We start from the raw sequence: 113,537 nt of genomic DNA, 5'->3' as shown, positions 1-113,537 counted from the left end.
CGAAGGTGTGAGAGCGAGGGGTCAGGTCTTCGTACCCCGGTGGGAATTTCCGATTCCGGGCACGCTGCGGCCGGTTCGGCGCGGGAATCGACCCTAAGCTGCCGCCCATGTGTGGAATCGTGGGATACGTGGGGCCGCAGTCGGCGCTCGAGGTCGTGATGGCCGGGCTGAAGCGGCTGGAGTACCGGGGGTACGACTCGGCGGGCGTCGCCGTGCTGGCCGACGGCGGGCTGGCGACGGGGAAGAAGGCCGGGAAGCTCCTCAACCTGGAGAAGGAACTGGACGGCCGACCGCTGCCGGCCGGCACGACGGGCATCGGACACACCCGGTGGGCCACGCACGGCGGACCGACGGACTCCAACGCCCACCCGCACCTCGACAACGCGGGACGTGTCGCCGTCGTGCACAACGGCATCATCGAGAACTTCGCCGAGCTGCGGGCCGAGCTGGAGGAGCGGGGTCACCGGCTGGCCTCCGAGACCGACACCGAAGTCGTCGCGCATCTGCTCGCCGAGGAGTTCTCGTCGTGCGCGGACCTCGCCGAGGCGATGCGGCTGGTGTGCCGACGGCTGGAAGGCGCGTTCACGCTGGTCGCGGTGCACGCCGACGAGCCGGACGTGGTGGTGGGCGCGCGGCGGAACTCGCCGCTGGTGGTGGGCGTCGGAGAGGGCGAGGCCTTTCTCGCCTCGGACGTCGCCGCGTTCATCGCCCACACGCGGTCGGCGATCGAGCTGGGGCAGGACCAGGTGGTGGAGCTGCGCCGGGACGGCGTGACGGTGACGGGATTCGACGGCCACCCGGCCGACGTCCGCTCGTACCACGTCGACTGGGACGCGTCGGCCGCGGAAAAGGGCGGCTTCGACTACTTCATGCTCAAGGAGATCGCCGAGCAGCCCAAGGCGGTCGCGGACACGCTGCTGGGCCGTATCGACGGCTCCGGCTCACTGACCCTGGACGAGGTGCGGATCCCGCCGCGGGTGCTGCGCGAGATCGACAAGGTCGTCATCGTCGCGTGCGGTACGGCCTTCCACGCCGGGATGATCGCCAAGTACGCCATCGAGCACTGGACGCGCATCCCGTGCGAGGTGGAACTGGCCAGCGAGTTCCGCTACCGGGATCCGATCCTGGACGCGCAGACCCTCGTCATCGCCATCTCCCAGTCCGGCGAGACCATGGACACGCTCATGGCGCTGCGGCACGCCCGGGAGCAGGGCTCCAAGGTGCTGGCGATCTGCAACACCAACGGCTCGACGATCCCGCGCGAGTCGGACGCGGTGCTGTACACGCACGCCGGGCCGGAGGTGGCCGTCGCCTCCACCAAGGCGTTCCTGACGCAGCTCGTCGCGTGCTACCTGGTCGCGCTGTACCTGGGCCAGGTGCGGGGCACCAAGTGGGGCGACGAGATCCGGGCGGTGATTCGCGACCTGTCCTCGATCGCCGGTGCGGTGGATCAGGTCCTCGGCACGATGGAGCCGGTACGGGAGCTGGCGCGCACGCTCGCGTCGAAGAAGACGGTGTTGTTCCTGGGGCGGCATGTCGGCTACCCCGTGGCCCTCGAAGGCGCGCTCAAGCTGAAGGAGCTCGCCTACATGCACGCCGAGGGGTTCGCGGCGGGGGAGTTGAAGCACGGGCCGATCGCCTTGATCGAGGAGGACCTGCCCGTGGTCGTCGTGGTGCCGTCGCCGCGAGGGCGGTCCGTGCTGCACGACAAGATCGTGTCCAACATCCAGGAGATCCGGGCGCGGGGTGCGCGGACGATCGTGATCGCTGAGGAGGGTGACGAGGCGGTCGTTCCGTACGCCGACCATCTGATCCGGATCCCGGTGACCCCGACGCTGCTGCAGCCGATGGTGGCGACGGTGCCGTTGCAGGTCTTCGCGTGCGAGTTGGCGACGGCTCGCGGCAACGAGGTGGATCAGCCTCGGAACCTGGCGAAGTCGGTGACGGTGGAGTGAGGAAGGGGGCGAACGGCCAGGTGCCGTTCGCCCCCCGGCGGCTGGTCGACTACCAGTTGATGCAGGTCTTCGGGACCCAGCCGTTCACCTTGTCGCCGCCGTAGTACCACATGTTGCTCTTCTTGCCGCAGGCCGTGTAGGAGCCGCCCTTGTAGGCCTTGCCGTCGTTGCAGATCCCGCCGCGCTTGCCCTTGCCCCAGATGCCGAGGGCGGTGGCGCTCGTCTTCGGCGAGGTCCGGACCTTGACGGTCTCCTTGGCCTTGACGTTGACGATCGCCTTGCTGCAGTCCTTCGGCGGGGCCGCGGCGGCGGTGCCGGCGGTGGCGACGGTGCCGGTGAGGGCCGTGGCGAAGAGCGCTGCGGCAGTGGCCGCGGTCCCCAGCGACTTGAATCTCATGGTCTGTGTCCTCCCGTTTGGCGCGATGCCGTTTGCACATCGCGGTCATCGCGAACTGTACAAGTGGGAGGGGTAGTTCAGGGGTGGGGGTGTCCGCTGGGGGTTCGGTGCGGAGGGCGTCCGTGAAGCGGGTGAAGGTTGCTGTCGGGAAGGTGAGGGGTCGCACGACACGGCTTCTATCGTACGGAAGCGCGTTCGATAAGCAGCCAGTTGAGCTTCGGAGTCCATGAAGAGGGAGCCATGGGGTGCGTCGCGTACGACCGTGTCGAGTTCGGGTACGGGGCCGCCCACGTAGGTCATGGTGCTTCCGGCTCCGGCGAAGCCGTCCAGGTCGAAGGGAATGACACGCAGGGTGATGTGGTCCGCGTCGGAGAGTTCCAGGAGTCGGACGTAACTCCAGCTCCTCGTCGGCGAGTTCGGGCACCTTCGAGAAGAACACGGCGCGGGCATGGTCCTCTGTCTGGAGCAGGCCCGGCACGAAGAGCACGGCTACCTCGCGCCGGGACGTGGCGTGGGTCCAGGAACGGCGTGGGCGGCAGGCCCCGGTACTCCTCCCACCAGCCGCGTGTCCGGTCGGTGGCGAGTCCGACCAGGGCGTCGATGAACTGATCTGCACGGAGTTCACGCCGAGCAGCGCTGCCGCCTCGCGGGCGCTCAGGCCGGCCGCGTCGCGGAGTCTGCGTAGTTCGACTGCCAGCCGCATCTGGCGAGCGGTAGGGACGCGCCTGGTCGCCATGGGGCTCCTCGGTTCAACACGCCTGCCGACGCTACTCGCTCAGTGGCCAGTGAGCCCTGGGAGTGCTCCCTCTGCATCCCCAACGACCTGCGTGCCGTCACCGTCAGTCGACGCACCCTCCGTCTGATCCTGACCCTGCAGGGGCTGATCCACCTGGTCGACGTGGCCGAACTGCTCGCGACAGAGCTCGTCTCCAACGCCGTACGTCACACCAAGGGCCCCGCCGCCCTATGGGTCCGCTGGTCGGCCGGTGTGCTGCGGATCGGGGCGTGAGATGCGGACCCCGGGCCGCCCGAGCCGCCCCGCCGATTCGGGCAGGTCATCGACTCGGAGGACGGGCGGGGGCCGGCGCTCGTGCGGGCCTGTTCCGACCTGTGGGGTGGCAGCCGCTGGCGAGGGAGGGCAATCGGGGCAAGTGCGTCTGGTGCGAGCTGGGCTCGGCGGCGTGAGCGTTTTCCGAGTGCGAGGCCCGAGCATTGGAGCGACCAGCTCAAGGGCTTCCGCGGCATTGCCACCGGATACGGCAAGACCGCCACCTCCTACGAAGCGGCGGTCGCATCAACGCCGCCCGGCTCCGCCGGTCGGCGGGGCCCGGGTCCGGCCGGGCCCGGGCCGCCGTACAAGAGCCTGTTTCTGAGCCCTGGATCGCCCTGGAGGTGCGACAGGGCCCCATGGGGCTCGTGGTGCTCTCAGCCCAAGAGGGAGCCAATCAGACTCACGACGGTAGAAACCAGGCCGCTCACAAGACCCGTAAGACCCTCAAGACCCATGCTGATCACCATCCTGTCTTCAGTGTTTTCTTTCCCTTTATATTGGCGTGCAGTGTGCTGAGATCAGGACTCCCGCGCGGCGCCCTTCACTCCAATAGGTGTGACGCCATGCGCCGACTGCTTCTTCGGCTACCTGGAAATCGGCCTGGAAATCAGCCCGGGCAACAGCCCAGCCGGAAAGAAACTGAAGGAAATCACGTCGTTCGTCAGCTACTTCCGGCGTGGCTGGAGCGGTCCCGTACTGTCGCGCATTTGAGCGTTGAACCCCGGGGCGGCGCTGAGGGGCGCCGTAGGCTGCTGCGCATGAGCATCATCGGGGTCGGGATCGACGTCGCCGAGATCGATCGGTTCGCGGCGTCACTGGAGCGTACGCCCGCGCTGGCCGAGCGGCTGTTCGTGGAGCGGGAGTTGTTGCTGCCCAGTGGGGAGCGCCGGGGTGTCGCCTCCCTGGCCGCCCGGTTCGCGGCCAAGGAGGCCTTGGCCAAGGCGCTCGGGGCTCCGCCCGGGCTGCTCTGGACCGACGCCGAGGTGTGTGTCGAGGACAGTGGGCAGCCCTGGCTGCGGGTGACCGGGACCGTGGCCGCGCGGGCAGCCGAGCTCGGGGTGCGGTCCTGGCATCTGTCCCTGAGTCATGACGCGGGTGTCGCCTCGGCCGTTGTGATCGCCGAGGGGTGACAGGGGTGAGAGGGATGACAGGGGCGACAGGGGCGCCGGGGAACTACGCCATGGACCACAGGAGCGTGACCGTGCCGATGAAGCCCACGGCGCCGAGGGTGGTGCCCGCCGCCGCGCTCCACATGCGGCCCGTGCCCTGGCGGGCGTAGTGGATGCCCATCGTGCCGAACGTGACGGCCAGCGCTCCGGCTATCACCGTCCAGGGGATCAGGAACGCCCAGGTGCCCACGGCGGAGAAGGCGCCGAGGACGAGTGCCGTGGGGCCCAAGGCGGTTGCGGGTGTGTCGGTTTCCGTGGGTGCGGGTGATCCGGCCATGTACTGCTCCCCATTTTTGAACGAGTTCAAAACGTACCTCGATAGTAGCGCGCCGGAGCGCTTGGCGGGCGACCGCCCGGCCGGCTGATCTTCCCCGTCCAGGAGGGCATGGCATGACCACGGTGAAGGACGTCGTCCCTCGCGGTACGCGGCACTGCGAGACGTCGGCTCTGGGGGTGCTGCTGCGGCACCAGGGAATCGATCTGTCCGAGCCCATGCTCTTCGGCCTAGGGGCCGGGCTGTCCTTCATCTACTGGGACAGCAAGAACATGGACTTTCCCTTCCTCGGAGGGCGGGTCAAGCCCTTCGAGCTCACCAGGAACCTGGCCGGCAGGCTGGGGCTGGAGCTCGCCGTTCGGGAGACCGGCTCCGCCCGTAAGGCATGGGAGGACGTGGCGACCGCCATCGACGCCGGCCGTCCCGTCGGGCTACAGCTCGACAGCTACCACCTGGACTACTTCACCTCGAAGGTGCACTTCGGCGGTCATGTCGTCGCCCTGTACGGCTACGACGAGCACGACGCCCACCTGGTGGACACCGACCAGCAGGGCGGAGCGGTATCCACGAGCCTGAGCAGCCTCGCCCGGGCCAGGGCCGCGCGCGGACCGATGACCGCCAGGCACCGGTCCTTCACGCTCACCGCTCCGGGGAAGGCGCCCTCCCTGGAGGGGCGGATCATTCCGGCCATCACTGAATGCGCCGACGCGTTCCTCGATCCGCCCATCGCCAACCTCGGCCACCGAGGCATCGAGAAGGCCGGGAAGCTCGTACCCGCCTGGCTCCAGCGCACCGACGCCCCCCAGCGGGACCTGCCGCAGGCAGCCCTCCTGATGGAGAAGGCCGGCACCGGCGGTGCTCTGTTCCGCAATCTCTACCGCGACTTTCTCGCCGAATGCACCCGGATGGTCGACAGTGGCCATCTGCGCACCGGCCACAGGCTGTACTCGGAAGCGGCCGGCTTGTGGACGGACGTCGCGGCGCTCATCACGAACGCCGGTGAGTCGGGCGATGAGCAGTGCCTCGGACGGGCAGGCGCCGTCCTGTGCGACATCGCGCGCGTCGAACGCGAAGCCATGGAGGCGCTGAGCCGCCTGCGCGGTGAAGCCCCCGCCGGGTGAGAGCGAGGGCTTCGCGGGCGGGCGTCAGCAGATCGTCTGGCTGCTGTTCACCCGCGTGATGTTGCGGAACGTCGTGTTCTCGCCGCACGGGCTCTCCCTGATGGCCGAGTTGGTGACCGTCAGGTTCTGGATGGTGATGTCCTTGTTGTTCGGGAACTCCGAGCGGGCGGCCAGGCGCAGTTCGCCGCCGCCCGTGATCGTGCCGCTCTGGGCCGCGAGGTTGACGTTGTAGCAGTTCTCGATCAGGACCGAGTTGTTGCCGGTGTTGGAGATCGTCACCTTGTTGATCGTCGCCCCGCCGCTCTCCGAGACGCAGAACACCCCGCGTCCGCCGCCGCGCGCGATGACCTCGCCGACCCGGATGTTGGTCGGGTAGCCGCTGCCGACGCGGCCGTTGCGGTTGGCCATGCGGAAGGCCGCGTAGCCGGTGCCCGTGCCCGCGTTCTCCGCGTCCACCTTGGTGACGTTGGCGTTGATCGTCTGGTTGAGCAGCAGGCCGGACTCGCCCACGTTGCGGGCGGTGACCGTGCCGATGGTGATGCCGTCGACGCCGTAGGTCTCGACCGCGTGGCTGGACGCGCCGGAGACGTAGACGTTGTCGATGCGGACGTTGCGCGTCCACTGGCTGGTGTCGCCGCGGTTGTCGATCCGGACGCCCAGGCCGCGGGAGAGGCGCATGTCGATCTGGCCGAGCACCACGTTCTGGACATTGCGCATGAAGATGCCGTAGAGCGGGGTGCCGGTGAGCTTGAGGTTCTGGACCTCCACGTCGCGGGTGCCGCGGGAGTAGACCGGCGCCTGGTCGCCCGAGCCGCTGCCGGTGACGTTGATGGTGCCGCAGACGTCGAGGACGGTGTAGCTCGGGAGCGAGATGCGTGAGCCCGCCGAGATCGAGCCCGAGCCGCGGACCACGACCCTTTCCTTCGAAGTGCGCCCGGAGCTGAGGCTGTTGACGGCCGCCTGCACCGCGGCCCGCATGTCGGTCCCGGTGTAGACCGTGCTGCCGCCGCGCCGGGCGGTCCAGTTGCTGCCGTTCTGCACGGCCTCGGCCTGGTAGGAGCCGTCTCCGCAGGCCGTCGCTCGCGTGGGGGCGGCGGTGGCTGGGGCGGTCAGCGTGCCGGCGGTGGTGAGGACGGCGGTGGCACCGGCGGCGGCGAGGAATGCGGCTCTGCGTCCCATGGGGGCCTCGGTTTCGTCGAACGTGGGGGGTGTGCAAGCGCTTTCTGCGCGGCCGGTGAGTCTGGCAAAGGGCTGGCAAAGCGTCAATGGATCCGACACGGTTCCGAGTTGCGCGAGCGACGCGGGAGTGCTCCGGCGGTCGTGCGGGAAACTCGACCCCATGCGTAGTGCGTACAGCGTGGAGACGGTCAGGACCGCCGAACGGGAGCTGATGGCGCGGCTGCCGGAGGGGGCGCTGATGCAACGCGCCGCCGCCGGACTCGCCGCGGCCTGCGCCGACCTGCTGGGCCGGGTGTACGGGAGCAGGGTCGTGCTGCTGGTCGGGAGCGGGGACAACGGTGGTGACGCGTTGTACGCCGGGGCCCGGCTGGCCCGGCGTGGGGCCGGGGTCACGGCGGTGCTGCTCACGCCGGAGCGGGCTCATGCCGGGGGACTTGCGGCGCTGCGGCGGGCCGGAGGGCGGGTCGCCAGCGCCGGTGAGGCTGAGGGTGCCGCTGGGGTTGCGGGGGCGCCGGGCGTCGAGGAGTTGGTCGAGCGGGCGGATCTCGTCGTCGACGGCATCGTCGGGATCGGTGGGAAGGGCGGGCTGCGGCCGGACGCGGTGCCGCTGGCCGCCGCCGCCGAGCGGTCGCGGGGCGCCGTGGTCGCCGTCGATCTGCCGAGCGGGGTCGACGCCGACACCGGGGAGGTGCGCGGCGTCGCGGTCCGGGCCGATCTGACGGTGACTTTCGGGACGCACAAGCCGGGGCTGCTGATCGATCCGGCGCGGGAGTACGCGGGGTCGGTGCGGCTGGTCGACATCGGTCTTGAGCTGCCGGTCGAGCCGGAGCTGGAGGCGTTGCAGCACGCGGACGTGGCGCGGTTGCTGCCGCTTCCCGGGGCCGAGAGCGACAAGTACCGGCGGGGTGTCGTCGGCATCGCCGCCGGGTCCGCGCGCTACCCGGGGGCCGCCGTGCTCGCCGTCGCCGGGGCGCTGCGGGGCGGGGCCGGGGCCGTGCGGTACGTCGGGCCGGCCGCGGACGCCGTCATCACGCGGTTTCCCGAGACGCTCGTGTCGGACCAGGGGCCGAAGCATGCCGGACGGGTGCAGGCGTGGGTCGTCGGGCCGGGGGCCGGGGACGACGCGGCGACGGTGGGGGAGGTGCTGGCGGCGGATGTCCCGGTACTGGTCGACGCGGACGGGTTGCGGTTGGCCGAGGCGGAGGTCGTACGGGCGCGGCGGGCGCCGACGCTGATGACCCCGCATGCCGGGGAAGCGGCGGCGCTGCTCGGGGTCGACCGGGCGGAGGTCGAAGGCGGGCGGCTGGCGGCGGCGCGGGAGTTGGCCGGGCGGTATGGGGCGACCGTGCTGTTGAAGGGTTCCACGACACTGGTCGCCGACTCGGGGGGCGGGGCGGTGCGGGTGAATCCGACGGGGACGTCCTGGCTGGCTACGGCGGGGAGCGGGGACGTGTTGTCGGGGCTGGCGGGGTCGTTGCTGGCGGCGGGGCTTTCCGCGGTGGACGCGGGGAGTGTGGGGGCGTATGTGCACGGGCTGGCCGGGAGGCTGGCGGCGGACGGCGCGCCGGTGGGGGCGCATGACGTGGCGGAGGCCGTTCCGGAAGCCTGGCGGAATGTGCTCGGCTGAGTGAAGTGAGAGGAGGGGATGGGGGCTGTTGTGGGGCTGAGGCGCCCCTCGTCCCCTTCCCGTCCCGAGTCCGGGGGCTGCCACCCCCGGGCCCCCCGCTTCGGCCTGGACGGCCTCGTCCTCGAGTGCCGGACGGGCCGGGAGCGGGCCGTCCGGGGGACCCGGCCGCGCGGCGGCCTTCCACGGCGTCTGCGGCGATCTCGACACCACCGTCGGCTCCACGGGCCGCGTCGATCTCTCCGTCCCGCGCGGAGGCCGTGGAGCGTGCTGAAGAAGGGGGACCGCGTGTTCGTGTGGGGCGCAGACCCGGGACGTGACAGCCGTCGGCGGGGGCCCGCTGCCTCGGGCGTGTCGGGCCGCTCTGAGACACTGGGCGCGATGAGCGAGAGAACAGCTCCGCGGACCGCGCTCCTGCGCGCCCGCGCGGAGATCGACCTGGCCGCCCTGCGGGCCAATGTGCGGGCGCTGCGTGCCCACGCGCCGGGCGCGGCCCTGATGGCCGTCGTGAAGTCCGAGGCGTACGGTCACGGGGCTGTGCCGTGTGCCCGCGCGGCCGTCGCCGCGGGGGCGGACTGGCTGGGTACGGCGACGCCCGAGGAGGCCCTCGCCCTGCGGGCCGCCGGGCTGCCGGGCCGCATCATGTGCTGGCTGTGGACGCCCGGCGGACCCTGGCGCGAGGCGATCGAGGCGGACCTCGACGTGTCCGTCAGCGGGATGTGGGCCCTGGCGGAGGTCACCGAGGCGGCCCGGCTCGCCGGGCGGCCCGCCCGGGTGCAGCTCAAGGCCGACACGGGGCTCGGGCGGGGCGGCTGCCAGCCCGGTGAGGACTGGGCCGGGCTGGTCCGGGAGGCCCTGCGCGCCGAGGCCGAGGGGCTCCTGCGCGTCACGGGGCTGTGGTCGCACTTCGCCTGTGCCGACGAGCCCGGCCATCCCTCCATCGCCGCCCAGCTCGGCCGCTTCCGGGAGATGGTCGCGTACGCCGAGGAGCAGGGCGCCCGCCCCGAGGTCCGGCACATCGCCAACTCGCCGGCCACGCTCACGCTCCCCGAGAGCCATTTCGACCTGGTCCGCACGGGCATCGCCACCTACGGCATCTCGCCCAGCCCCGAGCTCGGCACCCCGGCCGATTTCGGACTGCGCCCGGTGATGACGCTGTCCGCCTCGCTCGCCCTGGTCAAGCACGTGCCGGGCGGGCACGGCGTCAGCTACGGCCACCGGTATGTGACGCCCGGCGAGACCACCCTCGGCCTCGTCCCGCTGGGCTACGCCGACGGCATCCCGCGGCACGCCTCCTCGGCCGGCCCGGTCCTGGTCGAGGGCAAGTGGCGCACGATCGCGGGGCGGGTCGCCATGGACCAGTTCGTGGTCGACCTGGGAGGCGACGAGCCCGCGCCGGGCGCCGAGGCGGTGCTCTTCGGTCCTGGAGACCGCGGTGAGCCCACCGCCGAGGACTGGGCCCAGGCGGCCGGAACCATCGCCTACGAGATCGTGACCCGGATCGGAACGCGCGTTCCGCGCGTCTATGTGAATGAGTGACAGGACGGGTAACCCGCACAGAGGGCCGGTCACGCGAAGAACAACGGGCAGCCTGGCAACACCAGCACTACAAGCACCAGCACCAGGCCCACAGGCATCAGCAGCAGCACCACAAGCATCGGCAGCAGCGCCCCCGGCGAAGAGGAGCGGTACGTGAGCGAGAGCAGTGCGGAGGTCGTCGCGAACGCCGCCACCGCGGCTGTCGCGGCCTCCGCCGCGGGGGCGGCGGGAGGCTGGCGCCGGGCGACCGGCATCGCCGGTGTGGCGATAGGCGTGGTGGCCGCGGGCGCGGCCGCCGGTGTCGCCCTGGAGCGGATGACGGTCGGCCGGGGCATGCGCCAGAAGGCCCGGCTCGCCCTCGACTCCGCAGGACCCTACGGCTCGCTGCGCGGCATGCCCGGCAAGGCGTTCGCCGACGACGGCACGGAGCTGTACTACGAGGTCGACGACCTCGACCCGGAGGCCGCCCCCGCCGCCCTCGGGCCGCGCCGCCGGCGGCTCTTCGGCCGCAAGGCCCCCGCCCCCGTCACCGTCGTCTTCAGCCACGGCTACTGCCTCAACCAGGACTCCTGGCACTTCCAGCGGGCGGCGCTCAGAGGCGTCGTACGGACCGTCCACTGGGACCAGCGCAGCCACGGCCGGTCCGGGCGGGGCGTGGCCCAGGGCCGGGACGAGCCGATCACCATCGAGCAGCTGGGCCGCGACCTGAAGGCCGTCATCGACGCGGCCGCGCCCGAGGGGCCGATCGTGCTGGTCGGGCACTCGATGGGCGGCATGACGGTGATGGCGCTGGCCGACCAGTACCCCGAGCTGATCCGGGAGCGGGTCGTCGGGGTGGCCTTCGTGGGGACGTCGTCGGGGCGGCTCGGCGAGGTCAACTACGGGCTTCCGGTGGCCGGCGTCAACGTGGTGCGGCGGGTGCTGCCCGGCGTGCTGAAGGCGATGGGGCAGCGGGCCGACCTGGTGGAGAAGGGGCGCCGGGCCACGGCTGACCTGTTCGCCGGGATCATCAAGCGGTACTCGTTCGCGTCCCGGGACGTCGACCCGGCCATCGCCCGGTTCGCCGAGCGGATGATCGAGAGCACACCGATCGACGTGGTCGCCGAGTACTACCCGGCGTTCAACGACCACGACAAGACCGAGGCGCTCGCCCACTTCGCCGACGCGCCGGTCCTCGTCCTGGCCGGGGTGCAGGACCTGGTCACACCCAGCGAGCACAGCGAGGCCATCGCCGATCTGCTGCCGGACGCCGAGCTGGTGCTGGTGCCGGATGCGGGGCACCTGGTGATGCTGGAACACCCGGAAGTGGTCACCGACCGCCTCGCCGATCTGCTCACCCGTACAGGGGCGGTGCCCACCACGGCTACCGTGAAGGGCTGTGACTCCGCCTCCTCCTGACGGAGGTGGCTTCCAGTCTTTCGGCTGGGGTCCAGCCCGGACCGGCCCCTCGCGGGGCGTGACAACTGTACTACTGCAAGTGAGTGACGATGGAAGTAACCGCAACATCGCACGCCTCCGGGAGTTCCCGCTCCCTGGAGATCACCGTCACCTCCCCCGAGCAGATGCGGGAGCTGGGCCGCCGGCTCGCGAAACTGCTGCGCGCGGGTGATCTGGTGATGCTCAGCGGAGAGCTCGGGGCGGGCAAGACGACACTGACGCGTGGGCTGGGCGAGGGGCTCGGCGTGCGCGGGGCCGTCACCTCGCCGACGTTCGTGATCGCCCGGGTGCATCCGTCGCTGGGCGACGGGCCGCCGCTGGTGCACGTCGACGCGTACCGGTTGTCCGGCGGGCTGGACGAGATGGAGGACCTGGATCTCGACGTCTCGCTGCCCGAGTCCGTGGTCGTCGTGGAGTGGGGCGAGGGCAAGGTCGAGGAGCTGACCGAGGACCGGCTCCAGGTGGTCATCCACCGCGCGGTGGGCGACACGACCGACGAGGTCCGGCGGATGACGATCACCGGTATGGGGGAACGCTGGGCTTCGGCGGACCTGGGGGTGCTCGCTGTGTAGCTCCCGCCGCGTGGTGTTTTGATGAACGTTCCGACAAGGCGTCGGCAAAATGTTGCGTTCGGCGTCTTGTGCGTGGTCACATGGTATCCAGTCCGTAGTTAGGTGTGCCTAACTTCGTCCGGCCCCGCCTTCGGGAGGCGTCCATGTCGGCTACAGAGAGCAAGGGGCAGCCGCTGCCGTTCACGGTCGCCGGGGTGTCCATGCGGGACCTGCTGGCGGCGGGCGAGGCGGCGGCGCTGATCTCCACGCCACCGCGGGCTCCCGAGCCGGAGTTCGCCGAGCCGGTCGAGCCGGTGGCGGACCACCGCGAAGCTGCCTAGCGGACGACCACGACCTTGCGGCCGATCGTCGCGAACGTCCACATCGCCTCGCCGTCCGGGCGTGACTCGCGGATGCCGCCCGTGCGTACCTTCGTGGCCGGTGCGGCGGTCGAGTCGTCCACGGCCGCGCTGAAGCCGATGACCACACCGTCCACGCTGGTGAAGCGCACGACGTGCTCGACGGGGACGCCGTCGGAGCCGGTGACCGCGTTCGAGCGGGACGTGACCGAGTAGCTGCCCGGGGCCGGGTCCACCGCGCTCGGGTCGACCGCGAACGTGCGGGTGACCGTCTCGTCCTCGCCGACCAGCCACACCCGGTCGCCGCGCAGGGAGTACACGACCCGTGCGCCCTTGCCGGAGCCGCCGGGCAGTGCGGCTGGGTCCTTCCTGGCCTGGGGCGGCGCCTTCGAGACGCCGGCCGCCGGTGCGGCGCCCGCCTGCGTCCTGCCCAGACCGGCCGGGAGGGTCTGTGACGCCTGGTGGGCGAGGTAGCCGACCGTCGCGAGGGCCGCGGCGGTGAGCCCGGCCACGATCCCCGAGCTGCTGAGTGCCACCGGCGCCCACCTCCGTGTCGTACATCCCTGTCGTGCACGGTGCGCTTGCCGCGCCGTGACGGTAGGTGACGGTAGCAGCAGGTGACGGCCCGACAGGTGCGGCCGTGCCGGGCTCCGGGGAGCCGTAGGCTGTTTGCGTGCTCTTGCTCGCTCTGGATACCGCCACACCCGCCGTCACCGTCGCGCTGCACGACGGCCGGGACGTCATCGCCTCGTCGAGTCAGGTGGACGCGCGCCGGCACGGGGAACTGCTGCTGCCCGCGATCGACCGGGTGCTCGCCGAGACCGGTCTGAAGCTCGACGCCGTCACCGGGGTCGTCGCCGGCATCGGCCCGGGCCCGTACACCGGACTGCGTGTCGGTCTGATGACCGCCGAGACCTTCGGGCTCGCGCTCGGCGTCCCCGTGCACGGCGTGTGCACGCTGGACGGCCTCGCCTACTCCGCCGACCTCGACGGGCCGTTCGTCGTGGCGACCGACGCCCGCCGCAAGGAGGTGTACTGGGCGCGCTACGCCGACTCCCGCACCCGCCTCACCGACCCGGCCGTCGACCGGCCCGCCGACATCGCCGAGCAGGTCGCGGGGCTGCCCGCGGTCGGCGCGGGCGCGCTGCTGTACCCGGACACCTTCCCTCAGGCGCACGAGCCCGAGCACGTGTCCGCCGCCGCGATCGCCCGGCTGGCCGCCGAACGGCTGGCGGCGGGCGAGGAACTCCCCGCGCCCCGGCCGCTGTATCTGCGCCGCCCCGACGCCCAGGTCCCCAAGAACTACAAGGTGGTCACCCCCAAGTGACCGGGTCCGAGACGTGTGTGCTGCGCGAGATGCGCTGGTGGGACATCGACCCCGTGCTGGAGCTTGAGCGTGACCTGTTCCCCGACGACGCCTGGTCGCGGGGCATGTTCTGGTCCGAGCTGGCCCATGCGCGCGGGCCGGAGGCGAGCCGGAAGTACCTCGTGGCCGAGGCGGGGGAGCGGATCGTCGGGTACGCCGGTGTCGCCTCCTCCGGCGAGCAGGCCGACATCCAGACCATCGCCGTCACCCGGGAGTACTGGGGGACGGGGCTGGGCGGCCGTCTCCTCACCGAACTGCTGCGGGCCGCGACCGCCTTCGAGTGCGCCGAAGTGATGCTGGAGTGCCGTGTGGACAACGTCCGCGCGCAGAAGCTGTACGAGCGCTTCGGCTTCGAGGCCATCGGCTTCAGGCGCGGCTACTACCAACCGGGGAACGTGGACGCCCTGGTGATGCGACTGACCACGAAACCCGACAGCGGCTCCGCCGCGGGTTCGGCTCCCGTACAAGGAACCCAGATCAATGACTGACTCACGCGACGAGCCTCTCGTTCTCGGCATCGAGACCTCCTGCGACGAGACCGGCGTCGGCATCGTCCGCGGCACGACCCTGCTCGCCGACGCCGTCGCCTCCAGCGTCGACGAGCACGCCCGGTTCGGCGGTGTCGTGCCCGAGGTCGCGTCCCGGGCGCACCTGGAGGCGATGGTCCCCACCATCGACCGCGCGCTGAAGGAGGCGGGCGTCAGTGCCCGCGACCTCGACGGCATCGCCGTCACCGCCGGTCCCGGCCTCGCCGGTGCCCTGCTGGTCGGCGTCTCGGCGGCGAAGGCGTACGCCTACGCCCTCGGCAAGCCCCTGTACGGCGTCAACCACCTCGCCTCGCACATCTGCGTCGACCAGCTGGAGCACGGCGCGCTGCCCGAGCCGACCATGGCGCTGCTGGTGTCCGGCGGCCACTCCTCGCTGCTGCTGTCCTCGGACATCACCTCCGACGTCCGCCCGATGGGCGCGACCATCGACGACGCGGCCGGTGAGGCCTTCGACAAGATCGCTCGCGTGCTGAACCTGGGCTTCCCGGGCGGCCCGGTCATCGACCGGTACGCACGCGAGGGCGACCCGGACGCGATCGCCTTCCCGCGCGGGCTGACCGGTCCGCGCGACCCGGCCTACGACTTCTCCTTCTCCGGACTGAAGACGGCCGTGGCGCGCTGGATCGAGGCGAAGCGCGCGGCGGGGGAGGAGGTTCCGGTGCGGGACGTGGCGGCTTCCTTCCAGGAGGCGGTCGTGGACGTGCTGACCCGCAAGGCCGTGCGGGCCTGCAAGGACGAGGGCGTCGACCACTTGATGATCGGCGGCGGTGTGGCCGCCAACTCCCGGCTGCGCGCCCTGGCCCAGGAGCGCTGCGAGGTGGCCGGGATCCGGCTGCGGGTGCCGCGGCCCAAGCTGTGCACGGACAACGGCGCGATGGTCGCCGCGCTCGGCGCGGAGATGGTGGCCCGGAACCGGGCCGCGTCGGACTGGGACCTGTCGGCGGACTCCTCGCTGCCGGTGACGGAGCCGCACGTGCCGGGCCACCGGCACGACCACGACCATGTGCACGAGATCAGCAAGGAGAACCTCTACTCGTGACGGTCGCCTTGATGTGGGAGGCGCGTGCGGTGCCCGGCCGGGGCGAGGACCTGCTGGCCTGGGCACGAGCGCAGGAGCTGCCCCGTGCGCCCCTGCGCCGGGAGACCCTGCGCGCTCCCGGGGACCGGGTCCTCGTCATCACCTGGTGGGACGCTCCGTACGACGCCGAGCTGCCGGAACTGCCGGAGCCGGACGGGGAGTTGGTCACGAGGGCCGTGCACCGGTGGCGGTTCGAGTCGGTGGGCGTCGGCTGACCGAGAGCTCCCACGGCCTGCTCTCGACGTGGCCCCGCCACAGCAGCAGGCCGTGCCTGCGCTCCCAGCGTGCGACCAGGGCGGCCCGGCCCAGCCAGTCCAGGGCCGACCACAGGGGCAGCACGGCCGCCCACGGTTCCCACAGGGACAGGGGCACAGCGAACAGCAGGTACAGCACGAAGAGGCGCGGGCTGAACGGCTGGTCCCGCAGGAAGCCTTCGGTGGGCGGGACCGTGCCGGTCTCCTCGACGGGGACCGCCTTCTCGAAGTCCCGTACCTCGCTGAACCACTTGATCCTGGTGGCCTTGAGGAGCGTCCACACCACGATCCAGGCGAGCACGGCAGCGACGTAGAGTCCCAGACGGCCGGGTTCGGACGGCGCGGAGAAGCCGTGGACCAGGCCCACGGTCGTCAGGGCGACGGCCATGGCGGCCAGGACCGAGACGACGGCCCGCAGATCGTGGTGCACCAGTCTGTCCATGCGTCCCCCGCGTCCCCCGTGGTCCCCCGCGCGGAGGTTCACCCCACCCCCGACACCTCCGTCTCGCACCGCAGCCGCCGGTCGGTGCCGAGCACCCGGACCGGGCCCGTGAGGGTGAGACGGGCCGTGTGGCGTAGGTCCGTGCTGGACGCCGCCAACCGTAGTTCCAGGGCGCCCGGTTCGACCACCCTGCGGCCTGAACGGTCGGTGAACGCCGAAAGGTCCGTGTGGAAACGGAACAGCACCCGGGCCGCGTCCCCCGGCGCCAGCCGCACGCGCTGGTAGCCGACCAGCCGCACATCGGGCCGGGTCACGGAAGCCACCGGGTCGTGCAGGTACAGCTGCACGACCTCCGCGCCCTCGCGGTCGCCCGTGTTGCGGACGGTCACCGAGACGTCGTACGTCCCGTCGGTGCCGATCTCCTGCGGCTCCTCGCCACCCGTGCCGTCCTCCCACGCGAACGTCGTGTACGAGCGGCCGTGCCCGAAGGCGTACAGCGGGGTCGGGTCGAGGTTGCTGACCTCGCCCGCGAGGCCGAGGGGCGGCTGGAGGTACGTCCAGGGTTGGCCGCCGGGGACCTGCGGGACGCTCACGGGGAGGCGGCCCGACGGGTTCACACGGCCCGACAGCACTCCCGCGACCGCCGGGCCGCCCTCCTCCCCCGGGAAGAACGCCTGGACGACCGCGCCCAGGCGGCCGTGCCAGCGGCCGAGAGCGTAGGGACGGCCGGTCAGCAGTACCAGCACCATGGGGACGCCCGTGGCGACCAGCGCGTCCAGCAGCTCGCCCTGGGCGCCCGGCAGGGCGAGGTCCGTCGCGTCGCAGCCCTCGCCCGAGGTGCCGCGGCCGAACAGGCCCGCCCGGTCGCCGAGGACCGCCACGCACACGTCCGCCTCGGCGGTGCGGGCAACGGCCTCCTCGAAGCCCCCGGTGTCCGGGTCCGACACGTCGCAGCCCTGCGCGAACGTCACCTTGGCGTCGGGGAGTTCGGTGCGCAGGGCGTCGAGGACGGTCGGGATCTCGATGCCGGTCGGGACGCCGGGGTGGTGGGTGAGGACATGGGAGGGGAAGGAGTAGCAGCCCAGCATGGCCAGGGCGTCGGCCGCCCGGGGGCCGACCACCGCGATGCGGGTGTCGGGGGCCAGCGGGAGCAGGCCGGCGGGGTTGTCGAGCAGGACGACCGACTCCTCGGCCAGGCGGCGGGCCAGGATCCGGTTGCCCGTCGAGTCCAGGTTGACCGTGGTGGTCGGCTCGGGGGTCCAGTCCTCGTCCAGCAGGCCCAGTTCGCACTTCTGGAGCAGGATGCGGCGGGCCGCGCGGTCCACGAGTTCCTCGGGGATCTCGCCCGAGCGGACCGCGTCCACCAGCGGATCGCCGTAGCACTTGAGGCTCGGCAGTTCCATGTCGATGCCGGCCGCCAGGGCCGCGTGGGCGGCCTCGGCCGGGGTGCCGGCGACCCGGTGGAGGGTCTGGAGGAAGCCGATGCCGAAGTAGTCCGCGACGACCGTGCCGGTGAAGCCCCACTCCTCGCGCAGCAGTCCGGTCAGCAGCTCGGGGTCCGCCGAGGCCGGGACGCCGTCCCGCTCCGTGTACGCGGCCATTACGGAACGGGCCCCGCCCTCGCGCAGCGCCATCTCGAAGGGCGGCAGCGTGACGTCCGCGAACTCGCGGGTGCCGGCCCGTACGGGGGCCAGGTTGCGGGCGCCGGCCGAGGAGGCGTACCCGGCGAAGTGCTTCAGCGTGGCGACGACCCCGGCCGACTCCAGGCCCCGCACATAGGCCGTGCCGACCGTGCCGACCAGGTACGGGTCCTCGCCGATCGTCTCCTCCACACGGCCCCAGCGCGGATCGCGTACGACGTCCAGGACGGGCGCCAGGCCCTGGTGGACGCCGGCCGAGCGCAGGTCGTCGCCGATACGGCGGGCCATCTCCTCGACCAGCGGGGGATCCCAGGTCGCGCCCCAGGCCAGCGGCACCGGGTAGGCCGTGGCCTGCCAGGCGGTGAAGCCGGCCAGACACTCCTCGTGCGCGATCGCCGGGATGCCGAAGCGGCCGGCCTCGGCGATACGGCGCTGGGCGCGGGCCAGGGCCTGCGCGCCGAGCGCCGGGTCCACGGGGGCGGTGCCGAAGGAGCGTGTGAGCTGGCCGAGGCCGCGGGTGATCAGCTCGGCCCATTCCTCGTCGGAGCGCTCCACGGCCATGTCGTGCTGATGCGGAGCGACTCCGTCGCCGTCCGTCGAGGCACCCACCCACACGCCGTACAGCTGGGCGGTCTTCTCCTCCAGGGTCATCCGGGAGAGCAGGTCGTCGACGCGGGCGGCGGCGGGCAGGGCGGGGTCACGCCAGGGCGCGGTGGTCATGAAGCTCCTGTCGGGTGGACGGACGGCCCTCTCACGAACGGTGCTCACGAGCGTCTCTCACGCCCGCTACCACGAATGTTTCGATCAGTATGTCGAATGTTCCGGGAACCTATGGCGCCACGGGGACTTCGTCAAGGGGGCCCGCAGGGATACGATCGCCGCCATGACATCCCCGGAGCCGGTGGAAAGCCGGACGCAAAACCGGACGCAGGGGCGCAGCGCGCAGACCGCGACGCTCGCCGAGATCGCCCGTGAGGCCGGTGTGTCGGCGCCGACTGTTTCGAAGGTCCTCAACGGCCGCGCCGACGTCGCCCCCGCCACCCGGGCCCGTGTCGAGGATCTGCTGCGGGCCCACGGCTACCGGCGCCGCCGGGCCGAGGCGACCCGCTCACCCCTGATCGACCTGGTCTTCCACGAGCTGGAGAGCGCCTGGGCGCTGGAGGTCATCCGCGGCGTGGAGAACGTGGCCCGGGACGCGGGGCTCAGTGTGGTGCTGTCCGAGAGCGCGGGGCGGCTCACCCCCGGGCGGACCTGGGCCGACCAGGTCGCCGCGCGTCGCCCGCACGGCGTGATCCTGGTCCTGTCCGGGCTCGACGAGTCGCAGCGGGCGCTGCTGACCAGCCGCTCCATCCCGTTCGTGGTGATGGACCCGGCCGGCGACCCGGGCGCCGACGTGCCGTCGATCGGCGCGACCAACTGGCAGGGCGGTCTCGCGGCTACCCGGCATCTCGTCGAGTTGGGCCACCGCAGGATCGGCGCGATCAGCGGGCCGACGCAGATGATGTGCAGCCGGGCCCGGGTCGACGGCTACCGGGCCGCGCTGGAGACGGCCGGGCTGCCGGTCGACCCCGGGCTGATCATGAACGGCGACTTCCACCACGAGGCTGGCTACCGGCTGGGTCTGGAGCTGCTGCGCCGCCCGGACCGGCCGACCGCCGTCTTCGCCGGGAACGATCTCCAGGCGCTCGGGCTGTACGAGGCCGCGCGCGAGCTGGGGCTGCGCATCCCCGAGGACCTGAGCGTGGTCGGGTTCGACGATCTGCCGGTGGCGCCCCTGGTCGGGCCGCCGCTGACGACCGTACGGCAGCCGCTGACGGAGATGGCCGAGGCGGCGGCCAAGCTGGTCCTCGATCTCGGCCGCGAGGCGGGTACCCCGGCGGCCACCCGCGTGGAGCTGGCGACGAGCATGGTGGTGCGCAGCAGCACGGCGCCGCCCGCGGGCGGCTGACCGCTGTTGCTGTATTGACGGGTGTGCCGGGTGCCTCCACACTGCACCGAAGCCAATCGGTTGCAGCACCGAAACTTTCGGAGGCACCCGCAATGAGATCGCTGAGATCGGGCTTACTCACATCCCTGCTGACCGGCGTCGTCGCGGCCGGCTCCCTGCTGGTCGCGGCCCCCGCGTCCCACGCCGCCGACTCCCCGCTGCGCGACCTGGCCATGGCCAAGGGCAAGGGCATGGGTACGGCGGTCACCGGCTCGAAACTCACCGGCACCTACGGCGAGATCGCCGGGCGCGAGTTCAACTGGCTCACCCCCGGCAACGCCATGAAGTGGGGCTCCGTCGAGCCGAGCCGGGGCAGCTACAACTGGGCCGAGGCCGACCAGATCGTGAACTTCGCCGAGGCCCACGACCAGCAGGTGCGCGGCCACACCCTGCTCTGGCACCAGCAGAACCCGGGCTGGCTGACGAACGGCAGCTGGACCCGGGACCAGCTCAGCGCGATCGTCCAGGACCACATCGCCACCGAGGTCGGCCGCTACAAGGGCCGGCTGGCCGCCTGGGACGTGGTGAACGAGCCCTTCAACGAGGACGGCACCTACCGCCCGACCCTCTTCCACGACACCCTCGGCCAGGACTACATCGCGCAGGCCCTCACCTGGGCCCGGGCCGCCGACCCGAGCGCCGAGCTGTACATCAACGACTACAACGTGGAGGGCGTCAACGCGAAGAGCACGGCTCTCTACAACCTGGTCAAGTCGCTGAAGGAGCGCGGAGTTCCGATCGACGGGGTCGGCCTTCAGGCCCATCTCATCGTCGGCCAGGTGCCCTCGACTGTGCAGCAGAACATCCAGCGCTTCGCCGACCTGGGCGTCGACGTGGCGATCACCGAGCTGGACATCCGGATGCAGTTGCCGGCGACGCAGGCGAAGCTGACCCAGCAGGCCGCCGACTACAAGGCGGTCATGAACGCCTGCCTGGCGGTCGCGCGCTGTACCGGCGTCACCGTCTGGGGCTTCACCGACTCCGACTCCTGGATTCCGGACACCTTCCCCGGCCAGGGCGCGGCGACGCCGTACGACGAGAACTACCAGCCGAAACCGGCGTACCACGCCATCGCGGAGGCCCTCGGCGGGACGACGACCCCGCCGCCCACGGACGCCTGCTCGGCGACGTACAGCGTCACCAGCCAGTGGAGCACGGGCTACACGGGCCAGGTGCGGATCGCCTGCTCGGGGGCCTCGCTGTCGTCGTGGAAGGCGGACTGGACGTTCGGTGCCGGGCAGCGGATCACGCAGGCCTGGAACGCGAGCTGCACGCAGTCGGGTGCGGCGGTCAGTTGCGTGAACGCCTCGTACAACGGGTTCGTGCCGGATGGCGGTTCGGTCACGTTCGGCTTCAACGCCTCGTGGAGCGGGAGCAACCCGGTGCCCGTGGTGACTCTGGGGTGAGGCCGGCCCGAGAAGTCTGAGAATTTCCGAAGAAAATCGCCTTGGGGGTCCTGCTCGTAACAATTCGGACTTACGTTCCTGCCCGTGACGGGACACGACGGGAACGGGGACGAGGGCAGAGCCGTGGGCCGGCGGTCGACAGCGCTGCGGATCGCCGGTCTCACCCTGGCAGGTGCGCTGGCGCTGGGCATCGGGGCGGCGGGCTGGGCCTACTGGCACCTCAACGACAACATCACCAGCGTCGACATCAACAACGCGCTGGGCGACAACCGCCCACCGAGGCCGGCGGTCACGCCGTCCCCTTCGACACCGTCCCTGCCCAGCGGGGCTCTCAACATCCTGGTCCTGGGTTCCGACTCGCGCAGCGGCGAGGAGAACCGGAGGCTCGGCGGCGGCGACAGCTCCGGTGCCCGCTCCGACACGGCGATGGTCGTCCACCTCGACGCCGGGCGCACCAGCGCGACGGTGGTGAGCATCCCGCGCGACACCCTGGTCACCCGCCCCTCCTGCCCGCGCCCGTCCGGCGGGTCGACGGCCGTCGCGTACAACTCCATGTTCAACGACGCCTACGCGCTGGGCGGTCCGGTCTGCGCGGTGAAGACGGTCGAGGCGGTCACCGACGTCCGCATGGACCACTACGTCGAGATCGACTTCTCCGGCTTCGCGAAGCTCGTGGACGCGCTCGGCGGCGTCACCGTCACCACGGACGAGGACATCGCCGACGACGACAGCCATCTGCACCTCAAGGCGGGCACCCACCACCTGGACGGCACCCAGGCCCTCGCCCTGGCCCGCACCCGGCACGGCATAGGCGACGGCAGCGACCTGGGCCGCATAGGTCTCCAGCAGAAACTGGTGAAGGCGCTGCTGGAACAGATCGCCGCGCAGGACCTGCTCACCGACCCGGCGAAGCTGTACCGGGTCGCGGACGCGGTGACCGCCGGCCTCACCACCGACACCGGCCTGGACTCCCTCGGCGAGCTGACCCGGCTCGGGCAGAGCCTGAAGGGCCTGTCGGCGAGCGCGGTGCGGACGGTGACGATGCCGGTGGTGCGGGCGCCGTCGGACCCCAACCGGGTGGTGGCCGAGGAGCCGGAGGCGCGGAAGCTGTGGGAGTCGCTGCGCTGACCTGCAAAAACGCGCTCCGGAAAAATTACCCGAGAAAAGTCGGCGAGCGTGTCGATCCGGACGTCTCCCGATCGACGCAGGGGTGAGAGCGAGGAAAGGCCTCGCTCCGCAGAGCCCCGAGGAGTCACCATGCCGCGCTTTCTCACCATGATCCGCATCGACGAGAAGAACGCCCCCGCCGAGGGCCCGAGTCCCGAACTCCAGGAGCGGATGGGCAAGCTCCTGGAAGAGATCACCAAGGCCGGGGTCATGCTCGACACGGCGGGGCTCACCCCGACCGCGGACGGCAGCCGGGTGCACTGGGAGGACGGGAAGCTGTCCGTCACCGACGGGCCGTTCACCGAGTCCAAGGAGGTCATCGGCGGCTACTCGATCAGCCAGTGCAAGGACAAGGCCGAGGCGATCGAGTGGACCAAGCGGTTCCTGTCCCTGCACGAGGACTACTGGACGATCACCGCGGAGGTCCGGCAGATCGCCGAGGGCTGACCGGTCCTCCTTGGCCGGGAGGCGCCAGGGGTGTCTGATGGTGGGCTGTGACCCCGCAGCCCACCGCCGACCCGAGCGGCACCAACACAGCCATCGAAACGGTCTTCCGCATCGAGTCGCCCCGCATCATCGCCGGCGTCGCCCGGGTCGTCCGGGACGTCGGCATCGCCGAGGAACTCGCGCAGGACGCGCTGGTCGCCGCGCTGGAGCAGTGGCCGCGGGACGGGGTGCCCGACAACCCGGGCGCCTGGCTCATGGCCACCGCCCGCAACCGCGCCGTCGACCTGGTCCGCCGCCGCGAGAACTACGCCCGCAAACTGGCGGAGATCGGCCGGGACCTGTCGACGGTGTCTCCCCCGGAGGAGCCCGCCGACCCGGACGACATCGACGACGACCTGCTCCGCCTGGTCTTCACCGCCTGCCACCCGGTCCTGTCCACCGAGGCCCGCACCGCCCTCACCCTGCGCCTCCTCGGCGGCCTGACCACGGCCGAGATCGCCCGCGCCTTCCTGGTCCCCGAGCCGACCATCGCGCAACGCATCGTCCGCGCCAAACGCACCCTGGCGGCGCGGAACATCGCCTTCGAGGTGCCCTACGGCCCCGACCGCGAGACCCGCCTCGGCTCGGTCCTCGACGTCATCTACCTCGTCTTCAACGAGGGCTACGCCGCCACGGCCGGCGACGACTGGCTCCGCCCGTCCCTGTGCGAGGACGCCCTGCGCCTGGCCCGTGTGCTCTCGGCCCTCATGCCGAAGGAACCCGAGGTGCACGGCCTGACCGCACTCCTGGAGTTCCAGGCGTCCCGGACGGCGGCCCGCACGGGGCCCTCCGGCGAACCCGTCCTCCTCAAGGACCAGAACCGCGCCCGCTGGAACCGCATGCTCATCGCCCGCGGCATCGCCGCGCTGGGCAGGGCCGAGGCCACCTCCTCCGGCGCCCCGGGACCGTACCTCCTCCAGGCCGCCATCGCCGCCAGCCACGCGCACGCGTACACGTACGAGGAGACCGACTGGTCCCGCATCGCCACCCTGTACGGCCTCCTGGCCGCCCGCACCCCGTCCCCGGTCGTGGAACTGAACCGCGCGGTGGCCGTCTCGATGACCGAGGGCCCGGCCCCCGCCCTGGCCATCGTGGACTCCCTGGCGGATGCCCCCGCCCTGCGCGACTACCACCTGCTGCCCAGCGTGCGCGGCGACCTGCTGTCCCGCCTCGGCCGCACGACGGAGGCCCGGGCGGAGTTCGAACGGGCGGCGTCGCTGACGCGCAACGAGCGTGAAAGGGAGCTGTTGTCGCGGCGGGCGGCGGAGCAGTCCTGACGGCTCCTGCCTAGGCGGGGTGCCCGATGAGCATCGCCGGTGCTCCCGCCACCCGGGTCAGGAACACCGTCGCCGAGTGGGGCCCTTGGGGCTTGACCTTCCTGCGGAGCTCCTCCGGCTCGACCGCCGAGCCCCGCTTCTTCACGGTCAGGTTGCCCACCTCCCGCTCGCGCAGCAGGGCCTTCAGTTTCTTGACGTTGAAAGGGAGATGGTCGGTGATCTCGTAGGCGGTGGCGTACGGGGTCGGGTGCAGTGCGTCAGCCGTGACGTACGCGATGGTCGCGTCGAGCAGTCCGCCGCCGACCTCGTCGGCCACCTCGGCGACCAGATGGGCCCGGATGACGGCGCCGTCGGGCTCGTACAGGTAACGGCCGGGCGAGCGGACCCCGGGGTCGGGCAGGCCACGGGAGAGCAGCGTGCGGGGGCCCGGCAGCAGGGTGGCCCGTACCGCCCCGGGCGCGGTGCCGAACCACAGCACCGCTTCCTTCACGTCGCCGCCGTCGGAGATCCACTCGGCCTCGGCGTCCTCGGGGACCGCCTCGTGCGGGATGCCGGGGGCGATCTTCAGCGCGGCGGCGCGAGGGGCGCGGCGGGCTGCGGAGACCGCCCAGGACAGGGGCGGAGAGTACGCCTCGGGGTCGAAGATCCGCCCCCGGCCGCCGCGCCTGGCCGGGTCGACGAACACGGCGTCGTAGCCGGCCGTGTCCACCTCCGTGACATCCGACTCCCGCACCTCGATCAGGCCGGCCAGCCCCAGCGCCTCGGCGTTCGCCCGCGCCGCCGTGGCCGTCATCGGGTCCCGGTCGACGGCCAGGACCCGGATCCCGGCCCGGGCCAGCGCGATCGCGTCACCGCCGATGCCGCAGCACAGGTCGGCGACCGAGGTCACGCCCGACTCCGCGAGCCGCCGCGCCCGGTAGGCGGCCACGCTCGCCCGGGTCGACTGCTCCACCCCGTTCGGCGTGAAGAACATCCGTCCCGCGTCCTCGGCCCCGAACTTCACCACCGCCCGCTGCCGCAGTCGCGCCTGGCCCAGCGCCGCCGACACCAGCTCGGCGGGGTGCTCGCGACGCAACCGGGTCGCGACGGCCAGCTCCCGCGCCGGATCGGTGTCCCGCACCTCGTCGAGGAGGGCGCGGCCTTCGGGGGTGAGGAGGAGTGCGAGGTCGTTCACCGGATCATTGTCGGCCACGGGGCGGTGGGGGTGGTGTGGGCGGTGGGGCGGCCCGGGGCCGGGGTGCGGGTCGGGCCGGGGTTGGAATGCGGGCCGGTTCGGAACTGGACGGCGGGCGATGGTCCGTCCGCGTGCGTGCGGAGGTGGGCCCGGGCCAGGGCGGACGGGCGGTGGCCCGTCCGGGTGCGCTGAGGTCCGGCCGGGTCCGGACCGTGTGTGGGCCACTCGGTGGATGGTGCGCCGCCGTTCGCGGTGTCGGGGCTGATCCGGGAAGGCCGGCTGCGAGGATCCGGCACCATGCGAGTAGTCGTACAAAATGGTAAAGGCCGGGCATCTGGGGGTATGCGGATCGGCCTCGCCGTGCTCGCCCTCGCCGCTGTCGCCTCGGGCTGCGCGCAGGGCGACAGCGGCCGGATCACCCCGGCCGGCGGCCAGCAGCACCTCGACGCGCCCCCGGCCCGCGCGCTCGACTCCTACGCCTCCAGGCTGAGCGCCGCGCACGCCGCCCGGATCGTCGCGGCACAGCGCTGGGGACTGAGAAGAGTCCCCCTGATCGCCCCGTCGGCCCCCGCGAAGAAGCCGAGGATCAGGACCCGCGAGGGCTTCGAGGTGGACGGCCACCGGAGGCTGAACCTGCCTCCCGTCTTCACCACGATCCCCACCCGGGACAAGGTCGTCTTCCTCACCATCGACGACGGCGCCGAGAAGGACCGGGCGTTCCTGCGGATGATGAGCGACCTGAAGGTCCCCTACAGCGCCTTCCTCAGCGGCTACCTGATCAGGAACGACTACCGCTACTTCGAGAAGATGCAGGACCGAGGCGTGGTCCTGAACAACCACACCCTCCGCCACCGCTATATGCGGGGCATGTCCTACCGCGCGCAGAAGCGCGAGATCTGCGGCATGCAGCGCCTCATCGAGAGGCGCTACGGCACGCGCCCGACCCTCTTCCGCCCGCCCTTCGGCAGCTACGACAGGGCGACCCTGCGCGCCGCCAAGGTGTGCGGCATCGAGTACGCCCCCCTCTGGAACGCGGAGGTCTTCGCCGACCACTGGGAGTACCGCGAGGGCCGGAAACTGCACCCGGGGGACATCGTCCTCACCCACTTCCGCGGCCGCGACCAGTGGCAGGGCACGATGCCCGACATGATCCGCCGCTTCCTGAACAAGGTCACGGCCGAGGGATACGCGGTGGGGCGGCTGGAGGACTACCTGTGAGGCGGCGGTCCGCGGCCGCCGTGGTGTGCGCGGGGGTGATCCTGCTGTCGGGCTGTGCCGGGGCCGCGGGGGAGAGGGCGGGGGTGGACGGGCGGGGCCAGTCCCCGACGCGCGCGTCGAGCGACGTCCGTGGGCCGGACCGAGGCGATCCAGGCGGTCTCCCGCCCGTCGTGGACCACGTCCGCGCCCGCGACCGGGTGGTCTTCCTGACCTACGACGACGGCGCCGAGCGCGACCCCCGCTTCGTCGGCCTCGTCCGCGAACGGCGGCTTCCGGTCACCATGTTCCTCACGGACAGCGTCGTAGGACCCGGCTACGGCCACTTCGCCCGCCTGCGCGCGGTCGGCGCGTCCATCCAGAACCACACTCTCGACCACCCAGCCCTGCGCGGCCTGCCCTACGCCGGCCAGCGCGCCGAGATCTGCGGCCAGCAGCACAAACTCCGCTCCCGCTTCGGCATCCGCCCCCGCCTCTTCCGCCCGCCCTACGGCGCGTACGACACGACGACCCTGCGGGCCGCCGCCGACTGCGGCATCACGGCGGTCGTCCTCTGGCGGGCGTCCCTGGGAACCGACGGCGATCTGACCTACACCCGCGGCGAGCCCGGCCTGCGCCCCGGCGACATCGTCTCCGTACCGTCGGGCGAGCCCGCGTCCCTGACCCTCACGGAACGGACGGTACGGCTGCTGCGCGAGATCGAGGGACGGGGGCTGCGGGTGGGGCGGCTGGAGGACTACCTCTGACTGCGCTCGACGGCGAGCCGTCCAGGCCGAAGCGGGGGGCCGGGGGCGGCGGCCCCGGGGCCAGGACACCAACGCCGGGTGCCCAGCACAAACGTACGCCGACCCACCTCCATGGCCGACGCGCCGCCGGCAATTGGCACTCCGCTTGACCGAGTGCTAATCGCAGTCATAGTCTCGGCTCTGGCACTCCCCACTGGAGAGTGCCAACACAGCGACGGGCAGGTCCGGCACCCGCGACGACGGATCCACCTGGTCGCCACCTCAGACAGTTAACCCCGTGAGATCTCCGAAGGGGGAGGTCGGATCGTGACGACCACCAGCTCCAAGGTTGCCATCAAGCCGCTCGAGGACCGCATCGTGGTCCAGCCGCTCGACGCCGAGCAGACCACCGCCTCTGGCCTGGTCATCCCGGACACCGCCAAGGAGAAGCCCCAGGAGGGCGTCGTCCTGGCCGTGGGCCCGGGCCGCTTCGAGGACGGCAACCGTCTTCCGCTCGACGTCTCCGTCGGCGACGTCGTGCTCTACAGCAAGTACGGCGGCACCGAGGTGAAGTACAACGGCGAGGAGTACCTCGTCCTCTCGGCCCGCGACGTGCTCGCGATCGTCGAGAAGTAATTCACCCCAAGCACATTGCTTTGAGCTGCGCCCCTGGCCCCCCGCGATCGCTAAGAAGCCGGGCGCCCGGGGCGCAGTGCCGTTAACCCTGATTCCGGAAGAGGGCTCACGCTCCCATGGCGAAGATCCTGAAGTTCGACGAGGACGCCCGTCGCGCCCTCGAGCGCGGCGTCAACAAGCTTGCCGACACGGTCAAGGTGACGATCGGCCCCAAGGGCCGCAACGTCGTCATCGACAAGAAGTTCGGCGCCCCCACCATCACCAACGACGGTGTCACGATCGCCCGAGAGGTCGAGATCGAGGACCCGTACGAGAACCTCGGTGCCCAGCTGGTCAAGGAGGTGGCGACCAAGACCAACGACATCGCGGGTGACGGTACGACCACCGCGACCGTGCTCGCCCAGGCGCTCGTGCGCGAGGGCCTGAAGAACGTCGCCGCGGGTGCCTCCCCGGCCGCCCTGAAGAAGGGCATCGACGCCGCCGTCGCCGCGGTCTCCGAGGACCTGCTCGCCTCGGCCCGCCCGATCGACGAGAAGTCCGACATCGCCGCCGTCGCCGGGCTGTCCGCCCAGGACAGCCAGGTCGGCGAGCTCATCGCCGAGGCGATGGACAAGGTCGGCAAGGACGGTGTCATCACCGTCGAGGAGTCCAACACCTTCGGTCTGGAGCTGGACTTCACCGAGGGCATGGCCTTCGACAAGGGCTACCTGTCGCCGTACTTCGTGACGGACCAGGAGCGCATGGAGGCCGTCCTGGACGACCCGTACATCCTCATCACGCAGGGCAAGATCTCCGCCATCGCGGACCTCCTGCCGCTGCTGGAGAAGGTCATCCAGTCCAACGCCTCCAAGCCGCTGCTGATCATCGCCGAGGACGTCGAGGGCGAGGCCCTCTCCACCCTCGTCGTGAACAAGATCCGCGGCACCTTCAACGCCGTCGCGGTGAAGGCCCCCGGCTTCGGCGACCGCCGCAAGGCGATGCTGCAGGACCTGGCGGTCCTCACCGGCGCCACGGTCGTCTCCGAGGAGGTCGGCCTCAAGCTCGACCAGGTCGGTCTGGACGTCCTCGGCTCCGCCCGCCGCGTCACCGTCACCAAGGACGACACCACGGTCGTCGACGGCGCCGGCAACAAGGACGACGTGCAGGGCCGCGTCGCCCAGATCAAGGCCGAGATCGAGTCCACCGACTCCGACTGGGACCGCGAGAAGCTCCAGGAGCGCCTCGCGAAGCTGGCCGGCGGCGTGTGCGTCATCCGCGTGGGTGCCGCCACCGAGGTCGAGCTCAAGGAGCGCAAGCACCGTCTGGAGGACGCCATCTCCGCGACCCGCGCCGCGGTCGAGGAGGGCATCGTCTCCGGTGGTGGCTCCGCGCTCGTCCACGCCGTGAAGGTCCTGGAGGGCAACCTCGGCAAGACCGGCGACGAGGCCACCGGTGTCGCCGTCGTGCGCAAGGCCGCCGTCGAGCCGCTGCGCTGGATCGCCGAGAACGCCGGCCTGGAGGGTTACGTCATCACCTCCAAGGTCGCCGAGCTCGACAAGGGCCAGGGCTTCAACGCCGCGACCGGCGAGTACGGCGACCTGATCAAGGCCGGCGTCATCGACCCGGTCAAGGTCACCCGCTCCGCCCTGGAGAACGCCGCCTCCATCGCCTCCCTCCTCCTCACGACCGAGACCCTGGTCGTCGAGAAGAAGGAAGAGGAGGAGCCGGCCGCCGCGGGCCACGGCCACGGCCACGCCCACTGAGGCACCGACCTCGTAGCAGAAGCCCCCGTCCCGGCTCGTGCGGAACGGGGGCTTCTCCCGTATGCCCTGCGCGTCACAACTCCAGCGGGTCCAGTGCCCCGAGCTGCTGCATCAGCCCCAGCCGGTCGTACTGCCACCAGCCCTCGGCGATCTTGCCGTCCGGCGTGCAGCGGTGGACGGTCGTCCCGGTCATGGTGACGTCCTGCCCGGTCGGTGGAATCCCGAGGAAGTCGCCCTTGTGCCGGCCGTGGAAGGTCCACCGGGTGCAGACCCGGTCACCCTGGGCCATCTGGTCCTCGATGGTGAACGAGAAGTCGAACCCGCCTCGCCACACCTCCACCTCGCGCCGCACCGCGTCCAGCCCGATGACGTCCTGCTCATTGGCGGGATCGTGGTCGTGGTAGTCCTCGATGAGCACGTCGTTGAACGTGGGCGCCGCACCCTGCCCGGGCGCCAGCTCGAAGAATCTGCGCGCGGTAGCCGCGTTCAACTGCTCGTCCCGCACCACGTCCAGATCCGTGAACGTCGGCGTCTCGTCGCAGAGCGCCACCATCTCCTGGAAGATCCGGTCGGTCTCCGGAAGCCCGGAGTTCCGCATCGCCTCCTCGTACGACGGGAACTCCACGATCTCGACGATGTGCGAGGCGTCGGCCCGGTCCTTCGCCACCACACTGTGCGTAGCGGTCCGTTTGCCCTTGGTCTGCTCGACCCACCTGTCCATCAGCCGGTTCATCTCGTCGAGCCGGCTGGTCCTGCATTCGATGAGCTGTACGAAGGTCATGCTCTCGCCTCCGGCCCCCCTGGGTCCGGCTGAACAGCTCCATTGTCCTCGCCGGAGGGGCGCTGTGCCTGTCGGGGCTTTGGCATCATTGCGGCATGCGCGCACGGGGGGATCGGTCCGTCTCGGCGGGGGGCGACATCGGGGTGGCCGTCACCGGGGACCACAACCAGGTCGTGCTGTCGCCTCGGGTCCGTTCTGCGTACTGGGAACAGGTGCGCCGTATTCCGTCGTCCGAACTGATCGGCCGAGAGCAGGAGTTGGACGAACTGGCCGCCTTCTGCACGGCCGACTCCGGCCCGGCGTACGCCTGGTGGCGGGCGGCGGCGTGGGCGGGCAAGACCGCGCTGATGAAGCGGTTCGCGCTGAACCCCCCGCCGGGCGTGTGCGTCGTGCCCTTCTTCGTCACCGCCCAGTTGAGTACGCACAACACCTTCGGGGCGTACGCCGACGTCGTACTGGAGCAGCTCGCGGAGCTCTCGGGCTCCATGCCGGCCTATCTGAGACCGGCAACGCGCGAGGCGCACCTGCTGAGGCTGTACGGCGAGGCCGCCCGGGCCTGCCGGGAGCGGGGGAAGCGCCTGGTGCTGCTGGTCGACGGTCTGGACGAGGACAGGGGCGTCACGACCGGTCCGGACGCGCACAGCATCGCGAGCCTGCTGCCGGACCAGCCGAAGGCGGGTATGCGGGTCCTGGTCACCGGCCGGCTGAACCCGCCGCTGCCGACGGACGTACCGGACGGGCATCCGCTGCGCGACCCCGCCGTCGTACGGACGCTGGAGCCGTCGCCGTACGCCCGGATGGTGCGGGCCGCGGCGGAGCGAGAACTGAGCGAACTCACCGAGGCCGGTGGCCTGGAACAGGAACTGCTGGCGCTGGTGACGGCCGCGGGCGGCGGTCTGACGGCGGAGGATCTCGCGGCACTCACCGGAGCGGTTCCGTATCGCGTGCGCAAGACGCTGGGAACGGGCGCGGGCCGGACCTTCGAGAAGCGGGTGCACGGCTACCTGCTCGCCCACGAGGGACTGAGGCGCCAGGCGGAGGAGATGCTCGGTCACGCGGAACTGTCCCGCTCCCGGGACCTGCTGCACACCTGGGCCGACGAATGGCGCCGACGGGAGTGGCCGACCGAGACCCCCGGCTATCTGCTCCACGGTTACTCCCAGATGGTGTCCCGGACAGAGGACACGGCACGCATGGTGGAGTGTGCTCTGGATGAGGCCCGTCATGACCGGATGCTGGCGGTGACGGGCGCGGACGGCGCGGCCCTCGAAGAGATCCTCATCGCAGAGCGGATGCTCGCAGCGGCAGAGGCCGACGAAGCCGAGACCGCGGCGGGGAGCGCCGGGGCGTGCCGCTTTCCACATTCGGTCCTGTACCTGCTGGCACTGTGCACGCACGGCGACGCGATACGCGACCGGGGCCGCGGCCTCACCGGGTCACTCGCCTGGGCTTGGGCCGCGCTCGGGCAGCCGTCGCGTGCGGAGGCCCTGGCACGCGATCTCTCGCCACTGGACATGACGCCCGCGCTGGCTCGGGTGGCGCAGGAACTGGCTGGCCAGGGTCACACCGAGCGAGCCACGGAATTGGCGGTCGCGGCCGAGGAGGCTTTCCACGAGAGTGGGCTCGGGCCCGGTCGTCCGGAGCACGTGGCCGCTGTCCATCGAGCACTTGTCCGCGTCGGGCTGTACGACCGAGCCGAAGCGGTCCTGCGCTCGGCCTCCGGTCCTCTCCTCACCGCGGCGCTTGCTGCGCAGGTCATGGAGACGTGGTTGGACGATGAGGAGTTCGACCGGGCGCGTGCTGAGGTGACGCGCCAGACGACCCCGTCGCACCGGTCGGCCTGCGTACGAGCACTCGTCACAGGCCTGCTCGCGCGGGGGCGGACAGAACAGGCGTGGGAGATCGTCCGGGAGGCCGGAGGCAGCGCGCCGAGCAGCGCGCTGTGCCGGCTCGCACTGGCCCTGTCCGAAGCCGGCCGGGTGGAGGATGCGGAGAGGCTTCTGAACGACGCTCGTGACCGGTCGACCACGTTCAAGGACCGCCTCGAAAGCCTCTCCGACGCAGCGGCCGACGCCACCGACTACTTCCAGGCCTTCGTGGACGCACAAAGGTGGGACGTGATCACCGAAATGCTGCGCAACGCCATGCGAGACGATGACTCCACGGGACAGAACGACGCCCGCTGGTTGGCGACTTTCCTCGCTCCTGTTCTCGTACGGGAGGGAAAGCTGGACAGCGCCGAAGCCCTGCTGGCCGGCCGGACCGAAGGCAAGGCCGTCGAGGGCGCCCGCCTCCTGGCCGCTGCTCTCGCCCGCCGCGGTGAATCCGGCCGGGTGAGGCGCTTCTGCCGGACCTTCTCCTCGAACACCGTACGCTCCGAGGTGCTGGCCGGTGCGGCGGAGGGCTTCGCTGCGACCGGACGGTTGCGTGACGCCGAGCACCTCGCGGTGTGGAGCGACCCCGCCCGTGGGCTCGACCCGCTGGCCCGCGGCGCCGTCGCCTGGGCACGGTCCGGGCACCGCGAGGAGGCCGCAGCCTTCCTGGCCCGGGTCGAAAACCGTGTCCGCGCAGAGGCCGGTATCTCGTGCGCCGCATCGGACCGTGCCCGCGTGGCGCAGGCGCTGGCGGCCGCCGGGCATACCTCGGCGGCTCGCGAACTTCTGGCCGGGATCGAGGACGCCCTCGCGCAGACGGCGGTGTCCCGATCGGCAGGTTCTGACACGCCTTGGCACGATCAGGAACTGACGGACGTGGCAGTGGCGTTGGTGCGAGCAGGTGAGCTCGACCGCGCCGAGGCCCTCATCCGTTCACCGGACGGGGCAGGCCGTGGCGCGGACGAGGCCTGGGCGGCAGTCCTGCACGCATGGATCGGTGCCGGGCGGTACGGCCGAGCCGAGAGGTTCGTCGCGGAGGCGCCGACGGCGTACCGCGACGGCCTGCTGGGCGAGATGGCCGTGGTGTGGGCAGAGCGTGGCGAGGCGGCCCGGTCGGTGGACTGCGCCTCCACCGTACGAGAAGCACCCGCACGGATCTCCGCGATGGCGAGAGCGTCCGCTGCCCTGGCCCGGAGCGACATGAGGGCTGAGGCGCGCGCTCTGCTGGCGGAACTCCCGCAGCGCAACGGATGCCCTGAACTGGGCGAAGCACCCGGTTCAGCTCTTGTCCTGGCAGACGTGTTCCAGGCGTGGTCCGCCCTCGGAGAGCCGGATCGGGCCCGTGCTGTCGCCGGCGAGGCGATGCGTCTGCGAGACGTCACCAGCTTCTATGTGGGAGATCGCCTGGTCCGCGCCCTCGTGCGGGCGAGGTTGTTCGAGGAGGCCACATGGTTCGTGCGCCATGTCCCTCCCGGAGATGAACACGACAGCGTGCGGGAGGCTCTCGTCGTGGCTCTCGCCGAAGCCGGCGAAGTCTCCGCGGCGCTGAACTGGGCCAGGCCACTCCGCGAGCACCCCTACGCGGCGGTGGCCCTGGTACCCAAGGTCGCCCCGGGCAGAGCCCGCTCCCTCGCGATCCAGGCGCTGCGGCACGGGGAGTGGCAGGAAGCCCTCCCCGCCGTGCTGCACGTGGAACCCGCTGCCGTGGCGTTCCTCGTCGATGCCTTCCGGCCCGCGCCTACTGCGGACCGTACTTCCGCCCCGTCCTAGACGAGACCGCCCCGAGCATCCCCCGCGGCACCAGCTTCGCCGCCCCCATCAGCGCCTTGTAGCGCGGGTCCGGAATGGACAGTGTCTTGCCGCGGGCCAGGTCGTGCAGTGCCGCCGCCACCAGCTTGTCCGCGTCGAGCCACATCCAGCCCGGGATGTTGTCCGTGCCCATGCCGGCCCGATCGTGGAACTCGGTGCGCACGAAACCGGGGCAGAGCGCCATCAGCCGTACGCCGCTGCCGGCCAGGTCGCGCGCGGCGCCCTGGGAGAACTGCACGACCCAGGCCTTGGACGCGCCGTAGGTGCCCCGCGGGACGAACGCGGCCACCGACGCGACATTCACGACACCGCCGCGGCCACGCTCCCGCATGGCCTCCGTCGCCGCCGACGTCAGCCGCAGCACCGCCTCGCAGTGCACCTTCAGCATCCGCAGCTCGTCGGCCATGGGCACGTCGAGATAGCGGCCCTTGTTGCCGAAGCCGGCGTTGTTGATCAGCAGGTCGACGGGGTTCTTGCGGTCGCCCAGCCGGTCGGCCACCGACTCGATGCCCTTGTCCTCGGCGAGGTCGGCCGTCAGCACCTCCGCCTCGATGCCGTGCCGGTCGTGCAGCTCGGTCGCCTGCTCCCGGAGCCGCTTGGTGTCGCGGGCCACCAGCACCAGGTTGTGCCCGTCCGCCGCCAGCCGCCGCGCGAACGCGGCCCCGATGCCTGCCGTCGATCCCGTAATCAGAGCCGTTGTCATGGCAGAAGGTTAGTGACCTGGACCATGTGCACCCGCTTCCGTACGGGGACCTCGCAGGTGAAGGGTCGGTGGAGACCCGCACGATGAGCGGTCGTCAGGCTCCGTGCTTCTCCGCGTACTCCCGTGCCAGCCTCAGCGACTCCGGGTGCAGCGCCTCGCCCGCCGCCAGCAGCCGCGGCAGCAGCGTCCGCTCGGTGGTCACCGCCCGGAACTGGAGGGCCACGGTCACGTCGTGCTCCGGCCGGTGGACGATCTCGACGGGGTCGCCCGCCCGGATCTCACCCGGCTCGATCACCCGCAGATACGCCCCGGGCGCGCCCCGCTGCGTGAACCGCTTCACCCACTGCTTCTCGCCCAGATGGCCCTGGAACGTACGGCACGGGATCCGCCCGCAGGTGACCTCCAGCAGCACCGCGGACCCGACGCGCCAGCGCTCGCCGATCCGCGCCCCGGAGACGTCGATGCCCTCGGTCGTGAGGTTCTCGCCGAACGCCCCGTGCGCCAGCGGCCGGCCCAGCTCGCGCTCCCACGCGTCCAGATCCTCGCGCGCCATCGCGTAGACCGCCTGGTCGTCGCCGCCGTGGTGCTCCAGCTTGCACACCGCGTCCCCGGCCAGCCCGCTCCCGCCGACGCCCTTGGGCCCGGGCGCCGACACCCGCACCGGCCCGTCCACCGGCTGCTTGTCGATTCCGGTCACACCCTCCGGGTTGTCCGTGTACGGCACAGCCTTGGCACGGCCCAGATTCACTGACAGAAGCTTCATGCCTGCACGGTAGGTGACCCGGCCCAAAGCGTCGACGCATTATTCGGAGCGGCTTCAAAGGGACGCTTATCCTCGAAGGGTGATCGAAGCTCGTCATCTCCGCGTACTGCGCGCCGTCGCGGCCACCGGCTCCTTCTCCGCCGCGGGCCGCGAGCTGGGCTGCACCCAGCCCGCCGTCAGCCAGCAGATGAAGGCCCTGGAAACCTCCGTCGGCACTCCTCTGCTGATCCGCACGGGACGCGAGATGCGCCTGACCCAGGCCGGCGAGGCGCTGGTGCGGCACGCCGCCGGGATCCTCGCCGGACTCACGGCCGCGGAGGAGGAGGTCGCCGCCATCGCCGGACTGCGGGCCGGGCGGGTCCGGCTCGTCTCCTTTCCCAGTGGCAGTTCCACCCTCGTGCCGACGGCCCTCGCCGCGCTGCGCGACGCGCACCCCGGCACCCGGGTCTTCCTGGAGGAGGCCGAACCGCCCGCGTCGGCCGGCATGCTGCGCGAGGGCGACTGCGACGTGGCGCTCGCCTTCCGCTACGAGGGCGCGGCGGGCGCCGAGGAGTGGGAGGACCTCGTCGTACGGCCGCTTCTGACGGACCGGCTCGTCGCACTGGTGCCGGAACGGCACCGCCTCGCGGGCGCGGAATCCGTCGCGATCGGCGATCTCGCGCGGGAGCCGTGGATCGCGGGCTGCCCGCGCTGCCGCGGCCAGCTGGTCGAGGTGTGCGCGGCGGCCGGCTTCACCCCGCGCATCGACTTCGCGACCGACGACTATCCGGCGGTCGCCGGCCTGGTCGGCGCCGGTCTCGGCGTGGCCGTGCTGCCCCAGCTGGCCGTCGAGTCCGTACGGCCCCGGGGGGTGCGGACCGTGACGCTGGAGCCGGCGGTGCGCCGGGAGATCGTCGCGCTCACCCTGCCCGACCTCGCACAGGTCCCGGCGGTGGCGGCGACGCTCGACCAACTGGCACGGGCGGGGCACCGCTAGCCACAGCGGAAGCGCGTCAAAAACCAACGGCACGCGTGCGCGTGCCCGTCTTGCAGAAACGTTCCTTCAGTTGTTCGAGGCGGCGTGCCCGCCGGATGTCGACGCCGACACCAGCCGGTTGCGCGCCCGCCCCATCAGCTCTTCGCGCTCGTCCTCGGTCAGCCCGCCCCACACGCCGTACGGCTCGCGTACCGCCAGTGCGTGGGCGGCGCACTCGGCGCGCACAGGGCACCTCATGCAGACCTCTTTGGCCGAGTTCTCGCGAGCGCTCCGAGCCGCACCGCGCTCGCCCTCCGGATGGAAGAAGAGCGAGCTGTCCACCCCGCGACAGGCGGCCAGCAGCTGCCAGTCCCACAGGTCCGCGTTCGGTCCGGGAAGGCGGGAGAAATCTGCCATTGCGTGACCCCTTGTAGCCGTTTTGGGCGGATCCGGTGTCCACAACCGTACAACTACGATCTAAGGAGATGAAAATATGACTCATTGCGAATCTAGCTCCAGACACTGGCAAAGCGGAAGAAAAGGGTCTGAATGGGGCATAGGTTGTGATGAAAGTTCGAGGGTCTGTTGCGCATACCTGCACCGTGTCCGGCCCCTCACGTAGAGTGCCGAAGATGTCGACCGCCCCCGTAACTCTTTCGAGTGACCGTCGTTGAGAGTGCGAGGCGGTTGAAGGAACAAGTGCTCGGGCGGGCGTCCGAGACGGTCGACCGCACAGGTGACGATTTCGTACCAGCCTGGAGGCTCAAGGTGACCCGCATCAGCTGCGGAGGGCGGTCATGACTTCCGTCCTCGTCTGCGACGACTCCCCGCTTGCCCGAGAGGCGCTCCGTCGCGCGGTCGCGACCGTGCCCGGCGTAGAGCGCGTGACGACGGCGGCCAACGGCGAGGAAGTCCTCCGCCGCTGGGGGGCCGACCGCTCGGACCTGATTCTGATGGACGTACGCATGCCCGGACTGGGCGGCGTCGAGACGGTCCGGCGGCTGCTGTCCGCCGACCCCGGTGCGCGCATCATCATGCTCACCGTCGCCGAGGACCTGGACGGTGTGGCCCTCGCGGTCGCCGCCGGTGCCCGCGGCTATCTGCACAAGGACGCCTCCCGCGCGGAGCTCCGCGCGACGGTGACACAGGCCCTGGCCGACCCGACCTGGCGGCTCGCCCCGCGCCGGCTGCGCTCGGCCGAGATGGGCGCCGCACCGACGCTCACGGCGCGTGAGATCCAGGTCCTCGAAGGCATGAGCCACGGCCGCTCGAACGCGGAGATCGGCCGCGAACTGTTCCTCTCCGAGGACACCGTCAAGACGCACGCCCGGCGCCTGTTCAAGAAGCTCGGCGCCTCGGACCGGGCCCACGCCGTGGCGCTCGGCTTCCGGTGGGGTCTGGTGCGCTAGGGCCTGTCCTTCGGATCGGGCCGGCTTCCACGCGCGGCATCCGGCGCGAGCCGGAGAGCGGGGGCATGCGGATGCCCCCGCGCGGGCCGCACGAGCGCGTGCGCAGGCCGGCAGCCGACGACAACGCCGGTGGGGACCCTTCCCTGCCCGAGCGAGGTCGAGAGCTCGGGAGGGTGCGTCCGATGACCCGCGTCCCCGAGATGATCCGAACGGCAGGCCCTGGGGACGATCGCAGGTGTGGCGGCGGTCGCAATGGGGGCACGGAAAGCCAGGTCGGCGGGGGCGGACCGGGGGTCCGCCGGATGCCCGCTGCTCGTTTCGCCGCGGATGCCGCATCCTTGAGGGTGTGGAGTTCCTCGGGGACGAGTCGGTCGAGCGGAAGGGGAGGGCGCAGGGGATGAGTTCCGGCGCACCTGCTCATAACGCTTCGGTGCACAACAACGGGCGCGGTGCCACGGACCCGGCGGCCGCAAGGCACCATGGACCGATGCGCGACGACGAGGCGGTCAATGCCCAAGGGCCGATCGGCGCGCTCGTCCACCGCGCCGTCGACGGAGACGAGCAGGCCACGCACGACCTGCTCGCCCATGTCCACCCCCTGGCCCTGCGCTACTGCCGCACCCGTCTGTCCCGCCTCCCGGGCGATGCCCGGCATTTCGTGGAGGACCTCGCCCAGGAGGTCTGCGTGGCGGTGCTCCTCGCGCTGCCCCGCTACCGGGACACGGGGCGTCCCTTCGAGGCGTTCGTCTTCGCCATCGCCGCGCACAAGGTCGCCGACCTCCAGCGCGCGGCGATGCGGCACCCGGGCTCGACGGCCGTCCCCTCGGACGAGATGCCCGAGCGGCCCGACGACTCGCTCGGCCCCGAGGAGCGGGCGCTGCTGAGCAGCGACGCCGAATGGGCCAAGAAGCTGCTGGCCAATCTCCCGGAGAACCAGCGCGAGCTGCTGCTGCTGCGGATCGCGGTGGGGTTGACGGCGGAGGAGACGGGTCAGATGTTGGGAATGTCACCCGGCGCGGTCCGTGTGGCCCAGCACCGGGCACTGAGCAGGCTGAGGGCGCTCGCCGAGCAGTAGTGCCTTCGTTGAACAGGGGATGCGCCGGTTCCGTACGAAGATACGAAGCCCCCGGTCAGGCGGAACACTGGAATTCGGGCTCCCTGCTTCCCGTTAGCATGGACATCCGCACCGATCAAGGCCATTTGGGGAAGGTGTCATGACTGCCAACGTCGACGGCGTGCCCGACAAATTCGCGACACTCGGGCTGACCTACGACGACGTGCTGCTGCTGCCGGGTGCATCCGAGGTGCTCCCCAACGCGGTCGACACCTCGTCCCGCATCTCCCGCAACGTCCGCGTGAACATCCCGCTGCTCTCCGCGGCGATGGACAAGGTCACCGAGTCCCGCATGGCGATCGCCATGGCCCGCCAGGGCGGCGTCGGCGTACTGCACCGCAACCTCTCCGTCGAGGACCAGGTCAACCAGGTCGACCTGGTGAAGCGCTCCGAGTCCGGCATGGTCACCGACCCCATCACGGTGCACCCGGACGCGACGCTGGCCGAGGCCGACGCCCTGTGCGCCAAGTTCCGCATCAGCGGCGTCCCGGTCACGGACCCGGCCGGCAAGCTGCTCGGCATCGTCACCAACCGTGACATGGCCTTCGAGACCGACCGCTCCCGTCAGGTGCGTGAGGTCATGACCCCGATGCCGCTGGTCACCGGCAAGGTCGGCATCTCCGGTGCCGACGCCATGGAGCTGCTGCGCCGCCACAAGATCGAGAAGCTTCCCCTGGTCGACGAGGCGGGCATCCTCAAGGGCCTCATCACGGTCAAGGACTTCGTCAAGGCCGAGCAGTACCCCAACGCCGCGAAGGACGCCGAGGGCCGCCTGATCGTCGGTGCCGCCGTGGGCGCCAGCCCCGAGGCGCTCGATCGGGCCCAGGCGCTCGCCGAGGCCGGGGTCGACTTCCTGGTCGTCGACACCTCGCACGGCCACAACAGCAACGCCCTGAGCTGGATGTCGAAGATCAAGTCGAGCGTCGGTGTCGACGTGATCGGCGGCAACGTCGCCACCCGTGACGGCGCCCAGGCGCTGATCGACGCCGGTGTCGACGGCATCAAGGTGGGCGTGGGCCCCGGCTCGATCTGCACCACGCGTGTGGTCGCCGGCATCGGCGTCCCCCAGGTCACCGCCATCTACGAGGCGTCCCTCGCGGCCCGTCCGGCGGGCGTCCCGCTGATCGGCGACGGCGGTCTGCAGTACTCCGGCGACATCGGCAAGGCGCTGGCCGCCGGCGCCGACACGGTGATGCTGGGCAGCCTCCTCGCCGGCTGTGAGGAGTCGCCGGGCGAGCTGCAGTTCATCAACGGCAAGCAGTTCAAGTCCTACCGCGGCATGGGGTCCCTCGGCGCCATGCAGTCCCGGGGTCAGGGCAAGTCGTACTCGAAGGACCGCTACTTCCAGGCGGAGGTGGCGGCCGACGACAAGCTCGTGCCCGAGGGCATCGAGGGCCAGGTGCCCTACCGCGGCCCGCTGGCCAACGTGCTGCACCAGCTCGTCGGCGGTCTGCGCCAGACCATGGGCTACGTGGGCGCGGCCTCCATCGACGAGATGGAGACCAAGGGCCGCTTCGTCCGGATCACCTCCGCGGGCCTCAAGGAGAGCCACCCGCACGACATCCAGATGACGGTCGAGGCGCCGAACTACAGCCGGCAGTAGGCACCAGGCCTGATGGGGCGGCCCCGGAAGCATCCGGGGCCGCCCTCGTCGTGCCCGTCGGCGATACTGGAAGACGCTGCAACGCATCAGGGAAAGGCCACAGACGTGACTGAGATCGAGATCGGGCGCGGCAAGCGCGGCCGCCGGGCGTACGCCTTCGACGACATCGCCGTCGTCCCCAGCCGCCGTACGCGGGACCCGAAGGAGGTCTCGATCGCCTGGCAGATCGACGCCTACCGTTTCGAGCTGCCGTTCCTGGCCGCTCCCATGGACTCGGTAGTCTCCCCGGCCACCGCCATCCGCATCGGCGAGCTCGGCGGCCTGGGCGTGCTGAACCTCGAGGGCCTGTGGACGCGGCACGAGGACCCGCAGCCGCTGCTCGACGAGATCGCCGAGCTGCCCGCCGAGGCGGCGACCCGGCGCCTCCAGGAGATCTACGCCGCGCCCATCAAGGAGGAGCTGATCGGCGCGCGGATCAAGGAGGTGCGCGACTCGGGCGTGGTCACGGCTGCCGCGCTCTCTCCGCAGCGCACGGCCCAGTTCTCCAAGGCCGTCGTCGACGCGGGCGTGGACATCTTCGTCATCCGCGGTACGACGGTCTCGGCGGAGCACGTCTCCGGTTCGCACGAGCCGCTGAACCTGAAGCAGTTCATCTACGAGCTGGACGTCCCCGTGATCGTCGGCGGCTGCGCCACGTACACCGCGGCCCTGCATCTGATGCGCACCGGCGCGGCCGGCGTTCTGGTCGGCTTCGGCGGCGGCGCCGCGCACACCACGCGCAACGTGCTGGGCATTCAGGTCCCGATGGCCACCGCGGTCGCCGACGTGGCCGCGGCCCGCCGCGACTACATGGACGAGTCCGGCGGCCGGTACGTGCACGTGATCGCGGACGGCGGTGTCGGCTGGTCCGGCGACCTGCCCAAGGCGATCGCCTGCGGCGCGGACGCGGTCATGATGGGCTCCCCGCTCGCCCGCGCGACCGACGGCCCGGGCAAGGGCAACCACTGGGGCATGGAGGCCGTGAACGAGGAGCTCCCCCGCGGCCAGAAGGTCGACCTCGGCACGGTCGGCACCATCGAGGAGATCCTCACGGGCCCGTCCCACACCCCCGACGGCTCGATGAACCTCTTCGGCGCGCTGCGGCGGGCGATGGCCACGACCGGGTACAGCGAGCTGAAGGAGTTCCAGCGGGTCGAGGTGACGGTGGCGGACTCGCAGCACCGGCGGTAGTCGGTACCCCCCAGGGCGAGCAAGGGCCTGGTCACTCGGGTGAGTGACCGGGCCCTTTCGCGTGTCCAACTGGTCCTGGCGGGGCGCGAGTTGGCGTATGGGGGCGTGTGGTTGCCTTCGGGCCGGACGGCGCGGTGGAGGGCGGTTCCGAGGCGCTGGTGTCCGTGATCGGCGCCCCGGTTCTCCTGGGTGCCCCCTTCCAAGGACACGGTTCCGGACCCCGGCCCCTCGGGGCCGCCCGATTCCGACGTGCTGCCTACCGGGCCAATGGGTGGCGTCGTGGAAGGGGGCGTCCATGGGACGCCACCGCAAGCCCACCCGCTGGGACCGACTCCGTCTTCGGATGGTGCAGTGCCGGAGGAGGTGGATCTTGCGACTTTTCGGATGGTGAGCGGCCGCCCCCACGAGAACTAGGGGCGGACACTCCGTGATCCATCCAGGAGCCTGCCGCATCAGCCCCTGCGGTCGGCTCCGCCGTCCCCCGAGGTACTGGCGGCGGGGTGCCCCGCGCCATCAGCCCAGGGGGCTCAGCGCCCCACGCGCCCCTCTTCACAACCGATGTGCCGCCCCCGTGGGCGCCGCCCCCCGCGTGTCCAGCAGCAGCTGTGCCTTCACCGACAAGCCTTGCAGGTCGTACGTGCGGTGCTGCTGGAGGAGGACGGTCAGGTCCGCGTCGGCGACCGCCTCGTAGAGGGAGTCCACGCGGGGGATCGGGCGGTCGAGGACGCTCCAGGCGGGCACGTGCGGGTCGTGGTAGCTGACCGAGGCGCCCAGTTCCATCAGGCGCAGGGCGATCTCCTGGGCTGGGGTGGCGTGCAGGTCGGCGAGGTCGGGCTTGTAGGTGACGCCAAGGAGCAGCACGCGTGCGCCGCGGGCCGACTTGCCGTGCTCGTTGAGGAGCGTGGCGGCGCGCTGGACGACGTAGCCGGGCATCCGGCTGTTGACCTGCTGGGCCAGTTCCACCATGCGCAGGGTGCGGCCGCCGTGGGCGGTCAGGTCCTGCGGGACCGCGTGGCCGCCGACGCCGGGGCCGGGGCGGAAGGCCTGGAAGCCGAACGGCTTGGTCTCCGCGCAGCGGACGACGTCCCACAGGTCGACGCCCAGGTCGTGGCAGAGGACGGCCATCTCGTTGACGAGGGCGATGTTGACGTGCCGGTAGTTGGTCTCCAGGAGCTGCACGGTCTCCGCCTCGCGGGGTCCACGCGCGCGTACCACCTTGTCGGTGAGCCGTCCGTAGAAGGCGGCGGCCGACTCCGTGCAGGCCGGGGTGAGGCCGCCGATGACCTTGGGGGTGTTGGCGGGGGTGAAGTCGCGGTTACCGGGGTCGACGCGGCTGGGGGAGTAGGCGAGGTGGAAGTCGCGGCCCGCGCGCAGACCCGATCCTTCTTCGAGGAGGGGACGCAGGAATTCCTCTGTCGTCCCCGGGTACACAGGTGACTCCAGGATCACAGTGGTGTGCGGGCGCAGATGAGTGGCCAGGGTGCGGGCGGCCGCCTCCAGCTGGCTCAGGTCGAGTCCGCCGTCCGCGCCCCGCGGGGTCGGCGGGCAGATGACCGCGGTGCGCACCCGGACGAGTTCGGCGGCGTTCGTGGCCGTCCGGAAGCCCCCCGAGAGCATCCGGCGCTGTTCGGCGGGGCTGAGGGAGCCGGCCTCGGGGCCGGTCCGGTAGCCGATGGTGGCGACGCCGGCGGCGACGGCGGCCTGCGCCAGGGGCAGGCCGTACGGGCCGAGTCCGATGACGGCGAGATCTGCGGGCATGGCGTGGCCGTCCTTCCCGATAGCCGAAGTGGGACAGGTGCGCAAGCCCTGTGGACAGGACGGGCGAGCGCAATGTCAGACTAGGAGTAAATATGACCGATATGCGGGATTGCTCGGCCGAGTTTCGGTGAGTGTTCCGTGAGCGTTGTCCACAGGCTGACGGCCCGTGGTGGCTGAAGTCGGGCAACGCGGTCAGAATTTGGGCATGGGGGATACGGGCGGGGTCTCACCCGACGGGTGCGGCCGGCGCGACCGATGAGCGGAGGCAGCGGTGAGGACAGCGACACTCGGGCCGGCGCAGCGCGCCGAGTCACTCGCATCTATGGCCGAGCGCGAGCTGGACGTGCTGGTGGTGGGCGCAGGCGTGGTCGGTGCGGGCACCGCCCTCGACGCCGTGACCCGGGGCCTGTCCACGGGGCTGGTCGAGGCGCGTGACTGGGCGTCGGGCACCTCCAGCCGGTCCAGCAAGCTGATCCACGGTGGCCTGCGCTACCTGGAGATGCTCGACTTCGCGCTCGTACGGGAGGCCCTGAAGGAGCGCGGCCTGCTGCTGGAGCGGCTCGCCCCGCATCTGGTGAAGCCCGTGCCGTTCCTGTACCCCTTGCAGCACAAGGGCTGGGAGCGCATGTACGCCGGGTCGGGCGTCGCGATGTACGACGCCATGTCCATGGCCCGAGGCCATGGCCGGGGCCTGCCCATGCACCGCCATCTGACCCGCTCCCACGCCCTGCGTGTGGCGCCCTGCCTGAAGAAGGACGCGCTGGTCGGGGCGCTCCAGTACTACGACGCCCAGATGGACGACGCCCGGTACGTGGCGACCCTGGTGCGCACGGCGGTGGCGTACGGCGCGAAGGCCGCCAACCGCGCGCGGGTCACGGGCTTCCTGCGCGAGGGCGAGCGGGTCGTCGGCGCGAAGGTGCAGGACGTCGAGGCGGGCGGCGAGTACGAGATCCGCGCCAAGCAGGTCGTCAACGCGACCGGCGTGTGGACGGACGACACCCAGGCGATGGTCGGGGAACGCGGCCAGTTCCACGTACGGGCGTCCAAGGGCATCCATCTGGTCGTACCGCGCGACCGGATCCACTCCACGACCGGGCTCATCCTGCGCACGGAGAAGTCCGTGCTGTTCGTCATACCCTGGGGCCGGCACTGGATCGTCGGCACCACGGACACCGACTGGGACCTCGACAAGGCCCACCCGGCCGCTTCCAGCGCGGACATCGACTACCTGCTGGAGCATGTGAACTCGGTGCTCGCGGTGCCGCTCACGAGGGACGACGTCCAGGGCGTGTACGCGGGCCTGCGGCCGCTGCTCGCGGGCGAGTCGGACGCCACCAGCAAGCTGTCGCGCGAGCACACCGTGGCGCATCCCGTGCCCGGCCTCGTCGTCGTGGCGGGCGGCAAGTACACCACCTACCGGGTCATGGCCAAGGACGCGGTGGACGCGGCGGTGCACGGGCTCGACATGCGTGTCGCCGAGTGCGTCACCGAGGACGTGCCGCTGCTGGGCGCCGAGGGCTACCGGGCGCTGTGGAACGCGCGGGCGCGGATCGCGGCCCGGACCGGTCTCCACGTGGTGCGGGTGGAACACCTGCTGAACCGGTACGGCACGCTGGCCGAGGAGGTCCTCGCCCTCATCGCCGAGAACCCGTCGCTCGGCGAGCCCCTGGCGGCGGCCGACGACTATCTGCGCGCCGAGATCGTGTACGCCGCCTCGCACGAGGGGGCGCGGCATCTGGACGACGTGCTGACCCGGCGGACGCGCATCTCCATCGAGACCTTCGACCGGGGCGCGCGCAGCGCACGCGACGCCGCCGCGCTGATGGCGCCGGTCCTCGGCTGGGACAAGGACCAGATCGAGCGCGAGGTCCAGCACTACGAGAAGCGGGTGGAGGCGGAGCGGGAGTCGCAGCGCCAGCCGGACGACCTGACGGCGGACGCGGCGCGGCTGGGGGCGCCGGACATCGTGCCGCTGTAAGCGCGCTGTTCAGGGGCGCCGCGGGCGGGGTTCCTGTGATCGCACCGGACATCACCCGAACGAGTGTCGGGAACCGGGATCTACGTTCGGAACCCGGTCGTTCTACGAGGTGCGGGGGCAGAACTCGGCCGCGAGCACCGCGGGTTCGAGACCGGGATCTGCGATCGCGTCCGTGTTCACGCGGAAGGTGAGGACACGCCGGCCGTCGACGGTGGCTGCGGTGCGCACGTAGCTGCCGGATATGTGCCCGTTGTGCCCCCACACCGTGGTGCCGCACGGCAGTTTCTCGGGAAACAGCCCCATGCCGTACGCGCCATGTGCGGCACGGGTGTCGAGCATCTCGCGCAGCCGGTGCGGGGGCAGCAGCCGCCCGCCGAGCAGGGCCGAGTAGAAGCGGTCCAGGTCGGCGAGCGTGGTCACCAACTCGCCCGCGGCGCCGGCCACCCTCGGGTCGAGATCGGTGACGTCGGTGCCGTCGGCGGCGTAGGCGCGGCCGTGCGGAGAGGGCAGCGAGGAGCGGGGTCCGGGGAAGGAGGTGCCCGTCAGGCGCAGGGGAGTGATGATGCGGCGCTCGGCCTCGGTGGCGTACGAGTGGCCGGTGACCTGCTCGATGATCAGGCCGAGCAGGACGTAGTTGGTGTTCGAGTAGGAGAAGCGGCCGCGTTCGGCCGGGGGGTGGGTGAGGGCGATGCGTATGGCCTGACGGGGTGTGACGGGGGCGGTTCCGCCGGTGTCCTTGGTGTAGTCGTACAGGCCGCTGGTGTGGGTGAGCAGGGAGCGCAGGGTCAGCGCGCGGCCGTCGTTGCCCGCTCCCCGCACCAGGCCCGGCAGGTGCTGCTCCACGGTGTCGGACAGTGACAGCCGGTTCTCGGCGGCCAGTTGCAGCACGACCGTCGCGATGAACGTCTTCGTGACGCTTCCGGCACGGAAGTGGTCCGACCGGGCGATTCCCTGCCCGGCCTGGGCATAGCGGGTGGTGGTTCCCTCCCGGGCCAGCAGGGCCGCGGCGGGAGCTCTGCCCCGGGTCACCAGGAGGGGGAGCACCGCGTCCGTGGGCGGAGCGGAGAGAGCCGACGAGTCGGCCGGAGGCAGGCCGAGGAGGGCGACGGACACAGGCAGGGCCAGCAATGTCCGAAAGGGCGGCACGCGGGCTCCTCCCTCGTCGGGGCGTCGGGGGGCCATCATGCAAGGCGGCGCGCGGTGTGCCGCAGCCGGGTTCCGGGTGGGCGGGCCCGCGGGGGCGCTTCGGCAGGGGGCCCCTGGGCGCTGGGCACTTGTCGGGTGAGAGACAATGGAGGCTCTGTCAGGGCGGGTTGTATGAGGGGACGCATGTCGGAGGCGGAGCGGGCGGGCACATCTCGTCAGGACACTCGTCAGGACAACAGGGAGCGTCTCCTCGCGGGGCGTTACCGGCTGGGCAAAGTGCTCGGCCGTGGGGGTATGGGCACGGTGTGGCGGGCCCAGGACGAGACCCTGGGGCGGACGGTCGCCGTCAAGGAGCTGCGGTTCCCGTCGAACATCGACGAGGAGGAGAAGCGGCGGCTGATCACGCGGACGTTGCGTGAGGCCAAGGCGATCGCGCGGATCCGCAACAACAGCGCCGTGACGGTCTTCGACGTGGTCCAGGAGGACGACCGGCCCTGGATCGTGATGGAGCTCGTCGAGGGCAAGTCGCTCGCCGAGGTCATCCGGGAGGACGGCCTCCTCGAACCGAAGCGCGCCGCGGAGGTCGGGCTCGCCGTCCTGGACGTGCTGCGGTCCGCGCACCGCGAGGGCATCCTGCACCGCGACGTGAAGCCGTCGAACGTGCTGATCGCCGAGGACGGCCGGGTCGTGCTCACGGACTTCGGGATCGCCCAGGTCGAGGGCGACCCGTCCATCACCTCGACCGGCATGCTCGTCGGCGCGCCCTCCTACATCTCCCCGGAGCGGGCGCGCGGGCACAAGCCGGGCCCGGCGGCCGACCTGTGGTCGCTCGGCGGGCTGCTGTACGCGGCGGTGGAGGGCGCGCCGCCGTACGACAAGGGGTCGGCCATAGCGACTCTCACGGCGGTGATGACCGAGCCGTTGGAGGAGCCGAAGAACGCCGGCCCGCTGAAGGACGTCATCCACGGGCTGCTCACCAAGGACCCCGTCAAGCGGCTCGACGACGCGGGCGCCCGGGCGATGCTGACCTCGGTCATCCACGCACCCGAGCCGGCCGAGCCGGAGCCGATGGACGCGACGAAGGTCGTGCCGCTGCCGGCGCAGCCGGACAGGTCCTCGGGCAAGGGGAGCTCGGGGGGTTCCGGGAGCAAGCGGGGCGAGGAGGCCGGGGAGCGGTTGCGCGGGGCGCTGCGTTCCGTGCGCAAGGCCGCTGCGGGAACGGCCGGGGCCTCGGCCTCGGCCTCGGCCGCGTCCCGGACCGAGTCCGAGGCCGGTACGGCCTCTTCCGGACCGGAGGGTGGGAAGGCCGGGGACGCGGGCGCGTCCGTGTCGAAGCCGGGTTCGGCGTCGGCCTCGGGGGCGGTTGCCGGGGCCGGTGAGCGGGGTGCGGCGAAGTCGGCGTCCGGAGGCCGGAGTTCGGGGTGGCCCGTCATGACGCCGCCGGACCTGCCGCCGCGGCCCGCGCCCAGGGCGCCGCTCTCCGACGTGGTGCCGCGGCGGACGCTGATGATCATCGCGGTGGTCGTGGCGCTCGCCGTGATCGGCACCGTGCTCGCCATCGCGCTCAGCGGAGACGACAAGGGCTCGAAGGGGGCCGTCGGCGGGAGCGGCGGCAAGTCCGTCGCCACCGCGTCGAGCAGTGCCGACACCAAGGGCGACGAGAGCGACGGCACGCGCACCGACGGCGCGGCGACGCAGCCCGCGCCGTCGAAGCCCGCCTCGAACAGCACGCCCGGCGACCAGGCGGGCGGGTCTTCCGGCGCTGGGAAGGGTACCGCCGCGGAGTCGACACACCAGGGCAGCCAGGGGTACTCGATCGGACTGCCGAAGGGGTGGAAGTACCAGTCCACGGGTGCCGCCGGCGACCGGTTCACCGGGCCCGACGGGCAGAAGCTGCTCATCGCCTGGACGTCCACGCCCAAGGGCGACCCAGTGGCGGACTGGAAGAACCAGGAGCGCTACATGCAGCGCGCGCAGTACAAGAAGATCCGAATAGAGAAGGTGGACTACCGCAGCTGGAACACGGCCGACTGGGAGTTCACCTACATGGACGGCGGCACCAAGTACCGGACCATCGACCGCGGTTTCGTCGTCGACGACCGGCAGGGCTACGCGCTGATGTACACGGCGAAAGCGGCCGACTGGAGCGGTGAGCTGCGCAAGGAGACCTGGCGGACGCTGACGAAGACCTTCGAACCCAAGTCCTGAGCATGAGCGGCCCCGGGTTTGGGGAGTGAGATCTGGCATCCCCACATTGCGGGTTGTCCGCGGCACGTATCGTGAATGTTTGCGGACCGTACGCAGCCGGAACGGACCGTGGGGCGAACGGATGTGACCGACCAGGCTGCCGGGGGAGGCAACGTGGACGACTATGCGGGACGGGTGCTCGCCGACCGCTACCGCCTGCCGCTGCCGCCGTCCGACGAGTACGAACTCACCGAGTCTCGGGCCTTCGACACCTACAGCGGACAGGAAGTCCTGGTCAGGCAGGTGCCGTTGCCGGAGGTGGTCGAGGCGGAGGTCCTCGACGCGGAGGGGCTGCCCGACGGCTTCACGGCACGTGACAGTGGCGCGCGGCGACCCGGAACCCGTCCGGGCACCCGGCGGCCCACGGACCCGGTGGTACGGCGCGCGGTCGAGGCCGCGCAGGCCGCGGCGGCCATTCCCGACCATCCGCGACTCGACCAGGTCTTCGACGTGTTCGCCGAGGGCGGTTCGCTGTGGATCGTCAGCGAGCTGGTGGCCGCGCGTCCGCTGGCGGCGCTGCTCGCCGAGAAGCCGCTGACGCCGTACCGGGCGGCCGAGGTGGCCTCCGACGTTCTCACGGCGCTGCGGGTGCTGCACGCGCATGGCTGGGTGCACCGGAACATCACCGCGCGGACGGTCCTCGTATGCGACGACGGCCGGGTGATGCTGACCGGGCTGGCGGTGGGCGCGGCGGAGGAGGCGCTGTGCGGGTACGACCCCGTTCCGGCTGCGGCCTTCGACGAGCATGGGCAGGAGACCGGCGGCGCCGGGCTGGTCAAGGGCGCCGGTGGTCCGGTTGGTGCCGGCGGCGCGGCCGATCCCGAGGCCGCGCGGCGTGCCGCCATAGAGGCTCGGGAGGCCCGGGGGCTGCCGACGGCCGGAGCCGACACCGGGAGCGCGGCCGTGCCGGCCCGCAGGAGCGTGGAGGACAGCGAGGACCCGCGGGCGGCACGAGCCGGGGCGATCGCGGCCTACCGGGCGGGTTCCCGGGCCGCCGCCCGGGTCCAGGAGACGCAGCAGAACGGCCGGGCGGCGCTGCCCGGCGCCCGGCCCGCCCCGGACAGCGGGCCCGGGCCGCACAGCAGCGGCTCGGCGCGGTCGCCGTACGTCCCCGGGCAGAGCACGGGGCCCGGTGCGGCCCCGCCAGGGCAGATAGCCGACCCCTACGGCGTGGGCGGCGCCCCCCGCACGAACGCCTGGCACGGCGCCACCCCCCGCGGCGGAACGGGCAGTGCGCCCTCGCCCCAGGGACAGGAGCAGACGGCTCTCCCCCCGGCCTCGGACCCCGCTGCCCGCAGCGAGCCCACCCGGTGGGACGACCTGGTCGCCCACACCCCCGCACCCCGGCGCGGTCCGGCCACGGCGCTGGCCGCCGAGCGGGCGCGGCAGGCGCGGATGGCAGTGGTGGGGCCCGTGACGGAGCGCTGGGCGCCGGAGCAGGCCGGACCCGTGCACGAGAACTGGCAGTTGGCCGCGCCGATCGGTCCCGCCACCGACCTGTGGGCGCTCGGCGCGCTGCTCTTCAGGGCCGTGCAGGGGCATGCTCCCTACCCGGAGGAGTCGACGGCCGAGCTGGTGCAGATGGTGTGCGCGGAACCGCCCGCGTACGCCGAGGAGTGCGGTCCGCTCAGGCCGGTGGTCGAGTCGCTGCTGCGTCAGGACCCGACCGATCGCCTCGACTTCGAGGAACTGCGCGGCTGGCTGCGCTCGCTCGTACGCTCGGCGCCCGAGCCGGAGGCCGGTGTGCACGTCGTCGCGGCCCCGCCCGTCGACGCGAGCCGGTTGCCCGTCGTACGGCGCCGGGGCGAGCTCGTGCGCAGGCGGCGGGCCGGGCTGCCCGCGCACCACGGGCGGCACAAGCGGGCCAAGAAGGAATCGCGGTCGCCGCACCGGCTCGGCCGCACCCTGCTCCTGCTCGTCCTGCTCGCGATGGCCGCGGCGGTCGCCTACGCCATGCTCTTCATGCCCAAGTCGGGGACCGACGGCGCGGAGGGCACGGACCGCACCGGTGTGGCCGGTGAGGTCAGCCAGGCGCCCGAGCCGGACGCCAGCGGCGAGCCCCGGCCCGACCGGGCGTCGCCCGAGCCGGAGAAGAGCCCGTCGACATCGGCCGGTTCCACGGAGACGCAGACCACCGGCCCCGAGGTCGCCGACGGCTTCACCCTGCGCAAGGACTCGGCGGGCTTCCAGGTCGCCGTCGCCGAGGGCTGGGACCGCACCGCGCGGAGCGGCAGCGGCCAGGTCGTCTACGCCAAGGGCGACTTCGAGCTCATCGTCGTACCGGGCCGGGACAGCGCGTCGGAGTACGGCAGCGATCCGATGGCCTACCAGCGGGAGAAGGAGCGCGAGTTGCAGCCGTACCGCGACTCCAGCTGGGCCACCTCCACCGGGCTGAAGACGATCGAGGTGGGCGGGCGGACCATGGCCGAGGGGCAGTTCACGTGGACCGGCGACGACGGGGGCGAGCTGTATGTGCGCAACCTCGCGATGCTGGTCGACGGGCGGTACCACGTGGTCCAGGTGCGCGGCCCGGAGTCCGAACGGGACGAGGTGACGCGGCTGTACGAGCAGGCTGCGGCGACCTACAAGGCGACGAAGTGAGGGCCCTGCCTCCCGTGCCCGAAACGCCCTGGGATACGCCCTGAGAAGCGGCCTGAACAGCTCGCCGCACGCCGGAGTTCACCTCAGGGTTCCCTGCCGTCCCGGACAGGGACAACCGTCACAGTGCGGTTACCGAGGTACCCCGCTTGTTCCCTGGGGAAGGGCGGGTCCTTACGCTGACCCTGTCAAGACCATTGCGGGGCAACGTGAATCAGATGCAGGGCCTGCTCGTCGCGGGCCGCTACCGGCTTGCCGACTCCATCGGCAGTGGCGGTATGGGCCGGGTATGGCGCGCACATGACGAGGTGCTGCACCGGTCCGTCGCCATCAAGGAGCTGACGGCTGCCCTCTACGTCTCCGAGAGCGAGCAGGCCATCCTGCTGGCGCGGACCCGGGCCGAGGCCCGGGCCGCCGCACGGATCAACCACTCCGCGGTCGTCACGGTGCACGACGTGCTGGAGCACGACGGCCGCCCGTGGATCGTGATGGAGCTGGTCGAGGGCCGCTCCCTGGCCGACGCGGTCAAGGAGGAGGGGCGCGTCGAGCCGCGCGAGGCGGCGCGCATCGGCATGTGGGTGCTGCGGGCCCTGCGCGCCGCGCACACCGCCGGCGTCCTGCACCGCGACGTCAAGCCGGGCAACGTCCTCCTCGGCCGTGACGGACGCGTCCTGCTCACCGACTTCGGCATCGCCCAGATCGAGGGCGACACGACCATCACCCGGACCGGAGAGGTCGTCGGCTCGGTCGACTACCTGGCGCCCGAGCGCGTGCGCGGCCACGACCCGGGCCCGTCCTCCGACCTGTGGGCGCTCGGCGCGACGCTCTACACGGCGGTGGAGGGCCGGTCGCCGTTCCGCCGCACCACACCGCTGACCACCATGCAGGCCGTGGTCGAGGAGGAGGCCGCCGAGCTTCAGCACGCGGGCCCGCTCGCGCCCGTCATCACCGCCCTGCTGCGCAAGGATCCGGCCGCCCGGCCCGACGCTTCCGAGGCCGAGCAGATGCTCGCCGAGGCGGCGGAGGGACGGCGGCCGAGCGGGGCGCAGGCGTATGTGCCGACGCAGTACGGGGGATCGTCGCCGTACCGGGACGCGCACAGCGGTACGGGCGCGTCCGGCACGAGCCCGTCCGGCGCGGGCACGGTCGGTACCGGCTCGGGATCGCACACCCGGACGCCGCTCCCGCCGCTGACCGGGACGCCGGCCACCGGGACGCCGACGGCCGGCGACGCCACGGCCGGCCCTCCCGCAGCCGGGGCCTTCGCCACCGGGGACGGGACGAGCGGTCCCACTACGATCGGCCCGACGGCGATGGGGCCGCAGCCGACCGGTTCGGGCCGGCGCCGCCGGCTTCGGACCCTCGCCCTCGTGGTCGCGCTCGCGGCCATCATCGGCGGAGGTACCGCGGTGGTGCTCCAGCAGTGGGACGAGAGTCGGCAGACGCCGGCCGGCGCATCCGGCTCGGCCGGTCCCACGACCATGGAGCAGCCCGGGGGCTCGGTTCCCGCAGGCTGGACCCGCCGCGACGACCCCGCGGGTTTCAGCCTCTACCTGCCCAAGGGCTGGAAGCGCCAGACCTTCGGCCCGCAGGGCGAGCTCAAGCAGATCGACTACACGCCCGACGGCGGCCGGCACTTCATCCGGATCGCCGTCGACACCTCCCCGGACTTCGCCGACCCGTACGCCCACCAGCTGGACCTGGAGCAGCAGTTGCAGCGGCTGGTCGACTACGAGCGGGTGAAGCTGGAACGCAACGTCTACCGTGACCGGGACGGCGCGCTGTGGGAGTACACCTGGACCGCGCAGGCGAAGGACACCAAGTTCCCCGGGCCGCGCAGGGCCATCGAGCAGACGTACGTCGCCCGCGACGGCACCGAGTACGCGCTCTACATGTCGGCGCCCGCGCAGGACTGGGCGAAGGCGCGCAAGCAGTTCACGTCGCTGTTGCAGGGCTGGCACGAGAAGACTCCCTGACGCAGGAGCCCCGCCCCTGGCACGGGAGCCCCCTGACACAGAGCCATGTGTTTCGGCCACCCGCAGGCCGCTGCCCCGGAGCCCATCCCTCCGGTGGGGCATGATTGCCGCATGGGGACCGAGGGGCACAACATGCGTGTCATCGCGGGCCGTTACCGGGTCGAGGCGAGGCTCGGGCGCGGTGGCATGGGCGTGGTCTGGCGGGCGACCGACCAGCTGCTCGGCCGGGGCGTGGCCGTCAAGGAGCTCCCTTTCGACGAGTCGCTCTCCGCGGCGGACGCGCGTCGGCAGCGGGACCGTACGCTGCGTGAGGCGCGGGCGGTCGCCCAGCTGAGCCACCCGCACATCATCGTCGTCCACGACGTCGTCGAGGACGACGAACGCCCGTACATCGTCATGGAGTTGATCGAGGGCGGCTCGCTCGCCGACCGTCTCGCCACCCAAGGTCCGGTCGACGCCGCGGAGGCCGCCCGGATCGGTATCGCGCTGCTCGGCGCGCTACGCGCCGCGCACGCGGCCGGGGTGCTGCACCGCGACCTCAAGCCCGACAACGTGCTGCTGGAGGACGGTACCGACCGGATCGTCCTCACCGACTTCGGCATCGCCCAGGTCGCGGGCGCCCCCACGCTCACCGAGAACGGTTCCTTCGTCGGCTCGCCCGAGTACACCGCGCCCGAGCGGATGTCCGGGGTCCGGACCGGGCCCGAGTCAGACCTGTGGTCGCTGGGCGCGCTGCTGTGCGCGGCCCTCAGCGGCGAGTCGCCGTTCCACCGCGACTCGCTGGGCGGCGTCCTGCACGCGGTCGTCGTCGGCGACATCCGCCCGCCCGCGCAGGCCGGGCCGCTCCTGCCCGTCGTACAGGGCCTGCTGGAACGCGATCCGGACCGGCGGCTGGACGCGGACCGGGCGGAGCGGATGCTGCGGGCGTTCCGCGAGACGGGCAGTACGCCGCAGGCCCCGCCGCCCGGGTACGCGCCGACGGTGCGGGGTGCCCCGCACGGACGGCCCCAGGACAACACCGATCGGCAACCGCCGCTGCCGCCGACGGGCATGCCCGGCCCGGATCAGCAGCACGACCAGTTGCTCCGGCAGCCCACGCGCCGGGTGCTCGTGGCCGCGCTGCTGGTCGCCGCGATGGCCGGAGCGGGTGTGTCGGCGGCGGCGCTGCTCATGGACGGGGGCGCCGGGGACGGGGGCCGCACGCCGAGGAGTTCCGCGCCGAAGACGCCTTCGGCCGGGGAGTCCTCCCCCGGCACGCGCACTCCGAGCGTTCCGGCAGCCACCAACGCCACCACGACCGCCGCCACTGCCGCCACCACCTCCCCCTCGCCCTGACACGGCGTGCAGCTGATGGCCCCCCAGCCCCGTGTCCCCGGGCATTTTCCCGAACGCGAACGCGCCGACGCCTTCGAGCGGACGCGCCGCGAAGCACGTGCCGCGGCCCGGCTCGACCGCCCGGCGCACGCGAGGCGGCCCGGATCGGCCTGGAGGTACTCGGCGCGCCGGAGGCCGCGCACACGGCGGGCATCCTGCACCGCGACGTGACACACCGACACCGGCCCACCGCAGAGTCGTCCAGGTCATGGGCGGCCAGGGTGGTGCGGGCCGAAGACGCCGGAACGCGGGCGTGAGGTGGCGCGGACGGCGATCGCGAACCCGGACACCGACGGGACCTGAACCGGTGCCCGGCCACTGACTCGCGTCGACAAGCGGCCGCCCCGCGGGGTACTGATGGGGCATGAGCAACGACGGGGGCGGGACGGGCGCCCAGGGCCGGTCGGTCGGTGGGCGGTACCGGCTGATCGAGCGCATCGGCTCCGGCGGGATGGGCACCGTCTGGCGGGCCTACGACGAGCTTGTGCAGCGTGACGTCGCCGTCAAGCAGCCCCGGTTGCCGGGCGACCCGGAGGACGAGAGCCACCGGCGGGCGGCCCACCGGCTCTACCGCGAAGCCCGCGCCGCCGCCCGCGTCGACCACCCCGCCGCCGTCACCATCCACGACGTGGTCGTCGAGCCGGAGCGCCGGCCGGACGCACGCGACGGGAGGACCGATCGCCACCGGCCGGTCGGACGCGACGGGCTGAACGCGGTCGACGCGGCACTCGACGGACTTCCCTGGATCGTCATGGAGTTGGTCCAGGGCGAGTCCCTGCACGAGATGCTCGGGCGCGGGCCGGTCGACGCGCGCGAAGCCGCCCGGATCGGCCTCGCCGTCCTCGGTGCCCTGCGTGCCGCGCACTCCGTCGGCATCGTGCACCGGGACGTGAAACCGGCCAATGTGCTGCTCGGCCCGCACCAGCGCGTCGTCCTCACCGACTTCGGCATCGCCCATGTGCAGGGCGAGGAGTCGCTCACGGCCGGCGGGGAGTTCGTCGGCTCGCTGGAGTTCGTCGCCCCCGAGCGCATGTCCGGGCGTATCGCCGGGCCCGCCTCCGACCTGTGGTCCCTGGGCGTACTGCTGTACGCCGCCGTGGAAGGGGCGTCCCCGTTCCGCCGGACCACGCCCGAGGCCACGCTCGCCGCGATCCTCGCCGCCGAGCCGCCCGAACCGCAGCAGGCCGGCCCCCTCGGGCCGCTGATCGTACGACTGCTGGTGCAGGACCCCGACCAGCGGCCGGACGCCGAGGAGGTCGCGAAGGTGCTCGCGGCGGTGGCCGGTCAGTGGCCGGCGGCGGAGGAGATACCGAAGGAGACTCAGCGGGCCGCGGACCTACGGGAGTCCGCCGAGGAGGACGCCGACACGCTCCGGCTCGCAGACGACACGGCCACACCGCCAAAGGAACCCCGCCCCGGCTCCGTGACGCGGAACGACCCCATACCGCCGAAGCGCCAAGGCCTTCTCCGCCCCGGCCCTCTCGCCCTGATGAGCGCTCTGCTCGCCGGTGGCATAGGCGCCGCCACCCACCTCGGCGACACGAGCAGCGCGGAGACCACCGAAGAGGCCGCCCGCAGGTCCCCGGCCCCCACCCCCACCGCCACCCCCGCCCCGGGTGCCGAAGACGCCTGGACCCCGCACCGCGACCAGGACATGGCGGCCGTACTCCGGCTCCCGAGCCACTACCGCGAACTCGACAAGGCCGGCAGCACGACCGACCAGCCCCGCATGGCGCTCTACGGCAGCGAGCGGGGCGGCTCGATCCAGGTCCGCCTCCTCCTCTGGGACGAGGCACCGGGCTCCCCGATGGACCAGGCCAGGAAGACACGCGTCGTCTGGGGCGGTGACCAAGGTGACGAAGAGGACGCGCACACGCAGTACACCCGCACCAGCGTCCAGGGCTACGAGGCCGCACTCGCGGACACCACCTACAACCTGGACGAGGACCCCAGGCGGGTCATGCGGGTGATGATCCGCACCCGCGACGACCGCATGTACGAACTGCGCGTCGACATGCCCAAGGGCACGCCCGAGGAGAAGGAAGGCACCTCGGTGTTCAAGGGCGCCCGGGACCGGCTCGGGATCGTAAAAGGCTGAATCACCCCAACTCGTCACCGCACAACGCCCTGATCAGGGCGTTCGTTGCCAGCAGCCACTGGCGCCTTGTGTGTACTCGGTGAAGCCGTATTACCGACGGGTACCCAAAGGCTCCGCCGGGGCATACTCTGCGCCTCATGACGGACGCGCACGCCCCGGAGAAGACCGGCACGGCACAGACCGGCACGAACCCCCTCGCCCCCGCCCCGGAGGGCGCCCGCACCGCCGCCGACGTGGTGACCCCCGAGCTGGTCGCCCAGCTCACCAAGGGCGTGGCGGGCTCCGGTCGGACCGCCAACCACACGCCGTTCACCGGTGAGAAGCTGGCCGACCTCCCCGAGTCGACGCCCGAGGACGTGGCGAAGGCCTTCGAACTGGCCCGCGCCGCCCAGGCCGTGTGGGCGCAGACCCCGGTACGGCAGCGTGCCGCCGTCCTGCTGCGCTTCCACGACCTGGTGCTGGAGCGCCAGGCCGAGGTGCTCGACCTGATCCAGCTGGAGACCGGCAAGGCCCGGCTGCACGCCCACGAGGAGGTCCAGGCCGTCGCGGTCGCCGCCCGGCACTACGGCCGCAAGGCCCCCGCCTACCTCCGCCCGAAGCGGCACGCCGGCGCCATGCCGACCCTCACCAAGGTCACCGAACTGCGTCACCCGCGCGGCGTCGTCGGCCAGATCGCCCCCTGGAACTACCCCCTGGAGCTGTCGGTCGGCGACGCGCTGCCGGCCTTCGTCGCGGGCAACGCCGTCGTCATGAAGCCGGACACGGAGACCTGCCTCACCGCCCTCTGGGCCCGTGACCTGCTCATCGAGGCGGGCCTGCCCGCCGACGTCTTCCAGGTCGTCCTCGGCGACGGTCCGGTCATAGGCCCGGAGGTCGTCCGGCACGCCGACTACGTCTCCTTCACCGGCTCCACGCGCACCGGCCGCGAGGTCGCCCAGGGCGCCGCCGCCCGGCTGGTCGGCGTCTCCCTCGAACTCGGCGGCAAGAACGCCATGCTGGTGCTGGAGGACGCCGACATCGAGAAGGCGGCGGCCGGTGCCGTCCGCGCCTGCTTCTCCTCGGCCGGCCAGCTGTGCATCTCCATCGAGCGGCTGTACGTCCACGAGTCGATCGCGGACGCCTTCCTGGAGCGCTTCGCCGCCCGCACGAAGGCCATGCGCCTCGGCACCTCCCTGGCGTACGGCGCGGACATGGGCTCCCTGGTCGGCGAACGCCAGCTGGAGACCGTCACGCGGCACGTGGAGGAGGCGGTCGCCAAGGGCGCGAAGGTCGTCGCGGGCGGCGTGGCGCGACCGGACATCGGCCCGTACTTCTTCGAGCCCACGATCCTCGACGGGGTCGCCACGGACATGTCCGTCTGCGCGGAGGAGACCTTCGGCCCGGTCGTCTCGGTCTACCGCTTCACGAACGAGGACGAGGTCATCGAGCGCGCCAACGCCACGGCGTACGGCCTGAACTCCTCGGTATGGACGAAGAACGGCCGACGCGGCCAGGAGGTCGCGGCCCGCCTGCGCACCGGCACCGTCAACATCAACGAGGGCTACGCACCCGCCTACGGGAGCGTCCAGTCGCCCATGGGCGGCATGAAGGAATCCGGCCTCGGCCGCCGCCACGGCTCGGAGGGCATCCTCAAGTACACGGAGGCCCAGACGGTGGCGCACCAGCGGGTGCTTCCGATGGCCCCCTCGCTGGGCATGGACGACGAGAAGTACGCCCAGTTCATGAGCAGGAGCCTTCGCCTGATGAAGGCGTTCCGTTTCAAGTAGACGACTTGTTCGGGGGCGCGGGGCTGTATCGATGTGCGGCTCCGCCGAGTGGGCGTGACCGGCCACAGACGACCCGCACGGATACTCAACGAGGAGACCACGTGCCCAAGGACGCTTACGACTACGACGTCATCGTGGTCGGCTCCGGCTTCGGCGGCTCGGTAACCGCCCTGCGCCTCACGGAAAAGGGCTACAAGGTAGGCGTCCTGGAGGCCGGCCGCCGCTTCACCCGCGAGTCCCTCCCGAAGAACTCCTGGGACCTCAGGAACTACCTCTGGGCGCCGAAACTCGGCATGTACGGCATCCAGCGCATCCACCTCCTGGGCAACGTCATGGTCCTGGCGGGAGCGGGCGTGGGCGGTGGCTCCCTCAACTACGCCAACACCCTCTACGTCCCGCCGAAGCCGTTCTTCGAGGACCCGCAGTGGCGGGACATCACGGACTGGCAGGAGGAGCTGAAGCCGTACTACGACCAGGCCCGGCGCATGCTCGGCGTACGGCTCAACCCGACCATGACCCCGTCCGACGTGCACCTGAAGGCCGCCGCGGAGCGCATGGGCTGCGGCGACTCCTTCCACCTCGCACCGGTCGGCGTCTTCTTCGGCGACGGCGAGGACGCCGACGGCACGGTGAAGGCCAAGCCGGGCCAGGAGGTGCCCGACCCGTACTTCGGCGGGGCGGGCCCGGCCCGCAGGGCCTGCGCGGAGTGCGGCGAGTGCATGACCGGCTGCCGCCACGGCGCGAAGAACACCCTCAACGAGAACTACCTGTACCTCGCCGAGAAGGCCGGCGCGGTCGTGCACCCCCTGACGACGGTCGTCTCGGTCACCGACGACTCGCTCGGCGGGTACGCGGTCGCCACCCTGCCCACCGACCGCCGCAAGGCCAAGGGCCGGACCTACACGGCCCGCCGGGTCGTCCTCGCCGCCGGCACGTACGGCACCCAGACGCTGCTGCACCGCATGAAGGCCGGCGGCCAGCTGCCATACATATCGGACAAGTTGGGCGGGCTGACCCGCACCAACTCCGAGGCCCTGGTCGGTGCCCAGACCGACGACCGGCGCTACCGCAAGGCGCACGGCACGCCGAAGGCCGACTTCACGCGGGGCGTGGCCATCACGTCCTCGATCCACCCGGACGAGAACACCCACATCGAGCCGGTCCGCTACGGCAGGGGCTCCAACTCGATGGGCAGCCTGTCCATCCTCCAGGTCCCCTACGCCCGCGGCGGCTCGGGCACCTCCCGGGTCCTGGGCTTCCTCGCCCACGCGGCGAAACACCCCTTGCTGGTGCTTCGCTCCCTGTCCAACCGCCGCTGGTCCGAGCGGACCATCATCGGCCTGGTGATGCAGTCGCTGGACAACTCCCTGACGACGTACCTGAAACCGTCGGGCGTCGGCCGCGGCCTGCTCACCGCCCGCCAGGGCCACGGCGCGCCCAACCCGAAGCAGATCAAGGCGGCCACGGAGAGCGCGTCGGCGCTCGCCGCCGAGATCAACGGCTTCGCGGGCTCGAACGTCGGCGAGCTGATGGGCACCCCGCTCACGGCCCACTTCCTGGGCGGCTGCCCGATCGGCGACTCCCGCGAGACCGGCGTGATCGACCCGTACCACCGCCTCTACGGCCACCCCGGCATCTCGGTCGTCGACGGTGCCGCGGTCTCCGCCAACCTGGGCGTCAACCCGTCCCTCACCATCACCGCCCAGGCCGAGCGGGCGATGTCGTTCTGGCCCAACAGGGGCGAGTCCGACCCGCGGCCGCAGCAGGGCGCGGCCTACGAACGTCTCCAGCCGGTCGAGCCGAAGTCCCCGGCGGTCCCGGCGGAGGCGTTCGGCGCGCTGCGGCTGCCGTTCCTGGGCATGCCGGCGGTACCGCCGAAGAACTGACCGGCAGCGGACAGCAGAAGAGGGACCTGCGCCCCCCTCCGAGCGCAGGTCCCTCTTCTGCTGGGCGGCGCCCCTGGCGGGGCGCTACGTCTTACGCCTCCGCACCGGCCTTACGGCGACGCACCACGAAGATCGCACCGGCACCGGCGACGACCGCGGCACCGCCGACGAGGCTGATCATCGGCAGGGCGGAGCTGGAGCCGGTCTCGGCCAGGCTGCCGGTGACCTCCGGCGTGTTGCCGCTCGGCTTCTCGTCGGTGACGGGCGCCTTGCCGCCTTCCTGCGGCTTGGTGCCACCGGTGTCCGTACCGGCGGAGACGATCTGGAACTTGTACGAGATCTCACCGAAGCCGGTGCACTCGGTGTCGTTGTCGCTGTAGATCGTCGCGCCGAGCGAGAAGCCGGCGCCGACCGGGGCGGACGGCTTGACGTTGAGGCGCAGCGGGATGTTGACCTGGTAGTCGGGCTTCAGCTCGTCGGTGTAGCCGACGTAGCCGACCGCGTAGCCGCCCGAGTTGAGGTCGACCCAGATCTTGTCCTGGGGGTCCCAGGCCTGGAGCTGGACCTTCTTGCTGGAGAACATCTCCTCGCCGTTCTTGTCGGCGGAGGCCCCGGCGAAGAAGTCGAGGTCGTTGAGCGTGGAGTCGGAGTTGTTCAGCACGTTCAGCGAGAACTTGTGCCAGCCGCTGCCCGCCGCGATCTTGCCGGGCAGACCGCTGATGCTGACGTCGACCTTGCTGTCCTTGCACGCCGAGGGCTCGGGAGCCGGGGACTCGGACTCCTCGGGCTCGGACGCGGTGGGCGCCGGGGAGGACTCGCTCGCGGACGCGCTCGGAGACGGTGACGTCTGGGGAGCGGACTCGGTCGCGGACGCGGACGCGCTCGGAGTCGGCGACGTCTCGGGAGTGGACTCGCTGGCCGACGGCGAGGGCGACGTCTCGGGAGTGGACTCGCTCACGGACGGGCTCGGGGTGGGCGTCGTGTCGTCGGTCGCGAACGCGGCCGGTGCCGCGAGCAGTGCCACCGGGGCTATGACCGCCGTGGCGGCCGCTACTGCCATGGTGCGGCGAAGCTTCATGAAGACCTCGGGGAGTCCGGCGTACCGCGGGCTGCGGTACGAACGTTGGGTGAGGCCTCCGCGTGTGGGGCGCGGGTGTGGCCCGTGGTTCTGCGGGTTTGATCCGTGAAGCCTGTGAATGGTTGCGCTGGCATTCACATAATTCTTATGTGGGCAGAGTCACATCCAAGACCTTCTTGTGAAGGTGCTTCACGCGCGCTTAGATCTGAACTTTGTGTCTGAAAAGCCGTCCGACGATCAGCCGTCGGTCCCGGAGATCCCCGACGACGTCTGGGAGCAGTTCACCCGCGACACCGCGCGGGACGCCCATGCCTCCGCTCCGAAGGAACCGTCCGCGCGGGCGCGCATGGTGACCGAGCGATTGCGGCAGCAGGAGGCCCGGGGTGAGTCGCCGCCGGGCTGGCGCACCGGTCCGGCCTGGCAGGAGATGAACGGCCGCGCCTCCCGGCGCCGCACGTTGTGGGCCGTTCTCGGTGTGCCGGTCGCCGTCGCCGTGGCCGTGGTGGCGCTGAAACCCTCGCTGCTGCCCGGCGACCCCTTCGGCACGGACGAGACGCGGGCCGCGGCCTCACCGCTGCCCGTCGAGACCACGGCCCCCACCGCCGCGCCCGGGGCGTCGGACCCCGAAACCCCCACCCTGGACGAGCCGTTCGCCGGCTCCCCGGCGCTGCGCTGGGCCGAAAACGAGGCCGGCATCGTGCTGCCCGCGGCCAAGGCCGTCGGTTCGGTCCCCAAGGACCGCGTGGAGCAGGCGCTGAAGCTGACGAAGAAGCTGCTGGTGGGCGCCAACCTCGACCCGAAGGTGGTGCGCGGCGCCCGCCCCGGGGCCGCGCTCTCCGTGCTCGACCCCAAGCAGCCGGAGCTCCTCGACGAGCTCGACACCGCCCTGCGCTCGCCGAGCAGGAAGCACGACCCGGTGACCCTGTTCAGCCGTTTCGACCCCGACGAGGTGCGTCCGGTCGGCGAGGTGATCAAGACGCGCGGGCGCATGGCGTTCAAGAAGGGATCGCACGGGGGCGTGTCCGTGCGCGCCGACTACACCTTCGTCTACCCCGTCGTGCGGGCCGACGGTCCCCCCGAGGTCACCCGTACCATCGTGCGCCGGGTGCTCGACGTCGAACTCGCCGACCCCGCGCAGTACGAGGTCACCCAGGGCCGGCTGCTGCTCATGGAGTACGACCAGGAGATCGGCAACTCCTCCTGCGACGTCTACGACGGCTATCTGCACCCGGAGTTCTCGTCGAGCGAGCCCACGGGCGCGGCGCCGAGCGGCCCGACGACGGATCCGTACGACCGGAGCAGGGACCTCGACCGCGACCTGAACGAGTGCGGGACGGTGTCGCGCACCTGACGGTCCTCGGGACGACTGCCGACGCAGGACGACTGCTGACGCAGGACGACTGCTGACGCAGGACGACTGCTGACGCAGAGCGAAGGGCCCCGCGGGGTGGAGCCGCGGGGCCCTTCTTCTCGTCAGCACCGACGTCAGGGCGGCGCCGGTGCCTGGAAGCGGCGCCGGGGGATTGCGCCGCTGGTCTCGACCGGACCCGACCGGACCATTGGTCTCGACCTTTGGCGGTCGGGCAATACGGGTGTCCGCGGGGGACTTGGGCTGTCTTCGCATCGTGCTGGATGAACGTGGCGCCCGCAACCGTTCGACCCAGCCTTGTGCATTTTTGCAATGTCCGCCGGCCGGCCCCGGGCGTCCCCGGAGCCGACCGTTCTCTTGGGTGACCGGGCTGCTGTCCCCTGCCGCCCGGTCACTTTCCCTGGAGCGAGGTCCCACGACGCACGGCACGATCCGTACGTCTCATCGCTCCAGCGAGCCACGCGTGGTTTCTCTGGTCCGCGCCTGGCTGGCACGGACACCGGGACCAACGAAGCGGCTCGCGGGACGGTCACGCGCCGTACGGGTGAGAAGGGAGCGCACGTCTGTACTGGGAACGGGGATTCAGATCCTGCCGCGGCACAGCTCCAGCAGGGTCATCGCGAGGGCCGTGCCCGGCTTGCCCAGCGCCTCCCGGTAGCGGCCGAGGACCTCCATCTCGCGGGAGAGGTTCACGCGCCGGCCACCGGAGGAGATGCGGGCCTCCTGGATGACGGCGGAGACGGCCGCCCGTTCCTGGATCAGGCCGATGATCCGGTCGTCCAGCGCGTCGATGCGCTCACGCGCGCCGGTGACCACGCCGGCGGCCTCCGGAGTACGGGCGCCGGTCACATCGGTGGCGTTCATGGGGGCTCCTTGTCGTCAGGGGGTGCCCCGGAGCGGCAAGGCCCGGACGACGACAGGCGCCCCGGGCCTTGTCGGCCCGGGGCGCCTGGGAAGTCGCTTGTCAGTTGCTCAAGCAGCACGACCATGGCAGCCGGCGGGCCGGATGCCATAGGTAAAGACGAACGTCTGGTGCTGGAGCATGGGGCAAGTATGCACTGCTCCCCGGTGGTGTCCAACACGGTTCGCATCCTGAGACGGCCCCGGTTCCCGGCGCCCGGACGGTGCCCCGCGGCACCCCGGTAGAATCGGGTGGCACAAGACCCCCGCCCCACCGCCGGAAGGCACCCTGTGTCATCAGCGACTCCCGCTGCCAGCGCCGCCGACACCGTCCTGGTCGTCGACTTCGGCGCGCAGTACGCCCAGCTCATCGCCCGTCGTGTCCGCGAGGCGCGGGTCTACAGCGAGATCGTGCCGAGCACCATGCCGGTCGCCGAGATGCTCGCCAAGAACCCCGCAGCGATCATCCTCTCCGGCGGTCCCTCGTCGGTGTACGAGGAGGGCGCCCCGAGCCTGGACCGTGAGATCTTCGAGGCCGGCGTCCCCGTCTTCGGCATGTGCTACGGCTTCCAGCTGATGGCGCGGAGCCTCGGCGGCACCGTCGACAACACCGGAGCCCGCGAGTACGGCCGCACCGACCTGCACGTCTCCAAGTCGTCCTCCACCCTCTTCGAGGGCACCCCCGCCGAGCAGGCCGTCTGGATGTCGCACGGCGACGCCTGCTCCGCCGCCCCCGAGGGCTTCTCCGTGACGGCCTCCACGGACGTCGTGCCGGTCGCCGCGTTCGAGAACGACGAGAAGAAGCTGTACGGCGTCCAGTACCACCCCGAGGTGATGCACTCCACGCACGGGCAGCAGGTGCTGGAGCACTTCCTGTACCGGGGCGCGGGCCTCACCCCGTCCTGGACCACGGGCAGCGTGATCGAGGAGCAGGTCGCCGCGATCCGTGAGCAGGTCGGCGACAGGCGCGCCATCTGCGGGCTGTCCGGCGGCGTGGACTCCGCCGTCGCCGCCGCCCTCGTCCAGAAGGCCATCGGCTCTCAGCTGACCTGCGTGTACGTCGACCACGGCCTCATGCGCAAGGGCGAGACCGAGCAGGTCGAGAAGGACTTCGTGGCCGCGACCGGCGTGCAGCTGAAGGTCGTGGACGCCGAGGAGCGGTTCCTCAAGGCGCTCGCCGCGGTCTCCGACCCCGAGGAGAAGCGGAAGATCATCGGCCGTGAGTTCATCCGGGTCTTCGAGCAGGCCCAGGCCGAGATCATCGCTGACCAGGGCCCGGCGGTGGAATTCCTCGTCCAGGGCACCCTCTACCCGGACGTGGTCGAGTCCGGCGGCGGCACCGGCACCGCCAACATCAAGTCCCACCACAACGTGGGAGGCCTGCCCGAGGACCTCGAGTTCCAGCTGATCGAGCCGCTGCGCAAGCTCTTCAAGGACGAGGTCCGCATGGTCGGCCAGGAGCTCGGCCTGCCGGACGAGATCGTCCAGCGCCAGCCCTTCCCCGGTCCCGGCCTCGGCATCCGGATCGTCGGCGAGGTCACCAAGGAGCGCCTGGACCTGCTGCGCGAGGCCGACGCCATCGCCCGCGAGGAGCTCACGTCGGCCGGCCTCGACCGGGACATCTGGCAGTGCCCTGTGGTCCTGCTCGCGGACGTCCGCAGCGTCGGCGTCCAGGGTGACGGCCGTACGTACGGCCACCCGATCGTCCTGCGGCCCGTCTCCTCCGAGGACGCCATGACGGCCGACTGGTCGCGCCTGCCGTACGACGTCCTCGCCCGGATCTCCACCCGGATCACGAACGAGGTCAAGGACGTCAACCGCGTCGTCCTCGACGTGACCTCGAAGCCGCCGGGGACGATCGAGTGGGAGTAGGGCCTAGGCGCGCTTGATCGTGCGCAGGGGCTCGCCGGGTGTCCAGATCTGGACGACGAGGTACTTGTCGTCCTCGACGTAGGTCCGCACGACCTCCGTGAGCTCGGTACGGAAGAGGTGGGACGGCTCCGGCGGTTCCACCTCTTCGGTGTACGCGGCCTTCCCCTCGGGCTCCTTCACCTCGATCGCCCGCCCGGCGATCCGCACATCGCCGCCGCCCATGGACTGCCCCTCCCCGGGGTTCGCCTGGAGCGCGAAGCGCGGGTCGCGGCGCAGGTCGAGAGCCTTGAGCGAGTCCGGCATCATGCCGAGCCACAGTTCGCCGTTCAGGAACCGCACCTCCAGGCCGCTGGTGCGGGGCGAGCCGTCCTTCCGGAGGGTGGCGAGGACGTGGTGGGTGTAGGCGCCGAAGCGCTTCTCGACGGTGCCGGCCAGATCCGGTTCGGCGGTGACGAAAGCCGCCCAGTTCGCTGTCATACGAAGAGTCTGGCGCCGAAACCCGACATCCTCTGTCGGCTATTCGTGGGGTCGGGGAGGCCGGAGGCGAAAGGGGCGCGCACGGGCGCTCACGAGGCGTTCCGCCGGGGCGCTCGCCTGATCTTCACGAAACGGTTCTGTTCTTCCCGGCCCGACCGGCGGTAGCTTCCGCCCCGTACGTAGAACCAGCGCTGGAGGACCTATGCACGGGCCCACCCCGCCCCTGCCGCTGCCCACCGACCGGCTGCGGTTCGCGATGCCGCCGATGCACGAGTCGGTCGAGGACGAGCGCCGGCACCGCAAGGAACGGCTCGCGGGCGCCCTGCGGATCTTCGGGCGGCTCGGCTACGAGGACGGCGTGTCCGGCCACATCACGGCCCGCGACCCCGAGTACACCGATTGCTTCTGGGTCAACCCGTTCGGGATTCCCTTCGGGCACGTCACCGTGAACGACCTGGTGCTCGCCAACCAGGACGGCCAGGTCGTCGACGGCGGCTACCACGTCAACCAGGCCGCCTTCACCGTGCACGCCCAGGTCCACGCAGCCCGCCCCGACGTGGTCGCCGTCGCCCACTGCCATTCGGTGCACGGCCGGGCGCTCGCGGCCCTCGGTGAGCTGCTGGAGCCGATCACCCAGGAGAGCTGCGCCTTCTACGAGGACCACGCCCTCTACGACGCCTACACCGGCGTCGCCGTCGACGCCGAGGAGGGGCGGCGCATCGCGGCCGTGCTCGGCTCCCGCAAGGCGCTGGTGCTGCGCAACCACGGGCTGCTGACCGTCGGCGACTCGGTGGACGCCGCCGCCTGGTGGTTCGTGTCGATGGAGAAGTCCTGCCAGGTGCAGCTGACGGCGCAGGCGGCCGGGCGGCCGGTCCGTATCGACCACCGGATGGCGGTGGCGACGCGGGAGCAGTTGGGGGGCGACCTGGTGGCCTGGATCAACTACCAGCCGATGTGGCAGGAGATCAGCCGGAGCGAGCCGGATCTGCTGAACTGAGAGACCGGTCCGTCAGAAGCCGCGAAGCACGGCTGCCTTCGTCATGGCGAACTCCTCGTCGGTGAGCACACCGTCCCGGTGCAACTCGCCCAACTCGCGCAGGCGGCGCAGCAGTACGTCGTGGTGGCCGGCCCCCGGAGGTACGGCCGGTGCCGGGCGGGGGCCGTGCGCGTCGGCCTCGCCGTTTCCGGCCGCGGTGCGGGTGGACGGGTGTGGCAGCCGGGCGGTGACCGCCGTCGCGACGAGCGCGGTCAGCAGGTCGTGGCGGGCGCTGCCCCACAGGTCCAGGGCGTACGGGTCCTTCTCCGGCGGCAGTTTCGAGAACACCGTCTCGCGGGTGACGAAACGCAGAAAGCCGTCCTCGTGGCCGGAGTTCGGCAGCCACTCGACCTGGACCAGGTCACCCAGGTTGATGATGCGTGGGCCGGTGGCCCGTTTGACCCGTTCGGAGGTGTCGGCCCGGTCGATCCGTACTCGGGTCCCGTCGAAGGAGACCGTCCCGTCGGACGAACGCACCGACACCGGAACCGGCGGGCCGGGCAGCAGATAGGCCTTCGCCGGCTCCTTCGGGATCTGGTCGAGAAGCAGCGCGCGGCGGATCTCCTCGGCGACGTACTCGGCGACCCCCGTCCGGTCGATGTCCACCGCCAGCCGGTACGGATCCGCCGCGTCCGGCAGCCGGCCGCCGGTCGCTGGAGCAGCGGGTCGGCGCCCTCCCGCAGCCGCAACCGGAGCCGTGCGGGCTTGCGTTCGGGTTCGAGGGCGACCCCCGATACCGCATCGAGCGGCACGGCGATCTCTCCGTACGTCTGCCGGAACAGCGGCACGGAGCGGTGCAGACCGGGCGTGATCCGGATCGTGCTGCCGTCGAAGGCCCAGGTCCCGTCACGCTGGATGATCTCGGCCATAAGGGAATTCTCGCAGCCAGGTCAACACGGCGCGCCGAAGTTCACTCGTGCTGACGGGACCGGGCGGACGCGGACCGGGTGGTGAAGGGATAATCCGCTGTCGTCGCACGGGAGTTGTGCAGCGGTGTTTCCGGGGTCCGGAAGACCGACGGTGGTTGGGTCGCGGGAAGGCGGGCGTCGGGCGTGACGGTGCGCGAGGCGGGACAGGGCGGTGCGGACGCGGGTGCGTATACGGACGCGGGTGCGTATGCGGGGCGGTACACCGGTGGGGCCGCGGGCGGGTATGCCGGTGGGTACACGGGCCGCCACGGCGGTGTGCAGGGAGGTGGGCCGGGAGGCATGCACGGCGGTGTGCACGGAGGGGGGTGTGCCTGTGGGGACTGTCCGCACGGGGCGCGTGAGGGGCACCGGCGGGCCGTGGCCGCTTTCCTGCGCAGGCGCGACGAGTTCGCGGCCGGGCAGGGGCTGCCGGCCGCGGTGGCCCACTCCGCCTCGGCTTCCCGCCAGTGGGTCTCGGAGGAACTGGCGCAGGCCGCGGAACTCGTCGCCGAGCGCGGCCGGGCCGAGGGCAAGGCCTGGCTGGCCGGCCTGTGGCGACGTACGGCGGGTGTGGTGTGGGCGACCGTCGTGCTGTTGCTGCTCGGGCAGTCCCTCACCGCGGTCGGCGCGGGCTGGACGGCTGCCCGTACGGCCGGGCTGGCCGCCGCGCTGGTGGTCGCCGGTGCGCTGACGGCGGCGTCGTGGTTCCACCGGGCGAAGGGCGGTGCGCTGGCGCCCGTCATCGGTGAGGACAACCGGCTGTCCACCTCCCGTACGGTCGCCGGGGCGTGGGTGCTCTTCGTGGCCTATTCGGTGCTCGTGCTGGCCGGGCGGCTGGCGGGCGCCTCCCGGCACGCGGACCGGGACGCGCTGCTCTCCGGGCTGGAACTCGCCCGCGGCGCCGGTGTCGTGACCGTGCTCGCCGTGGTGTGCGGGATCGCCGTGCTCGTGCGGCGGGTGGTCGGGCTGCGGGTGCTGGGGCAGCGGCTCCAGAAGGTACCCGCCGACCGGCCACGAGCCGCCGACCTGCTGACCGACGACGCGGGCCGGGGCACTTTCGCCGACATCCAGTACGTCGTGATCAGCGCTGTCGCCCTGGTCTTCGCGGCGGTACGGCTGGCCAGGCGGCCGGACCAGTTGCCGGATCTGCCGTGGGGGCTGGCGGTGGTGGTCCTGGTGTCTGCGGTGACGTACCTGGCCGGCAAGTACGCGGAGGGTGGTCGGCCGGTCATCCTCTCCGTCGTGCGGTCGCGGGAGGCGGGGGACCTGGACGGGCCGATCCGCACGGGCGACGACATCGAGATCCGCGGTGCCGGGTTCGTACCCCCGGGTGCGCAGGCGGCGAACCGGCTGGCCCGGATGGTCGTCCGGGTCGGTGCCGTGCATGTGCACGTCCCGTTGGTGCCGGTGCCCGGGGGATTCAGCAACCCGACGGACACGCTGCTGACTGTGCCGGTGCCGGCGGACGTGGAGCCGGGGCGGGTGGAGGTGCAGGTGGTCACGGCAGCGGGGGTGGAGACGAACCGGTACGTGGTTGATGTGACGGAGTGAGGGTCGGCCAGTTGCCTTGCTCCTCCCTGACAAAAAGCCGCCGCACAGGATTGAGCCGGGTCGGTTCGTCGTACGTATGGTCTGTTGAGGGGGTCTCGGCACCGGCGGGCGAGAGGCGGCCAGCAGTGATGACTCACGGTATGCGAACAGACACGCACACCCCCCACTTGGGCAACGGAGGAGACTGGCGGGACACCGCCGTCCGCTACGCCCTCCTCCCTCTACGGATCTTCCTCGGCGTCACCTTCATCTACGCCGGCCTGGACAAACTCACCGACAGCGCCTTCATGAAGGACGCCGGTTCCGGCTCGGTCGGCGACATGATGCGTGCCGTCCGTGACTCCGCCGCCATTCCCGCCCTGGTCGACCTCTCTCTGAAGAGCCCCGTCGGCTTCGGCTACGCCATCGCCTTCGGCGAACTGGCCGTCGGCGTCGGCACCCTGCTCGGCCTCCTCGCCCGTCTGGCCGCACTCGGCGGCGCACTGATCTCCCTCAGCCTGTGGCTGACCGTGAGCTGGGCCTCCGACCCGTACTACTACGGCAACGACCTCGCCTACCTCATGGCCTGGATCCCCCTCGTACTCGCGGGCGCTCCCTTGCTCTCCGTGGATGCCGCCTTGCGGTCACGGCGACGGCAGAGGGCAGGGGGTTACCGGTAGCGGGTGACAGTGGGCTGGGCGGCGGGCGGGCCTGTCGTCAGGCCGCCATGTCCGGGCCGGGCTCGTCGGTCGTGGTACGGCCCGACGTGCGGCGTCGGCGTATACGGCCCGTCACGAGCGCCACCGCGCCGGTCAGGAACAGCCCGCCCGTGACGAGGGGTATCGCCACGAACCACGGGGTCTCCCAGGCGCCGCCCGCGTCACCGGCGTAGAGGACGCCGACCAGGGTGAGGACGGTGCCGGCGACCAGCCTTCCGGGCTGGAATTCATGACGCAGCACGGGCCACCTCCGCCTGTCCCATGCCGACCTGGAGATCCAGGTCGAGGGTGCCCGACTTCTCGACGCCCTCGGCGGGGGAGAGGGTTATCTCCTTGTGCTGGCCCGGTTTCACGTCCACGTCCTTCTTGTCGTCGCCCGGCAGCTGGAGGTCTCCGATCCCCACGTCGACGCTCAGCCGCACGGTCACGTCCTCGGGCACGAGCACCTTCACCTGGCCCACGCCGACGTCGGCGCGTGTCGTGACGGTCTGGTTCCGGCCTAGGTCCACCCTGGTCAGGTCCAGGGTGCCGGAGCCCGTGCCCAGGTCGTACTGCCGGCGGACGTCCGCCACCGTGGAGGGCTGCCAGGTCGTGCGGTCCCACTGGGTGCCGATGTCCTTGGGCAGTGCCGCCGAGCCGGCGAGCAGGCCGGACGTGATGATGGCCAGGAGGATCGAGCCGGCGCCGGTCCGCCCCAGGAAGGCACTGACCGCAATGCCCAGGCCGAGGACGGCGAGTGCGCAGGACAGGCCGGTCTGGAGACTCGTGCCGAGCGGGTGCTGGTCCCAGGTCAGGCTCGTACCCAGGGCACCCGCCAGCAGGGCCAGCAGGAAGACCCAGCCGCCGATCCAGCGGGGGCCGCGCGGTTTGGGCGGCCGGGGGTGCGGGGCGGGTATGTCCTCGCGGTCGCGGGGCTGGACGCCGAGGCTGATGTTGATGGCTGCCGCGACGTCCAGGTCGCGGGAGTCGCGCGGACCCCAGAGGTAGCCCGTGCCGCCGATGTGGGTGCCGTCCTTGACGATGGGGTCGCGCCACCAGGAGGGGAAGGCGGCGGGCACGGGCGGCGCCTGGGGTTCCGGCGGGGCGTCGGCGGCGGCCTGGGCGGCCAGGGGGTCGGGGCTGGGCGCGCCGCGCTGCCGCGACCAGTAACCGGCGCCCGCGAGCAGGAGGGAGAGGACGACGGCGAAGGTCAGCACCACTCCGTTGTTCAGCATGGTCAGGAACACTCCGCAGCCGACCAGCGCGAACAGCACGGCTGTCAGGGCCTGGCCGTCGACGCGGCCGGTCAGCAGCTTGCGCACCTCGTTCTCGTCCTCCTCGTCGTACGGGACGAGGAGCCAGGCGAAGCCGTAGAAGAGGAGGCCGATGCCGCCGGTGGCGGAGAGCACCGCGAGGGTGATCCGGAAGATCACCGGGTCCATGTCGCACTGCCGTCCGAGCCCGGCGCAGACGCCGGCCAGGGCCTTGTGACGGCGGTCGCGCCGGAACCTGTGCGGTGGTCCGGGCGGGATGGCTTCCCCGGCCGGGTCGGTCGCGTCGGGCGAACCTCCTCGCTGTTCTCCCGCGTCCGCGTGCCCGTGCGCGCGCGGGGGCGCGGAGGAGCCGGCGGGCGCGGCATCCTGCGGCCCGGCGCCCGGTGCGGGGCGCGGGCCGGAGCCGGGTCCCGGACCCGTCGCGGCGTGGTCGTGGTCGGTCATGGGTCCATGGTGACGGGCGCGGCGGTGCGCCGGCAGTCGGAATGACCCTGGCCGGACCCTGATATCGGCCCTGAGGGACGGCTCGGGAAGGGTGCGAGGGGCCGGGGTCCGAGATCAGGGGAGTCTCCGGGGTCGACCCTGATGCTCCGGCCTTCCGGCCGTGTGACCATCAATGGCATGTCGGAAGCCGCAGCAGCGCCACTCGCCGAACCGCGGCCGCCGCGCAAGCTCTACCGCAGCAGTGACGGACGCTGGCTCGGTGGTGTGGCGCGAGGGCTCGCCGGGCACCTCGGGCTGCCCGTGATCTGGGTCCGGCTCGTCTTCGTCGGCCTGTTCATGGCCGACGGCCTCGGCGCGCTGCTGTACGCCGCGTTCTGGTTCTTCGTCCCGCTCGGCGTCGGCGGAGTCGAGGCGCAGAAGCCGCCGTCGCCGGTCGCCTCGGAGACCTCGCCCGACGGCCGCCGCAGACTCGTCGCCCGCAGGCCCGACAAGGGCCAGATCGTGGCCCTGCTCCTGATGGTCGTCGTGGCCATGGTGTTCGTCGGCAATGTGAACCTCAGCGGCGGGGCCAGGGCCTACCTCTGGCCGACGGTGCTCGTCGGCGCGGGCGTCGCCCTGGTCTGGCGACAGGCGGACAACGCCCGCCGGGCCCGCTGGGTCGAGGTCGGCCGCCGCCGGCGCACGGTCACGCTGCTGCGCTCGGTGGGCGGTGTGCTGCTGGTGACGGCCGGCGTCTCCGGCATCTTCGTCCTGCAGGGTTCCGCAGCCCACCTCGGCTCCGTCCTTCAGGCGGCGCTCGCGGTCCTCGTCGGGATAACGCTTCTCGCCGGGCCGTATCTGGTGCGCATGACGCAGGACCTCTCCGAGGAGCGCCTGATGCGCATCCGCGCCCAGGAGCGCGCGGAGGTCGCCGCGCATGTGCACGACTCGGTGCTGCACACCCTCACCCTGATCCAGCGCAACGCGGAGAACGCGAACGAGGTGCGCCGCCTCGCCCGCGCCCAGGAGCGCGACCTGCGCACCTGGCTGTACAAGCCCGAGGGCACCGGCAAGGACGAGGCCGACGAACCCTCCACACTCGCCGACGCCGTGCGGCGCAACGCGGCCGAGGTGGAGGACAAGCACGGCGTGCCCATCGAGGTCGTGGTCGTGGGCGACTGCCCGCTCGACGAGAGGATCGCCGCACAGATGCAGGCCGCGCGTGAAGCAATGGTGAACGCCGCCAAGTACGGTGGCGAGGGCGGAGCCGTACAGGTCTTCGCCGAGGTCGAGGGGAAGACGGTCTTCGTGTCCGTCCGGGATCGCGGCCCCGGCTTCGACCTCGACTCGATACCCGCCGACCGGATGGGTGTCAGAGAATCGATCATCGGCCGTATGGAGCGCAACGGCGGCACGGCGCGGCTGCGCGCGGTGCCCGACGGCGGCACGGAGGTCGAGCTGGAGATGGAGAGGGCGGAGAAGACGTCATGAGCGACCCGACCGAGGCGAACGGTACGGCGGGATCGGCGGAGGCGGCCGGGCCCGGGGAGCCGGGCGGTGGCACCGGCGGGCGTCGTGTGCGCGTGGTCCTCGTGGACGACCACCGCATGTTCCGTACGGGGGTCCAGGCCGAGATCGGGCAGACCGAGCAGACCGGTGTGGAGGTCGTCGGCGAGGCCGCGGACGTCGACCAGGCGGTCACGGTCATCACCGCCACCCGGCCCGAGGTGGTCCTCCTCGACGTGCACCTGCCCGGTGGCGGCGGTGTCGAAGTGCTGCGCCGCTGCGCCCCGTTGATGGCCGACGCCGAGCAGCCGGTCCGTTTCCTCGCGCTGTCCGTGTCGGACGCCGCCGAGGACGTGATCGGCGTGATCCGCGGCGGGGCCCGCGGGTACGTCACCAAGACGATCACCGGCACGGACCTCGTCGACTCCATCTTCCGTGTCCAGGAGGGCGACGCGGTCTTCTCCCCGCGGCTGGCCGGGTTCGTCCTCGACGCCTTCGCCTCCACGGACGCGCCGCCGGTCGACGAGGACCTGGACCGTCTCACCCAGCGCGAGCGTGAGGTGCTGCGGCTCATCGCCCGGGGCTACGCGTACAAGGAGATCGCCAAGCAGCTGTTCATCTCCGTGAAGACGGTCGAGTCGCATGTCTCGGCGGTCCTCCGCAAGCTCCAGCTCTCCAACCGGCACGAGCTGACGCGGTGGGCGACGGCTCGCCGGCTGGTGTGACGCGGGAAGACCGGGCCGCCTGACGACGGTGCTGCCGCCGCGCCCGGTCAGACCACCCGGGTGGCGCCCGTGAACGGCATCTCGTCGAGCGGGGCGACCCGGACCGGGGCGGACGGGTTCGGGGCGTGGATCATCCGGCCGTTGCCCACATAGATGCCGACGTGACTGATGCCGGCGTAGAAGAACACCAGGTCCCCGGGGAGGAGTTCGGAGCGGGAGACGCGGCGGCCCGCGTCGATCTGGGAGTACGTCGTGCGGGGCAGGGAGACGCCCGCGGAGCGGTACGCGGCCTGGACGAGGCCCGAGCAGTCGAAGGCGTTCGGGCCGGTCGCGCCCCAGACATAGGGGCTGCCGAGCTTCTGGTAGGCGTAGGACACGGCCGCGGCCGCACGGGAGTTGGGCGCCTCGGCCGCGGCGGATCCCGGGGCGGCCAGGGTGCCGCGCGGGCCCGTGGAGGAGCGTGAGGCACGGTCCGTGCCCGGCGATTCTCCGAGCCTGGAACGTTCCTGCGCGCTGAGCCGGGACAGCAGCTGCCGCGCGGAACCCAGCTTGCCGGTGACGGTCTTCTTGTGCCGCTTCAGTTCCGTCTGCCGCGACTTCAGGGACATCAGCTCGATGTGGGCGGCGCCCCGCAGCTGCTCGATCTCCCTCAGCTGCTTGCGTACGCGCGTGACGGCGGCGTTCTGCCGGTTGCCGGCCCGCTCGACGAACTCGGCGTTCTCCAGGTACCGGTCGGGGTCGTCGGACAGGGCGAGCTGCATCGCGGGGTCGAGGCCGCCGGCGCGGTACTGCGCGGCGGCGACCGAACCAAGCGCCTCGCGGGCGGAGTTGAGCCTTTGCTCCTTGCGCGCCGCCTGGTCCTGGAGGCCCTTCAGCCGCTGCCCGGCCGCCTCGGCCTTCTCCTTCGCGCCGTTGTACTTCTCGGTGGCGACCTCCGCCTCCCGGTACAGCTTGTCCACCTCGGCCTTGACCTGGCCCGGGGTGAGCTGTGGTTCGGCGTGCCCGGTTCCGTCGAAGCCCGTCGCCGTCGCCGCGCCGGCGAGGGCGATCGTGGCGGCCGTACGGGCCTTGCTGCCACCGATCGAGCGCTGTCGGGGCTTGCGGTGCGCTGCCAACTGGAGGCCACGTCCTTTCCTCGACCGCCGGTGAGTGCGTACGGCCGCCAGGGGAGCGGACAGCGGCCTGCGCGCGTCCGGCGACGGCCCGCACAGGGGAAGCGGACCGCCGCCGGACCTTCTCGGCGGTGGTGCCCGACTGCCGCCCCTGGCCCGGGCGGCGGTGGGGAGCCGGTCACCTGGTGGAGGACGCTAAACCCCGGGGTGGCGGGCCGGTGGCAGGTGCGCGGAACTGTTCCGAGAGGACCGGTGGTGACCGTATGCGACCGTGATCCCGCCTCGGCGTCGTCGGCTCCACTCAGCGTGATGACCGATGCGTCGAATCGTGGGCGCATGACGGTGATCGGGTGCTATGGGGCGCATATATGCATCCGTGGGCCGGTGTCGGCGGCCCGGGAGCCCCTGATTAGGCTCCGGCCTCATGGACGTACTCATCCACCTCTTCGTCGGCCTCCACATCATCGGCATCGCATCCCTCCTGGGCGGTTTCCTCACCCAGATGAAGGCGATGGGCGAGGGCACCGCCCGCTACACCCCCGCGATGCTGCACGGCGCGCTGACGATGCTGGTCACCGGTGTGATCCTGGTCGGCCTCAACCAGGCCGACGACCAGTCCGTGAACAACATCAAGATCGGCGTCAAGCTGGCCCTGCTGATCGTGATCCTCGGCCTGGTCTACGTGAAAAGGGACGACGCGAAGGTGGACAAGGGCCTGTTCGGCCTGGTCGGGGCACTGACCACGGCGAACGTCTTCATCGCCGTGCTCTGGACCTGACCCGGCCGGGCATGACGTAGGCCCGGGCCGAGGCGACCGCCCAGGCGGTGCCCCCGAGCCACGCGGCCACCGCGACCCACAGCAGGGCCTCCCCGAGGCCGTCGAGCCAGGAGACGTCGAGGACGGCGGCGACGGCCAGTGCCGCCGCCGCCGTCTTGGCCCAGGTGAACACGGTCGCCCAGCGGCGGATGTCGGTGCGGGGCCGGGGCCGTAGGAACTCGGCGGTGAGCAGGACGGCGCAGCAGGCCAGGGCGAGCACGAGCAGCACGACGGTCGCGTGGCGCAGGACACCGCGGTCGTCGTCGTTCCACAGGTACAGGCGTGCGCTGTCGGAGCTGATCAGCCGCGCCCCGGCCAGCGCCGAGAGGGCCGGCGCCCCGCCCGCGAGCCAGTGGTCGCCGCACCCCTCGGCCACCTGCCGCACATCGAAACGGGCCAGGGCGAGCACGTACAGCACGAGCCCGAGCCAGAAGAGCACCAGCGCCGCGTGCGAGAGCCAGGCCGCCGACTCGGCCGCGGCGAGCGTGGCGCCGAGCACGGCGAGCCCCTGCGTGGCCATGCAGCGCGCGAACACCGTCCCGGGCCTGCGTCGCTCCCCGTCCTGCGCGGGGAGGACGAGCGGCACGGGCCAGAGCAGTACGGCCAGTACCAGCAGTGCCGCGGCCAGAGACTGCGAGCCGGCCGCCGAGAAGCCGGTACCGAGGACGGCCGTCGCCGCCACCGTGGTGAGGGCGGTCGTCGCCACGGTGTCCAGAAGGCCCGGCACCCCCGCGTACGCCCGCCACCTGCCGCCGGCCGGCAGCAGCCGCAGGGTGAAGTCCGCGGCGAGCATCAGCCAGGCCGCGCAGGCCAGGCCGAGGGCGACGCGGGAGAGGACGTCGTACCCCGCCAGATCCAGACCGACCGCCAGGGTGCCGGTCGCCAGCACGGCGGCACTCGCGGACGGCGCGCGCTGCGCCCACCAGGCGGTGGAGGGGGAGGGGCCGGACATGGGGCCGATGCTAGGAGGCGCCGCGCGCGTTACCGGCGGGGCACGCGCGCGGGCGCCTCAAAAACGCGCGAGCGCCCTCACGCGCGCGTGCCCTCAGTGCCGTACGGGCCCTCAGGCCGGCCGCACCACGCTGTGGATCGACGACTCGCCGTCGTAGTAGATCGACTCCTCGCGCACGTAGGTGCCGGGCTTCGGGGCGTGGATCATCATGCCGTTGCCGATGTAAATGCCGACGTGGGTGATGTCGTCGTAGAAGAAGATCAGGTCACCGGGCTGGGCGGCGGCCAGGGAGACCGTGGTGCCGGCGTTGACCTGGTCGTAGGTCGTGCGTGGCAGGGTGACGCCCGCGGCCTTCCACGCGGCCTGGGTGAGGCCGGAGCAGTCGTAGGAGCCGGGGCCGACGGCGCCCCAGACGTACGGCTTGCCGATCTGGGCGCGGGCGAAGGCGAGCGCCTTCTCGGCCTTGGTGGCGTACGAGGAGTCGGCCGGGGCCGTCGAGGAGGAGGACGAACCCGACGACGAGGACGAACCGCTCTGCTGCTGCTGGGCGGCCTCCTCCTGCGCCTTCTGCTGCGCGGCCTGCTGCCGGGCCAGCTCGGCGGCCTTGCGGGCGGCCTCCTGCTGCTTCTCCCTCTCGATCGCCGCGAGCCGCGCCTTCTCCTCGGCGGTCAGCTTCGACAGCAGTTCACGCGCGTCGGCGAGCTTCCTCTGGACGGTCGCCTTGGCCGTCTTCAGGTCGCCCTGCGTATCGGTGAGCGTCTCGAGGCTCTCGGTGGCCTCCTGACGCTTCTTCATCGTCTCGGACTGCTGGGTGACGTAGTTGTCGACCGCGACCTTCTGGCGGCCGGTCATCCGGTCCATCAGCTGGGTCTGGTCGAAGTAGTCCTGCGGGGTGTCCGCGAGCAGGAACGTCGCCGTGTCCGGGGCGGAGGCGCCGGTGCGGTACTGGGCGGCGGCGAAGGAACCAAGTTCCTCCCGGGCCTCGTTGAGCTTCTGGGTGCGCTTGGCGACGTCGTCGAGGAGGGTGTCGACGCGCTTGCGCTGCTTGGTGGTCTTCTCCTTGGCCGAGTTGTACTTGTCGGTCGCCGACTCGGCCTGGCGGTACAGGTCGTCGACCTTCTTCTCGACTTCCTCGAGACTCGGCTTGTCGTCGGCCTCGGGGGCGGCGTTGGCCGACTGGGACAGCAGGGCCACGGATGTGAGGGCCGCCGTTGCGAGGGCGGGGGTCCGTATGCCTGCGACGCGCGTACCCGCGGGACGCGACTTGCGGTGCGACGCCAAGGGAGGCGACTCCTTCCATGCTCCGCCTACCGGGTTAGCTGTCGGGTTCGGGCGGGTACTTCGGAAGGGTTGCCCTACGGCCATCTCCGTGAAGGAGGCGGGCCGATTCACCCCAAAGTTCTCGGTTGGGTCCCCGGCTCCGGCTGCCGCTGCGGCACACCGGACTCGGCGGAGGCCGCGCGGCCCGGCGACGTTCGCCGGTGGGGGTCGTGCGGCCTGCCCGCACGGTAGCCAACTCGTGTGGCCCTTGTGAAGGTTGATGGGTGATATGCCCGATACATTTTCGTGACCTTATCCCAGAGCGTCGCCGATAGTGATCGATCTCGGGGGGTTGGTCACGAGTCGTCCATGAATGTGACGGCCGTAGCAACCTGTGATCATGTGGCGATGCAGGGTGACGAGGGGGTCCGTTCGGTGATGTTCTCAGGGCGGCGGCGGGCTGTCAGTGGGGCGCCCTAGACTCGGAGAGCGATGAGCAGCCTCTTTGACGACAGCTTCCTGGCGGACCTCCAGGCCCAGCGGGGCCCCGCGGACGAGCCCCCGCCGCCACCCGAGGACGATCACGTACCGGAGCCGGTTCCGGACGATCTGTTCGGCGGGAAGTTCGACGTGCCCCCGGACCGGGACGCCTACTACCGCGACGGCGCCCCGCGCCCGGTGGTGGACACCGCCGCCCTCCTGGAGGGGCTGAACGACAACCAGCGCGCCGCCGTCGTCCATTCCGGTTCCCCGCTGCTCATCGTGGCAGGCGCCGGGTCCGGCAAGACCCGCGTGCTCACGCACCGCATCGCCCACCTGCTCGCCGAGCGGGGCGCGCACCCGGGCCAGATCCTCGCGATCACCTTCACCAACAAGGCCGCGGGTGAGATGAAGGAGCGCGTCGAGCAGCTCGTCGGCCCGCGGGCGAACGCGATGTGGGTGATGACCTTCCACAGCGCGTGCGTGCGCATCCTGCGGCGCGAGAGCAAGAAGCTCGGCTTCACGTCCTCCTTCTCGATCTACGACGCCGCCGACTCCAAGCGCCTGATGGCCCTGGTCTGCCGCGACCTGGACCTCGACCCCAAGCGCTTCCCGCCGAAGTCCTTCAGCGCCAAGATCAGCAACCTGAAGAACGAGCTGATCGACGAGGAGGACTTCGCCGCCCAGGCCTCCGACGGCTTCGAGAAGACCCTCGCCCAGGCCTACGCGATGTACCAGTCGCGGCTGCGCGAGGCGAACGCCCTCGACTTCGACGACCTGATCATGACGACGGTCAACCTGCTGCGCGCCTTCCCGGACGTCGCCGAGCACTACCGCCGCCGCTTCCGCCATGTGCTGGTGGACGAGTACCAGGACACCAACCACGCCCAGTACGCCCTCGTCCGGGAGCTCGTCGGCACCTTTGAGCACCCCGTCGACGTACCGCCGGGCCCGGACGACGTCCCGCCCGCCGAGCTGTGCGTGGTGGGTGACGCGGACCAGTCGATCTACGCCTTCCGCGGCGCGACCATCCGCAACATCCTCCAGTTCGAGGAGGACTACCCGGACGCGACGACGATCCTGCTGGAGCAGAACTACCGCTCCACCCAGACGATCCTCAGCGCGGCCAACGCGGTCATCGAGCGCAACGAGTCCCGCCGCCCCAAGAACCTGTGGACCAACGCGGGCACGGGCGCCCAGATCACCGGCTACGTCGCCGACACCGAGCACGACGAGGCGCAGTTCGTCGCCGACGAGATAGACCGGCTCACGGACGCCGGCGAGGCGAAGGCCGGTGACGTCGCCGTCTTCTACCGCACCAACGCCCAGTCCCGTGTCTTCGAAGAGATCTTCATCCGCGTCGGCCTGCCCTACAAGGTCGTCGGCGGCGTCCGCTTCTACGAGCGCAAGGAGGTCCGGGACGTCCTGGCCTACCTGCGCGTGCTGGCCAACCCGGAGGACTCGGTGCCGCTGCGCCGGATCCTCAACGTCCCCAAGCGGGGCATCGGCGACCGCGCCGAGGCGATGATCGACGCCCTCGCCCAGCGCGAGAAGATCAGCTTCCCGCAGGCACTGAAGCGCGTGGACGAGGCATACGGCATGGCCGCGCGCTCCACGAACGCCGTCAAGCGGTTCAACACACTGATGGAGGACCTCCGTACGATCGTCGAGTCCGGCGCCGGACCGGCCACCGTGCTGGAGGCCGTCCTGGAACGCACCGGGTACCTCGCCGAGCTGCAGGCTTCCACCGACCCGCAGGACGAGACCCGGATCGAGAACCTCCAGGAACTCGCCGCCGTCGCCATGGAGTTCGAGCAGGAGCGCGGCGAGGACACGGTGACACCAGGGGCTGCCGCCCCGGGGGGCACGCTGTCCGACTTCCTCGAACAGGTCGCGCTGGTCGCCGACTCCGACCAGATCCCCGACGAGGAAGACGGCGACGGCGTCATCACGCTGATGACCCTGCACACCGCCAAGGGCCTGGAGTTCCCCGTCGTCTTCCTGACCGGCATGGAGGACGGCGTCTTCCCGCACATGCGCGCCCTCGGCCAGACCAAGGAGCTGGAGGAGGAGCGGCGCCTGGCGTACGTCGGCATCACGCGCGCGCGGGAGCGGCTGTATCTGACGCGGTCCACGCTGCGCAGCGCCTGGGGCCAGCCGTCGTACAACCCGCCCTCACGGTTCCTGGAGGAGATCCCGCCGGCGTACCTGGAGTGGAAGCGGACGGGGGCGACCGCGCCCGCGTCCTCCGGGCCGGTCTCCGGGGTGGCGGCCTCGCTGTCGTCGTCCCGCTCGCGTTCGTCGGCGTCGGGCGCGTCCGGTTTTTCCACGCGCCGGACCTCCGAGAAGCCGGTCGTGGGGCTGGCGGTCGGGGACCGGGTCACGCACGACCAGTTCGGGCTCGGGACCGTCGTGGCGGTCAAGGGCACGGGCGCGAACGCCGAGGCGACGATCGACTTCGGGGACACCAAGCCGAAGCGGCTGCTGCTGCGGTACGCGCCGGTGGAGAAGCTGTAGCCGTATGAGACCAGCCCCCGTTCGCCGAACGGGCGGGGGCTGCCCGGACGTTACGTCGGGTCGATGCCGTGGCTGCGCAGCCACGGGAGCGGGTCGATCGCCGAGCCGCCGGCCGGGCGCACCTCGAAGTGCAGGTGCGGGCCCGTCGAGTTGCCGGAGTTTCCGGAGCGCGCGATCGGATCGCCGGCCTTCACGGTCGTACCGGAGGGGACCGTGTAGGTGGAGAGGTGGCAGTACCACGTCTCCGTGCCGTCCTTCGCGGTCAGGATCAGCATGTTGCCGTACGCGCTGTTCCACTGGGTGCGGACGGTGCCGTCGGTCGCGGCCATCACGGTCGTGCCGTACGAGACGGGGAAGTCGATGCCGCTGTGCAGGGACATCCAGTTGATGCCGGACTGGCCGTAGGTGGCGCTGAGCCCGTGCCGCGCGACCGGCAGGGCGAACTTGGGGCGGAGCCTCTCCTTGCGGGCCGCCTCCTCCGCCGCCCGCTTGCGCTCGGCCGCCTGCTGGGCCTTGAGGTCGATGCGCTCCTGCGTACGGCTGGCCCGGTCGGCGAAGTCGTCGGCGCCGGCGGCGAGGCTCTGGAGCTGCGTGTCCAGCTTGTTGTTGGCGGCGGCCGGTTTCACCGGCTGCGCGTCCGCCGCGGTCGTCTGCGCCTCCACGGCGCCGTCGTCGGTGAGGCTGCCGACGGAGGCGGCGGCGATCCCCGCGACGCCCATCACACACGCCGAGGGCACCGCGATGGTCAGCAGCGCCGAGCGCTTGGGGGGCGTACGGCGGCGGGAACGGGATCCGGCGCGCGAGGCCGCCCGTGAGGCGGCGCGCGTGCCGACCTCTTCCTGGTCGTCCAGGAGCGGGGTGACGGTGGGCAGTTCGCCGGTGGGGGCCGGCTCGCCGCCGTCCGAGGCGGGGTCGTGGTAGGCGGCCCCGGCGGCTTCGTCGTAGGCGACCTGCTCGAACGTCGCGGTCTCGTGCTGCTCGAAGGTTTCGCCGTGCTGCTCGTACGCCTCGGGGGCCGGTGTGGCGGCGCCGTCGGTGTTCCACTGCGTGGCGTCGTAGGCACCGGTGTCGAAGGCCTGCGTGCCCCATTCCCACTGCTGGGTCTGGTCGGCCGGATTGCCGGACTGGTCGGGCTGGAGCCAGGCGCCGGCGTCCCACTGCCCGGTGGCGTCCGGGGAGGTGGCCTGCGGCGGGATGACCGAGAGCGGCTGTTGCCCGGTCGTCCAGGTCGTCGTGTCGTAGACGCCGGTGTCGTAGGAGGCGTGGTGCTGGGCCGCGTACGCGTCGTAATGCGGGTTCTCGTGTGTGCCGGTGGGCCAGTGGCCGGTGTCGTACCTGCCCGTGTCGTGGCCGCTGCCCGGCATGTCGCCGAAGAGGGGATCGGTGGCGAAGGTCGCGGTGGTGTGGCCGGTGGCGGCGAAACCGGCGCCGTCGGTGCCCGTAGTGTCAAATCCAGTGGCGGCGTGGTCGCCGTACGTGGTGAAGTCGCCGTACTGGGCTTCCTGGGTGCCGTACGACGCGTAGTGCGCCGAGTCGGCGTCGGAAGCCGGAGCCGGGGTCATGGTCCCCGACGGGTGACGGTCGTCCACCAACTTCTCTTTCGCCTCGACAACAGGGGCTGCCAGAGCAGTGCGGCGACTGTACCCGGCGGTACGCGGGCACGACAATCTTCGGCAGGTTTCGCACGCGCAGGAAACGGGCATTCGGCCGTGTTTTGGCGGACTGCGGGCACGGGCTTGGCCCTGTGTTCGAAGTTTGTTCGAGATTGATCGGTGCTTCGACGTTGTGTGCCGGCTGTATGACGAGTCTCAGGCCACCGTCAGACCGCCGGTGCGGCCGGCGGACGGTTCACCCGGGCGAGCCGTGTCGAGAACCTGCCGTATTCCGTTGGCGACGGCGGGGTGTACGGGCAGGGCGAGATGACCGATGCCGGTCACCCGCACGTTCTCAACCGTGAGATCGGGATGGTCGATGCAGGCCGTCTCCAGCGGATCCATCACGTGGTCCAGGTCGCTCCAGAAGCTGACGAAGTGCGTACGGCAGCCCGGGGCCGGCCGAGTGAGCTCCTCGAGCACCGGTGAGCCGGGGCGCATCTGGCGCACGATGGGGTGCGCGTTGGCCAGGGGCACTACTCGGGTGCCCGAGTGCGGCGTGCCGAGGGTCACGAGGGTCCGCACGCGCGTGTCGCCACCGAGCCGCTGCACGTAGTAACGCGCTATCAGGCCGCCGAGGCTGTGCCCGACGACGTCGACCTGCGGGGCGCCGGTGCGCTCGCAGACCTCCTCTATGTGCCGACCGAGCAGCTCGGCCGCGGCGCGTATGTCGCAGGTCAGTGGCGAGTAGTTGAGGGACTCGATCTGCTGCCTGCCGTGCTGGGCGAGGCTGCGGCGCAGCAGGACGAAGACCGAGCGGTTGTCGATGAAGCCGTGCAGCAGGACGACCGGGGGCTTGGCCTCCGTGGGCAGTTGGGCGGCGCCGTCCGAGGAGGGGAGTGCCGGGGCAGGGGAGCGTCGCTCCTGGGTGATGCCGGACGGATAGAGGAGGAGATGCCCGGCGAGGATCGCGATCTCCAGGGCCGTGGCCTTCAGGAGTGCCAGGGAGAGTCCCGCCAGCCGGCTCGGCAGCAGACGCTGGCAGAACGGAAGAAAGGGCAGAGCAGCCCTGGTGACCTTCATGGCCGACCTCCTGTCGGCACGCGGGAGGACAGCCGCCCCCCGTGCGCCCTCGTGGAAAGCAGCGGCGAAGACGGCCGATGACTGCGTGAGCGGCGTGAGCCGCGGGGACGGAGCGCGGCTTGTGGCGCGTGTGACGCCGGTGGTGCGACGAGGTCCCGTGAGGTGACGAGGCTCCCCGCTGTTGCGCCGTGTCTGCCCTGCGTGCTGTGCGTGCCCTGCGTGTCCCGCGTGCCTTCGCCGAAGTGCCGTACCGCCGCTGTGCGTGGTGGGTGGGGCGGCGGTACGGCGACTTCGTCGCGGCTCCCCTTGCGCTTGTCCCATCGTGTGATTTCCCCCTCGGTCCGCACCGCGAAACTGCCGGTTGCGGGATCCTGGAGATAACGTTCGTTCACTTGCCCGGACGGTTCGGGGCGGGGTGTCCGTGCTGTACGGCGTGCGCGTTGTGTGCGGTACTTGTCGGTACGGATGGATGTAGTCGCTTCATGGAGGCAGTGATGGGTGTGGCAGCCGGTCCGATCCGCGTGGTGGTGGCCAAGCCGGGACTCGATGGCCACGATCGCGGGGCCAAGGTGATCGCGCGGGCCCTGCGCGACGCCGGTATGGAGGTCATCTACACCGGGCTCCACCAGACTCCCGAGCAGATCGTCGACACGGCCCTCCAGGAGGACGCCGACGCGATCGGGCTGTCCATTCTCTCCGGCGCGCACAACACGCTCTTCGCGGCGGTGATCGACCTGCTCAAAGAACGGGACGCGGAGGACATCCTGGTCTTCGGCGGTGGAATCATCCCCGAGGCGGACATTCCTCTGCTGAAGGAGAAGGGCGTCGCGGAGATCTTCACGCCCGGCGCGACGACGGCGTCGATCGTGGACTGGGTCCGGGCGAACGTACGCCAGCCGGCCGGGGCGTAGGCCACTCTCGGTGGCGCGGGGCTCTGTGCCGGTGGTCCGGGGTGCTGTCGGTGGGCGGTTGCCCTCTGCGGTGACGGCAACACGCTCGGCCGCTGCGGCTCGTGTCGGCTGCGTGACGCGATCCGGGGTCAGGGGGTGTTCAGCTCCTCGGTCATCGCCGCGCGCAGACGCAACGTCGTGACCAGGCGCTGGAAGGCCTCCGCCCAGTAGCCCCCGGCGCCGGGTGACGCGTTCTCCGGCTCGTCCGGTACGGCCAGCAGGGCGTCGAGCCGACCGGCCTCGGACGGATCGAGGCAGCGCTCGGCCAGGCCCATGACTCCGCTGAAACTCCATGGATAACTCCCCGCGTCCCGCGCGATGTTGAGCGCGTCCACCACTGCCCGGCCGAGCGGCGGCGCCCACGGCACCGCGCACACCCCGAGCAACTGAAAGGCCTCGGACAGGCCGTGCGTCGCGATGAAGCCGGCCACCCACTCGGCCCGCTCGGCGGCGTCCAGGGTGCAGAGCAGCTTGGCGCGTTCGGCCAGGGACACCGCGCCCGGGCCGCCCGCCTCCGGTGCCGAGGGCTCCCCGAGCAGCGCGCGCGACCACTCGGCGTCCCGCTGGCGCACGGCGGCCCGGCACCACGCCGCGTGCAGTTCGCCCAGCCAGTCGTCCGCGACCGGCAGCGCCACGATCTCCCGGGGTGTCCGTCCGCCCAGCCGCCGCGACCAGGTCCCGAGCGGGGCCGCCTCCACCAACTGGCCGAACCACCACGACCGTTCACCCCGCCCGGCGGGCGCCTTCGCCACGATGCCGTCGCGCTCCATGCCCGGATCGCACTCGTGCGGCGCTTCGACGGCGATCGTCGGCGTGGCCACAGCGGCTCCCGAAGCCGCGGTGACCCCTGCTGCCTGGGTCGTCTGGGGCGTCTGGGCGGGCCGGGTGGTGGCATGGGTGGCCTGGGCGGCGTGGGTGTGGTCGATGGCCACGCACGCCTCGGCCCTGACCGCCATCCGTGCTGCGAGCGCCGAACCGGGCAGCGCCGACAGCAGTTCCGCCGCCGTCGCCCGGACGTTGCGGCTGCGGTCGGCCAGGGCCTGTTCCAGGAACGGCTCGTCGTCCGGGCCCAGGCCCGTGCGCAGGGAGTCGAGGAACATCAGCCGGTCCTCGGCCCGTTCCGTCGCCCAGGTCGTCGTGAGCAGTTCGCGCGCGGCGGCCGGTTCGCGGGAGCGCAGGGCGGACAGGAGGGCGACCCGTTCGGCGAACAGGCCCTCCTGCCACAGCTGCCGGACGCTGTCGTCGTCATCGAGATGCGGCAGGGCTGCTCCGCCACCCGGTGTCGAGCGCAGGGCGAACCGCCAGTCCGGGTTGAGCCGCGCCAGCCACAGGGCCCGAGGCCCCGCGAACTCCAGCGCCGCCGGACGCAGGTCGGTACGCCCGCGGGCCGCGTCCAGCAGTGCGGGAAGCATCTGCGGAGGCGGTGCGAAACCACGGGCGTTGGCCGCCGCGAGCCACTGGGGCAGCAGCTCCGTCAGGTCGGGCGCGGTGCCCCGGCGGCCGCCGCCGGACGCGCCGGGGCGGTCGGCCAGCAGCAGCGCGAGTCTGCGGGCGGCCGCCCGCGGCAGAGGCGGACGCGGGTCCTCCGGGGCCGGTTGCGGACGCTCCGCCGCCCGCGCCGGACGCAGACCGGCCCGTCGCCGTACGGTCTCCACGGCCGCCGCGTCCAGCAGGGCCACCGGTGCCTCCGGGCCCGGCCCGGAGGCCGGCGGGGTGCGCCGGTCCGTGCCCAGCAGTGCCGTGGTGACGAGCCCCTCCCAGGCACCCGTCGCGGACGCGTCCACAGGAGCGGAGGTCCTGTTCATGAGCTTCCTTTCCGTGGGGCGCCCGGGGGTGGTTGAAGGCTCACCCTTACCGGTTGTCCCGGGATGCCTGAAAGATTCGTGGATTCGAGAGAAGGGTGGAACGGGTCGGAAAGGCCGGGCCGCCGACATCGGCGTGGGCGTTGGCGTCGGAGCCGGCGTCGGCTCAGCACAGGGCTATCGCGTCGCCAGGGCCCTCGGGCCAGGCCGTCAGCGGAGTGAAGCCCTGGTGGCCACATTCACCGAAGACCCTGACCGGGGCGCCGCCCGACAGCGCCACGAGCCGCCACAGGCCCGGCCGGGAACGCGCGGCGGGAGTGAGCGGCAACGCCGCGTCCTCGTCCGCGTCCGCCAACTGCCAGGAGTCGCCGTCCGGGGTCGGGACGACCCGGTCCAGCGTCACGGGGACCGACTCCAGCCAGGGATCGTCGCGCAGGGCGTCGCCGTAACGGGCGGCAGCCTGGGACGTCGTCACCCCCTGCGGGCGTATCGCCGTCGGCGCGGGCGGTGCGAACCGTTCGCCCAGGGCCACCCGCAGCCGCCCGGCGCCCGGGTAGGCGGACACCTCGGCCTCCAGGGACAACCCCACCGGCAGCGCCAGCTCCGGGGCGCGGCCGGCGGCGCCGTAGGAGAGGAGCAGCACGGTGCGGTCCGAGCCGGAGCCGTACAACCAGACCCGGCGGGTCGTCAGGCGCGTGTCGGACGTGTCGTACTGGGCCAGCACCAGCCAGCGGTCCCGCACCGGCGGGCCGTCCGCGGAAGCCGGCAGACCGATGCGGGAGCGGACCGTGGCGGCGAGGGCATCGGGCAGCCGCTCGCGGCGCAGCCAGCCCTGCCCGAGGAGATGCAGCAGCGCGCACTCCTCCAGCAGACGCACCGGCCAGCCCGGCCCGGTGGACGGGATCGCCCCCAACTCCCGGACCCGGCCGGCCAGGCCCTGCGCCTGGGCGTCGACCATGCGGGCCGCCGTCTCCTCCCACAGGCCGTAACCCGACTGCTCCGCCGTCGCCAGACCGCCGCGCAACAGATCCGCCAGGCGCTGCTCCAGCTCCACCGCGCCCGCCGAGACCCGCTCTGCCCGCCGCTCCGCCCGGCGCCGCGCCGCCTCCGGATCAGCGGACCCGGACGGCGAACCGGCGCTGTCCCCGGCCTTCTTCTCCTCCGCGCGCTTACGCCGGCCCGCCATCCACTGCCCGGCCCACTCCGGCGCCTCTCCCGTCGGCACCGCTCCCTCGCCGCCCGCCCAGAGCAGCAGCAGCCCGAGCGCGTGCTTGCACGGGAACTTGCGGCTCGGACAACTGCACTTGTACGCGGGCCCGGAGGCGTCCGCGATGTCGATGACCGTCTGATACGGCTTGCTTCCGCTGCCCTTGCACAGCCCCCACACCGTCCCCTCGTCGGAACTCCCCGCCTCGGACCACGGCCCCGCCGCGCCGAGTTTGCTCCCCGCTTTGCGTGATGCCGCGTCAGGCGCCAGTGCCAGCACCTGGTCCGCGGTCCAGCGCACCCCCTGCTGAGTCATGCCATCGAAGGTAGATCCCGCCACTGACAATCGGGTCCGAGAGCGGCTCCGGCCAGGCATTTGTGCAGGTCAGAACGCATTGTCAGTGGTGTGGTGCAACGTGGATGCCAGATCCGAACCGGCCGAGCTGGAGGGGGACTCAGCCATGCCTGTGTCCGTAGAACCGACGTCCGTCGACCCGAGCCAGAACGGGTCCGCGCCCGCGAACGCGAGTGCGGGCACCCCCGCGGACGTACATGAGGCAGAAGCGCTGCGGCCGCACGCCGAGGACGCCTTCGCCGGCGAACTCGCCGCGCTGGCCGCGCAGGACGACCGTCCGCGTCCGGCCCGCTGGAAGCTGTCGCCGTGGGCCGTCGCGACGTACCTGCTCGGCGGGACGCTGCCGGACGGCACGGTGATCACACCGAAGTACGTCGGCCCGCGCCGCATCGTCGAGGTCGCCGTCACCACGCTCGCCACCGACCGCGCCCTGCTCCTGCTCGGCGTGCCCGGCACGGCGAAGACCTGGGTCTCCGAGCATCTGGCCGCGGCCGTCAGCGGCGACTCCACGCTGCTGGTGCAGGGCACCGCCGGCACACCGGAGGAGGCCATCCGGTACGGCTGGAACTACGCGCAGTTGCTCGCCCACGGCCCGAGCCGCGAAGCCCTCGTGCCCAGCCCCGTCATGCGGGCCATGGCCGAAGGCATGACCGCCCGCGTCGAGGAGCTGACGCGTATCCCGGCCGACGTGCAGGACACGCTCATCACGATCCTGTCGGAGAAGACGCTGCCGATACCGGAGCTGGGCCAGGAGGTGCAGGCCGTCCGCGGCTTCAACCTGATCGCCACGGCCAACGACCGCGACCGCGGGGTCAACGACCTGTCCAGCGCCCTGCGCCGCCGGTTCAACACGGTGGTGCTGCCGTTGCCGGAGAGCCCCGAGGCCGAGGTCGACATCGTCTCGCGCCGCGTCGACCAGATCGGCCGCTCCCTCGACCTGCCGGCCGCGCCCGACGGCCTCGACGAGATCCGCCGGGTCGTCACGGTCTTCCGTGAGCTGCGCGACGGGGTCACGACCGACGGCCGGACGAAGCTGAAGTCGCCGAGCGGCACGCTGTCCACGGCCGAGGCGATCTCCGTCGTCACCAACGGACTCGCCCTGGCAGCCCACTTCGGCGACGGCGTGCTGCGGCCGGGCGACGTGGCCGCGGGCATCCTCGGCGCGGTGGTCCGCGACCCGGCGGCCGACCGCGTCATCTGGCAGGAGTACCTGGAGACGGTGGTCCGCGAGCGCGACGGCTGGAAGGACTTCTATCGCGCCTGCAGGGAGGTGAGCGTGTGAGCGAAGCGGGGCGGGGGTCGGTTGCGGGGCCGGGTATGCCATGGGAGGGGATCACGTGACGGGCGTGGAAGAGGCCGTGGGACGGGCGGCCGGGGCGGGGCCGTTGTTGCTCGGGGTGCGGCATCACGGGCCGGGGTCGGCGCGGGCGGTGCGGACGGCGCTGCAGGAGGCCCGGCCGCGGGTCGTGCTGATCGAGGGGCCGCCCGAGGCCGATGCCCTGCTCCCGCTCGCCGCCGACGAGGAGATGCGGCCGCCGGTCGCCCTGCTCGCCCATGCCGTGGACGAGCCCGGCCGCTCGGCGTTCTGGCCGCTGGCCGAGTTCTCCCCGGAGTGGGTCGCCATCCGCTGGGCCCTGGAACACGACGTCCCGGCCCGCTTCATCGACCTGCCGGCCACGCACACGCTGGCCTGGGGGAGGCAGGAGGACGAGGCCGGAGTGGAGGGGGAATCTCCTCTGGACGCCGAGACGGCGGACAGTGAGGGCGACTCCGCTCCCGGCCCCGCCGACGTGCGGATCGATCCGCTGGGGGTGCTCGCCGAGACCGCCGGTTACGACGACCCGGAGCGGTGGTGGGAGGACGTCGTGGAGCACCGGGGCGTGGGGAAGGGGGACGCGCTCGCGCCGTTCACCGTGCTCGAGGAGGCGATGGGGGCGCTGCGGGAGACCTACGGCAGCGGAGGACACGACCGGGACCTGGTGCGCGAGGCGTACATGCGGCTCCAGGTGCGGGCCGCGCAGCGGGAGTTCGAGGACGGCGTGGCCGTCGTGTGCGGGGCGTGGCATGTGCCCGCCCTGCGGCGGAAGACCACCGTCGCCGCCGACAAGGCGCTGCTGAAGGGGCTGCCCAAGGTCAAGACGGACATGACGTGGGTGCCGTGGACCCACCGCCGGCTGTCCCGGATCAGCGGGTACGGGGCCGGCATCGACTCGCCGGGTTGGTACGGGCACCTGTTCAGCGCCCCGGACCGGCCGGTCGAGCGGTGGGTGACCAAGGTGGCGGGACTGCTGCGCGCCGAGGACCGGCTCGTCTCCTCCGCGCACGTCATCGAGGCCGTGCGGCTGGCCGAGACGCTCGCCGTGATGCGCGGCCGGCCGCTGCCCGGCCTGAGCGAGACGACCGACGCGGTGCGGGCGGTGATGTGCGAGGGCTCGGACGTGCCGCTGGCGCTGGTGCGGGACCGGCTGGTCGTGGGGGACGTGCTGGGGGAGGTGCCGCCGACGGCGCCGGCGGTTCCGTTGCAGCGGGACCTCGACCGGCTCCAACGCCGGCTGCGGCTGAAGCCGGAGGCGCTGGAACGGGAGCTGGAGCTCGACCTGCGCAAGGAGACCGACGCCGCCCGCAGCAGACTGCTGCACCGGCTGCGGTTGCTCGGCGTCGCGTGGGGCGAACCGGCCGCCTCGCGGGGCAGCACGGGCACGTTCCGGGAGACGTGGCGGCTGCGCTGGGAGCCCGAGCTGTCCGTACGGGTCGCCGAGGCGGGGGTGTGGGGGACGACCGTCCTGTCCGCCGCGACCGCCAAGGCCGAGGCGGACGCCGTCGCCGCGCAGGTTCTCGCCGACGTCACCGCCCTCGCCGAGCGCTGCCTGCTGGCCGAACTGCCCGAGGCGCTGCCGGCGGTGATGCGGATCCTCGCCGACCGGGCGGCCGTCGACACGGATGTCGGCCAGCTCGCTCAGGCGCTGCCGGCCCTGGTCCGCTCCCTGCGGTACGGCGATGTGCGTGGCACGGACACCGGAGCCCTGGGAGAGGTCGCGGCGGGCCTGGCCGAGCGGGTCTTCGTCGGCCTGCCCCCGGCCTGCGCCGCGCTCGACGCGGACGGCGCCGAGGAGATGCGGCGTCATGTCGACGCCGTGCAGCGGGCCGTGGGGCTCCTGGGGGACGTCCCCGGGGCGGGACAAGGTCACTTGAGAGCCCGTTGGCAGTCGGTGCTGCGTGTGCTGTGCGGGCGGGACACCGTGCCCGGGGTGATCAGGGGGCGGGCCGTGCGGCTCCTGCTCGACGACGGGGAGTTGGCGCAGGACGAGGCGGCGCGCCTCATGGGGCTCGTCCTGTCCCCGGGCACGCCACCGGCGGACGCGGCCGCGTGGATCGAGGGCTTCGTGGGAGGCGGCTCCGGGGGCGGGATGCTCCTGGTGCACGACGAGCGGCTGCTCGGTCTGATCGACGCCTGGCTGACCGGGGTGCCTGCGGAGGCGTTCACGGACGTGCTGCCTCTGCTGCGGCGGACGTTCTCGGCGTACGAGCCCGGCGTGCGGCGGACCCTCGGCGAACTGGTCCGGCGCGGGCCGGGGGCCGGGAGCGGTGCGACCGGGGCCGGCTCCGGCATACCCGGCTTCGCGGCGGAGCTCGACACGGTGCGCGCCGACGCCGTGCTGCCGGTCGTCCGGCTGCTGCTCGGGCTGGACGAAGAGGAAGAGCACATCGGCAACAACCTGGTGGGGGTGACGGGATGACGACCGACGGACTGAGGCAGCCGGCTCCGAGCGCGGAGCCGGGAGGCACCGTCGAGACCGGGCCGACGGCGGAAGGCCGGCCGACGACGGCCGTGCCGGTGATCCCGCTGTGGGAAAGGCCTCGCAAGGGAGGACGCGGATGACGGCCGAGGTGACGGACCCGGCACAGGAGCGGTTGCGGCGGTGGCGGCTGGTGCTCGGAGGGGACGCGGCGGACGGTACCGGGTGCGAACTGTCCGGGCGGGACGCCGCGATGGACGGAGCGCTCACCGCGCTCTACGGCAAGGGGGAGAAGCCGCAGGGGGGCCGGGATCGTTCGGCGGGGCTCGGGGCGTCGGCGCCGTCCGTCGCGCGCTGGCTCGGAGACATCCGGACGTACTTCCCGTCCTCCGTCGTGCAGGTCATGCAGCGCGACGCCATCGACCGGCTCGGTCTCGCCACGCTCCTGCTGGAGCCGGAAATGCTGGAGGCCGTGGAGGCCGACGTGCACCTCGTCGGCACGCTGCTGTCCCTCAACAAGGCCATGCCCGAGACGACGAAGGAGACGGCACGGGCCGTCGTACGCAAGGTCGTCGAGGACCTGGAGAAGCGGCTCGCCACGCGCACCCGGGCCACCCTCACCGGAGCCCTCGACCGCAGTGCCCGGATCAACCGGCCCCGCCATCACGACATCGACTGGAACCGCACGATCGCGGCCAACCTCAAGCACTACCTGCCCGAGTACCGAACGATCGTGCCGGAGCGGCTGATCGGGTACGGGCGGGCGTCCCAGTCCACGAAGAAGGAGGTCATCCTCTGTATCGATCAGTCGGGATCCATGGCGGCATCGGTCGTGTACGCATCGGTGTTCGGAGCGGTGCTCGCCTCGATGCGGACGATCTCCACGCGACTCGTCGTCTTCGACACGGCGGTCGTCAACCTCACGGACCAGCTCGACGACCCCGTCGACGTCCTGTTCGGGACGCAGTTGGGCGGCGGCACGGACATCAACCGGGCACTCGCCTACTGCCAGTCGCAGATCACCCGGCCCGCGGAGACGGTGGTCGTGCTGATCAGCGACCTCTATGAGGGAGGCATACGGGACGAGATGCTCAAGCGGGTCGCGGCGATGAAGGCCTCCGGGGTGCAGTTCGTGACGCTGCTGGCGCTCTCGGACGAGGGAGCACCGGCATACGACCGGGAGCACGCGGCCGCGCTCGCCGCGCTGGGGGCGCCGGCGTTCGCCTGCACGCCCGATCTGTTCCCGGAGGTGATGGCGGCGGCGATCGAGAAGCGTCCGCTGCCGATACCGGATGCGGCGTGACGTGCCGAGGGCTGCAGTGCCGAGGGCGCGGTGCCGAGGGCCGTGGTGGTGAGGGGCGGTCAGATGGCGACTTGTCGATGCATCGTCGTCCGACTTCGGCCAGCAAAAACTGATATGACGACCCATCAGCGAGCAAGGACTTGCGCACCCTCCGCACTGCCGTGCGAGGATCGGCGCCTGCTCGGCGAGGTGTCGTGCTGCGCCGGGCAGTACCGCGTTGTGCCGACTCGTTGCTCGTAACGCGTGATGCGTTCCGCACTTGTTCCGTAGCACGGGAGGAAGCTCCCCCTCTTGATCTGGTCAGCAGCTCTGCCCGGTGCCGCTGTGCGCATGCTGCGCACAGCGGCCGCGTGGCGTGCGCTCCAAGTGGCGCTGCTGGTGGGCGGGGTGCTCGTCATAGCGCTGCTGTGCGGGGAGCGGGCGTACGCGGCGGACGGCGTACGGGTGCTGACGGACGGTACGGCCGGGCGGGTTGCCGGTGGGCAGAGGCCCTTGGTGCGACCTGACGCGCATGTCCCGGCGGGCCTGGTCCGGCTGGACGCGCACGTCCCGGCGTCCCGGCAGCGGTCGGCCGCGCACGCCCCGGCCGGGCGGATCGACTCGCCGGGTCCTCGCTCCGTGTCCGGGGCCGACAGCGCTCACATCGCGGGGACCGTGGAGACCGTAGGAGCCGTGGGGGAGCGGGTCGTGCGGGTGGCCGGCGATACGGGCGAGGGGCTGGGAGAGGCGCACGCGAAGGAGCGGTCCTCGCCGTTGCCGTCGCCGACGCCGTTGCCCAATCTGCCGGTGCCGTCCGAGCTGCCCGCACAGTCCGACCCACCGACGGCGCCCGCACTCCCGAAGCCTCCGACGCTGCCCGACCTGCCCGACTTGCCCGACCTGCCCGCACTGCCAGTGCTGCCGGGCCTGCCGGACCTCTCGGGGCCGTCGGACCTCCCGCCCCCACCCCCGGCTGGTGAAGCCACCCTCCCGGGAGGGCCCGGACTTCCCGCCCACCCCGGCTACCCCGCCCTCCCGAGCCGCCCCCTCCCCACCCCGGACACGGCCGACCCACAACCGGGCGGGACGGCGCCGCCCTCGGCCGACGCCCCTGCCGCCGTCGGACGGACCGGTGGAGCGGAGTTCGTCGCCACCGGGTCGGACACCGTGGTGCGCGGCGCCGGGCACCACACCGCCGGCTGGGCAGAGCACGCGGGCCACCCCGGACGCGCAGAGCACGCTGGCCCGTCCGCCCACGCCGGCCCGTCCGCCCACGTCGGACACGGCCCGGGCGGGCACGTGCCCGCAGACCGGCCTGACGGCACGCTCGGCAACCGGTCCGCGGCCGACAGCGGCACGCCGCGCCACGGAGACCCGCACGCCGTCACGCTGAGCAACCCGGCCCAGCCGAGACTCCTGCCCGGTGTCGCGGCCCGCTCCTGCGCGGCCGGCACCCGGGACAGTCACCGGGACGTCCCCGTCTTCCCCGGCTAGCAGGGCGGACCGCCGCTCTTCGGTGCCGCTCCACGGACACAGCCCTCGGGATCGCCCAGGGCGGGAGCGCCAGGGCCGTGCGACCCGCCCCCTGACTCACCGACGAGCCCACCCCGCACCCTCACCGCACCCCACCGACTTCACGAGGCATCGCCTCCGGACGGTCGAAAACCGTCGGTCGTCCGAGGCCGAGACCTTGTGGATGGGGTCGGTTGGTCCCCATTGGGGTGGGGACCAACCACCCCGCGCCCCGGAGAGCAGGGTCCTGAACAGGGCCTTCGTGCTCCTTCGGGGGTGCAAGACGGGCCTCACCGGGTCAACCCCAGCCCGGTGAGGCCCCTCACTCCAGGCACGCGGTGCCAGAGAGCGCGGCATCATGTGACAGGTATCACCGCTCAGGTGTGACCCGCGATTTAGAGGCCCCCCGCAAGCAGCGATAACCTGCGAGACGGACATGCCGCGCGCTCGGACACCGTGTGCGCCTCCCCTGTGACACATGCGGACGTCACGTTGCCCTTCGCGGCACGCCCACGCATTGAACGAACCGCGATCACTGATAGGGACGGAAGCGCGTGGACCTGTTCGAGTACCAGGCGAGGGACCTCTTCGCCAAGCACGATGTACCGGTGCTGGCCGGTGAAGTCATCGACACGCCTGAGGCGGCCCGCGCAGCCACCGAGCGCCTCGGTGGCAAGTCCGTCGTCAAGGCCCAGGTGAAGGTCGGCGGCCGTGGCAAGGCCGGTGGCGTGAAGCTCGCCGCGACCCCGGACGAGGCCGTCGCCCGCGCGACGGACATCCTCGGCATGGACATCAAGGGCCACACGGTCCACAAGGTGATGATCGCCGAGACGGCCCCGGAGATCCTGGAGGAGTACTACGTCTCCTTCCTCCTGGACCGTGCCAACCGCACCTTCCTCTCCATCGCCTCCGTCGAGGGCGGCATGGAGATCGAGGAGGTGGCGGCCACCCGCCCCGACGCCGTCGCCAAGACGCCGATCGACGCCAACGAGGGTGTCACCGAGGAGAAGGCCCGCGAGATCGTCGCGGCCGCCAAGTTCCCGGCCGAGGTCGCCGACAAGGTCGTGAACGTCCTCGTCAAGCTGTGGGACACCTTCATCAAGGAGGACGCCCTCCTGGTCGAGGTCAACCCGCTGGCGAAGGTCGCCTCCGGTGACGTCATCGCCCTGGACGGCAAGGTCTCCCTGGACGAGAACGCCGAGTTCCGTCAGCCGGAGCACGAGGCCCTCCAGGACAAGGCCGCGGCCAACCCGCTCGAGGCCGCCGCCAAGGAGAAGAACCTCAACTACGTCAAGCTCGACGGCGAGGTCGGCATCATCGGCAACGGCGCGGGTCTCGTCATGAGCACCCTGGACGTCGTCGCGTACGCCGGTGAGGCGCACGGTGGCGTCAAGCCCGCCAACTTCCTCGACATCGGTGGTGGCGCCTCCGCCGCCGTCATGGCGAACGGCCTGGAGATCATCCTCGGCGACCCGGACGTCAAGTCCGTCTTCGTCAACGTCTTCGGTGGCATCACCGCCTGTGACGAGGTCGCCAACGGCATCGTGCAGGCGCTCCAGCTGCTCAAGGACAAGGGCGAGGACGTCACCAAGCCCCTCGTCGTCCGTCTCGACGGCAACAACGCCGAGCTGGGTCGCAAGATCCTCTCCGACGCCAACCACCCGCTGGTGCAGCGCGTGGACACCATGGACGGCGCGGCCGACAAGGCCGCCGAGCTCGCGGCTGCGAAGTAAGGGACGAGGGACTAAACAGCCATGGCTATCTTCCTCAACAAGGACAGCAAGGTCATCGTCCAGGGCATGACCGGTGCCACGGGCATGAAGCACACCAAGCTCATGCTGGCCGACGGCACGAACATCGTCGGTGGCGTGAACCCCCGTAAGGCGGGCACGTCCGTCGACATCGACGGGAACGACATCCCGGTCTTCGGCACGGTCGCCGAGGCGATCGAGAAGACGGGCGCGAACGTATCCGTCCTCTTCGTCCCGCCGGCCTTCGCCAAGGCCGCCGTCGTCGAGGCCATCGACGCCGAGATCCCGCTCGCGGTCGTCATCACCGAGGGCATCGCGGTCCACGACTCGGCCGCGTTCTACGCGTACGCCGTGTCCAAGGGCAACAAGACCCGCATCATCGGCCCGAACTGCCCCGGTCTCATCACCCCGGGCCAGTCGAACGCCGGCATCATCCCGGGCGACATCACCAAGCCGGGCCGCATCGGTCTGGTGTCGAAGTCCGGCACGCTGACGTACCAGATGATGTACGAGCTGCGGGACATCGGCTTCTCCTCCGCCGTCGGCATCGGTGGCGACCCGGTCATCGGGACGACCCACATCGACGCCCTCGCCGCGTTCGAGGCCGACCCCGACACCGACCTGATCGTCATGATCGGTGAGATCGGCGGCGACGCCGAGGAGCGTGCCGCGGCCTTCATCAAGGAGAACGTGAAGAAGCCGGTCGTCGGCTACGTCGCGGGCTTCACCGCGCCCGAGGGCAAGACCATGGGCCACGCCGGCGCCATCGTCTCCGGCTCCTCCGGCACGGCCGCCGCGAAGAAGGAGGCCCTCGAGGCCGCCGGCGTCAAGGTCGGCAAGACGCCGACCGAGACGGCGAAGCTGGCGCGCGCCATCCTGGGCAACTGATCAGGGTTCAGCGCTCTACGGCTCAGTCGTACAGCTCATAGGTGGGCCCGCTCCCTGCACGGGGGCGGGCCCACCGCCTTTCGTGGAAGCACAAGCGGAAGCACAAGTAGAAGCAGAGGCAGAAGCAGAGGCACGAGCAGGCGTCAGCGTGGTTGCGGCATCAGCCGGACCGGTCCTCGCTGCTCCTCCTTGCGCAGCTTCGCCCGCAGCTCCTGCTCCGACTCCGACAGCGGTCCGGGCGCCACGCGTGGCGGCACACCCTGGACGGTCTCGCCCTGCGGTACCGGTGGCTCGTAGTGCGTGGGGGCCGTGCGGGCGGTGAGGGCCGTGGTTCCGATCAGGGCGATCGTGAAGGCGATGGCGGCCCAGGTCCAGAAACGGGCCCGGCGTTCCCCGGCCCGGCGTACCGCCAGTGGTTTGGCGGCCCGCAGCCGCTCGATGGAGGCCAGTTCGACCAGCCGCCAGTGCAGCACCTCCGGGTCCGCCAGCTGCGGCAGCCGCTCGGCGACCGCCTCCCGCGCGTGCGTCAGCCGGTTCGCGGCCGCGCGGCTGCTCGCCTCCGTCTCCGCCGCCGTCTCCGGCAGGCCGAGCCCGACACCGTCGTACAGCAGCAGCGTGCGGCGGTACGAGGGCGGGAGCTTCAGCAGGGTGTCCAGCAGCGCGCGGTCGAACGCGTCGGAGGGCGGCGGCTCGGGGTGCCGGTAGCGGGGGCGGAACCGGTGCCACGGGGAGAGGGCACAGTCGTAGGCCACGGCCCGCACCCAGCTCGCCGGGTCGCGGTCGCGGGCCACTTCGGGCCAGCGCTGCCAGGCGATGTGAAACGCCCGCTCGACCGACTCCCGCGCCAGCTCGCGGCGGCCGGTCAGCAGGTAGGTCTGCCGGACGAGCGCGGGCGCGCAGAACGAGTACAGCGCGTCGAAGGCCTGATCGGGGGTCAGGGCGGCGGCCGCTTCATCCGGCCGCCGCGGGCCCGCCGCGCGGGCGGGTGCCGGGCGCCGGTCCGTGACGGTGGTGTGGCCGCGGCCGGCGGCGGTGCTGTGGCGGTGGTCGGCGACGGCGGTGTGTCCGCGGTCGGTGCCGGTGGCGTGGATCCGGTCGGCAACGCGGCTGCGTTCGGCGGCCGAGGCGCGGCTGCGGTGGCCGACGGTGGTGCGGTCCTGGTCCGTGCCGGAGGTGCGGCCCCGGTTCCTGCCGGAGGAACGGGCGCGGTCCCGCGCCGAGGGGCGGCTGCGATCGTTCGCGGTGGCGGTCTTGCGCTCCGCATGAGGCGGCGTCACTTCCGCCTGCGTGCCCAGGGAGTTCAGCAGCTTCGCGTACTGCTCCCCTTTCCGGCCGCGCGGCGTCGAGCGGCCGGTCTCCCACCCGCGCACGGTCTCGCTGGTGACGCCCATCCGGGAGGCCAGTTGAGCTCGCGACAGCGAGGCGGCCTCGCGCAGGCGTCGGCGTTCCTTGGGCAGAGGGAGCGGGATGGCAGGGCTCTGTGTCACAGGAAGCCCCTCCATACGGGAATGTACATAAACGTATATTGAGCGACACAGCGGTGGTTCACCGGTTACGACGGGAAAGCGCGTGTCGTTGGGAGCATGGCGGGCGTGATCGAGATGACCGCTCGCCGACGTCCGTCGGGGCCCCTGCTCACCCGGATGCGCGACCTTTCGTCCGGACTGGCCGGCGCCCTCAGGGGTGGCGCGGTCGCGGCGGGCCTCGGACTCGCGTCGTTCGCCCTGCTGGTGATGATGCTGTGGATCACCTCGCCGTATCCCGACAGCGGGCCCGGCGGCGCGCTGCGCGTGGCGGCGGCGCTGTGGCTGCTGGCCCACGGAGCCGAACTGGTCCGCACCGACACGCTCGCCGGTGTTCCGGCCCCCGTGGGCGTCCCGCCGCTGCTGCTGCTCGCGCTGCCGGTGTGGCTGCTGCACCGGGCGGCGCGGGACGCCGTGGACGGCGGGGCGGTGGACGGGGACGCCGGTTTCGACGACGGTGTCGCGGAGGTGGTGGACATCGCGGTGGTCGCGGGGCCGCCGCTGGTCTCGGCCCGTACCGCGTGGACGGGCGTCGTCCTCGGCTACCTCGCCGTCGCCGCGCCCGCCGCCCTGTACGCCGCGGGCGGTGCGCTGCGGCCGTCGTGGGTGTGGACGGGGGTGTGCGTGCCGCTGGCCGCCGTCGTGGCGGCGGGGGCGGGGGTGTGGTCGGCGTACGGCCGTCCGGGAGGGCCGCTGCGGCGGCTGCTGGGCGTGCTGCCGGCGGGCGTGCGGCCACTGATCATCGGGCCGGACGGGCGCCCGGGTGTCGCCGCCCGGGCCGCGGCGGCCGGGGCGGCGGTGCTCCTCGGGGGCGGCGCGCTGCTGGTGGCGGTGTCGCTGGTGGGGCACGGCGCGGCGGCCCAGACGGCGTTGCTGCGGCTGACGGAGGGGTGGTCGGGGCGGTTCGCGGTGCTGCTGCTGTGTGCGGCCCTGGTGCCGAACGCGGCGGTGTGGGGCGCCGCCTACGCCCTCGGGCCCGGCTTCGCCCTCGGCGCCGGCCATGTCGTCAGCCCGCTGGCCTCCGCGCCGGCTCCGTTCCTGCCGCCGTTTCCGCTGCTGGCGGCGGTGCCGGAGGCGGGGGAGGGGCGGCTGGTGCACTGGGTGGCGGCCGGGGCCGTGCCGGTGGTCGCCGGGGTGGTCGTCGGCTGGGTCGTGGCGCTGGGGGCGGCCTCCGGAGAGTGCGGCGGGACGCGGCCGGGCGGCGGGCGTGGTGCCGTCTGGCCGCCGGGGCGCACCGCCCGTGCCGCCGCCCTCGCGGCAGTGCTGTGCGCGGCCGTACTCGCGGGGCTCGCCGCGCTGGCGGGCGGGCCGCTCGGGGGCACCGTCCTGGCCCGGTTCGGGCCGGTGTGGTGGCAGGTGGGTGCGGCGACGCTGGCGTGGCTGGTGCTGGTGGCCGTCCCGACGGCGGTGACCGTACGGACCTGGCGATGCCGGGTGCCCCGGGCGGACGGGCCGAGCATCGGCAAGCAGCGGGAGAAACCGGCCGAGGGCACCCGAAAGGGCAGGCGACTGCGGAAGGGCTCACGCCCCGGCCGGGGTTGGCTCACGCGCATCGGAATCGCCGGGATCGCCGGAGTCGCCGGGGATGCGGGGAGCGCCGGGCTCACCGGAAGCGCTCCAGCCGCCGGAGCCGCCGGGGGCAACGCCTCCCCGCCCGGCGGCGACGCGAAGCCGAGGACCTCGGCCCCCACACCGGACGCCCCTTACGCCCCCTTCGACCACGACACCCTGTACGGCCCCCAGGACCAGCAGGACGACTCCACGTTCGAACCGTACGACTTCCTGCCGGCCGCCCCAGCCCCCGAGCCCTACGACGCCCTGCCCCCGCCCGACTCCACCCCCGAGCCAGGCGCCCCGTGAGGCAGCAGGCCGCCTGTCAGTCGTCGGCGCCCAGCAACCCCCGCAGCTCCTTCGGCAGAAGCTCCGTGCAGGACTGTTTGGCCTCGTTCGTGAGGGCGTCGTTCGTGCAGGTGTAGTAGTCGCGGTAGACCAGCTGGGCCGTGAAGGACGCGGCGACCAGGGCGATGGCCAGGGACGCCGTGACCAGGCCGCTCACCGCGGCCGTCGTCTGGGGGCGGCCCGGCTGCTCGGAGACCGGGCTGTCCGGGTCGGCCCTGCGGGGCTTGGCACGCAGGGCGCTGATGCCCCAGTAGAGGGAGAGCGCGCCGAGCAGCAGTGCCACGTAGGGCCAGCTGAAGAGGGCGAAGAAGAAGGCCCACATGCCCGAGAGCAGGGCGTAGCGCGCATGGCGCTGGGTGGGGTCCGTCGGGTCCCAGCGCGGGTTCTGGCCGCCCTGGGGGCCGCCCGGTCCCTCGGGGCCGCCGCGGGGGCGTTCGCCGAAGCCGCCCGAGGAGCGTCCGGGCTGCCGGTCGCTCCACTGCCTGCCCCACGGCGCCCGGTCGCCCTCGCCGCCGTCCTGGGAGTCGTCGCCCGAGGGGCGCCGCGGCTGCCAGGGCCGGTCGGGGGTGCCCTCGGGCGGCGGGGCGAACGGGTTGTCCTCCTGGGACCCGCGCCCCCGCTCGTCGCCGCGGTCGCCGTCCGAAGGCGCGTCGGGTGGTGAGCTGGGGCGCTCCCGCAGCAGCACGCTGCCGCGCTCCCCTCCCTGCGCCGAGAGCTGGGGGAACGTGAGGAGTCGCATGCTGCGGTCCGGCATCAAGTGAGCGTCTTCCCGTTGATGAGTAGGAATGAATCGAAGAGCAGGGGTGAGTGGACAGGCCGCACGGTGTCGGACCCGGGGCCGCCACCTCCTTGAACGCATCACGTCCGGACGGCGTTCCCGAACCGGCTCCGCCCAGACGCTACCTTCCGGCCATGCCCCCGTCCCGTGGGGGCTGCCCGGTGTGCCGGTATCGTTGCTGACGGTCGGCCGGTTCGTAGGCTTCCCCGTATCCGGGGGCCCGAAGCATTCGTATGAATGCACAAACGCCAAGGCCGGCCGCCTGGACAGACGCTTCCCCGAGAAAGGCCCCCACCGTGGCCGCCAAGCCCGTGGCCCCGCGCGCCAAGCGCCTCGTCGTGCTGGTCTCCGGATCCGGCACCAACCTTCAGGCGCTGCTCGACGAGATCGCCGCCACCGGCGTGCAGGCGTACGGGGCCGAGGTCGTGGCCGTCGGCGCCGACCGTGAGGGCATCGAGGGGCTGGCCCGCGCCGAGCGCGCCGGGCTGCCGACCTTCGTCTGCAAGGTCAAGGACCACGGGACCCGCGAGGAGTGGGACGCCGCCCTCGCCGAGGCCGTCGCCGCCTTCGAGCCCGACCTCGTCGTCTCCGCCGGGTTCATGAAGATCGTCGGCAAGGAGTTCCTCGCGCGGTTCGGCGGGCGGTTCGTCAACACGCACCCCGCACTGCTGCCCAGTTTCCCGGGGGCCCACGGCGTACGGGACGCGCTCGCGTACGGCGCCAAGGTCACCGGCTGCACCGTCCACTTCGTCGACGACGGCGTCGACACCGGACCGATCATCGCGCAGGGCGTGGTGGAGGTCCGGGACGAGGACGACGAGAGCGCTCTGCACGAGCGCATCAAGGAAGTCGAGCGAAGGCTGCTCGTCGAGGTCGTGGGGCGCCTCGCCCGCAACGGCTATCGCATTGAGGGACGAAAGGTAGTTATCCAGTGACCGCCGAGAGCAACAAGCGGCCCCTTCGCCGGGCGCTCGTCAGCGTCTACGACAAGACCGGGCTCGAGGACCTCGCGCGCGGACTCCACGAGGCCGGGGTCGAGCTCGTCTCCACCGGCTCCACCGCCGCGAAGATCGCCGCTGCCGGCGTCCCCGTCACCAAGGTCGAGGAGCTCACCGGCTTCCCCGAGTGCCTGGACGGCCGCGTCAAGACGCTGCACCCGCGCGTGCACGCGGGCATCCTCGCCGACCTGCGCCTGGAGGACCACCAGCGGCAGCTCGCCGAGCTGGGTGTCGAGCCGTTCGACCTCGTCGTCGTCAACCTCTACCCGTTCCGCGAGACCGTCGCCTCCGGTGCCTCGCCCGACGAGTGCGTGGAGCAGATCGACATCGGCGGTCCTTCGATGGTCCGGGCCGCCGCCAAGAACCACCCGTCCGTCGCGGTCGTCACCAGCCCGGCCCGCTACGCCGACGTCCTGTCCGCCGTGCAGAACGGCGGCTTCGACCTCGCCACCCGCAAGCGCCTGGCCGCCGAGGCCTTCCAGCACACGGCCGCCTACGACGTCGCCGTCGCCTCCTGGTTCGCCTCCTCGTACGCGCCCGTCGACGAGTCGCAGTTCCCCGACTTCCTCGGCGCCACCTGGGAGCGCGAGCACACCCTGCGCTACGGCGAGAACCCGCACCAGCCCGCCGCCCTGTACGTCTCCGGCAGCGGCGGCCTCGCCGAGGCCGAGCAGCTGCACGGCAAGGAGATGTCGTACAACAACTACACGGACACGGACGCCGCCCGCCGTGCCGCGTACGACCACGCCGAGCCGTGCGTCGCGATCATCAAGCACGCCAACCCCTGCGGCATCGCGGTGGGCGCGGACGTCGCCGAGGCGCACCGCAAGGCGCACGCCTGTGACCCGCTGTCGGCCTTCGGCGGCGTGATCGCGGTCAACCGCCCGGTCAGCAAGGAGATGGCCGAGCAGGTCGCGGAGATCTTCACCGAGGTCATCGTCGCGCCGGACTACGAGGACGGCGCCCTGGAAGCCCTCACCAAGAAGAAGAACATCCGTGTGCTGCGCTGCCCCGACGGGCCCTCCGCCCCGGTCGAGGTCAAGCCCATCGACGGCGGCGCGCTGCTCCAGGTGACCGACCGGCTCCAGGCCGACGGCGACGACCCGGCCAACTGGACGCTGGCGACCGGTGAGGCGCTGAGCGCCGAGGAACTGGCCGAGCTGGCCTTCGCCTGGAAGGCCTGCCGGGCCGTCAAGTCCAACGCGATCCTGCTCGCCAAGGACGGGGCCTCGGTCGGTGTCGGCATGGGCCAGGTCAACCGCGTCGACTCCGCGAAGCTGGCGGTGGAGCGGGCGGGCGCCGAGCGTGCGCAGGGCTCCTACGCTGCCTCCGACGCGTTCTTCCCCTTCCCGGACGCCCTGGAGATCCTCACCGAGGCCGGTGTGAAGGCCGTGGTCCAGCCCGGCGGCTCCGTCCGTGACGAACTGGTCGTGGAGGCCGCGCAGAAGGCCGGCGTCACGATGTACTTCACGGGGACGCGGCACTTCTTCCACTGAGCCGCGTCGCCATGACATGGACGGGCCTGCCGGTTGTCAGCCGGCGGGCCCGTCGCACGTTCGCGTCGCGGTAGGGCCCCGTCAGGGCACCGTTGGGAACGCCCCTCATCTTCCGCTGGGAATACGAGCCGGACTGAACCGGCCCGCTGCCTACGTCGACTACGTCGAACTGCGCAGCGCCGCCCAGGTGTCGGGTCCCACCTGGCCGTCCGCGGAGAGGCCCTTGACCCTCTGGAACTTCTTGACGGCGGCTTGCGTGGCGCCGCCGAACTGCCCGTCCACGCCCGCGTCGCCGACCTTGAAGCCACGCTGGGTGAGCATGCACTGCACCTGGACCACGCGCTGCCCCTTGTCACCGCGGACGGTGAGCTGGGTGCCGGAGTAATACGTGCACCGGGAGATCCAGGGAGGGGCGCCGGGCGCGGTAGCCGTCTTGGTGGGTGCGGCGGCCGGGTCGCCTCCGTCACTGCCCCCGCCGTCTTCCCCGCCGTCCGGGGCGCCGGAGGTCTCGCCGGTGGGTTCGGCTCGGGTTTCGCCCCCGTCTGTCCTCGGGTCAGTTGACGCCTCGTCCGCCCGCGCCCCCGACGCGCCTTGCTTCTCCTCCTTGCCGGCTTCCTTCTCCTGGGCGCCGGAGGGTGATACGGACGAACCGGGCGGAGGGGCGGTCCGGGCGTCGTCGCCGGTGCTGGTGGCGACCGCTGTCGGCACTGCCGAGGCGGTGTCGCCGGTGGACGGACGGGAGAGGAAGAAGGTTCCTGCAACAACGGCGCACACGGTGAGACCGGCGGCGACGGCGAGGTACACCGTCCGCTTCGTGCGCCCGCCGCCGCTGTCCCTCGTGGGACTCTGCTCGGGGCCGGGGCCGGGGCCGGGGCCGGGGCCGGGGCCGGGGCCAGGGGCTGGAGTTGCTGTGCCCCGGGCCGCCGGCCCACGTAACTGGACGGTCTCGTGAGCGGCCTTCGGTAAGGTGAAACGTTCCAGTACGTCGCAGGCCTGCTGTCGGACGAGTAGCCGGCCGTCCAGCGGCTCGTGCCAGGAGGTGGTGTGGGGGTCCCCGGCGGCCTCGGCGGCCTCGGTCAGTTGCCGAGGCGTGGGACGGCCGGCGGGATCCTTGGAGAGGCAGGCGGCAAGCACTGCGGCCAGTCCGGCGTCCCGGGCCGCCAGTCCGGCCATGATCTCGGCCTTGGGCTCCTCGAACGCGACACGGTGCATCACGTCGACGCCCGTCCCGTCACCGAAAGGAGCGCGCCCCGTGGCCGCGTAGATCAGGCTTCCCGCGAGGGAGAAGACGTCGGAGGCGGTGTCGCAGTGGCCTTCGCGCAGATACTCGGGCGCCATGAACGCGGGCGTGCCGACCCGGTTCCCTGTCGAGGTGATCACGCTGCTGTCGGTGGCCCGCGCGATACCGAAGTCGATGATGTGCGCGCCCTGCTGGGAGAGGATCACGTTGGACGGCTTGAGATCCCGGTGCACCACACCGGCGGCGGCCAGCGCTGCCAGAGCCTGCCCGAGATCACCGACCAGCCGCCACACCCCGGCGACGTCGAGCGGGCCGCACTCGCGGACGGCGTCGGCGAGGTTGAGGCCGGGCAGATACTGCGTCGCCATCCACAGCAGGGCGTCGTCGAACCCGGTACCGAGCAGCTGTGGCGCCTGCGCCGAACGCACCCGGGCGTGCAGGGACGCCTCCCGTTCGAAACGGCGACGGAAGCGGGGGTCCTCGGCGTACTCGGGGCGGATCACCTTCACAGCGGCGAGGCCGGGGGTGCCGTCGACGGGGCGGGCGAGGTAGACGCGGCCCATGCCGCCGCTGCCGAGGAGGCCGAGCGGGGCGTACGGCCCGATGCGCCCCGGATCACTCGGCCGCAGCGGTTGCGCACCGGCCTGCCACAGCACGGCGTCAGTGTCTGTCATCGATCCCCCGAGAGCTGTTCTTCCCAACGGTCGCTTGTGTCACGACGATGGGTGCGAGGCTATCGGGTGCGAGCGCGGGAGTGACTCGAAGGCGCCGAGAACCTGCCGGGACGGCCGCGGTGAGCGAGGGAAACGTGACGCTCACCGCGGCCGCGCATACGGAATCGACCGCACACCCCTGATGGCGGCCGCCTCCGGCAGCCGTGCCGACTCCCCCCAAGGGCGGCACGGGGTCATGGGACGGACGGGAACTCAGGCCGCGTAGGAGCCTGTCGATTTCGCGTCGCTCCTGAAGTAGAACTGGAAGGAGGTGTTGTCCTTGACGTCCGTGGCGATCACCGTCCAAGTCCCCTTCTTGGCGAGCTTGTAGTTGTCCTGGCAGTCCCGTCCACCGTCGCGCGGCAGGAAGCAGACCTTGACGTAGCGGTCGGTGTTGGTCTTGACGTTGATGTCGGCGCAGCTGCTGGTCGTGATGAGGCGGTGGAAGTTCGGGTAGTTGGGGTACCAGTTGGTGCCCGTGTCCTTGGTGTAGGTGTTGGCATCCCCGTAGCAGGACTGAGCCACAACCTCTCCACGCGTGGCCGCACCGGCCGCGGTGGTGATCATGCCGCTGCCGACGACCGCGCCGGCCAGGGCCACAGCGACGAACCGCTTGCGGATGGTCATGAGTTTCTCCTCGTCGATCTCAGAGTCGGACGCACTTGTAGGAGCCGCCGCGGGTGAACTCCCACAGCAGGTTGGTGCGGCTGTCCTTGCCGTAGACACCGTCGTCCTCGATGTCCTCGTCGCGCTGGGCAGCCTGGAGGGCCCGCTCAGTGGCAGAGCCGAAGATCCCGTCCTCGGCCAGGCTGAAGTCCAGGCGAGAGCCGTAGCACACGTTCAGCGAACGCTGGAGCATCGCGACGGAGCTGCTCTGCGCGCCCCTGTCCATCAGGCAGTCCGCGTTGCGGTTGTAGCCGGGAAGGTAGGCCGTGTAGGTGGAGCCGGAGAGCGTCTTGGTCTTCGTCGCGTAGCCGCTGTTGCAGTAGCCCGCGTACGCGGCGGCCGGTGTCGCCGTGGCGACACCGAGGCCGAGCCCCGACAGCAGCAACAGACTGGCTACGGCTCCTGTCGTGACGCGCGGCCTGCGGAGCCTCTTCATGCGTTTCCCCGTTTCTCGGTGATCGTCAGTTGACGGTTCCGCAGTTGCCGGTCGTGGCGAGCCAGCGGAGCTTGTCGCGGGTCTTCGGGCCGTACACACCGTCGTCGTCGAGGCCGCCCAGCTTCGCCTGCACGATCTTGAGCTCCTGCTCGGTGATCGTCCCGAAGACGCCGTCGACCGTCACCTTGCTCCGGCCGTGACAGTGGCGCAGCGCGTTCTGGATCGCCTTCACATGGGAACCGGTGGCGCCCTTCCCCGTGATGCAGTTGTCGGTGTTGCTGTAGGCGGGGATGTCGGTCAGCTGGTGCCCGTCCGCGTTGATGAAGCGGCCCAGCGTCTTGTTGCACCAGTAGGTGGCAGCGGTGGCGGGGGTGGCGGTGATACCGGCCGCGCCCAGCCCGGCCAGCAGGACCACGCCGGCGGAGACGCCCGCCTTGGTACGCAGAGCGCTGAGAGTGCGCAAGGTCTTCGTCCCTTCGTGCCGGCGTACGTCAGACACCCAGCTCCGAGCAGCCCACGTGTCCGACGCCCCCCTGATAGATGGGCCACTTCATGGCTTTGCGGGTCTCCGGCCCGTACACGCCGTCCCTGCCCACGTCTTCGGCGCGCTGTATGGCCCACACTCCGTCCTCGGTCTGAGGGCCGTAGATCCCGTCGAACGCGATGTCCCGCTTGTAGCAGTACTCGATGGCGTGCTGGAGCGGGAACACGCCGTCCGACTGAGCCCCGCGGCCCATCACACAGTTCCGGGACCCCGTAGCCTTGTAGTAGGGGTGATAGGTGAAGCGCCCCCCGGAGGTGGACACCATCTTCTGGGCGTTGCACGTCGGATACGACGCCGACGAGGCGGTCGGCGCGGCGACGACCGCTCCCGCCAGCAGCGTCGACGTGAGGGCCCCCGTGGCGAGGGCGGCCCGGGCACGAAGCGACATACGGCTTCCCATCATGATTCCTCCCGTAGGTGTTCGTGCTCAATGGACCACGGTTGAGGGGGTGAGCGGTACCTCGAACGTTTCAGGGTCCGACGACATGCGTGCGGGCGGAACCAAATAGGTGCCTCATGCCCGTTGAGCCCCCGTTCATCGCTGCCTGCTTCGCTGCGACCTACGATCACCCGGCCGACGGCACCCGACCGATGCTGTTGCGCCGCAGAGCAAAAGCTCGGCTCACGGGGGAGGTACCGCACGGCACGGCAGCGGCTGCGGGAGGAGGCCGCCATGGCCGACTCCGAACTGCCGCCCGTGCTCTGGTACACGCTCCTCCACGAGCCGCACACCCCGGACGGACGCCACCGCGCTGCGCGACGCGGGACTCCTCATCAGCGTCCGGCACGGCCAGTCCGTGCTGCACACCCTCACACCGACGGGGGCGTCCGTCCTCCGGGCGGCGACTCGGGCGGCCGGCTGACCTCGCACCACACCGTCTTGCCGGCCGGCGTCAGCCACACGCCCCAGCGCCGGGTCACCGCGTCGAGCAGCAGGAGGCCGCGCCCGGTCTCGTCGTCCTCGCCGGGATGGCGCGCGATGAGCCACGCGTGCGGGTCGGAGTCGGTGACCTCCAGGCGGGTGCGGCCGTCAGGGGTGAGGAACAGGCGGACGGTCACCGGGGTGGCCTCGCCGACGTGGTCGATCACGTTCGTCAGCAACTCGCTGACACAGAGCTGGACTTCGGGGCAGGGTGCGCCCAGGTACTCGCGTACGGCGTGCCGCACCTCGGGTACGGCCTTGGGGAGCGCGAGCAGGTGGAGTACGAGGGGCTTCACCTGGCCGCCGCCCTGCGCAGGGCGCTGATCAGCGCGCGGGCAGTGGCCTGGTTGCAGTTGCCGAGTGCAATGAGAGGCCGCGGGGGGAGTGTGCCGGCGAAGGTCGGCAGGTCGACGCCGAGCGAGGGGAGTGTGATGCCGTTCTCCGCCAGGGCGGTGCGGAGGTCTTCGACGCAGGTGTCGGTCTCGTGGTGTGCGTGGGGGTGGATCTCGTTCCTCAGCCAGATCGAGCGTGGCGAGCGCGGGATGCCGATGGACCTGGCCCTGCATGTGGACAAGCGGCTAGGGTCGGACGGCTTTTTCCAACGGCGGTGTGAAGACGCGGCCAAGGCGCGGCGGGTGGGCATCGCCGAGTACTTCGCGGACGTCGCGGAGATGGAACAGCAGGCGCGGACCATCGAGGACTGGGCTCCCACGTTTGTGCCCGGGCTGTTGCAGACCAGGGCCTATGCAACGGCGATCACGCGGTCGGCGATGCCACGAGCCTCGGACACCGAGGTGTCGGCGATCGTGAGCGCCCGCCTGGACCGGGCAAAGCTTTTCGAGAGCGAGGCGCCCCCGAAGTTCTGGGCGGTGCTCGACGAGTCGGTCATCCGGCGGCGAGTGCTGACGCCCGCAGGGATGGCCGAGCTCCTGGGTCACATTGTGGAGGTGGTCAGGAGCACGCGGTCCATTGCGCAGATCGTCCCGGCAACCGCGGCGGCTCATCCGTTCATGACGGGGATGACCCGAATCATGACTTTCCTCGACGCTCCGCCGCTGGTGTACACCGAAGCTCTGCACAGCAGCCAAGTCATCGACTATCCGGCCCTCGTGATGGAGTACCGCGAGTCGTACGATCTGCTCAGGGCCGCCGCACTGCCACCGGAGGCGTCCCTGGCCATGATCGAGGCAGCAGCAGAGGATTACCGGAATGAAGCCGAACAGCAACATCGACCTGAGCTCCGTGCAGTGGCGCAAGAGCTGCTACAGCAACGGGACCGGCGGTGACTGCGTCGAGGTCGCCGAGCTGAGCCCTCTCCAGTGGCGCAAGAGCAGCTACAGCAACGGAACCGGCGGCGAGTGCCTCGAAGTAGCCGACAACCTCCCCGGCACCGTCCCCGTCCGCGACTCCAAAAACCCAGAGGGCCCCGCCCTGGTGTTCCCCACCCGAGCCTGGGTCCTCTTCATAAAGTCCCTGTAGCCCGACCCCTCACCACGGCGTCAGAACATCCACCACCGCCGTGAACGACGAGCAACTGTCGATCAGCCGGTGCGAGCGCGGCGCATACGTGCCCGCCAGGTTGCCCATGCTGTTCACCGCGCTGCACCCGGTGCGCTGCGCCAGGCGGCGGCGGTCCGCGTCCGCGGGGGAGAAGTCGGTGCCCCGGAAGTAGGCGACGGCACTCTCCTCATGGCTGTCGTCGATGTTGTTGAAGATCGAACGCACCGGGGAGTCGGCGGCCCAGGTGCAGGTGTCCTTGCCCGACTGCCAGTCCGGGTCGTCGCCCTGCCAGACGCACATGTCGCCGTTGCCGTTGTGCTCGCTGAAGAAGCAGACACTGTCCTCCGGGCAGCGGTGGTAGCCGTAGACCACCTCGCCGCGCGCATTGGTGGGGAACGCCAGCTTTCTGGGCAGGGCCGCGTACACCGGCATTCCATCGTCCGTGGTCACATGACGGTAGGCCGAGACCGTCGACGTCGTCGTGATGAGCAGGGCCAGCGTGAGCGTCGCCGTGAGTACGGGGCGTCGCTGCCAGAAGCGGGGGCGCAGCCGGGGCAGCCGGGCCGGTGTGGCGACGCCCGCGGCCTTCGTGACGCGGGGCAGCAGCGCCGCCGCGGTGGTGCGCTCGGCGTGTGTGCGGGCGAGACAGTCGGTGATGATCTCCCGCCAGCCCTCGGGTAGTTCAGGGGACAGGCGCAGTTCGTCCGTGCCGCGTGCGTAACGCGTCGCCGCGTCGATGCGGCCCTCGGTCGTCCCGCCCGGCAGCGGAAACTCTCCGGTCAGGACGACATGGGCGAGGACACCGAAGGCCCAGATGTCGGCGGTCGGGCGGATGCGCGTGCCGCGTTCGTCGACCTCGGGCCAGAGCAGCTCGGGCGGGGTGTAGTCGGGTGTGGCGAAGGCGGGTGCGTAGGCGTGGGTGCCTTCCAGTTCGGCGGCCATGTTGAAGTCGGCGAGCCGTACCGAATCGTCCTTCATGAGCAGGACGTTGGCCGGCTTCAGGTCGCCGTGGATCCAGCCCGCGTGGTGCAGCTGGTGCAGGCCCTCGCAGATCTGGGCCAGCAGGGCCGGGCCGGACTCGGGTGTCGGGTCGTGTGCCAGTACGGCGTCCAGGGAGGTCTCGGCCCGTTCCAGGACGATGACGGTGGCGCCGTCCAGCTCCGGGTGGTCCGGGTCGTCGACGGTCAGCGTTTCGTGCATGCGGATGAGGCGGGGCGCGCGCAGCCGGCCCAGCAACTCGACCTCGCGCTCGGCCAGTTCGCGTAGATGGCGCAGCTGGCGTGGGGTGCGGGTGCCGGTCGGCAGGAGCTTCAGGGCGGCCCGGCGGGGCAGGGCCGGATCCGCCTCGCCGGTCGGCCGGCCTGCATACACGGTCGCGAAGGCACCGGACCCGAGAGGCTCCCGCACCTCCCAGTGGCCTACGCGGTAGCCCTGCGGTACGGGCACCGCGTGCGGCTGCTGTCCGGACGCGCTGTGCACGGATTCGTCCCCTCCCCCGAAAATCGAGGACCACCCTCGCCCCGCCAACGAAGGGCGGAGCGAGGGCGTTCCAGAAGTACGGCTCAGCCGTCCACCTCGTACTGGCCCACCTCGATGAAGTACCGCAACTCCTCCGGCGTCCCGTCAATGGCGTCCTCCGCCGCGGCCCGCAGCGCGTCGCTGATCGTCGGGTCGGCGAGGATGCGGGCGACACGGACGCGGTCGTCCTCGGCGACGGCCAGGCGGTAGCCGGTCTCCAGGAAGGCGCGCAGGGCTTCCGGGGTGTTGGCGTCGAGGGCCTCGTTGGCGTCCCGGGTGACCGCCTTGTCGGTCTTGGGGTCGGCGGAGGCGAGGATGCGTGCTACGGCGACGCGGTCGTCCTCGGCCTGGGCGATCCAACGGCCGGTCTCCAGAAAGTACCGCTGGTCCTCGATGGTGCCGTCCAAGGCCTTCTGCGCGGCGGCGTAGACGGCCCTGCCCGTGGTGGGGTCGGCGAGGATGCGCGCGATCGCGACCCGGACGTCGTCGTCGGACATGTCACCGACGCTTGAGCCGGCCGTGTCGGAAGCGGTCGCCGCGGTGGTGGCGGACGACGGGGACGGCTCGGCGGCGAGGGCCGGGCCGGCCAGCAGGAGCGCGGGGGCCAGAGCGACGGTTGTCACGAGGGTCAGGGCGGTACGGGTTGGTCTCAAGTGTGAACCTTCCTCGGGTAGGTCAATCGGCGCAGGTGAAGTGCCGGTGTGTTCATCATCCTTGCAACCGCGCCCGAACTCACCGCGATAACTCCCCCTGGGGCCCGTCCTTTCCGCACCCATCCTGAAACTCTTGAGGGTCGCACTGTGCCTCCTCCGTGTGACTCTGCACATGGCCAACACGACCCGAGGGGGAGCACATGAATTTCCTCAAGGTGTCCGACGGGTGGATACGGGGGTACGGCAAGTTCTCCGACGACTGGGACGACGAGGGTGAGCTGTCCCGCACGTCGCCCTGGCGAAGCTCCAACGCGACGTGACTGTGGCAGCGCATCCTGTGGGCGGAGGGAGCCTACGCGACGAACTACGACGGCAAGATCTTCGAAGAGGCATCGACGGGGACTTCGGGTGGCGCACCCTCTATTCGACGATCGACCTGCAGAAGAAGCTGGGGGAACCGCGGACGGCATCGTGGGCGAGAAGACCTTCAGCCGGGGCAACAAGCACATGTACAAGATCGGTGGGTCGACCGACAGCGAGAGGACCCTGTATCTGCGGTACGAGGGCAAGAAGCACACCTTCGATCTGCGCCGCAACACCGAGGGGAAGTACGTCTTCCCCGACCGCAAGGGCGACTCGCGTCAGGAGTGGTACAAGTACCACTCCTGCGGCTGACAGGCAGCCGCGCGGGT

The 113,537-nt window shown here is 71.7% G+C and carries 95 protein-coding genes, 4 pseudogenes and 1 riboswitch (1 of these 100 cut by a window edge); of the genes and pseudogenes, 61 read left to right on the top strand and 38 right to left on the bottom strand.

Annotation, left to right across the window (positions count from 1 at the left end; translation table 11 throughout):
• Both ACZ6TU_RS02845 and glmS read left to right on the top strand, forming a co-directional pair.
• A protein-coding gene (locus ACZ6TU_RS02845) for an ABC transporter permease (protein WP_467672019.1) crosses the window boundary here: on the top strand, positions 1-11 show its 3' end. The gene continues 799 nt to the left of window position 1, outside the view; 11 of the gene's 810 nt are visible here — the last part of the coding sequence; its start codon lies beyond the left edge, outside the window; the stop codon is at positions 9-11.
• Positions 12-107: 96 nt separating this feature from the next.
• The gene (glmS, locus tag ACZ6TU_RS02840) at positions 108-1,955 is read left to right on the top strand and encodes a glutamine--fructose-6-phosphate transaminase (isomerizing) (protein ID WP_467672017.1); all 1,848 of its coding nucleotides are present in this window, start codon (positions 108-110) and stop codon (positions 1,953-1,955) included.
• A gap of 49 nt (positions 1,956-2,004) precedes the next feature.
• Here the strand turns inward: glmS and ACZ6TU_RS02835 are convergent, their stop codons facing one another.
• Positions 2,005-2,352 (bottom strand): hypothetical protein, encoded by a 348-nt coding sequence (locus tag ACZ6TU_RS02835; protein WP_467672015.1) that lies wholly within the window; start codon positions 2,350-2,352, stop codon positions 2,005-2,007.
• A 144-nt stretch (positions 2,353-2,496) separates the two neighbouring features.
• Positions 2,497-3,088: pseudogene (locus ACZ6TU_RS02830) on the bottom strand (Scr1 family TA system antitoxin-like transcriptional regulator); the annotation flags it as partial.
• 42 nt (positions 3,089-3,130) lie between these two features.
• Here ACZ6TU_RS02830 and ACZ6TU_RS02825 point away from each other — a divergent pair.
• The 3 genes and pseudogenes from ACZ6TU_RS02825 (at position 3,131) to ACZ6TU_RS02815 (ending at position 4,533) form a co-directional block, all read left to right on the top strand.
• Positions 3,131-3,537, top strand: a pseudogene (locus tag ACZ6TU_RS02825) (ATP-binding protein).
• Between the two features lie 421 nt (positions 3,538-3,958).
• Complete coding sequence (locus ACZ6TU_RS02820; protein WP_469546194.1) at positions 3,959-4,114, top strand: hypothetical protein; 156 nt, start codon at positions 3,959-3,961, stop codon at positions 4,112-4,114.
• 47 nt (positions 4,115-4,161) lie between these two features.
• Positions 4,162-4,533, top strand: a complete 372-nt coding sequence (locus ACZ6TU_RS02815) for a holo-ACP synthase (RefSeq protein ID WP_359187396.1) — start codon at positions 4,162-4,164, stop codon at positions 4,531-4,533.
• 43 nt (positions 4,534-4,576) lie between these two features.
• On the opposite strand, the gene ACZ6TU_RS02810 is transcribed toward ACZ6TU_RS02815, so the two are convergent.
• Positions 4,577-4,849: a hypothetical protein gene (locus tag ACZ6TU_RS02810; RefSeq protein ID WP_467672013.1), complete on the bottom strand. Its 273-nt coding sequence runs from the start codon at positions 4,847-4,849 to the stop codon at positions 4,577-4,579.
• 113 nt (positions 4,850-4,962) lie between these two features.
• On the opposite strand from ACZ6TU_RS02810, the gene ACZ6TU_RS02805 reads away from it, so the two are divergent.
• Positions 4,963-5,967 carry a BtrH N-terminal domain-containing protein gene (locus ACZ6TU_RS02805; RefSeq protein ID WP_469546190.1) on the top strand — a complete coding sequence of 335 codons (1,005 nt, stop codon included), beginning with the start codon at positions 4,963-4,965 and terminating at the stop codon, positions 5,965-5,967.
• A 24-nt stretch (positions 5,968-5,991) separates the two neighbouring features.
• Here the strand turns inward: ACZ6TU_RS02805 and ACZ6TU_RS02800 are convergent, their stop codons facing one another.
• Complete coding sequence (locus ACZ6TU_RS02800; protein WP_467672009.1) at positions 5,992-7,146, bottom strand: hypothetical protein; 1,155 nt, start codon at positions 7,144-7,146, stop codon at positions 5,992-5,994.
• Between the two features lie 160 nt (positions 7,147-7,306).
• On the opposite strand from ACZ6TU_RS02800, the gene ACZ6TU_RS02795 reads away from it, so the two are divergent.
• The 5 genes from ACZ6TU_RS02795 (at position 7,307) to ACZ6TU_RS02775 (ending at position 12,638) form a co-directional block, all read left to right on the top strand.
• Complete coding sequence (locus ACZ6TU_RS02795) at positions 7,307-8,773, top strand: NAD(P)H-hydrate dehydratase (RefSeq protein WP_467672007.1); 1,467 nt, start codon at positions 7,307-7,309, stop codon at positions 8,771-8,773.
• Between the two features lie 378 nt (positions 8,774-9,151).
• On the top strand, positions 9,152-10,309 hold the full coding sequence (gene alr / locus ACZ6TU_RS02790) for an alanine racemase (RefSeq protein ID WP_469546187.1): 1,158 nt from the start codon (positions 9,152-9,154) through the stop codon (positions 10,307-10,309).
• 153 nt (positions 10,310-10,462) lie between these two features.
• Positions 10,463-11,707, top strand: a complete 1,245-nt coding sequence (locus ACZ6TU_RS02785) for an alpha/beta fold hydrolase (protein WP_467672003.1) — start codon at positions 10,463-10,465, stop codon at positions 11,705-11,707.
• 89 nt (positions 11,708-11,796) lie between these two features.
• The gene (gene tsaE, locus ACZ6TU_RS02780; protein ID WP_467672001.1) at positions 11,797-12,318 is read left to right on the top strand and encodes a tRNA (adenosine(37)-N6)-threonylcarbamoyltransferase complex ATPase subunit type 1 TsaE; all 522 of its coding nucleotides are present in this window, start codon (positions 11,797-11,799) and stop codon (positions 12,316-12,318) included.
• Positions 12,319-12,461: 143 nt separating this feature from the next.
• The gene (locus tag ACZ6TU_RS02775; RefSeq protein ID WP_467671999.1) at positions 12,462-12,638 is read left to right on the top strand and encodes a hypothetical protein; all 177 of its coding nucleotides are present in this window, start codon (positions 12,462-12,464) and stop codon (positions 12,636-12,638) included.
• On the opposite strand, the gene ACZ6TU_RS02770 is transcribed toward ACZ6TU_RS02775, so the two are convergent.
• On the bottom strand, positions 12,635-13,192 hold the full coding sequence (locus tag ACZ6TU_RS02770) for a hypothetical protein (protein WP_467671998.1): 558 nt from the start codon (positions 13,190-13,192) through the stop codon (positions 12,635-12,637). The two genes, ACZ6TU_RS02775 and ACZ6TU_RS02770, sit on opposite strands and share 4 nt — an antisense overlap.
• Positions 13,193-13,329: 137 nt before the next feature.
• Between ACZ6TU_RS02770 and tsaB the strand changes: the two genes are divergently transcribed.
• Genes tsaB through ACZ6TU_RS02750 form a run of 4 tightly spaced genes read left to right on the top strand, consistent with a single transcriptional unit; the run spans position 13,330 to position 15,863 of the window.
• Positions 13,330-13,983, top strand: coding sequence for a tRNA (adenosine(37)-N6)-threonylcarbamoyltransferase complex dimerization subunit type 1 TsaB (gene tsaB, locus ACZ6TU_RS02765; RefSeq protein WP_467671996.1), 654 nt, complete (start codon positions 13,330-13,332; stop codon positions 13,981-13,983).
• 29 nt (positions 13,984-14,012) lie between these two features.
• Positions 14,013-14,510 carry a ribosomal protein S18-alanine N-acetyltransferase gene (rimI, locus tag ACZ6TU_RS02760; RefSeq protein ID WP_467672578.1) on the top strand — a complete coding sequence of 166 codons (498 nt, stop codon included), beginning with the start codon at positions 14,013-14,015 and terminating at the stop codon, positions 14,508-14,510.
• The gene (tsaD, locus tag ACZ6TU_RS02755) at positions 14,503-15,609 is read left to right on the top strand and encodes a tRNA (adenosine(37)-N6)-threonylcarbamoyltransferase complex transferase subunit TsaD (protein ID WP_467671994.1); all 1,107 of its coding nucleotides are present in this window, start codon (positions 14,503-14,505) and stop codon (positions 15,607-15,609) included. Before rimI ends, tsaD begins: the two co-directional genes overlap by 8 nt.
• Positions 15,606-15,863 carry a hypothetical protein gene (locus tag ACZ6TU_RS02750; protein WP_467671992.1) on the top strand — a complete coding sequence of 86 codons (258 nt, stop codon included), beginning with the start codon at positions 15,606-15,608 and terminating at the stop codon, positions 15,861-15,863. Before tsaD ends, ACZ6TU_RS02750 begins: the two co-directional genes overlap by 4 nt.
• On the opposite strand, the gene ACZ6TU_RS02745 is transcribed toward ACZ6TU_RS02750, so the two are convergent.
• Positions 15,814-16,344 carry a hypothetical protein gene (locus ACZ6TU_RS02745; protein ID WP_469546181.1) on the bottom strand — a complete coding sequence of 177 codons (531 nt, stop codon included), beginning with the start codon at positions 16,342-16,344 and terminating at the stop codon, positions 15,814-15,816. The two genes, ACZ6TU_RS02750 and ACZ6TU_RS02745, sit on opposite strands and share 50 nt — an antisense overlap.
• Before the next feature lie 38 nt (positions 16,345-16,382).
• Entirely contained in the window at positions 16,383-18,704 is a 2,322-nt protein-coding gene (locus ACZ6TU_RS02740; RefSeq protein ID WP_469546179.1) for a beta-xylosidase/alpha-l-arabinosidase, read from the bottom strand.
• Between the two features lie 163 nt (positions 18,705-18,867).
• Here ACZ6TU_RS02740 and ACZ6TU_RS02735 point away from each other — a divergent pair, with 163 nt between their 5' ends.
• The 5 genes from ACZ6TU_RS02735 to ACZ6TU_RS02715 all read left to right on the top strand — a co-directional run bounded on the left by ACZ6TU_RS02735 (position 18,868) and on the right by ACZ6TU_RS02715 (position 24,307).
• Complete coding sequence (locus tag ACZ6TU_RS02735; RefSeq protein WP_467671987.1) at positions 18,868-19,932, top strand: LacI family DNA-binding transcriptional regulator; 1,065 nt, start codon at positions 18,868-18,870, stop codon at positions 19,930-19,932.
• 92 nt (positions 19,933-20,024) lie between these two features.
• Entirely contained in the window at positions 20,025-21,377 is a 1,353-nt protein-coding gene (locus ACZ6TU_RS02730) for an endo-1,4-beta-xylanase (protein ID WP_469546175.1), read from the top strand.
• Between the two features lie 84 nt (positions 21,378-21,461).
• Complete coding sequence (locus ACZ6TU_RS02725; RefSeq protein ID WP_469546172.1) at positions 21,462-22,505, top strand: LCP family protein; 1,044 nt, start codon at positions 21,462-21,464, stop codon at positions 22,503-22,505.
• Positions 22,506-22,634: 129 nt separating this feature from the next.
• Positions 22,635-22,991: a YciI family protein gene (locus ACZ6TU_RS02720; protein WP_467671982.1), complete on the top strand. Its 357-nt coding sequence runs from the start codon at positions 22,635-22,637 to the stop codon at positions 22,989-22,991.
• A 47-nt stretch (positions 22,992-23,038) separates the two neighbouring features.
• Positions 23,039-24,307: an RNA polymerase sigma factor gene (locus tag ACZ6TU_RS02715; RefSeq protein ID WP_469546169.1), complete on the top strand. Its 1,269-nt coding sequence runs from the start codon at positions 23,039-23,041 to the stop codon at positions 24,305-24,307.
• Between the two features lie 10 nt (positions 24,308-24,317).
• Here ACZ6TU_RS02715 and ACZ6TU_RS02710 read toward each other — a convergent pair whose 3' ends face one another.
• The gene (locus tag ACZ6TU_RS02710; protein ID WP_467671978.1) at positions 24,318-25,481 is read right to left on the bottom strand and encodes a class I SAM-dependent methyltransferase; all 1,164 of its coding nucleotides are present in this window, start codon (positions 25,479-25,481) and stop codon (positions 24,318-24,320) included.
• Between the two features lie 342 nt (positions 25,482-25,823).
• Between ACZ6TU_RS02710 and ACZ6TU_RS02705 the strand changes: the two genes are divergently transcribed.
• The 4 genes from ACZ6TU_RS02705 (at position 25,824) to groL (ending at position 29,799) form a co-directional block, all read left to right on the top strand.
• The gene (locus ACZ6TU_RS02705; protein WP_469546166.1) at positions 25,824-26,699 is read left to right on the top strand and encodes a polysaccharide deacetylase family protein; all 876 of its coding nucleotides are present in this window, start codon (positions 25,824-25,826) and stop codon (positions 26,697-26,699) included.
• The gene (locus ACZ6TU_RS02700; RefSeq protein ID WP_469546163.1) at positions 26,696-27,442 is read left to right on the top strand and encodes a polysaccharide deacetylase family protein; all 747 of its coding nucleotides are present in this window, start codon (positions 26,696-26,698) and stop codon (positions 27,440-27,442) included. Before ACZ6TU_RS02705 ends, ACZ6TU_RS02700 begins: the two co-directional genes overlap by 4 nt.
• A gap of 306 nt (positions 27,443-27,748) precedes the next feature.
• The gene (gene groES, locus ACZ6TU_RS02695) at positions 27,749-28,057 is read left to right on the top strand and encodes a co-chaperone GroES (protein ID WP_003974211.1); all 309 of its coding nucleotides are present in this window, start codon (positions 27,749-27,751) and stop codon (positions 28,055-28,057) included.
• A 116-nt stretch (positions 28,058-28,173) separates the two neighbouring features.
• Positions 28,174-29,799, top strand: coding sequence for a chaperonin GroEL (gene groL, locus ACZ6TU_RS02690; RefSeq protein ID WP_467671972.1), 1,626 nt, complete (start codon positions 28,174-28,176; stop codon positions 29,797-29,799).
• 73 nt (positions 29,800-29,872) lie between these two features.
• On the opposite strand, the gene ACZ6TU_RS02685 is transcribed toward groL, so the two are convergent.
• Positions 29,873-30,580, bottom strand: coding sequence for an ester cyclase (locus ACZ6TU_RS02685; RefSeq protein WP_469546158.1), 708 nt, complete (start codon positions 30,578-30,580; stop codon positions 29,873-29,875).
• 95 nt (positions 30,581-30,675) lie between these two features.
• On the opposite strand from ACZ6TU_RS02685, the gene ACZ6TU_RS02680 reads away from it, so the two are divergent.
• Entirely contained in the window at positions 30,676-34,224 is a 3,549-nt protein-coding gene (locus tag ACZ6TU_RS02680) for a hypothetical protein (RefSeq protein ID WP_467671968.1), read from the top strand.
• Here ACZ6TU_RS02680 and ACZ6TU_RS02675 read toward each other — a convergent pair.
• Positions 34,193-34,966 (bottom strand): SDR family NAD(P)-dependent oxidoreductase, encoded by a 774-nt coding sequence (locus ACZ6TU_RS02675; RefSeq protein WP_467671966.1) that lies wholly within the window; start codon positions 34,964-34,966, stop codon positions 34,193-34,195. The genes ACZ6TU_RS02680 and ACZ6TU_RS02675 overlap by 32 nt on opposite strands.
• A 94-nt stretch (positions 34,967-35,060) precedes the next feature.
• Positions 35,061-35,729 (bottom strand): MOSC domain-containing protein, encoded by a 669-nt coding sequence (locus ACZ6TU_RS02670; protein WP_467671964.1) that lies wholly within the window; start codon positions 35,727-35,729, stop codon positions 35,061-35,063.
• A 79-nt stretch (positions 35,730-35,808) separates the two neighbouring features.
• Here ACZ6TU_RS02670 and ACZ6TU_RS02665 point away from each other — a divergent pair, with 79 nt between their 5' ends.
• Positions 35,809-36,705: a LysR family transcriptional regulator gene (locus ACZ6TU_RS02665; RefSeq protein WP_467671962.1), complete on the top strand. Its 897-nt coding sequence runs from the start codon at positions 35,809-35,811 to the stop codon at positions 36,703-36,705.
• Positions 36,706-36,771: 66 nt separating this feature from the next.
• On the opposite strand, the gene ACZ6TU_RS02660 is transcribed toward ACZ6TU_RS02665, so the two are convergent.
• Positions 36,772-37,101, bottom strand: coding sequence for a WhiB family transcriptional regulator (locus ACZ6TU_RS02660; RefSeq protein WP_031119978.1), 330 nt, complete (start codon positions 37,099-37,101; stop codon positions 36,772-36,774).
• Positions 37,102-37,481: 380 nt separating this feature from the next.
• Between ACZ6TU_RS02660 and ACZ6TU_RS02655 the strand changes: the two genes are divergently transcribed.
• The 4 genes from ACZ6TU_RS02655 (at position 37,482) to ACZ6TU_RS02640 (ending at position 42,040) form a co-directional block, all read left to right on the top strand.
• The gene (locus tag ACZ6TU_RS02655) at positions 37,482-38,093 is read left to right on the top strand and encodes a response regulator transcription factor (protein ID WP_003948568.1); all 612 of its coding nucleotides are present in this window, start codon (positions 37,482-37,484) and stop codon (positions 38,091-38,093) included.
• Between the two features lie 487 nt (positions 38,094-38,580).
• Positions 38,581-39,168 carry a sigma-70 family RNA polymerase sigma factor gene (locus ACZ6TU_RS02650; protein WP_355853894.1) on the top strand — a complete coding sequence of 196 codons (588 nt, stop codon included), beginning with the start codon at positions 38,581-38,583 and terminating at the stop codon, positions 39,166-39,168.
• A 139-nt stretch (positions 39,169-39,307) separates the two neighbouring features.
• Entirely contained in the window at positions 39,308-40,810 is a 1,503-nt protein-coding gene (gene guaB / locus ACZ6TU_RS02645) for an IMP dehydrogenase (protein WP_469546150.1), read from the top strand.
• Positions 40,811-40,915: 105 nt separating this feature from the next.
• Entirely contained in the window at positions 40,916-42,040 is a 1,125-nt protein-coding gene (locus ACZ6TU_RS02640; protein WP_467671958.1) for a GuaB3 family IMP dehydrogenase-related protein, read from the top strand.
• Between the two features lie 549 nt (positions 42,041-42,589).
• Here ACZ6TU_RS02640 and ACZ6TU_RS02635 read toward each other — a convergent pair.
• Positions 42,590-43,798, bottom strand: a complete 1,209-nt coding sequence (locus ACZ6TU_RS02635; RefSeq protein ID WP_469546146.1) for a nucleotide sugar dehydrogenase — start codon at positions 43,796-43,798, stop codon at positions 42,590-42,592.
• Between the two features lie 271 nt (positions 43,799-44,069).
• Between ACZ6TU_RS02635 and ACZ6TU_RS02630 the strand changes: the two genes are divergently transcribed.
• Entirely contained in the window at positions 44,070-45,776 is a 1,707-nt protein-coding gene (locus ACZ6TU_RS02630) for a glycerol-3-phosphate dehydrogenase/oxidase (RefSeq protein ID WP_467671954.1), read from the top strand.
• A 102-nt stretch (positions 45,777-45,878) separates the two neighbouring features.
• On the opposite strand, the gene ACZ6TU_RS02625 is transcribed toward ACZ6TU_RS02630, so the two are convergent.
• On the bottom strand, positions 45,879-46,922 hold the full coding sequence (locus tag ACZ6TU_RS02625) for a serine hydrolase domain-containing protein (RefSeq protein WP_469546142.1): 1,044 nt from the start codon (positions 46,920-46,922) through the stop codon (positions 45,879-45,881).
• A gap of 183 nt (positions 46,923-47,105) precedes the next feature.
• Between ACZ6TU_RS02625 and ACZ6TU_RS02620 the strand changes: the two genes are divergently transcribed.
• The 8 genes and pseudogenes from ACZ6TU_RS02620 to ACZ6TU_RS02585 all read left to right on the top strand — a co-directional run bounded on the left by ACZ6TU_RS02620 (position 47,106) and on the right by ACZ6TU_RS02585 (position 60,867).
• The gene (locus ACZ6TU_RS02620) at positions 47,106-49,130 is read left to right on the top strand and encodes a serine/threonine-protein kinase (RefSeq protein WP_469546580.1); all 2,025 of its coding nucleotides are present in this window, start codon (positions 47,106-47,108) and stop codon (positions 49,128-49,130) included.
• Between the two features lie 153 nt (positions 49,131-49,283).
• Positions 49,284-51,770 (top strand): protein kinase, encoded by a 2,487-nt coding sequence (locus ACZ6TU_RS02615; protein ID WP_469546139.1) that lies wholly within the window; start codon positions 49,284-49,286, stop codon positions 51,768-51,770.
• A gap of 215 nt (positions 51,771-51,985) precedes the next feature.
• A complete protein-coding gene (locus ACZ6TU_RS02610) occupies positions 51,986-53,743 on the top strand; it encodes a serine/threonine-protein kinase (protein WP_469546576.1) in 1,758 nt (585 codons plus the stop codon).
• Between the two features lie 111 nt (positions 53,744-53,854).
• Positions 53,855-55,078 (top strand): serine/threonine-protein kinase, encoded by a 1,224-nt coding sequence (locus ACZ6TU_RS02605; RefSeq protein ID WP_469546136.1) that lies wholly within the window; start codon positions 53,855-53,857, stop codon positions 55,076-55,078.
• 9 nt (positions 55,079-55,087) lie between these two features.
• Positions 55,088-55,287: pseudogene (locus ACZ6TU_RS02600) on the top strand (serine/threonine protein kinase); the annotation flags it as partial.
• A 194-nt stretch (positions 55,288-55,481) separates the two neighbouring features.
• Complete coding sequence (locus ACZ6TU_RS02595) at positions 55,482-57,215, top strand: serine/threonine-protein kinase (RefSeq protein ID WP_467671946.1); 1,734 nt, start codon at positions 55,482-55,484, stop codon at positions 57,213-57,215.
• Between the two features lie 137 nt (positions 57,216-57,352).
• Positions 57,353-58,981 carry a succinic semialdehyde dehydrogenase gene (locus ACZ6TU_RS02590; protein ID WP_469546132.1) on the top strand — a complete coding sequence of 543 codons (1,629 nt, stop codon included), beginning with the start codon at positions 57,353-57,355 and terminating at the stop codon, positions 58,979-58,981.
• A gap of 101 nt (positions 58,982-59,082) precedes the next feature.
• Complete coding sequence (locus tag ACZ6TU_RS02585) at positions 59,083-60,867, top strand: GMC oxidoreductase (RefSeq protein WP_469546130.1); 1,785 nt, start codon at positions 59,083-59,085, stop codon at positions 60,865-60,867.
• 91 nt (positions 60,868-60,958) lie between these two features.
• On the opposite strand, the gene ACZ6TU_RS02580 is transcribed toward ACZ6TU_RS02585, so the two are convergent.
• Entirely contained in the window at positions 60,959-61,927 is a 969-nt protein-coding gene (locus tag ACZ6TU_RS02580; protein ID WP_467671940.1) for an LAETG motif-containing sortase-dependent surface protein, read from the bottom strand.
• A 232-nt stretch (positions 61,928-62,159) separates the two neighbouring features.
• Here ACZ6TU_RS02580 and ACZ6TU_RS02575 point away from each other — a divergent pair, with 232 nt between their 5' ends.
• Complete coding sequence (locus tag ACZ6TU_RS02575; protein WP_469546125.1) at positions 62,160-63,296, top strand: hypothetical protein; 1,137 nt, start codon at positions 62,160-62,162, stop codon at positions 63,294-63,296.
• 600 nt (positions 63,297-63,896) lie between these two features.
• On the opposite strand, the gene ACZ6TU_RS02570 is transcribed toward ACZ6TU_RS02575, so the two are convergent.
• On the bottom strand, positions 63,897-64,178 hold the full coding sequence (locus ACZ6TU_RS02570; RefSeq protein WP_467671936.1) for a chorismate mutase: 282 nt from the start codon (positions 64,176-64,178) through the stop codon (positions 63,897-63,899).
• Positions 64,179-64,505: 327 nt separating this feature from the next.
• Here ACZ6TU_RS02570 and guaA point away from each other — a divergent pair, with 327 nt between their 5' ends.
• Positions 64,506-66,086 carry a glutamine-hydrolyzing GMP synthase gene (gene guaA / locus ACZ6TU_RS02565; RefSeq protein ID WP_469546122.1) on the top strand — a complete coding sequence of 527 codons (1,581 nt, stop codon included), beginning with the start codon at positions 64,506-64,508 and terminating at the stop codon, positions 66,084-66,086.
• 3 nt (positions 66,087-66,089) lie between these two features.
• Here guaA and ACZ6TU_RS02560 read toward each other — a convergent pair whose 3' ends face one another.
• Positions 66,090-66,563, bottom strand: a complete 474-nt coding sequence (locus ACZ6TU_RS02560) for a pyridoxamine 5'-phosphate oxidase family protein (RefSeq protein WP_469546120.1) — start codon at positions 66,561-66,563, stop codon at positions 66,090-66,092.
• Between the two features lie 202 nt (positions 66,564-66,765).
• Between ACZ6TU_RS02560 and ACZ6TU_RS02555 the strand changes: the two genes are divergently transcribed.
• Positions 66,766-67,560: a class II aldolase/adducin family protein gene (locus tag ACZ6TU_RS02555; RefSeq protein ID WP_467671930.1), complete on the top strand. Its 795-nt coding sequence runs from the start codon at positions 66,766-66,768 to the stop codon at positions 67,558-67,560.
• 12 nt (positions 67,561-67,572) lie between these two features.
• On the opposite strand, the pseudogene ACZ6TU_RS02550 reads toward ACZ6TU_RS02555, so the two are convergent.
• Positions 67,573-68,468: pseudogene (locus ACZ6TU_RS02550) on the bottom strand (DUF4429 domain-containing protein).
• A 339-nt stretch (positions 68,469-68,807) separates the two neighbouring features.
• Here ACZ6TU_RS02550 and ACZ6TU_RS02545 point away from each other — a divergent pair.
• Together ACZ6TU_RS02545 and ACZ6TU_RS02540 are read left to right on the top strand one after the other, a co-directional pair.
• Positions 68,808-70,058 carry a hypothetical protein gene (locus ACZ6TU_RS02545; protein WP_467671926.1) on the top strand — a complete coding sequence of 417 codons (1,251 nt, stop codon included), beginning with the start codon at positions 68,808-68,810 and terminating at the stop codon, positions 70,056-70,058.
• Positions 70,059-70,186: 128 nt separating this feature from the next.
• Positions 70,187-70,717 (top strand): DoxX family membrane protein, encoded by a 531-nt coding sequence (locus ACZ6TU_RS02540; RefSeq protein WP_469546116.1) that lies wholly within the window; start codon positions 70,187-70,189, stop codon positions 70,715-70,717.
• 37 nt (positions 70,718-70,754) lie between these two features.
• Here ACZ6TU_RS02540 and ACZ6TU_RS02535 read toward each other — a convergent pair whose 3' ends face one another.
• Together ACZ6TU_RS02535 and ACZ6TU_RS02530 are read right to left on the bottom strand one after the other, a co-directional pair.
• A complete protein-coding gene (locus tag ACZ6TU_RS02535) occupies positions 70,755-70,997 on the bottom strand; it encodes a hypothetical protein (protein ID WP_467671922.1) in 243 nt (80 codons plus the stop codon).
• Positions 70,984-72,453 carry a PspC domain-containing protein gene (locus ACZ6TU_RS02530; RefSeq protein WP_469546114.1) on the bottom strand — a complete coding sequence of 490 codons (1,470 nt, stop codon included), beginning with the start codon at positions 72,451-72,453 and terminating at the stop codon, positions 70,984-70,986. The genes ACZ6TU_RS02535 and ACZ6TU_RS02530 overlap by 14 nt, the downstream gene beginning before the upstream one ends.
• A gap of 177 nt (positions 72,454-72,630) precedes the next feature.
• On the opposite strand from ACZ6TU_RS02530, the gene ACZ6TU_RS02525 reads away from it, so the two are divergent.
• Both ACZ6TU_RS02525 and ACZ6TU_RS02520 read left to right on the top strand, forming a co-directional pair.
• Positions 72,631-73,923 (top strand): ATP-binding protein, encoded by a 1,293-nt coding sequence (locus ACZ6TU_RS02525; protein WP_467671918.1) that lies wholly within the window; start codon positions 72,631-72,633, stop codon positions 73,921-73,923.
• On the top strand, positions 73,920-74,663 hold the full coding sequence (locus ACZ6TU_RS02520; protein ID WP_467671916.1) for a LuxR C-terminal-related transcriptional regulator: 744 nt from the start codon (positions 73,920-73,922) through the stop codon (positions 74,661-74,663). Before ACZ6TU_RS02525 ends, ACZ6TU_RS02520 begins: the two co-directional genes overlap by 4 nt.
• Before the next feature lie 47 nt (positions 74,664-74,710).
• Here ACZ6TU_RS02520 and ACZ6TU_RS02515 read toward each other — a convergent pair whose 3' ends face one another.
• Positions 74,711-75,778 carry a C40 family peptidase gene (locus ACZ6TU_RS02515; protein WP_467671914.1) on the bottom strand — a complete coding sequence of 356 codons (1,068 nt, stop codon included), beginning with the start codon at positions 75,776-75,778 and terminating at the stop codon, positions 74,711-74,713.
• 421 nt (positions 75,779-76,199) lie between these two features.
• Here ACZ6TU_RS02515 and ACZ6TU_RS02510 point away from each other — a divergent pair, with 421 nt between their 5' ends.
• On the top strand, positions 76,200-76,553 hold the full coding sequence (locus ACZ6TU_RS02510; protein ID WP_467671912.1) for a hypothetical protein: 354 nt from the start codon (positions 76,200-76,202) through the stop codon (positions 76,551-76,553).
• On the opposite strand, the gene ACZ6TU_RS02505 is transcribed toward ACZ6TU_RS02510, so the two are convergent.
• Together ACZ6TU_RS02505 and ACZ6TU_RS02500 are read right to left on the bottom strand one after the other, a co-directional pair.
• Positions 76,531-77,544 carry an SLAC1 family transporter gene (locus tag ACZ6TU_RS02505; RefSeq protein ID WP_467671910.1) on the bottom strand — a complete coding sequence of 338 codons (1,014 nt, stop codon included), beginning with the start codon at positions 77,542-77,544 and terminating at the stop codon, positions 76,531-76,533. The two genes, ACZ6TU_RS02510 and ACZ6TU_RS02505, sit on opposite strands and share 23 nt — an antisense overlap.
• Before the next feature lie 111 nt (positions 77,545-77,655).
• Complete coding sequence (locus ACZ6TU_RS02500) at positions 77,656-78,825, bottom strand: C40 family peptidase (RefSeq protein ID WP_469546109.1); 1,170 nt, start codon at positions 78,823-78,825, stop codon at positions 77,656-77,658.
• Between the two features lie 8 nt (positions 78,826-78,833).
• Positions 78,834-79,006, bottom strand: a riboswitch (cyclic di-AMP (ydaO/yuaA leader).
• A gap of 290 nt (positions 79,007-79,296) precedes the next feature.
• On the opposite strand from ACZ6TU_RS02500, the gene pcrA reads away from it, so the two are divergent.
• Positions 79,297-81,801: a DNA helicase PcrA gene (gene pcrA / locus ACZ6TU_RS02495; RefSeq protein ID WP_469546107.1), complete on the top strand. Its 2,505-nt coding sequence runs from the start codon at positions 79,297-79,299 to the stop codon at positions 81,799-81,801.
• Between the two features lie 50 nt (positions 81,802-81,851).
• Here pcrA and ACZ6TU_RS02490 read toward each other — a convergent pair whose 3' ends face one another.
• A complete protein-coding gene (locus tag ACZ6TU_RS02490) occupies positions 81,852-83,504 on the bottom strand; it encodes a M23 family metallopeptidase (protein ID WP_467671905.1) in 1,653 nt (550 codons plus the stop codon).
• A gap of 105 nt (positions 83,505-83,609) precedes the next feature.
• Positions 83,610-84,476 carry an esterase/lipase family protein gene (locus ACZ6TU_RS02485; RefSeq protein WP_469546104.1) on the bottom strand — a complete coding sequence of 289 codons (867 nt, stop codon included), beginning with the start codon at positions 84,474-84,476 and terminating at the stop codon, positions 83,610-83,612.
• A 494-nt stretch (positions 84,477-84,970) separates the two neighbouring features.
• On the opposite strand from ACZ6TU_RS02485, the gene ACZ6TU_RS02480 reads away from it, so the two are divergent.
• Positions 84,971-85,387: a cobalamin B12-binding domain-containing protein gene (locus ACZ6TU_RS02480; protein WP_059424972.1), complete on the top strand. Its 417-nt coding sequence runs from the start codon at positions 84,971-84,973 to the stop codon at positions 85,385-85,387.
• Between the two features lie 128 nt (positions 85,388-85,515).
• Here ACZ6TU_RS02480 and ACZ6TU_RS02475 read toward each other — a convergent pair whose 3' ends face one another.
• Both ACZ6TU_RS02475 and ACZ6TU_RS02470 read right to left on the bottom strand, forming a co-directional pair.
• The gene (locus ACZ6TU_RS02475) at positions 85,516-87,231 is read right to left on the bottom strand and encodes a DUF5691 domain-containing protein (RefSeq protein WP_469546101.1); all 1,716 of its coding nucleotides are present in this window, start codon (positions 87,229-87,231) and stop codon (positions 85,516-85,518) included.
• Between the two features lie 163 nt (positions 87,232-87,394).
• Positions 87,395-88,750, bottom strand: coding sequence for an SWIM zinc finger family protein (locus ACZ6TU_RS02470; RefSeq protein ID WP_469546098.1), 1,356 nt, complete (start codon positions 88,748-88,750; stop codon positions 87,395-87,397).
• 145 nt (positions 88,751-88,895) lie between these two features.
• Here ACZ6TU_RS02470 and ACZ6TU_RS02465 point away from each other — a divergent pair, with 145 nt between their 5' ends.
• The 6 genes from ACZ6TU_RS02465 (at position 88,896) to sucD (ending at position 97,959) form a co-directional block, all read left to right on the top strand.
• Positions 88,896-90,071: an ATP-binding protein gene (locus ACZ6TU_RS02465; protein WP_469546094.1), complete on the top strand. Its 1,176-nt coding sequence runs from the start codon at positions 88,896-88,898 to the stop codon at positions 90,069-90,071.
• Positions 90,072-90,111: 40 nt separating this feature from the next.
• Positions 90,112-92,526: a DUF5682 family protein gene (locus tag ACZ6TU_RS02460; RefSeq protein ID WP_469546091.1), complete on the top strand. Its 2,415-nt coding sequence runs from the start codon at positions 90,112-90,114 to the stop codon at positions 92,524-92,526.
• A gap of 139 nt (positions 92,527-92,665) precedes the next feature.
• Positions 92,666-93,829, top strand: coding sequence for a VWA domain-containing protein (locus ACZ6TU_RS02455; protein WP_469546088.1), 1,164 nt, complete (start codon positions 92,666-92,668; stop codon positions 93,827-93,829).
• A 330-nt stretch (positions 93,830-94,159) separates the two neighbouring features.
• Entirely contained in the window at positions 94,160-95,302 is a 1,143-nt protein-coding gene (locus ACZ6TU_RS02450) for a hypothetical protein (protein ID WP_469546086.1), read from the top strand.
• A gap of 572 nt (positions 95,303-95,874) precedes the next feature.
• Positions 95,875-97,053, top strand: coding sequence for an ADP-forming succinate--CoA ligase subunit beta (sucC, locus tag ACZ6TU_RS02445; RefSeq protein WP_467671891.1), 1,179 nt, complete (start codon positions 95,875-95,877; stop codon positions 97,051-97,053).
• A gap of 21 nt (positions 97,054-97,074) precedes the next feature.
• Complete coding sequence (gene sucD, locus ACZ6TU_RS02440) at positions 97,075-97,959, top strand: succinate--CoA ligase subunit alpha (RefSeq protein ID WP_053674592.1); 885 nt, start codon at positions 97,075-97,077, stop codon at positions 97,957-97,959.
• Positions 97,960-98,102: 143 nt separating this feature from the next.
• Here sucD and ACZ6TU_RS02435 read toward each other — a convergent pair whose 3' ends face one another.
• Positions 98,103-99,446 (bottom strand): sigma factor-like helix-turn-helix DNA-binding protein, encoded by a 1,344-nt coding sequence (locus ACZ6TU_RS02435; RefSeq protein WP_469546082.1) that lies wholly within the window; start codon positions 99,444-99,446, stop codon positions 98,103-98,105.
• Between the two features lie 96 nt (positions 99,447-99,542).
• Between ACZ6TU_RS02435 and ACZ6TU_RS02430 the strand changes: the two genes are divergently transcribed.
• Positions 99,543-101,342, top strand: a complete 1,800-nt coding sequence (locus ACZ6TU_RS02430) for a cell division protein PerM (protein WP_469546080.1) — start codon at positions 99,543-99,545, stop codon at positions 101,340-101,342.
• Positions 101,343-101,358: 16 nt separating this feature from the next.
• On the opposite strand, the gene ACZ6TU_RS02425 is transcribed toward ACZ6TU_RS02430, so the two are convergent.
• The gene (locus tag ACZ6TU_RS02425; protein WP_467671885.1) at positions 101,359-102,135 is read right to left on the bottom strand and encodes a hypothetical protein; all 777 of its coding nucleotides are present in this window, start codon (positions 102,133-102,135) and stop codon (positions 101,359-101,361) included.
• Between the two features lie 320 nt (positions 102,136-102,455).
• Here ACZ6TU_RS02425 and purN point away from each other — a divergent pair, with 320 nt between their 5' ends.
• Both purN and purH read left to right on the top strand, forming a co-directional pair.
• Positions 102,456-103,094: a phosphoribosylglycinamide formyltransferase gene (purN, locus tag ACZ6TU_RS02420; RefSeq protein ID WP_467671883.1), complete on the top strand. Its 639-nt coding sequence runs from the start codon at positions 102,456-102,458 to the stop codon at positions 103,092-103,094.
• On the top strand, positions 103,091-104,653 hold the full coding sequence (purH, locus tag ACZ6TU_RS02415) for a bifunctional phosphoribosylaminoimidazolecarboxamide formyltransferase/IMP cyclohydrolase (protein WP_467671881.1): 1,563 nt from the start codon (positions 103,091-103,093) through the stop codon (positions 104,651-104,653). The genes purN and purH overlap by 4 nt, the downstream gene beginning before the upstream one ends.
• A 159-nt stretch (positions 104,654-104,812) precedes the next feature.
• On the opposite strand, the gene ACZ6TU_RS02410 is transcribed toward purH, so the two are convergent.
• The 7 genes from ACZ6TU_RS02410 to ACZ6TU_RS02380 form a co-directional block, all read right to left on the bottom strand.
• Positions 104,813-106,567 (bottom strand): protein kinase domain-containing protein, encoded by a 1,755-nt coding sequence (locus tag ACZ6TU_RS02410; protein ID WP_469546074.1) that lies wholly within the window; start codon positions 106,565-106,567, stop codon positions 104,813-104,815.
• Between the two features lie 252 nt (positions 106,568-106,819).
• Positions 106,820-107,233, bottom strand: coding sequence for a hypothetical protein (locus tag ACZ6TU_RS02405; RefSeq protein WP_469546072.1), 414 nt, complete (start codon positions 107,231-107,233; stop codon positions 106,820-106,822).
• A gap of 19 nt (positions 107,234-107,252) precedes the next feature.
• On the bottom strand, positions 107,253-107,708 hold the full coding sequence (locus ACZ6TU_RS02400) for a peptidoglycan-binding domain-containing protein (RefSeq protein ID WP_306964586.1): 456 nt from the start codon (positions 107,706-107,708) through the stop codon (positions 107,253-107,255).
• Between the two features lie 25 nt (positions 107,709-107,733).
• Positions 107,734-108,171 (bottom strand): peptidoglycan-binding domain-containing protein, encoded by a 438-nt coding sequence (locus ACZ6TU_RS02395; protein WP_307177060.1) that lies wholly within the window; start codon positions 108,169-108,171, stop codon positions 107,734-107,736.
• 28 nt (positions 108,172-108,199) lie between these two features.
• Complete coding sequence (locus tag ACZ6TU_RS02390) at positions 108,200-108,640, bottom strand: peptidoglycan-binding domain-containing protein (protein WP_306964583.1); 441 nt, start codon at positions 108,638-108,640, stop codon at positions 108,200-108,202.
• A gap of 422 nt (positions 108,641-109,062) precedes the next feature.
• Entirely contained in the window at positions 109,063-109,470 is a 408-nt protein-coding gene (locus ACZ6TU_RS02385; protein ID WP_306964581.1) for an ATP-binding protein, read from the bottom strand.
• Positions 109,467-109,679 (bottom strand): hypothetical protein, encoded by a 213-nt coding sequence (locus ACZ6TU_RS02380; protein WP_467672572.1) that lies wholly within the window; start codon positions 109,677-109,679, stop codon positions 109,467-109,469. Before ACZ6TU_RS02380 ends, ACZ6TU_RS02385 begins: the two co-directional genes overlap by 4 nt.
• Positions 109,680-109,722: 43 nt before the next feature.
• On the opposite strand from ACZ6TU_RS02380, the gene ACZ6TU_RS02375 reads away from it, so the two are divergent.
• Together ACZ6TU_RS02375 and ACZ6TU_RS02370 are read left to right on the top strand one after the other, a co-directional pair.
• Entirely contained in the window at positions 109,723-110,460 is a 738-nt protein-coding gene (locus ACZ6TU_RS02375; protein WP_469546065.1) for a DUF5753 domain-containing protein, read from the top strand.
• On the top strand, positions 110,384-110,653 hold the full coding sequence (locus ACZ6TU_RS02370; protein WP_467671874.1) for a DUF397 domain-containing protein: 270 nt from the start codon (positions 110,384-110,386) through the stop codon (positions 110,651-110,653). The genes ACZ6TU_RS02375 and ACZ6TU_RS02370 overlap by 77 nt, the downstream gene beginning before the upstream one ends.
• A 9-nt stretch (positions 110,654-110,662) precedes the next feature.
• On the opposite strand, the gene ACZ6TU_RS02365 is transcribed toward ACZ6TU_RS02370, so the two are convergent.
• Positions 110,663-112,153: a serine/threonine-protein kinase gene (locus ACZ6TU_RS02365; RefSeq protein WP_467671872.1), complete on the bottom strand. Its 1,491-nt coding sequence runs from the start codon at positions 112,151-112,153 to the stop codon at positions 110,663-110,665.
• A gap of 83 nt (positions 112,154-112,236) precedes the next feature.
• Entirely contained in the window at positions 112,237-112,845 is a 609-nt protein-coding gene (locus ACZ6TU_RS02360; protein ID WP_467671870.1) for an ALF repeat-containing protein, read from the bottom strand.
• Positions 112,846-113,316: 471 nt separating this feature from the next.
• Here ACZ6TU_RS02360 and ACZ6TU_RS02355 point away from each other — a divergent pair, with 471 nt between their 5' ends.
• Positions 113,317-113,520 carry a hypothetical protein gene (locus ACZ6TU_RS02355; RefSeq protein ID WP_467671868.1) on the top strand — a complete coding sequence of 68 codons (204 nt, stop codon included), beginning with the start codon at positions 113,317-113,319 and terminating at the stop codon, positions 113,518-113,520.
• The last annotated feature ends 17 nt before the right edge of the window (positions 113,521-113,537 follow it).

This window comes from Streptomyces sp. NPDC052064 (assembly GCF_055585925.1).
Note: the sequence above shows the minus strand (reverse complement) of the source record. Positions and strands in the feature narration are given on the sequence as shown.

Bases quoted from the DNA above. Each gene is read 5' to 3' on its own strand.
- ACZ6TU_RS02450 (WP_469546086.1), top strand. From the start codon at position 94,160: ATGCTGCGCACAGCGGCCGCGTGGCGTGCGCTCCAAGTGGCGCTGCTG.
- sucD (WP_053674592.1), top strand. From the start codon at position 97,075: ATGGCTATCTTCCTCAACAAGGACAGCAAGGTCATCGTCCAGGGCATG.
- ACZ6TU_RS02520 (WP_467671916.1), top strand. From the start codon at position 73,920: ATGAGCGACCCGACCGAGGCGAACGGTACGGCGGGATCGGCGGAGGCG.
- ACZ6TU_RS02835 (WP_467672015.1), bottom strand. From the start codon at position 2,352: ATGAGATTCAAGTCGCTGGGGACCGCGGCCACTGCCGCAGCGCTCTTC.
- ACZ6TU_RS02470 (WP_469546098.1), bottom strand. From the start codon at position 88,750: ATGACTCAGCAGGGGGTGCGCTGGACCGCGGACCAGGTGCTGGCACTG.
- ACZ6TU_RS02650 (WP_355853894.1), top strand. From the start codon at position 38,581: ATGCGCGACGACGAGGCGGTCAATGCCCAAGGGCCGATCGGCGCGCTC.
- ACZ6TU_RS02405 (WP_469546072.1), bottom strand. From the start codon at position 107,233: ATGACCATCCGCAAGCGGTTCGTCGCTGTGGCCCTGGCCGGCGCGGTC.
- ACZ6TU_RS02530 (WP_469546114.1), bottom strand. From the start codon at position 72,453: ATGACCGACCACGACCACGCCGCGACGGGTCCGGGACCCGGCTCCGGC.
- ACZ6TU_RS02660 (WP_031119978.1), bottom strand. From the start codon at position 37,101: ATGGCAGATTTCTCCCGCCTTCCCGGACCGAACGCGGACCTGTGGGAC.
- ACZ6TU_RS02775 (WP_467671999.1), top strand. From the start codon at position 12,462: ATGTCGGCTACAGAGAGCAAGGGGCAGCCGCTGCCGTTCACGGTCGCC.
- tsaD (WP_467671994.1), top strand. From the start codon at position 14,503: ATGACTGACTCACGCGACGAGCCTCTCGTTCTCGGCATCGAGACCTCC.
- ACZ6TU_RS02810 (WP_467672013.1), bottom strand. From the start codon at position 4,849: ATGGCCGGATCACCCGCACCCACGGAAACCGACACACCCGCAACCGCC.
- ACZ6TU_RS02590 (WP_469546132.1), top strand. From the start codon at position 57,353: ATGACGGACGCGCACGCCCCGGAGAAGACCGGCACGGCACAGACCGGC.
- ACZ6TU_RS02800 (WP_467672009.1), bottom strand. From the start codon at position 7,146: ATGGGACGCAGAGCCGCATTCCTCGCCGCCGCCGGTGCCACCGCCGTC.
- ACZ6TU_RS02580 (WP_467671940.1), bottom strand. From the start codon at position 61,927: ATGGCAGTAGCGGCCGCCACGGCGGTCATAGCCCCGGTGGCACTGCTC.
- ACZ6TU_RS02375 (WP_469546065.1), top strand. From the start codon at position 109,723: ATGGACCTGGCCCTGCATGTGGACAAGCGGCTAGGGTCGGACGGCTTT.
- ACZ6TU_RS02805 (WP_469546190.1), top strand. From the start codon at position 4,963: ATGACCACGGTGAAGGACGTCGTCCCTCGCGGTACGCGGCACTGCGAG.
- ACZ6TU_RS02465 (WP_469546094.1), top strand. From the start codon at position 88,896: ATGCCTGTGTCCGTAGAACCGACGTCCGTCGACCCGAGCCAGAACGGG.
- glmS (WP_467672017.1), top strand. From the start codon at position 108: ATGTGTGGAATCGTGGGATACGTGGGGCCGCAGTCGGCGCTCGAGGTC.
- ACZ6TU_RS02815 (WP_359187396.1), top strand. From the start codon at position 4,162: ATGAGCATCATCGGGGTCGGGATCGACGTCGCCGAGATCGATCGGTTC.
- ACZ6TU_RS02675 (WP_467671966.1), bottom strand. From the start codon at position 34,966: ATGACAACGGCTCTGATTACGGGATCGACGGCAGGCATCGGGGCCGCG.
- ACZ6TU_RS02730 (WP_469546175.1), top strand. From the start codon at position 20,025: ATGAGATCGCTGAGATCGGGCTTACTCACATCCCTGCTGACCGGCGTC.
- ACZ6TU_RS02455 (WP_469546088.1), top strand. From the start codon at position 92,666: ATGACGGCCGAGGTGACGGACCCGGCACAGGAGCGGTTGCGGCGGTGG.
- ACZ6TU_RS02490 (WP_467671905.1), bottom strand. From the start codon at position 83,504: ATGCCCGTTTCCTGCGCGTGCGAAACCTGCCGAAGATTGTCGTGCCCG.
- alr (WP_469546187.1), top strand. From the start codon at position 9,152: ATGAGCGAGAGAACAGCTCCGCGGACCGCGCTCCTGCGCGCCCGCGCG.
- ACZ6TU_RS02525 (WP_467671918.1), top strand. From the start codon at position 72,631: ATGTCGGAAGCCGCAGCAGCGCCACTCGCCGAACCGCGGCCGCCGCGC.
- ACZ6TU_RS02595 (WP_467671946.1), top strand. From the start codon at position 55,482: ATGAGCAACGACGGGGGCGGGACGGGCGCCCAGGGCCGGTCGGTCGGT.
- groL (WP_467671972.1), top strand. From the start codon at position 28,174: ATGGCGAAGATCCTGAAGTTCGACGAGGACGCCCGTCGCGCCCTCGAG.
- ACZ6TU_RS02400 (WP_306964586.1), bottom strand. From the start codon at position 107,708: ATGAAGAGGCTCCGCAGGCCGCGCGTCACGACAGGAGCCGTAGCCAGT.
- ACZ6TU_RS02720 (WP_467671982.1), top strand. From the start codon at position 22,635: ATGCCGCGCTTTCTCACCATGATCCGCATCGACGAGAAGAACGCCCCC.
- ACZ6TU_RS02410 (WP_469546074.1), bottom strand. From the start codon at position 106,567: ATGACAGACACTGACGCCGTGCTGTGGCAGGCCGGTGCGCAACCGCTG.
- ACZ6TU_RS02505 (WP_467671910.1), bottom strand. From the start codon at position 77,544: ATGTCCGGCCCCTCCCCCTCCACCGCCTGGTGGGCGCAGCGCGCGCCG.
- ACZ6TU_RS02480 (WP_059424972.1), top strand. From the start codon at position 84,971: ATGGGTGTGGCAGCCGGTCCGATCCGCGTGGTGGTGGCCAAGCCGGGA.
- ACZ6TU_RS02560 (WP_469546120.1), bottom strand. From the start codon at position 66,563: ATGACAGCGAACTGGGCGGCTTTCGTCACCGCCGAACCGGATCTGGCC.
- ACZ6TU_RS02740 (WP_469546179.1), bottom strand. From the start codon at position 18,704: ATGACCACCGCGCCCTGGCGTGACCCCGCCCTGCCCGCCGCCGCCCGC.
- ACZ6TU_RS02545 (WP_467671926.1), top strand. From the start codon at position 68,808: ATGCACGGCGGTGTGCACGGAGGGGGGTGTGCCTGTGGGGACTGTCCG.
- ACZ6TU_RS02685 (WP_469546158.1), bottom strand. From the start codon at position 30,580: ATGACCTTCGTACAGCTCATCGAATGCAGGACCAGCCGGCTCGACGAG.
- rimI (WP_467672578.1), top strand. From the start codon at position 14,013: ATGCGCTGGTGGGACATCGACCCCGTGCTGGAGCTTGAGCGTGACCTG.
- ACZ6TU_RS02605 (WP_469546136.1), top strand. From the start codon at position 53,855: ATGGGGACCGAGGGGCACAACATGCGTGTCATCGCGGGCCGTTACCGG.
- ACZ6TU_RS02540 (WP_469546116.1), top strand. From the start codon at position 70,187: ATGACTCACGGTATGCGAACAGACACGCACACCCCCCACTTGGGCAAC.
- ACZ6TU_RS02735 (WP_467671987.1), top strand. From the start codon at position 18,868: ATGACATCCCCGGAGCCGGTGGAAAGCCGGACGCAAAACCGGACGCAG.
- ACZ6TU_RS02670 (WP_467671964.1), bottom strand. From the start codon at position 35,729: ATGAAGCTTCTGTCAGTGAATCTGGGCCGTGCCAAGGCTGTGCCGTAC.
- ACZ6TU_RS02555 (WP_467671930.1), top strand. From the start codon at position 66,766: ATGCACGGGCCCACCCCGCCCCTGCCGCTGCCCACCGACCGGCTGCGG.
- ACZ6TU_RS02425 (WP_467671885.1), bottom strand. From the start codon at position 102,135: ATGCCGGACCGCAGCATGCGACTCCTCACGTTCCCCCAGCTCTCGGCG.
- tsaE (WP_467672001.1), top strand. From the start codon at position 11,797: ATGGAAGTAACCGCAACATCGCACGCCTCCGGGAGTTCCCGCTCCCTG.
- ACZ6TU_RS02570 (WP_467671936.1), bottom strand. From the start codon at position 64,178: ATGAACGCCACCGATGTGACCGGCGCCCGTACTCCGGAGGCCGCCGGC.
- ACZ6TU_RS02635 (WP_469546146.1), bottom strand. From the start codon at position 43,798: ATGCCCGCAGATCTCGCCGTCATCGGACTCGGCCCGTACGGCCTGCCC.
- ACZ6TU_RS02390 (WP_306964583.1), bottom strand. From the start codon at position 108,640: ATGTCGCTTCGTGCCCGGGCCGCCCTCGCCACGGGGGCCCTCACGTCG.
- ACZ6TU_RS02655 (WP_003948568.1), top strand. From the start codon at position 37,482: ATGACTTCCGTCCTCGTCTGCGACGACTCCCCGCTTGCCCGAGAGGCG.
- ACZ6TU_RS02745 (WP_469546181.1), bottom strand. From the start codon at position 16,344: ATGGACAGACTGGTGCACCACGATCTGCGGGCCGTCGTCTCGGTCCTG.
- ACZ6TU_RS02510 (WP_467671912.1), top strand. From the start codon at position 76,200: ATGGACGTACTCATCCACCTCTTCGTCGGCCTCCACATCATCGGCATC.
- ACZ6TU_RS02430 (WP_469546080.1), top strand. From the start codon at position 99,543: ATGGCGGGCGTGATCGAGATGACCGCTCGCCGACGTCCGTCGGGGCCC.
- ACZ6TU_RS02795 (WP_467672007.1), top strand. From the start codon at position 7,307: ATGCGTAGTGCGTACAGCGTGGAGACGGTCAGGACCGCCGAACGGGAG.
- ACZ6TU_RS02460 (WP_469546091.1), top strand. From the start codon at position 90,112: ATGGGAGGGGATCACGTGACGGGCGTGGAAGAGGCCGTGGGACGGGCG.
- pcrA (WP_469546107.1), top strand. From the start codon at position 79,297: ATGAGCAGCCTCTTTGACGACAGCTTCCTGGCGGACCTCCAGGCCCAG.
- ACZ6TU_RS02475 (WP_469546101.1), bottom strand. From the start codon at position 87,231: ATGAACAGGACCTCCGCTCCTGTGGACGCGTCCGCGACGGGTGCCTGG.
- guaB (WP_469546150.1), top strand. From the start codon at position 39,308: ATGACTGCCAACGTCGACGGCGTGCCCGACAAATTCGCGACACTCGGG.
- ACZ6TU_RS02370 (WP_467671874.1), top strand. From the start codon at position 110,384: ATGAAGCCGAACAGCAACATCGACCTGAGCTCCGTGCAGTGGCGCAAG.
- ACZ6TU_RS02610 (WP_469546576.1), top strand. From the start codon at position 51,986: ATGCAGGGCCTGCTCGTCGCGGGCCGCTACCGGCTTGCCGACTCCATC.
- ACZ6TU_RS02680 (WP_467671968.1), top strand. From the start codon at position 30,676: ATGCGCGCACGGGGGGATCGGTCCGTCTCGGCGGGGGGCGACATCGGG.
- ACZ6TU_RS02620 (WP_469546580.1), top strand. From the start codon at position 47,106: ATGTCGGAGGCGGAGCGGGCGGGCACATCTCGTCAGGACACTCGTCAG.
- ACZ6TU_RS02705 (WP_469546166.1), top strand. From the start codon at position 25,824: ATGCGGATCGGCCTCGCCGTGCTCGCCCTCGCCGCTGTCGCCTCGGGC.
- ACZ6TU_RS02485 (WP_469546104.1), bottom strand. From the start codon at position 84,476: ATGAAGGTCACCAGGGCTGCTCTGCCCTTTCTTCCGTTCTGCCAGCGT.